This is a genomic window from Pseudomonas sp. 8 R 14 (assembly GCF_900005955.1).
In the GTDB taxonomy this organism is placed as follows: Bacteria; Pseudomonadota; Gammaproteobacteria; order Pseudomonadales; family Pseudomonadaceae; genus Aquipseudomonas; species Aquipseudomonas marginalis.
This window is the reverse complement of sequence record NZ_CVTH01000063.1, coordinates 1-114,330: the sequence shown is the minus strand read 5'-3', so window position 1 is coordinate 114,330 and position 114,330 is coordinate 1. Positions and strand designations below refer to the sequence as shown.

Below are 114,330 nucleotides of genomic sequence, written 5' to 3'. Positions count from 1 at the left end.
AACTCATCAAAATGCTGTTGGCGCCGATTATTTTCGGTACTGTCGTGGTGGGTATCGCCAAGATGGGCAGCATCAAGGAGGTTGGGCGGATCGGCGTGAAGGCGCTGCTCTACTTTGAAATCCTTTCAACCATTGCGCTGGTCATCGGCCTTATTGTGGTCAATGTCGTAAAGCCAGGCGCCGGGATGAATATCAACGCTACCACGCTTGATGCCAGCGCTATCGCCAAGTACAGCCAAGCCGCCAGTGAGCAGGGCGGGACTATCGACTTCTTTCTCAACATCATCCCGAGCACCTTCATTGGCGCATTCTCGAATGGCGTCATGCTTCAGGTCATCTTGATTTCGGTATTGATGGGCATCGCCCTCGTTCAAATGGGTGAAACCAGCAAACCGCTGATCAATACCATCGACTTGTTTCTGCAAGGGCTGTTCAAGATCGTAGCAATGGTTATGCGCCTGGCGCCGATTGGCGCCGGCGCCGGGATGGCGTTCACGATAGGCAAGTACGGAATTGGTACCTTGCTGTCACTCGGCCAGTTGCTGGTCGCGCTCTACATCACCACCTTGATTTTCATCGTGGTCGTACTAGGGACGGTTGCTAGATGGTCAGGCATGCCGCTTATGCAATTTCTGCGTTATTTCAAAGATGAAATTCTCATCACGCTTGGCACCTGCTCAACCGAGGCCGTGCTTCCGCGAATGATGGTGAAACTTGAAAAGCTGGGCTGCAAGAAGTCAGTGGTGGGCATGGTGCTACCCACTGGATATGCCTTCAATGCGGATGGCACCTGCATTTACCTCACCATGGCGGCGATTTTTATCGCACAGGCAACCAATACGCCCCTGACGTTTATGGATCAGATGATTCTGCTGGGTGTCTTCCTGCTGACCTCAAAAGGCTCCGCTGGCGTGGCGGGTGCCGGGTTCATAACCCTTGCGGCAACGCTCACGACCATCCACTCCATTCCGCTGGTAGGCCTTGTCCTGCTGTTGGGCATCGACCGCTTCCTCAACGAAGCGCGTGCCGTGACCAACCTGATCGGCAACGGTATCGGCACCATCGCCATTGCCAAATGGGACAACTCCTTTGACGTCGAAGCCTGCGAGCATGAAATTGCTGCAATGAAACACCAAAAAGCAGTGCGCAAAGCACTGTCGCCGCAAAAGTAATCAGCACAGTTTACCGGTCATTTGCGCATCAACCATGGCCATGACCGGTCGTGATTTCCAGGTCTCGTTCAACGCGGGACGATCCCAACGAAAACCGTGAATGAAGTGGATGGAGCCGAAAAAATGATCGAGCGATCTCATCATGAATTGCGCAAGACGTTTGGTGACTTACTTCACGGAACCGCCTGTAAATTTGCCGCGTCCGTATTCGATCCTATCTCGGTTCGCATGGCATCCGACCTTGGCTTTGAGGTTGCCATCCAAGGTGGTTCCGTCGCCTCGCTTCAAGTGCTCGGGGCACCTGACATTGCTCTGCTCACGCTTGATGAGTACGTCGAACAGGTTTCTAGAGTCGGGCGGGCCAGTCAAATCCCAATCATCGGCGACGCTGATCATGGGTTCGGTAACGCACTTAATGTCATGCGAACAGTGACCGAACTTCAGAAAGCCGGGGTTGCCGCCCTGACGCTGGAAGACACCCACCTACCGGCCAAGTACGACGAGCAGTCGAACGTGCTTATCGAAAGGCAAGAAGCCGCAGCCAAGATCTACGCTGCACGATTTGCCCGTTCGGATGATGCGCTCAGCATCATTGCCAGAACGAATGTGGCCGCTACCACGTTGGAAGACTCCATCGCTCGCACTGCGGCCTATCAGAAGGCCGGAGCAGACGCGATTTGCCTGGTTGGCGTTAAGGATTTCCAGCACCTGGAAGCACTCACGGCACACCTCAGCGTGCCAATCATGCTGATCAACTACGGCAATCCGGCCCTGAGCGATGTCGAGAAACTGAGTGCCGCCAATGTGCGGGTCGTGGTCAATGGGCATGCCCCTTATTTGTCCGCAATCAAAGCGACCTACGAGGCGCTGCGCGAACAAAGCGGCACACACGCAAGCGAGCTTTCCCTTCCTGAGCTGCTTTCAAAATACACGCTCTCGGATAACTATCGTGAGTGGGCCAAGACCTACTTGAAGTCAGGGCACGATTCAAATTGCCCCTGAAACAGGCGGGCGGAGTGACCACCAGGTTGCTGGCAATAGGTCTGCCCTAAAGGCTACACGTTTTTCTTCAGGCTCTCGGGGCTGCCAGCGCACAGACCATCCATCACCAGGTTCATCAATCTGGCGAGACGCGAGCGCCATTCACTCTGGGCATCCATTTGCCATATGCCAGCAATGGCTAGAAAGAAATCGTCGTTGGTAATCCCGCTACGAATAGTTCCGGCCTTTTCATTCGCCCTCAAAAGCAACTCGGCGGCGGCCTGGACTGGAGCGTATCCCGATTTCCCTGGGAACTCGTAAACAGACGCAGCTTGTTGAATCGCTGCAGCGAGTCCTGCCTTTGTCATTGCGTATTCAGCGAGGCTGTCCATCCATTCCCGCAGGGCCTCCTTGGGCGGTTTTGTCGCGAGAAGCTGTTGCGCCAACGATGCCACCTGTTGCATCTCGAATTGATAGACCTCGAATACCAGTTTCTCTCGGGTGGCGAAGTGACGATAGAACGTGCCCTGCCCCACCCCGGCCTTCTTCGCGATCGTGCTCAACGCAACCGCAGGATCGCTGGTCAGCTCGAGCACAGCGACTTCCAGTATCCGTTCGCGGTTTTTCTTGGCGTCAGAACGCATCACCAATTCGTCAGTCATGGACAAAGTTTTCCTTCATTGCATTGCTAATCGGACAATTGTCCGGTAATTTTGATCAAGCGGACACCTGTCCGTTTAAGCGTCGTTTCTGGAGTTTACTATGAACAGCACTGGCAACACGATTCTGGTTACTGGCGGCACCTCAGGCATCGGCCTCGGTCTGGCGCTCAGGCTTCACAAGGCGGGCAACACCGTCATCATTGCAGGACGTCGCAAGGCTCTGCTCGACAAGATCGTGTCGGAGCATCCGGGGATTGAATCCGTCGTGCTGGACGTCTGCGATCCACAATCCATCCAGCGCAGCTGCACAGCGCTTGCGACCAGCCATCCGAATCTGAACGTCCTTATAAACAACGCCGGGATCATGCACTGGGAGGATCTGACTGATCCGCAAAGCCTGAGCACGGCCGAAGATATCGTGACCACGAACTTACTTGGCACGATTCGTATGGTTTACGCGTTCACTCCCCAACTGATCAAGCAGCCCAGTGCAACGATTGTGAATGTCAGTTCGGCCTTGGCATTTGTCCCGCTGCCTGCAACACCTACCTACAGCGCAACCAAAGCTGCAGTTCACTCGTTCACTCAAAGTCTTCGAGTGCAGCTGGAGAGCTCGCCGGTTGAGGTTATAGAGCTTGCACCACCGGGGGTACGTACCACGTTGCTTGGGCAGGAAAACGACGAACACGCCATGCCCCTGGAGGCGTTTTTGGATGAAATCTTCGAACTGCTCGAGATCTCTCCGACCCCACGGGAACTTGTCGTCGAACGCGCCAAGCCCTTACGGTTTGCTGAAGCAAGCGGATCACATGATGATGTGCTGAAAATGCTGGCGGGATACAAACCACCGGCAGAATGATGTCAACCGTGTGAGTAGCCTCTGCTGCCATCGCGGTCACCCGATGGCATCTCGCAGCGCCCAGGATTGATCGGCACGGCTTGATAGCTTGATTATTGTTCGTAGGTGAGGATCCAATTGAAATGAAAATCGGAATTATCGGCGCAGGCAACATTGGCGCAACGCTTGCCCGTAAGCTCGCGGCGTGCGGCCATGAAGTCAAACTGGCAAATTCAAAGAGCCCTCATACCCTTGAGAACCTTGCCAACAAAATCGGTGTACACGCGGTGACCAAAGAAGACGCGGTGTCCGACGTGGACGCCGTAATCCTCTCTATCCCCTTTGCAAAGTACCCGGATCTGCGGCAAACATTGAGCAATCTTCCCGAGAAGGTCGTCATCATCGACACCTCCAATTACTATCCAGGACGAGACGGAGCGATCAAAGAAGTGGACGACGGCAAGCCCGAAAGCGTTTGGGTAAGCGAGCAGATTGGCCGCCCGGTGGTTAAGGCATGGAATGCCGTCCTCGCAGCAACGCTTGCCGACCACGGCCAACCGGTCGGGTCTTCCTCACGCATAGCCTTACCTGTAGCTGGCGGTGACATCAATGCTGAAGCGATCGCGCAAGATCTTGTAGAGGACACCGGCTTCACCGCGCTTGCCGCGGGTAGCCTTGAAGACTCGTGGCGTCAGCAACCCGGTACACCTGCCTATTGCACCGAACTGAAGTTGCCAGCGCTGAAGGCAGCCTTGTGCGCGGCAGATAAGTTGAGGGCGCCTCAAAACCGGGATGCCCTGATGGCCACGTTCATGACGCCCGGTGGCCATTTCACACACGAGGACATTGTTGCCATGAATCGGGAACTGACCGCCTGACTATCGGATTGGAGGGACTCTTGCCTAAGGTCCCGCCTGAGTGATCAATAGGTCGCAAGCCCGTTATGAAATCTGGCGAGAGCGTTGTTCCTCCAGAATCTTTGGCAGATTGCCTTCGATCCAGTCAACCAGGCCTTCGACATGGCGGGCTACTTCAGTTCCCATAGGGGTGAGGCTGTACTCAACGTGAGGCGGCACGACCGGATAGGATTTGCGCAGGACGAAACCATCGAGTTCCAAAAACTGGAGGGTCTGCGCAAGCATCTTTTCGCTGACGCCTCCAATCTTGCGACGCAGATCGCTGAAGCGATGCGTACCCGCGAGCAAGGCCACCAATACTAATACTCCCCAGCGGCTGCTGACGTGCTGGAGCACGACCCTCGAGGGACAATCCGGGTCGAATAATTCACCGCTGCGCAGTCGGTTGGCCACTGTTGCGGGACGGGTTGCTCCAGAGGGCTCGGAATCCGGCATGCTTACTTACCTTTAGGTACGTACTTACGAAAAGTTAGTTAAGGCCCTACTCTGCCTGTTCTATCACTTTTTGTAAAAGGAACCCCTCATGATCGCCGTCACCGGAGCCACCGGCCAACTTGGCCGCCTCGTTGTCCAGCAACTCAAGCAAAAAGTACCCGCGTCCAACCTGGTCGCGCTGGTGCGCAGCCCTGACAAGGCGAGTGATCTAGGCGTGGAGGCACGTGTTGCCGACTATGACAATCCGCAAACCCTGGTCGCGGCGCTCAGCGGAGTCGACACGCTTCTACTCATTTCCTCAAGCGAAATAGGTAAGCGACTCTCACAGCATCGAAATGTCATCAACGCTGCAAGGCAGGCCGGTGTGGGTCGCGTCGTTTATACCAGTGTACTGCACGCAGATACCTCTTCATTGAGCCTCGCCGAGGAGCATCGACAAACGGAAGCCGAGCTCACAGCATCGGGGTTGGCATTCACGATATTGCGTCATGGTTGGTATACCGAGAACTACACCGGCTTTATCGCTGGCGCGTTATCGGCCGGTGAATTTATCGGCAGTGCAGGTGATGGAAAGATTGCCGCGGCGACACGGGAAGATTTTGCCCAGGCCGCTGCCGTCGTGCTGACCCGCGACGATCAAGAGGGGAAGGTCTACGAGTTGGCGGGTGACAGCGCCTGGACGTTATCGGAACTCGCAGCCGAGGTTTCTCGGCAAACGGGTAGGAACATTCCCTACAAGAACTTGCCTGAAACTGACTACGCCTCTGCGTTAATCAATTTCGGCCTCCCGGAGCCACTCGCACAGGCCCTGGCTGGCTACGATGTCAACGCATCCCAAGGCGCACTTTTCGATGATAGCCATCAGCTTTCGACGCTGATCGGCAGGGCCACGACTTCACTTTCAGCAGCAGTGGCAATCGCGCTCAAAGGGCAATGATCGCAGGACACCGTGACGCCGCCGAGCAGCCACGCCAACAAAGAGCGCAAGGGCTGTAAACCCCTGCGCACCGTTGAGCAATGGCGAATTCGGGTCAGTGACGATCGGGTGGCCAGCAAGGCTTAAGCTTATTGCTGGTGCATGATTGCTCCATACCGGCGCCCGTCAAAAATCGACGGTCGCCGATAGTTGCAAGGTACGCGGATACCCCGGGGAAAACGCACCATAAGAGGCCACGCCGGACCAGTACTCACGGTCGAACACGTTCTGTACCGTGGCGCGGAATGTCGTCGGCCGCCCTTCTATCCTGGTGGCGTAACGCGCACCGGCGTCAATGCGGGTCCAGGCGTCGAGTTCCTGGGTGTTGGCCTGGTTGACGTATTGGCTGTCGGTGTAGATCGCACCACCCGTGAGGGTGAAACCTTCCAGCCAGGGGGTGTCGTATTCCGCCCACAGGTTGGCCTGGATATCGGGCACGCCGACCGGCTTGTTGCCCTGGTTAGCGGCAGTCGCCGACTGGGTCAGCTCGCCATCGAGGAAGGTCACGCCCCCCATCAAACGGGTACCGGTGGCCACTTCGCCGAACACGCTGAGTTCCAGGCCACGGTTGCGCTGTTCGGCCTGCACCGAGTACACGCCATTGGCGCCCAGTTCGCCGGCAGGTTTTTCGATCTGGAACAGCGCCAGTGTGGTCATGAAGGTGCCGTGTTCATACTTCACCCCCAGTTCGTGCTGCTTGGACTCATACGGCGCAAAGGTTTCCCCGGCGTTGCTCGCCGTGCCCGGTGCCGCATCGCCTTTGCTCAGCCCTTCGACGTAGTTGTAGTAGAGGGAGACGTCCTCCCAAGGCTTGACCACCACACCCAGCAACGGCGTGGTGGCGTTGGCGCTGTAACGCGAGCTGACGGTGCCGGCGGCATTGTAGTTACGCGACTCGATAAACTGCCGGCGTACGCCCAGGGTCAGTTGGAAACGGTCATCCAGCATCCCCAAGGTGTCGGTCAACGCCACGCCGGACAACTCCGACTCGGAGATTCGCAGCACCTTGGGCGTGTTGATGTATTGCTTGGGCGTGTCCACCGGGTGGTAGATATTGGAGAGGATTGTGGTGCCGTTGTTGATGCCCCGCGACAGCTCATCCTGGTAACGGGTCGCCATCAGCGTGGTGGTATGGGTTACAGGGCCGGTGGCGAAGAGCCCGCGCATCCCCACATCGGCGGTAGAACGGTCGACGTTGAACTTGTAATAGCCCGGGACGTTGCTGGTGTCACCCGCGTCATTGAGGATGCGCGGCACTTGGTCGGACATGCGTTTCACATCCGACTTGCCGCCCCCTGCATGGGCGAACACCGTGAGGTTGTCGCTCAGATCATATTCACCGCCGAGCAATGCGGACTGTTCCTTGGTATCCGACCAACCCCACTTTTGCGGCAGACTGGTGCGGCCATTGGGGGCGGATGGCACGTCAACGCCCGGCGCGATGGTGAACGGGCGTGAGGCACCGTCGAAGCTTTCTTTCTGGCTGATGTAGTCCAGGTTCAGGCGCAGCCGCTCGCCACGATAATCCAGGGCAATCGCACCGATCCCTACGTCGCGATGCTGGTCGTTCACCGCCGTGTCGCCGCCCTGCAGGCTGCCGTTAAAGCGCACGCCGAACTGGTTTTCCTCACCAAAACGCCGACTGATATCCAGGTGCCCGCCCGCCTGGGAATCTGACGCGTAGCTACCGGTGAACCGGGTCAGGTCTTCCTCCAGCGGCCGTTTGGGAACGATGTTGATGACCCCACCCACGCCACTGTTGGGCGAGATGCCATACATCAAGGCACCCGGTCCCTTGAGCACTTCGACACGCTCGGCATACTCGGTAAAGACCCGGTAATTGGGGGCTACGCCATACACACCGTCGTAGGCCAGCTCACCCAGGTTGCCTTCGCCGATGGCGAAACCGCGAATGAAAAACGAATCGACGATACCGCCGGTCTGGCCGGTCGAGCGCACCGAGGGGTCGCGTTCCAGGGCATCGGCAACGGTAACGGTTTGCAGGTCGGCGAGGGTTTTGGCGGTGTAGCTGGTGACGCTGAACGGCGTGTCCATCACGTCTTTGTTGCCCATCATGCCCAGCCGCGCGCCGCGCGCCACCTGTCCACCGGGGAGGACTTCGGGCAACGCCGTCGGGCCGTTGTAGCGGCCGTCGATCGTGGTGGTGTCGAGGGTCAGGCTGGGCGTGCTGTCATCCGTGGCGGCAGGCGTTGGTGTCTCAGCCCAGGCATTGGCGCCCGCTGCGACCATGACGAAATTCAACAGGGCGGTTCGAATAGCGAGGGTTAACGCGCGTTCACCGCAGGGCCGACTGGCAACAGGCATGACGAGAGGATCCTTTCAACGAGAGAAAATGGGAATCACTCCTAATGCCAGTCGACGTGCGAAAAAGTATCACCCACCCACCTGATTTTTTTGCACGGCTCACTCGTACAGGCGATCCAGCGGGATCGCGATGACCGGTAGCGCCGGATCAAACACATGCCGTGTGGTCTTGTACGGAAAGATCTCGCCGCGGGCGATGGTGTTGAAAATCCGCGCGACCTCGAACGCGTGCCCCGTGTGCCAGTGCCGTACGCACACCCGTGGGTCCGCGTAGTCGAGCTGGATGCACGGCACCCGACACAGACCCAACTGCAACGCTGCATTCAGGCGATGGTTACCGTCCATCACGATGCCTTGCGAGCGCTCGACAATGATCGGTTCCAGCCAATGCCCTGCGCGGATAATCGAGTCGCATAGCCACTGCACATTCGCCGGGTCCACCTGTTCCGATTGCAGCACTTCGCACACCGGTCGCAGCGCAATCTGATAGGTCTGCGCAATGGCCCCTTCCTGTCCTGGCAGCATGTTCAGCAAGCTCCGGTCTTGGCGACCGCTGCGTGTCGGCGGGCCATGTCCAACAGGCGTTGCGCCTGTTCGATCAGCGGCAGGTCGACCATTTCGCCGTCAACTTGCACCGCATGGCTGCCCCCGGCCACGGCACTCATCACCCGACCCGCCCAGGCCAATTGCTGCGCATCGGGTAGAAATGCGCGCTGCACCGTCGCCAACTGCGCGGGATGGATGCACAGCTTGGCCCCGAACCCGAGGGAGCGAGCGTAGAGCGAGTCCTGGGCGACCACCGCCAGGTCGTTGATCGCCGGTGTGACTCCGTCGATCGGCGCCGGCAAACCTGCAGTGCGAGAGGCCAGCACGATGCGGTTGCGTGCGTACACAAACGCCTCAGGCACCTGGCCGCAATTGATATCCAGGGAAAAATCCAGCGAGCCAAAGGCCAGGCGTGACAGGCCGGGAACCGCAGCAATCGCCTCCACCTGCTGCAAGCCTCTGGCCGTCTCGATGATCGCGACAATGTGCAATTGGGGTTGCCACGCCAGCAACTGCTCGACCACCCGCGCCAACGCTTGCGGCGCCTCGGCCTTGGGCAGGAATACCCCGGTGCAACGCTCGGGGTAACGCATGTCGCCCAACCACGTCAGGTCCTGGCGGAACAACGCGCTGCCGACGCTGTTGAGCCGGATAAACCGCTGGCACGCCACACTTGGCGCACTCTCCTGCCACGTCCAGATGGCAGCTCGAGCAGCGGCTTTGCTATCGGGATGAACCGCATCCTCAAGGTCCAGGATGATTGCATCCGCTCCGGCCTCAGCCGCTTTGGCAAAGCGCTCCGGACGGTTCCCCGGAACGAACAGGTAGCTGATGGGAAGCAGGGCAGTCGTGATCGGACGATCAGTGTTCATAGCAGTTCTCCTTGGCGTGCATCAGTCGTGGTTTTTGCAAAATTTTCAGGGGCCTCGGGGCGGCTGAATTGCGCCTCTGTCAGCGCCCTCGCCGATCAACGTTTAACCCCTTATTGATCAATGAATTAACAACGCTTTCAAACTTGGTACGAACGCCCGCAAGAGCGTGCAAATACACGTTCGCGCAACGCTGTTCGGCCGGGATCAATTAGAAATATTTGAAAACCTTACTTGATAATCGTTCTCGGTAGCAATATTGTTCACGCCGCCAAGAGAAACTTTTCATGATCCTAGGCAAGTCTTAACGCTCACCGAAAGTATGGCCTCGCGACATCATTTAACCATCACTCAGCGGTGAGTCAGATCAAGAAAAACGGCAGTTAGTGGCCGATAGCTACACCCGTATAAACCTTATGGAATGGGGTTCTTATGCAATTGTTTTATGAATCGGTTATTACCATCAAAGCCACAGTTTCGCCTGCAGGATTCGTGTGGCATCCACCGCCAAACGCATAAGCGTTAAAAACACGACGAACGACAAGACCACATTCATCGATCTCTTCCAGAGATTTAAATATGAATGACGACGCTATAAGCGCCAGGGGATAGTTATGTCTATTGCAATAACGCGCCTCAATGAAGCGCGTACTGAAGTTCATCTTTCGAAAATGCTTAATCCATTATTGGACGCATGTATCGCACAGCTGTTACATAGCCAACCCGACAAACTGCTTGAACTCGTTGCGCAACACGGCTCCCCCCTGAATCTTGTATGGCCACACGCCTTTGCACTGAACACCGGCGCATTGCAATCCGTGCTGGAACAGCATGAAGTCCGACATGCGATCTTCTATGGCGCCAAAGCCAACAAGTCACAATGTTTACTCGGCGCAGCCAAGGTGTCCGGTATCGGCGTCGACGTTTCCAGCATTTACGAGATGCAAGCAGCACTGCGCGCCGGTGTGCCGGCCGCTCAGTTGTGTGCCACCGGCCCGGCGAAAACCGAGGATTTTCATCGGGCGCTGGTCCATGCCGGTGCACTGATCTGCGTGGATTCGCTGGAAGAGTTCGACCATTTGAAAACACTGGTCGAAGCCAGCAGCGAGGCCATAAAGGCCAGGGTTTTACTGCGTTACAGGCCTAAAGCCTGTGGGACCAGCCGCTTCGGAATGGGGGCCGCGGACCTGCTGGTGTGCTTGCACTTACTGACCGGACTCAGGGCATTTTTTGACTTCGAGGGTTTCCATTTCCACCTCGGTGGCTATGGGTTCGAATCTCGAGCACAGGCCTTTCGTGAAGTGACCGATTTCGTCGATGTGGCTCGGACGATGGGGTTGGCTCCGACCATGATCGATATCGGCGGAGGTTTGCCCATCCGCTATGTCGAGCCACACGCCTACGAGCGCTTTCTACAAAACGACAATACGCCCAATCACTATTACAACCAGTCAGTACCCAAGTCTTATTACCCTTACGGCAGCAACTTGACGGCGAGCCAATGGTTAACGTTGTTTCTGGAAAGTGCCTTCTCGCCGCGACAAAACATTGCCCAGTACTTGAAAGCCAACAGCATAACCCTGGCATTGGAGCCGGGCCGAAGTCTGGTGGACCAAGCGGCAATTTCGGTATTTCGCATTACACGCAGCAAAAAACTGGCCAATAACAAAACGGTGTTATTTGTCGAAGGCAGCAGCTTCAGTGCCTGCGAAACATGGTTCGCGTCGGAATATCTGGTCGACCCGATTTTAATCAGCTCAGCGCCAACATCCGCCACACCAATGCAAGCCTATATTGCCGGGCATAGTTGCCTGGATGATGACGTCATCACCCACCGCCTGATCAACTTCACGACTTCCCCCAAGGCCGGCGACTTATTAATTTATGCCAACACCGCCGGCTATCAAATGGACTTACTGGAGAATGAGTTCCATCGTCACCCCCTGCCCCGGCGAATGGTGGCGACCTGTTGCACGTACGGTAACTACGCGTTTTCACCTGACGACTAAAGGAAGTACTTCATATGATACTGACTAAAGTTTCCGAGCTGATCGGCAATACGCCTATGTTGGGTATTTATATTCCGGGCACTGATGCCCGGCTGTTATTAAAGATAGAGAAAAACAATCCCGGCGGCAGTATCAAGGACCGCATGGCGCGCAACATGGTACTCGCCGCGCTCAAGTCCGGACGCTTGAAACCAGGTGGCGTGGTGGTTGAGTCGTCGTCGGGCAATACCGGCATCGGCCTGGCCATGGCCGCCGTCGAATTCGGCCTGCAATTTATCGCCGTGGTCGACCATCACGCGGCGCAGGACAAGATCGCGGTGATGAAGGCACTGGGCGCCGATATTCGGTTTGTCGCGGGAACTTATCGTGAAGATGAAGTCGCGGTGGTAGAGCGCCAGCGCCTGGCGGCCGAACTCGCCGAGCAGATCCCGGGGGCCGTGTTCATGAACCAGTCCGACAACGCGGCCAACGCCGGCGGCTACAGCGACTTTGTGCGGGAAACCATCGTTCAGGCCGAAGGTGTGATCGGCGCGTATGTCGGTTGCGTCGGTACCGGCGGGTCGATGACCGGGATTGCCCGAGGCCTTAAACAGCACAACCCCGACATTGTGACCGTGGCGGTGGAGCCCGCAGGTTCCATCGTTTTCGGGCATCCCGGCTATCCGTACTATCAGTCCGGTACCGGCACGCCTGCCGGGGACACAGTGGGGCTGGTGCTCGATTACAGCTGCATCGACCTGGGCGTGCAGGTCACCGACTCACAAGCCTTCGAGACCTCGCGCTATATCGCCCGCCACCTCGCCCTGCTGGTAGGCGGCTCGACCGGGGGCGCAATTTTCAAGGCCCTGGAGCTGATTCACAAAGGTGTACTGAGCGGCAATGTAGTAGTGCCGATTGCCGATGGCGGCGAAAAATACCTGCACACGGTCTTCGATGATAAGTGGCTGGAGGAACGCGACTTGCTCGACCCCGGCGTCGCGTCGCAGTTGGATGCCTGGCTGGACAAGAACCACTGGCAGGAGTCCAGCTCCGCCCCGCTGCAACTGAGCGTCGCATGACCCTCTTTCGACCAAGGAGCGCCTCTGAATGAAACCGCTGAAAGTCGCCATTTGCGGCGGTGGCCGAACAGGTCATCTCAACGCCATTCTGTTCAAGCAACTGCCTGACGTCCAGGTTTCGCTGCTGACCAGCAACCTGGAAGTCGTCGACCACCACACGCGGCAGGTGCCGCTCCAGGCCCTGCTGCCGGACGGCTCCACATTGAACGCCCGGCTGGATCGGGTGACCGCCGAGGCCAGGCCCGCCGTCGAAGACGCCGACATCGTCATCATCACGGTGCCAGCCCATGCCCGTGCCAAAACCCTGCAGGCCATCGCGCCGCACTTGAGCACGAGCAAACCGGTGTACATCGGTGCGATTCCGGGCTTCTGCGGGTTCGACTGGCTGGCCGAGGCCACACTGGCAAACCACCCGAACCTGGTGATCTGGGGCATGAAGGACGTACCTCATACCGCCTTCGATCTCACCCCCGGTAGGTCGATAAAAATGGGCGGCGGCAAAAGCCAGTTATATGTCGCGACCCATGCCCGCGAATCCCAGGTGTCGCGCCAGCACTTGCACGACATCCTCACACGCCTCTACGGCCCTTGCGTCACGCTGCTCGATCACTACCTGGAGATCACCCTGACGCCCGGTAACCCGATCATGCACAGCTCGGTGATCTACGGGTTGATCGGCCCCTACGGGCAATGGCACCGCAAGATCTTTCCCCAGCGCCTGTGCTGGTGGACGGAGTGCCCCGAACTGGGCGCCTACTTCCTGGAACGCATGGATCAGGAAAGCCAGGAACTGTGCGCGGTCATCAGTGCGCGCATGGGCGTCGACCTGTCGTCCGTCAAATCCTTGAAACAGGAAATCGTCGAGGCGTACGGCGATCAGATTCGCGACCAGAGCAGCATGTTGTCCATTCTGCGCACCAACCAGGCCTACAACGACATCCTCGCGCCCATGGTGCCAGCCGGTGATAACCGCGCCGGGTATGTGATCGAGCGTGAGAGCCGTGCGTTCAACGAAGACGTCGCCTATGGCCTGGTGCTGCTGGTGGAAATGGCCAGGCGTTTTGAACTGAAAGTGCCCTATATCGAAGAAGTCCTGCACTGGAGCGTTGCCTACATGCAAGGCCTGCGCGACTCGGCGCTGGATTACTTCCCGAGCCAATGGCCTCGCACGGCATAACCCTTTTAATGAATGACTCAACAAGCAGAGAGCTGATATGGATGACCTCAACACCTTGATCGCCTACTCCCGCAAGAACGCCCTGCGCCGGCTGATTCGTTGCTTGTTTGCGGAAAATATCCTGGATCGTTCGGCGCTGGCGTTTACCCACGACGGCCAGCAGGCCACCTACCCGCTCAAGCAGAACGGCGCGCAGCTGTTTTTCTCCGAGATTGCGCTGGGCCCGGCCGACACGCTGGTCAATGACGGCGACGTGGTGCTACTGACGGCCGAAGGCGTGCGCCAGGTGATCACCCGCCATCAGGACCTGCTGGATGTACTGCGCGACAGTTTCGACTTCGAGCCCAGCGACGAAGGTGTGGCCGGTCTCAAGTCGGATATGGAAAACAGCCTGCTGAACGACGCCCACGCACGTCAGTTCCGCCAACACTGGAACGCGCGCCTGGCGCAGGCCGCTCAACGCCAGGGCCTCAGCAGCCTCACCGATTACCTGCGTCGGCATGCAAGCACCAAGGACGCCGCGATCTTGCTGGATCAGTGGGGCTCGCTGGAAGGCCACCCCTACTACCCGACCTGGAAAGCCCGCCCCGGGCTGAATGACGCTGAGGTCGAGCAACTGTCTCCGGAGTTCAACGCCCAGGTGCCCCTGCGGATAGCCGCCTTGCGTGCCGACATGGCCAAAAGCGAAAGCATGCCTCACGTGACCAACTACCACGCCTGGTTCGCCAGCAATTTCCCGGCACACTGGGAGCAATGGAAAGCGGCGCTCAACGCCAAAGGCCTGGATGAAACGCAATGGCTGCCCCTGCCGATTCATGCCTGGCACTTGCAGGCCTATGTGCTCAAGACGTTTGCTGCGGAAATCGAAGAAGGCCTGCTGATCACTGAGGGGCCGGATATTCAGACGCTGCCGACCATGTCATACCGCACGATGATGCCGGTCCTGGACCACGCTGCACCGCTGATCAAATTGCCCATCGCGTTGTGGATGACCAGCGAGTTGCGCAGCCTGCAAGCCAAGTCGATCCATATGGGGCCGCGCATCAGCACAGTGATCACGCAAATCCTGGAAGCCGAAAACGGTTTCGACCAGCAACTGGAAATCTTCCCGGAAGAAATCGGCGTGCGCTACCGCCACGCAATCACCCAGGACGACGTACCGGGAAAACACCTGTCCGTGGTGTTTCGTGCCAGCCGGCAAGCGTTCGAACGCAGCGATGAGCGTCTGCCGATCACGGTGGCTTCGTTGTTCACCCGTTTACCGGGCAGCGGTCGGCCGCTGTTTACCGACCTGATCGAACGCGACGGGGTGCGTGCCGACGCCGCCAGCGTAGAACAGTGGTTTCGCCACTATGCCAAGGTCGTCACCCACCCCGTGGTGGCAATCTATCTGCTGTACGGTATCGGGCTCGAAGCGCACCAGCAGAACACCATGGTGCTGTTCTCACCAGATGGCGTGCCGCGCAGCCTGCTGATCCGCGATTTTGGCGATGGCAGAACCTACGCCCCCCTGCTGGAAGAACGCGGTTATACGTTACAGCCGCATGTGCAGCCTGGCATTCTGCCTACGGTATTTAGCGGCGATATCGAGCCGGTGCGCATGTTTGTACTGGACGCCGCGTTCCTCACCCACTTGCATGAAATGGCCCTGTGGCTGACCAAGGAGTACGGCATGGACAACACACGTTTGTGGGCAATATTGCGCGAGGAAACCGAAAACGCCTTTGCCGCCGTGCGCGAGCGGGTCTCGCCGCAGGTGTGGGAGGTCGAGCGCCAGGCCTTTGTCGAGGATCCATGGCCTACCCGTTCGTTACTGCGCATGCATTTGATGCAGTATTCCAACTATCGTTTGCAGCACACCCTGACCAACCCGCTAGCTGCCGTTTAATCACTGAGGCCGTCTCATGTCCCAAGCAGGTGCCATCCAGGGTTCGCGTGTAAGAATCCTCATTTATCTTCTGTTCGCGATCCAGCTGGTCTCCATGGGCGCGATGGAAATGAGCGGGCCGTTCTGGCCCGTGCACCTGCGCGGGCTGGCGTCCTCGGAGTCGGTATTCAGCTTCGCCAGCATCGCCGTGTACGTCGGGCCGATGCTGGGCATCATGCTGACCAGTGCATTCTGGGGCCGTATCGGCGATCGCTACGGCCACAAGCTGATGATGATCCGCGCACTCGCGGGGTTGTCCCTGACCCAGCTCGGGCTGGCCTTTTTCAGTGACATCTGGGTCATCCTGGTCCTGCGTTTTCTGCAGGGCGCCTTTGCCGGCTATATAGCCCCGGCGCAGGCTTACGGGGTCAGTATCGAAGCGCCGTCGCGGCGGGCGCGGTTATTCGCGATCCTGCAGATATCGACCAATGTCGGCTCACTGCTCGGTGCGGTCGTAGGCGGCCTGATCCTCGATTACGCGACGTTTTTCTGGATCAACATCGTCGCCTCGGTGCTCTGTGCACTCTGTACCGTCATCGCCGCCGTGACCTTGCCGGATGTGCCTCCCGTACCAAAAAAGCCGACGGTGGCCACCCGCACGCCGGTCGCAGGCACCGACAGCGTATGGCGCAGCTCTCCGCTGCTGTCGCTGCTGTGCGTCATGGGCATCCTGCTGCTCGCGCGCATGCTGCCGCAGACCTCGTTCTCGCTGTATGTGAGCTCGACGTTCGAGGTCAACAACTCCGTCGTCGGCTTGTGCTACGGGTTGCTGGCGCTGGGCTTCATCCTGTCGGCAACGGCATGGTCGCGCTACTTCGAGCATCGTTCCCAGGCAGAAACCCTGCAACGCATCACATATGTCGTCATGGGCTGCATCGCCCTGACCGCCGTGGCGGGCGTAACGCGCAGCGCCGTGGTATTTATCGTCGCCTACTTCATTTGGGGGGTGCTGCTAGGGGCGACCACCCCCGTGCTGATGGCGTTGGTCTCGAAAACCGCCGACAGCTCGCGACAAGGCTACGTACTGGGTATTGCCCAAAGCACTGCGCAGTTCGCCTCGATTGCCGGCATCTCCATCGGTGGCTTGCTGAGCCAGGTCTACGGCCTGCAATACACCTATCTTTTCGTGTGCCTGGCCTATGCAGTGGCGCTGATTCCCATGGTCGCGCTGCGGTACTGGTCGGTGTCCGCGCCTTCCAATGGCGTTGCAGGCAGCGACTGAACAAGGAGTAAGGGTTTGAACATTGAACAACTGCGTGCCGATACACCGGGTGTCGAGCATCTGATCCATTTCAATAATGCCGGTGCGGCGCTGATGCCTGAGCCGGTGGTCCAGGTCATGACCGGGCACCTGCAACAGGAAGCCCGCCTCGGCGGGTATGAAGCGGCCGCCCGATGCGCGCCTGAACTGGACAATGTCTACACCGCCGTCGGGCGCCTGATCAATGCGCACCCCACTGAAATCGCAGTGGTCGAAAACGCCACCCGAGCCTGGGACATGGCCTTCTATTCACTGGCGCTCAAGCCCGGCGACGCCGTGCTGACCTCCATGACCGAATACGCCGGCAACTACATCCCATACCTGCAATTGAGGCAGCAGCGCGGGATCGAGATCCGGATCATCCCCAACGATGAACACGGCCAGGTGTGCCTCGCAGCCTTGGCGGCCATGCTTGAAGACGAGCGCGTCGCCCTGGTATCGCTGCCGATGATCGCCACCAACGGCGGGCCTGTGCAACCCGTCGAGCAGATCGGTGCCCTCGCCCGGGCGGCGGGTGTGTTGTTCCTGCTGGACGCTTGCCAAGGGGTGGGCCAGGTGCCGATCGATGTGCAAAAGATCGGCTGCCATATGCTCGCCGCCACCAGTCGAAAATACCTGCGCGGGCCGAGGGGCGTGGGGTTCCTGTACGTAGAACAATCCCTGTGCCAACGCCTGGAGCCGGTTTTTCTGGACCTGCATGCGGCGTCCTTGCTCACGGCAGACAGCTTTGAAATTCGTGCGGATGCGCGACGTTTTGAAAATTGGGAATGCAATGTTGCGGCCAAGCTGGGCCTGGGGGCCGCAGCGGAGTATGCGTTGGCGCAGGGTATCGAACCGATATGGCAGCGCATCCAGCACCTGGCGGGTTACTTACGCCATCGACTGACCGACGTGGCGGGTATCACCTCGCAGGACCTGGGCCCTGTAAAGTCCGGCATCGTCACCTTCAGTCATCGCCACCACAGCGCCCCACAGGTGCAGCAGTGGCTCGCAGCGCAACCCAAACGCATCAACGTGAGCACTTCGACAGCAGGCTCGACCCTGCTCGACATGCAGCAGCGGGGCTTGCTTGAGGTCAGCCGTGCATCGGTTCACGCTTACAACACCGAAGCTGAAATCGATTTGCTGATTGACGCCTTGATACGCCTGTCACACGCCTGATCACGGGACACGATGGCGCTTGCGCTCAAGCTGGTTTGTCAACTAGCATTGGGAATACTTCTCAATTACAAAAAAATCTGCCGCCATGAGCGAAATCTCTTCCGCAAATCATCTCAATCACCTGCGCGCCATCGAGGCCCTGTACAGCGGGCATCACGGCTGGCTGTATGCCACGCTGAAGAGAAAACTGGGTAACGCCATGGATGCGGCGGATCTGGCGCAGGACACCTTCACCCGGATCCTCGCCTCACAAGTCACGGTGATTGACCAGCCACGGGCGTACCTGAGCTGCGTGGCCAAGGGCATCCTGGTCAACTGGTACCAGCGCAAGGCACTGGAACGCGCCTACCTGGATGCGCTGGCGAACGTGCCCACCCACGAAGCGCCGTCGCCCGAGGCGCACTTCATGGTGCTGGAAACCCTGCACGAAATCGACGCCATGCTCGATACCCTGGCGCCCCTGGTCAAGCGCGCCTTCCTGCTGTCGCAGATCAACGGCCTCAAGTACGACGACATCGCCGAGCAACTGGGTGTATCGCTGATCACCGTCAAGCGCTACATGAAACAGGCCTTCGTACAGTGCCTGATGCTGGTGGAGTGAATGCTCGGTCTGCGCAAGGAGCCGCCGCTGGACCCGCAGGTACTCGAAGAAGCCGCCGAGTGGCTGATGCGCTTGAGCGAACGCGAACTGAGCGAGCACGAGCGCGCCGAATGGGAGCGCTGGAAGGTCAGCAGCCCGGAGCGGGATCGCGCCTGGTCCCGTGCGCAATTGCTGCAGAGCAAGTTCGGCGGCCTGCCGCCCGCCCTGGCGATGTCGGCGCTGGACCGGCCAGACAGCCCTGAACGTCGTGCAGCACTGGGCAAGCTGGCGATCCTGCTGGCGCTGGCGCCCGCGGGTTGGGGGAGCTGGAAGCTGGCGCAATCGCAGCAATGGTCAGCGGACTATCGCACCGACGTTGGCCAACGCCGCGAACTGACCCTGGCCGATGGCTCACGCATCACCCTGAACACCGCCACCGCCATCGACGTCGTATTCGACGACCGTCAACGGCTTATTCACCTGCGCGAGGGCGAAATCCTGGTGCAGACCGCCGTGGACACCGCCCCCCTGCCCCGGCCGTTCCTGATCAGCACCCGCCAGGGAAGCATTCAGGCGCTGGGCACACGGTTTACCGTGCGTGAAGTCAGCCCCCGCACCCATCTTGCGGTCATCGACGGCGCGGTGCGGGTGATATTGGCCGATAACCGCCAGACCCCGCCGCTGATCGTCAATGCAGGGCAGCGCACCGACTTCTCCTCACAGACCTTTGGTGACCTGGCGCCGACCGATCGCTACATCGGTTCATGGACCCAAGGCATGTTGATGGCCGACAAGATGCGCCTGGCGGATTTCGTCGCGGAACTGACGCGCTACCGCCGAGGTTTCCTGCGCTGTGATCCGGCCATCGCCGACTTGCGCATTTCCGGGGCCTTTCCGATCAGTGATACCGATCGCACCTTGAGCATGCTGGTGCACACTTATCCCGTGCTGGCGAACAGTCATTTGCGCGGTTACTGGGTCACCCTGTCGCCCGCCTGACTCTCACGCAAAAATAAACGGCGGCCGGGGTGATACTTTTTTCGATCTCGACTGGCAAAGACAGGAACAGCCTTTTCCTCTCGTCCATGGGTCATCCTTTCATGCTCGTAGCACGGCCCCTGCGTCCGGCTCGTCCGCTCAAACCGATGGTGCACGGCGTTGTGCTCAGCCTGCTGCTGGCCGGAGCCATGTGCCCGGTGGCGTTGGCGGATGCACCGGCCCAATTGGACTCAGTCGCTGTGCAGGCCTACCACATTGCCCCCGGCCCGCTCGGCGCGACGCTCTCAAGCTTTGCCGTGGACGCCGGTATTGCCCTGTCGTTCCAGCCGTCGATCACGGAGGGCCTGATCAGCCCCGAACTGAACGGCACCTACTCCACGCAGGAAGCCGTCACGCGTTTGCTCGAAGGCAGCGGCCTGGAGATGGTGTTGCGCAGCGATGGCAGCTACACCCTGGTACTGCGCCGGCTGACGCTGTCGGCGACCACGGTGGAGGCGGCGCAAAAACACACCGATAGCCTGCCGCCGGTGTACCCGGGCGGCCAGGTGGCCGAGGGCGGGCGTCTCGGCCTGCTGGGCAATACGGATGTGATGGACGCGCCGTTCAGCATCAGCACCTATACCGCGTCATTGATCAAAGACCAGCAGGCGACCACCGTGGGCGACGTGCTGGAGCGCGACTCTTCGGTCCGCTCCACCGGCCAGACGGGAGGGATCGTCGACTCATTCTTTATCCGCGGCTTTCCGGTGGGCGAAGGCAACCTCGGAGAACTGGCGTTCGACGGTGTGTACGGCGTGGCCTCCAATTACCGGGTCTTCACCGACTACGCCGAACGCATCGAAGTGGTCAAAGGCCCTGGCGCCCTCCTCTACGGCATGTCCCCCAACAGCGCCGTCGGTGGCGTGATCAACGTGGTCCCCAAGCGCGCCCTGGACGAGGACCTGACCCGCGTCACGGCCACCTATGCCCAGGACCGACAACTGGGAACCCATATCGACCTGAGTCGGCGGTTTGGCGAGGACCGGCGATTCGGCATGCGCGTCAACGGCCGCGTGCAGCAGGGTGACACTGTCATCGACAAGCAATCGCGGGATGTCGGGGTCAGTGCCATCGCCCTGGATTACCAGGGCGATCGCCTGCGCACCAGCCTGGACCTGATCAACCAGCAAGAGCAATTCGACGCGGCGTCACGGCCCTTCCTGATCGCGCCCGGCGTGCCGATTCCCCACGCCGCCAACGGGCGTACCAACGTCAGCCAGGCGTGGGGCTGGTCCAAGACTCGCGACGAGTCGGCATTGCTGGGTGGCGAGTATGACGTGAGCGACGCACTGACCCTGTTTGCCCATGCCGGCGGTGGGAAGTCGAACGTGGCACGCCTTTCCGACCAGACCCCGACCATCATCAACACCGTCGGCGACACCTCGTCGATCCCCGGCTATTACAAATTTAAAGTACGGCGCTACACGGTCGACAGCGGTGCCCGACTGCGTTTCGACACCGGGCCGATCAGCCACAGCACCACGCTGCAAGTGACGCGCTATCGCGATGAGTTGTCGCGCGGCATTATTTCCGGCCCGCCGATCCTGTCGAACATTTACCACCCTGTCTCACGACCCGAGGCCGACATTGCTACGCCTGCCACGCCGAAAGTCTCGGCGACCGAATTGTCCGGCGTCGCCGTTGCCGACACCTTGTCGATCCTCGATCAGCGCCTGCAGGTGACGGCCGGCCTGCGCAAACAGACCATCCGCTCCAACAACTACGACGCGGCGGGTACGGTGACCACGGCTTACGACGACGGCAGGACCACGCCGCTGTTCGGCGCAGTTGTCCGGCCCTGGGAGCATGTGTCGTTCTACTACAACTACCTGGAAGGCTTGAGCAAAGGCGATATCGCCCCCGCCACGGCCTCGAACGCGGGCCAGATCTTTGCCCCCTACGTCTCACGCCAGCATGAGGTGGGGGTCAAGCTCGACTACGGCACGGTCATGTCCACACTCGCGCTGTTCCAGATCACCAAACCCAGTGGCGAGCTGTCAGGTACCACCTTTGCGGTACAAGGCGAACAGCGCAACCGCGGCCTGGAGCTGAACGTATCCGGTGAGGCCGGCCAAGGCACACGCCTGCTGGGCGGGGTGACGCTGCTGGATGCGCAACTGACCAAAAGCGCGGTTGCGGCCAACCGGGGCAACACCCCAGTGGGGGTGCCGAAGGTGCAAGCCAACCTCTGGGCCGAGTGGGACGTGCCCTGGGTCGAGGGGCTGACGCTAACCAGCGGGGCGTTGTACACCGGCAGCCAATATGTGAACCAGGCCAACACCCAGCAGTTGGACCCCTGGACCCGCTTCGACATGGGCGTGCGCTACAGCACGCGCATCGCCCAGCGGCCGACGACCTTTCGCGCCACGGTACAGAACGTGTTCGACCGTGAGTATTGGTCGGGGGTCGCTTCCTATGGTGCGTTCTCTCAAGGCTCGCCACGCACCCTTCTACTGTCGACCACGGTCGATTTCTGAAACCTTCGGCCCGGCACGGCAAGCTGCACCGCCACCCGGCCCGACCACTGCAAAGGCTTTAACCATGGTTACCATTGTTCGACGCAGCCACGCCTTCGCCGGGCTGCTGCTTGCGGGTTTGTTGGGATGGGCTCTGCCGTCGACGGCCGCCGAGCCGCAGGCACCACGCAGCACCGTCACCGATTTGCTCGGGCGCCAGGTCAAGGTGCACCTGCCGGTCCGGCGGGTGATTCTCGGGGAAGGCCGTCAGTTGTACCTGGTTGCCGCGCTGGATACGCAAAACCCCATCGAGCGAATCGTCGGCTGGCGCAAGGACCTGATCCAGTCCGACCCGGACACCTATGGCGCTTACCTGCGTAAATTTCCCGCCATCGCCAAAATCCCCACCTTTGGCGGCTTTGAAGACGGCACCTTCGATATCGAGCAGGCCATCTCCCAGCGCCCGGACGTGATCATCCTCAATATCGAGGCCCAGCACGCGACCGAGGACGCCCGCTATATCGAAAAGCTCGATGCCCTGGGGATTCCAGTGGTGTACGTCGACTTTCGCAACCACCCGATGCAGAACACCGAACCGACCATGCGCCTGTTCGGCCAGTTGTTCGGCAAAGAGGCGCGTGCCGAAGCGTTTATCGACTTTCGCAACCAGCAGATCCGCCGCGTCACCGACGTGATCAACGCGCAACACCCTTCGCGCCCCAGCGTGTTCATCGAGCGTATCGGTGGCTACACCGACGATTGCTGCCTGAGTTTCGGCAATGAAAACTTCGGTCTGTTCGTCGATATGGCGGGGGGCAATAACATCGCCAGAGGCGTTATTCCCACCACCTTTGGCCAGCTGAATCCCGAGCAAGTGATCGTCGCCAACCCGGAACAGGTGGTGGTCACCAGTGCCAACTGGGAAGCCTTTGCCCCCGGTGGCCACTGGGTCGGGGTGGGGCCCGGTGCCGACATGGCCCAAGCCCGGCGCAAACTGGCCTGGTATACCCAACGCCCGGCCTATGCCGGGATCAAGGCGCAGGATGACCAGGCGTTCCATGCCATCTGGCACCAGTTCTACAACAGCCCTTATCAGTTCGTGGCCATCCAGCAGTTGGCCAAGTGGTTTCATCCGACATTGTTTACCGACCTGGACCCTGAAGCCTCGTTTCGCGAATTGCACGAGCGATTCCTGCCGGTGCCCTATGAGCCGGGTTACTTCGTGAGCCTCAAGCCATGAGTGCCGTGATCCAACGCGACACCTACCGGGCCCTGGTGCTGCGCAAACGCCTGATCCTCGGTGGCCTGCTCTTGCTGCTGTTGTGCAGTGTGCTGCTTGACCTGGCCCTGGGGCCGGCGCGCTACAGCTTCAATGAAGTACTCGGTGCACTGTTTGCGCCGGACAGTGCGCCGGCACAGGTTCGCGTGGTGATGTGGGACATCCGCCTGCCGATCGCCCTGATGGCCGTTGCCGTGGGTGCGGCGTTGTCACTGGCAGGCGCGCAGATGCAGACCATCCTCAATAACCCGCTGGCCAGCCCCTTCACCTTGGGCATTTCCGCCGCCGCCAGTTTTGGTGCAGCCATGGGGCTGGCGTTTGGTGTGGCGCTGTTTCCGTTGGCGGCGCAGTACATGGTGCCGGTCAACGCGTTCATCATGGCCATGCTGTCGGCGTTGCTGATTCACTTCCTGAGCATGCGTCGCGGGGTCACCGCGGAAACCATCGTGCTATTGGGTATTGCCCTGGTCTTCACGTTTAACGCGTTATTGGCCCTGGTGCAGTTTTTCGCCACCGAGCAAGCCGTGGCGGCCGTGGTGTTCTGGACCATGGGCAGCCTGACCAAAGCCACCTGGCCCAAACTCGGGGTGATCTGCCTGGTGATCGTGATCACCCTGCCGATCTTTGCCAAGCGCGCCTGGGCCCTGACCGCACTGCGACTGGGGGACGACAAGGCCGCCAGCTTCGGGATCAACGTACGCAGCCTGCGCTTTCAGACGCTGATCATGGTCAGCCTGCTCGCCTCGTTCCCCGTGGCCTTTGTGGGCACCATCGGCTTTATCGGGCTGGTCGGCCCGCATATTGCGCGGATGTTGATCGGCGAGGACCAACGCTTCTTCCTTCCGGCCTCGCTGCTGACCGGCGCACTGATTCTGTCCGCCAGTTCAGTGGTGAGCAAAACCCTGATCCCCGGCGCCATCTTCCCGATCGGGGTGGTCACTTCACTGATCGGCGTGCCGTTCTTCATATCACTGATCCTCAGCGGGAAGAAAAACACATGGTGAAGATTCAGCTGCAAGACCTGGGTGCCCGCTATGGCCAGCGCACGATCATCCGTGGCGTTACCACCGCCGCGTTCACCGGCGGCCAGGTGGTCGCGGTGGTGGGGCCCAATGCGGCGGGCAAGTCCACCTTGTTCAAACGCATGGCCGGGCTGATCGACGGGCCTGGACAGGTGATCCTGCAGGACTCGAAAAAGGGCCGGCAGGGCATCTGCTACATGCCCCAGGGCTTGAATGCCAGTGCGCGGTTGACGGTCTACGAATCGGTACTCCTGGCCCGCAAGCAACTGTCGCCGCAATGGACCGTCCACGATGACGAGTTGAACCTGGTCGACGAAATGCTCGAGGCCCTTGGCATCAGCGACTTGTCCTTTCGCAACCTCGGCGAACTCAGCGGCGGCCAGCAGCAACTGGTGTCCATCGCCCAGACCTTGGTGCGCGAACCGGAAGTCCTGCTGATGGACGAACCCACCAGCGCCCTCGACATGCATCGCCAGGTGCAAGTGTTGAACTTCATGGGCGCACTGGCCCGCCAACAGCAGGTCATCGTGTTTATTGCCCTGCATGACCTGAACCAGGCGTTGCGCTTTGCCGACCAGGTATTGGTGATTGCCGACGGCACCGCCCAAGGCAGCGGCGCGAGTCATGAGGTGATCACCGAACGCATGCTGCGCGAGGTGTACCAGGTTGAGGCGCGGATCGAGCAGTGCAGTCGGGGACAACGGCATATTTTGATCGACGGCATAACTTGACCGCGTACCCAGCACGAGCCATAGATTGATGCGAGAACATGCCGATAGCCGAAACCCGCGTCGTCAGCTTGGCTTGTTTCGTCCTCGCAGTGACTCCAGGCTTAACCCTCATTGACCGCGCGTTCGCATTGCACCTTCACAGGTCAGGCAACGACACGCTCTGGAGCGCCGTCAGCCCAAGCAACAGGTACCCTGGCTACTGCCGACGGCGCCAGGTCACTCACGCTATCAAGTCGACCAATTTGCTCCGCAGAGAGCTGCAGTGTCAGCGCTCCAAGGTTATCGGTAAGTTGGCCAAGTGAGCGCGGGCCGATAATGGGAACCGCACCATGCGTGCCTGCCCAAGCAATGGCAACCTGGCCCGGGCTGACGCCGTGTTCACCCGCTATAGCGACTACCGCGTCCAGCGTCTGCGTGCGCTGTGCCGAGTTCTCCGGCTGGAACACACGCCCTGCGAACCCTTCAGCACGCCCCTTTTCCCCTTGCCGGTACTTTCCGGTCAACATACCGCCCCCCAGGGGCGACCACGTCACGATGCCGAGACCGAGCGCATGCGATGCCTTGAACAAATCGGCCTCGGGCTCGCGATGCACCAAGCTATGTTCGAATTGCGCAGCCGCAATCGGAACGGCATGGGACAGTTCGGCCAACGTGACCGCACGGGCGAGGCGCCAGGCGGGGAAGTTCGACAGGCCCGCGTACAGGATCTTGCCGGCACGCGCCAGGTCCTCGAAGCCTCGGACGATTTCCTCAAGGGGCGTGGTGCCATCCGGGTGATGCGCCCAGTAAATATCAATCCGATCGGTTTTGAGCCGTTTCAGGCTTGCCTCCACGGAAGCCACCATGGCCTTACGGCTGTTGCCGGTGACCAGTCGGTTCGCATTCTGCACTGCGCCACTGCTGAACTTGGTGGCGAGCACAAAATCCTCACGCCGCCCTTCCAGCAAGGTACCGAGCAGTTCTTCGGATTGCCCGAATTGGTAGACGTCAGCCGAATCGATGAAGTTGCCGCCAGCTTCGGCATAAGCGTTGAACACAGCTTTGCTGGCGTCGGGATCGGCGCCATAACCCCAGCCTGTGCCGAAGTTGCCCGTGCCGAGCGCCACCTGTGAAACCTGCAAACCGGTCTTTCCAAATGATGTGTACTTCATGCTGTGCTCCGTCAATTGAATCGGCCCTGTTGTCGGGATCGACTGGGCGCATGACCGCCTCGATAGCGTTCCCCTGCGCTTTAGTGACTTTCTTCAAGATCTGTGTAGATAGGCCAGCAGTGAAGCCTATAGCCTTCATTGATGTCAATCGCAATCAAAGATCTTGACGACGAAGATTATGATCGACATCATTGAGGTGCTTGCCTCACAAGGGTGCTGGAAATTTGCGCGCCCATCTGACCGCGCCCACCTGCTTTCGTCGAGGCGGGCTTGGCCTTCGAGTTTGCCGCCATGGTCCAGGAAAACCTCGCTGGGACGCCCAAGGACAAGGGCATCGTCACCTTCAACTACCCTCAGGTGGGTCGCAGGCGAACCCAAGGTTTTCCAGCTGGGTCAACTGATTTAGCACAACGCACGTGGTCACCTGACCAGGAGAAGACGATGACATTCAAGGCACTGCTCGCCAGCAAGACCGGTGACACCCTTTCAACCCGCTTGGTTGACTTTGAGGACGAGGATTTGATGCCGGGCGACGTCACCGTCGCGGTCGAATACTCAACGGTGAACTACAAGGACGCGATGGCGCTCAGTGGCCGGTCACCGATCATCCGCAAGTTTCCGCTGATTCCGGGGATCGACTTTGCCGGGGTCGTAGAGTCGTCGACCTATCCCGGCATTGTGGCCGGCGACCGTGTGCTGGCCAACGGCTGGGGACTCAGCCAGACTCACCACGGCGGCTTCGCCCAAAGGGCACGGGTGAGCGGTGATTGGCTGGTCAAGGTTCCCGCAGCGTTTTCGGCCCGGGATGCCATGGCCATCGGCACAGCGGGGTACACCGCAATGCTGTCCGTGCTGGCACTGGAACATGGCGGTCTGACGCCTGCGCGCGGCGACATCCTGGTGACCGGCGCCAATGGCGGCTCTGGATCGGTGGCGATTGCCCTGCTGTCCAAACTGGGCTATCGCGTGATCGCGTCGACCGGGCGGCTTGAAGAAGCCGATTACCTGCGCGCGCTCGGCGCGAACGAAATCATCGACCGCCACACCCTGTCCGCACCGGGCGCACCGATTTCCGAAGAGCGCTGGGCGGGCGCCATTGACTCGGTCGGCAGCCATACGTTGGCTAACGTGCTGGCGCATACCCGGTATCGTGGCGTGGTCGCGGCCTTCGGACTTGCACAAGGCGCGGATCTGCCCGCCTCTGTGCTCCCCTTCATCCTGCGCAACATCACCCTTGCTGGCATTGATTCGGTCAATGCGCCTCAGCAGATACGGCTGCAGGCTTGGTCGCGCCTTGCCAGTGACTTGGATCTGGACAAGCTTGCCCGAACCTCAAAGGTGGTTGGCCTCGGCGATGTTCCTGACATCGCCAGCCGCGTGCTCGCAGGGAAAATTCAGGGGCGCACCATCGTTGACGTGAACGCGTGACGGGGCGGCGGGGTTTTCCAGTGCCACAACGCGCTGTTGTCCGAGGCGCTGCCTCTGCTGGCGAAAATCGATGATCAACCGAGGATCGACCGCTTGCTCTCTCGCACCCCCATGAAGCGCATCGGCAGGCGCGCTTGAGGTCTCCCGGACTATTGCTCGCTGCCTGGCGATACCGGCAAGGAAGCCGATATCCGGGCGTGGCAAACCTCGAGTATTTCATCGGCGAGCGGCGAATCATCCGGACACGCTCGCGACAACACCATCGCGCCAACGGCATGAGCCAGTACGTCGATCATCTTCGCTCTCGTCTCGCCCGGCGCAGCGTCTTCGACGGTCGGAGACTTTTGCACCAGCGCTTGCAGCATGCGGTCTATGCCTTCGGCGAATGCACGCTTCAGCTCATCCGACTGACGCGCGGCGTCTCCACACAGGGCCGCCATGGTGCAGCCCTCGCCACGCCGGTCACGGTGATCCCTCGACACGTAGATATCGATGAACGTCTGAATATCAAGCGCCTCGGTGCCGGCGAGCGACCGGGAAAGACTGCTGGCTGCAGCCTCGGCCATCAGATCGGCCTTTGAGCCGAAATGTTTGTAGAAACCTCCGTGGGTGAACCCGGCGGCCCCCATGAGATCCACCAAACCTACGCCGTCAAACCCCCGCTCACGAAACAACACGGAGGCCGTCTCGACGATGTGCTCGCGATTTGCCTGCGCCTGCGCTTTGGTCACTTTCACCTGCGATACCTCGAACTTGCACAAAAAACCTACGCCCATAGTACATAGATGTTGATTGCAATCAAAATAATTGACAGCTTTGATTATGATCACCATCATAAAGGAAAACCAAATCCCTCTTCCGCCACAGCCACAGAAGACACCTCACATGACCGATCAAAATCTGTTTACTGCCTATACCCTTGGCTCACTGACCCTCGCCAACCGCATCGTGCTCGCGCCCCTGACGCGCAATCGCGCCGGCACTGGACTGGTGCCCAGCGAGTTCGCCCCCACTTACTACAGCCAGCGCGCTTCGGCCGGACTGCTGATCACCGAGGCCACCCAGATTTCGGCGCAGGCCCAGGGTTACCAAGACACACCCGGTCTTTACACCCAGGCGCAGATCGACGGCTGGCGCCGGGTTACCGAAGCGGTGCATGCCAAGGGCGGCAAGATTTTTGTGCAGCTGTGGCACGTTGGCCGGGTTTCCCATGTGGAGCTGCAACCGGGCGGTGCCGCCCCAGTAGCGCCGTCGGCCATCCGTGCCCAGACCAAGACCTTCGTCAATAACGGCTTTGCCGACGTGTCCGAGCCACGCGCACTCGAACTCGACGAACTGCCAGGCATCGTCAACGATTTCCGCCAAGCGGCAGCAAACGCCATTGCGGCCGGCTTCGACGGCGTGGAACTCCACGGTGCAAACGGCTATTTACTCGATCAATTCATCAAGGACGGCGCCAACCAGCGTACCGATGCCTACGGCGGTTCGATCGAAAATCGTGCGCGCCTGTTGCTGGAAGTGACCGCTGCAGTGGTCGCCGAGATTGGTGCGGACCGCACGGGCATTCGCCTGTCGCCGGTCTCGCCCGCCAATGGTGTGTCGAGCAGTGAGCCGCAGGCTCAGTTCGATTACATCGTCGACCAACTCAATGCGCTCGACATCGTTTACCTGCACGTCGTCGAAGGCGCGACCGGTGGGCCACGCGACGTGGCGCCGTTTGATTTCGACGCGTTGCGCCAGCGCTTCCAGAACACCTACATCGCCAACAATGGCTACGACCAAAACCTGGCCAACTCGCGGCTTGCGCAGGACAAGGCTGACCTGATCGCCTTTGGCCGCCCGTTTATCGGCAACCCGGATCTGGTGGAGCGGCTCAAGGCCGGTGCGCCGCTGTCCGCCTTCGACCCCACCACCCTCTACGGCGGCGGTGCGACGGGCTACATCGACTACCCGACACTGGCCGAATCAAGCGCTGCCACCAACTAGGCGGTGCCTGACCGGGCCAGGTTTTATTTGTGCACCCCTCTCACTGCGTGACCGAAGCTTGTATCCGGGAAGGTCCAGGTAACTCCGTATAAATGGCGCGCTTGGTGTCGTTACCTGTGTTCTGGCACCAAACGAGCCAGCGTCGATTACAGAACGATCACGACTGGGGGCACAAGGGGTAAGGCAGGAGCGCGCAAAAGGCTGGAAAGATGAAGTTGAATAACGATAAGTGCGACATCGATGAGTGCGTTGAATCAACCGCAGCCGCACCACCCGATACAGGACACGCAGGCCCACATCAGGATCAAGCGCCACAACGTGACGAAGCGACACCTGCGCAGTCACCGACCAGCAAAGTACCTGAAGACGCGGCTCAGCCTGTAATCGTCTGGCGTAGCTTGATGTTGCAGCAGTAACACTGCGAAGTCGCATTGCTCCGTCAACACCCGTCGCAGTGCAACCAGACATCGAGCCCGGTGCGGACAACCCGCGCGGGTGCAATCTGTACCCAAACAGCCATGGTTTGCTGCATCAGATGACAACCCCTTGGAGGACTTCAAAATGAGCTATAGCCATCTAACCGCCCCTACCCTGTATATCGACGTCGATGGCGAGACATTTGCCTATCGCCGCTGGGGCAATGACAAGACAGATCAGCCTCCGCTGTTCCTCCTCCAGCATTTCCGTGGCGGCATGGATCATTGGGACCCCATCATGACGGATGGGCTGGCGGCAGGGCGCGAGGTCATCCTCTACAACGGTCGCGGCATTGCCTCTTCTTCCGGAGAGCCGCGTAACCGAATTGAGCTGATGGCCGACGACGCTGCCGCAGTGATCCGCGCACTCGGTCTATCAACAGTCGATGTGCTGGGTTTCTCGCTTGGCGGTTTTATCGCCCAGGACCTGACACGACGCCATCCCGACCTCGTGCGCAAACTGATGCTGCTGGGTACCGGGCCTCGTGGCGGTAATCCGGACTCAGACCCTGGCGTGCTGGAGGCCGCACCACGGCCCATTCCCACAGTGGACGATTTTCTGTTTCTGTTTTTCGGTCGCTCCGAGGCGGCGCGGCAGGCAGGGCTCGCGTTCTGGGAGCGCCGTCATCAGCGTGTCGACCAGGATCCACCCAGCTCTGTGCAGGTGATGCAGGCACAGATCGAAGCCCACATGCACTTTATGCCCAAGCTGGACCCAAATGATCCCTTCAATCATCTGCGCGCTATCAAACAGCCAACGTTCATCCTGAACGGCATGAATGACGTCATGATTCCAACAGTCAACTCCTGGTACATGGCCCAGAACATCCCGAACGCCCAGTTATTCCTGTACCCGGATGCGGGCCACGGCGCCCAATTCCAATGCCCTGAGCGCTTTCTGAAACACGCCATCGCGTTCCTCAGCGAATGACAACTTACGGAGCCAGCACATCATGCTGAAGTTTAAATTTTTGTTGTGGGCGCTGACCAAGCTGTTTCAGCGGGCCATCAAGAAAAACCCCGGCTGCGCAAAATTTGTTAAAGGCAAGTCGTTGGTCTTTCAGATTCGAACAGAGGATGGCGTGGGTCGCTACTTCACCGTTGCGAACGGAAAGATAAAATCCGCCGCAGGTTTAACGCAAAAGCCGGCATTCACGCTGTCGTTTAGAAACACAGAAAGAGGCTTCGCCATTCTGTCGGCTAAAGACAGCAAGGATGAATTCCTGACGGGGTTGCGTACAGGCGATCTGAAAATCAGCGGTGATTTTGTCGAGGTGATGTGGTTCCAGGGATTAACAGAATACTTGCAGCCGGCTAAAGACCCCGCGCAGGTCTTTTCACGACGCCTTGCATCGTGCGGCTGCCGATCATCACGATTCGGGCGCCGGGGTGCAGCCTGGCGTGCAGGGTGTTGACCAAATGGCTCGCCGCCGCCACGTGAACCTGCCACATGGCTTGGCCATCCTGCGGCTGCAACTGCCCCAACGGGGCGGTACGCATGAAACCTGCCGCGTGGACGATGGCATCCACCGTTTCGATGGGCTGCAAGGCTTGATCCAAGGCCTGCAAGTCACTCAGATCGCATTCAGTCCAGTGAAAGCGCGGATGGTCGATACCGGCAGCGCGGCGACTCAGCCCCTGCACACGCCAGCCTTCTGCCAGCAGGCGTTGCGCGCTGGCCATTCCAGGCCCAGTCGCCAGCGAACGTATTCGCCAGCGCCTGGGCAGGCCATCGGTTTACAGCGCCGGGGGTTTAGGGAATACGCCGCGGGCGTGTTCGTAGGCCTGGGCAACGCGCAGTGCGAGGGCGTCCTGGAAGCGCGGAGCAACGATCATCATGGCGACCGGCAAGCCGTCCGCAAGCCCCGCCGGGATCGATGTCGCGGGGTGCCCCGTGAGGTCAAACGGCGCGGTATTGGCAAGCATGTCCAGTGCACTGTGCACGTACTCCTCCACGGGTGCGTCCGCGGCGGTCAACGGCGTGGCTACGAAGGGCATGGTGGGCATCACCAACACGTCAAAATCCTTGAATGCCTCGTCGTACTGGCGCGTCAGCTCCGGTACCAGCATCCGCGCCTTGGCGTAGTAGGCGCCATGCAGGTTTTTCAGGCTGTAGTGACCGGTCAACGCAACCGCTCGCACGCTACTGGACAACGCATCGGCGTGTTCGCGGCGTTTTTCGCCGAAGTAACTCATGATGTCCGGGTCGTAATAACCGTCGACGTTCATGCCGTAACCATTGCCCTGCAACATCTGATACGCCGCGCCGTCAGTGGCAATCACGTTCCACAGATCCAACGCCACGCCCGTGTGCCACGGCGCGCTTGCTTCGCCGACGCTGGCGCCCAGGCCTTCAAGCTGGGCAACCGCCGCCTTGACCAGGGCATCCACCTGCGGCTCGGACATTCCCGGGATCGCAAAACCTTCTCGCAGCAAGCCGATTTTCAAGCCGGCCACGCCCTGCTCCAGCGTCGCGAGGCAGTTGACCGCTGGCGGATTTTTCTGCCGGGAATCAAGCCCATCGGCCCCCGCAATGACATCGAGCATCGCTGCCACATCGCGTACGTTATTGGCCATCGGGCCCACATGGTCGATGGTCCGCTCAATCGGAAAAGCGCCGGTGTAAGGCACCAGGCCGTAAGTCGGCTTGTGCCCGACGATGCCGCTCCAGGCCGACGGCATCCGGATCGAACCGCCCTGATCGCCGCCGATGGCCATGTCGACTTGGCCAAGCGCCACCAGCACCGCACTGCCGCTGGACGAACCGCCTGCGTTGCGCGTCAGGTCCCAGGGGTTTTTAACCGGGCCGCTGGCGGAGGTAAAACTTGCCCCGGAAAAACACAAGTCTTCACACACCGACTTGCCCACCACCGTGGCCCCGGCCGCCAGCAAGCGTTTGACCACAGTGGCGTCTTCGGACGGGATATAACCGTCCAGGCTCACTGAGCCGTTAGCCATGGGCACGCCAGCCACCGACACATTGTCCTTGATGACCACCGTCTTGCCGGCCAACGGGCCTTGCGCCGCGCCGACGATTCGGGTTTTCACGTACCAGGCGCCGTGCAGGTTGTCTGCCTCGGCGGCTTTGTTGTATTCGCGTTCAGGCGGTTGCTGCGCGACGTTGGCAGCGTAGAGCGCATCGATGGCTTCGTAGGAATTCAACGTTTCATCGGCCAGGTTGAGGAAGGCCTCCATCTGGCTATCTGTCAGGTGATAACCGTGGTCTTCGGCGGCAATCAGAAAGTCGGTTTTGCTGGGGCGTTTTACGGACATGGTGTTCTCCAAATGACGTTAAGAACCACCCGATCTCGGGCGATCATTGACGCGCGCCACCCGTGCCCACTGCACAGGTTACGGCTCGCTCCGGAGGACTCCATTGTCCACGCCGGTCGCCACGCGGTGATCCATACCTGCCAAGGGAGGCGTATGGCAAACGTCCACGCAGAAGAGGATCAAGCCCTCACAAGCTTGATGCTCAAAGGCTGTTCAGGAACAGGCTTGTCGGAACAACTCATGGGCCTTGACCAGCGCTTCGGCGATTTTTTCCACCGGTTCGCGTTTGGCCATGGCTTGATCTCGCAAGGCGTTGTAGGCATCGGTCTCCGACATGCCCTTGGTTTCGATAAGGATTATTTTCGCCTGCTGCACGGTGCGCATGACCGCCATGCGCCCTTCCAGGCGCTTGACGTGCCGTTCCCGTTCGCGGGCCTTGCGTGACTGACTCAGGGTGATCGCCAAAGCGGTCAGCAAACCGAACGACTTCACGGGCGAAGGGATGACAGCGCAAGCGTTCAGTTGCACCAATGCCTCGACGATGATCGGGTTCTCATAGGCAATCACCGGAATGATCGGCGGCGTGCTGGCGTGCAGCAGCCATGGCGTGTTGGTCGACAGGCTTTCCGGCGACACCGCCAATACGATCACGTCCGCCTCGGCGCTCAAGCGCTCCGGAATCGGCCATTGCACACGCACCTGACAACCGATGCGCTGCAACTGCTCGATCAGGTTGCGTCCATCCTCGTCATCCGGGTGGATCACCAATACGCTGACATCGCGCAGGTCCTTGATGCCTGTCGCGCTGTCGTTGCGCAGGCGTTTCTTGGCGGCGCGCAAGGTCATGGACGTCTCCCCACCGAGCCGGACCATTCATTGAAATTGGGTGCAATGGCATAAGGGTCAGGCTTGAGTGCACTCTGGCTTTCGTAAAGGATGTCGAATTGGCCCTCGACGTTGGCCCGGCCAATCCGCGAAAACAGGTACGTGTGGTGATTGTTGGCATCGACCCGAATGCGTCCTTGTGGCGCTTCGAATTCCAGCCCGCGCATGGCCTGCAGCACATCCTCCACTTGCGTGCTGCCAGCTCGAATGATCGCCTTGGCCAGCAAGTGCACCTGAAAGTACGCCGCCTCCCAGCAACGGTCAGTGACCTGGTGTTGACCAAACAACTCGCGGTATTGGGCGATGCATTGGCGGTTGGTCGGCGTGTCCACCGACTGAAAATACGTAGCCGCCGAGATATGCCCAGTGCCCAGGTGAACCCCCATTTGCTGGATGTCGGTTTCGCTGGTCGTCAGGCTGGCAATCGGCATCACCGAGGGGTCAAAGCCTGCGTCGGCGTAGGCCTGGTACAAATGCCCCATGGTTTCGCCGACGACCGTCGAGAAAATAAACGAGGGCTTGAGCTCCCTGGCCTTGACCATCAGTTTGGCAAAATCTTCCGGACGTGCATTTTTCAGCGGCAGGTAATACTCGCCCAGCTTGGTACCGCCACGCTCGTACAACAGGTCGCTCATCAAGCGATTGGTTTCGTACGGGTAGACGTACTCGGAACCGATCATCAACACGCGATTGCCGAAGTTGTCGAGCATGTAATTGCCCAGGGGCAAGGCATTGTGATTCGGTGTGGCGCCGGTGTAGATAATGTTGCGCGAATACTCGAAACCTTCGTAATACACCGGGTACAGCAACAGGGCGTCGTAGCGCTCGACAATCGGCAGTGCCGCCTTGCGTGCAGCCGAGGTGTAGCAACCAAAGAAAAACCGCAGGTGTTCTTCGCGGATCAGCGATTCGATATGCATGGCGTACAGCGCAGGCGTTGAATCGGGGTTGCGGGTGATCAACTGCAGCGGGCGACCACCGACCCCGCCTGCCGCATTGATCTGCGCAATTGCAAACTGCGCGCCGCGCATCGTCGAGCCCTCGGCAGCCGCCGTGACACCGGTATCGGAAAACAGACCGCCTATGCGGATCGACTGGTCAACCATGCCTATCAACCTTGTTCAACGTGAGAAAAGACACCCGCTCGTGGATTGGGGGTCTGGAGGCCTGTGCAAATAATGATTGAGCGAGACGCCGTATAACAAAATGGCTGCTCTCAGGCGGGTTGTGCCTGGGGCTGGCGCGACAACACTGTCAGGGCCAGTCATGCGAGGGGCCTTCCACACCTGCCGAGAATGGGCGTGTGACAAGGGACCCTGCGAGGGTGTTGCCTGTCGCTCATGCAGATAGTGGGCCACACGCAATGGGCGAGCTGCACCCGCGGCGCCGGCCGGTTTCAATCCTTGCCGTGGAGCCCATCCATGCCGCCCACACGCTCACGGTATTGGTGCATTCAGGGTGCATTCGCGCCAAAGCAGCGCAGGCCAGTGACACGCGACAATAGATGCAGGCGTCACTCGCACGCCCCTTCGACTGCCCGGAAAACGCCCTGGTCGCAATTGGCACTGCCCTTGCTATAACTCTCCAGAGACATCGCGCCAGCTGTTTGCCCTACGCCCCCTTGGCAAGTAGGGAAGCACCTCGCGTACGACTGGATCGGACACAGCTGTCCCGCCAGATTCGGCACAAGAAGCCTGATTTCCCGACTATTGATTTAGCCGGGATGTCGGGCTTTTTTTATTCCTGGAGAGAAGTGAATGCACAACGACAAACGCCGTTTGATCAAGCATGCCCTGTTGCTGGGCGCCTTCAGCCTGTTGCCGTTTTCCCTGGTCAGCCAGGTGCAGGCAGCCGAGACCGTGAAGGTCGGCATCATCCACTCGCTGACCGGCACCATGGCCATCAGTGAGGCCTCGGTGGTGGACGCGGAAAAACTCGCCATCGACGAAATCAACGCCAGCGGTGGCGTGCTCGGCAAGACCATCGAACCGATCGTCGAGGACGGTGCCAGCGATTGGCCGACCTTCGCCGAGAAGGCGCGCAAGCTGTTGGAAAACGATCACGTTGTCGCTACGTTCGGCGCCTTCACCTCGGCGTCGCGTAAAGCGGTGTTGCCAGTGTTCGAACGCAACAAAGCGTTGCTGTATTACCCGACGTTCTATGAAGGCCTGGAAAAATCCCCGGCCATCATCTACACCGGCGCCGAAGCGTCGCAGCAAACCCTGGCAGCCGTCAGCTGGTTGATGGCCAACAAAGGCAAGACCGTCTACCTCGTGGGCTCGGACTACATCTGGCCGCGCACCACCAACAAGCTGGCACGGGCGTCGGTGACCAAGCAGGGCGGATCCATCGTCGGTGAGGATTACCTGCCCCTGGGCAACATCGAGTTCTCCTCGGTGATCAACAAAATCAAGGCCGCCAAGCCCGACATCGTGCTGTCCACCATCGTCGGTGGCTCAAACGTGGCGTTCTACAAACAGCTCAAGGCCGCCGGCATCGACAGCAGCAACCAGACGCTGATGGCGCTGGCCGTCACCGAAGAAGAAGTCACCGGCATCGGCGCCGAAAACCTCACCGGCTTTCTCACCTGCATGAGCTACTTCCAGAGCCTGAAAAACCCGGTCAACGAGAAATTCGTCGCCGCCTTCAAGGCCCGCTATGGCGACAAACGCGTAGTCGGCGACCCGATGGCGGCCGCGTACACCGCCGTGTACCTGTGGAAGAAAGCCGTGGAAAAAGCCGGCAGTTTCGACGTCCCGGCCGTGATCGCCGCGTCCTCGGAGCTGACCCTCGACGCGCCTGAAGGCGAGGTCAAGGTCCACAAGGACAACCACCACCTGTGGAAGCGTGCGCGCATCGGCACCCTCAACGCCCAGGGCCAGGTTGACGTGATCTACGAGTCCGCGCCCATCGAGCCTAACCCTTTCCCGAAACTGTGATGCAGGGTCGGGCGCGATCTGACTCGCGCCCTCTCCCGCCCACGCGGTCCGCCAACGTGCAGCGACAGGTAGCGACGCAATGACTTTCGATATTTTGGTGATGCAGGTCTTCAGCGGGTTTTCGCTGTTCTCGGTGTTGGTGCTGATGGCCCTGGGGCTGACCATCGTGTTCGGCCTGATGGGCGTAATCAACATGGCCCACGGCGAGTTGATGGCGATGGGGTCGTACATGACCTACGTCACGTCCGTGGTGTTTGCGCGCTACTTTCCCGACTACATGGGCTGGTATTTCGTGATCGGCATCGGCGTGGCCTTCGTCGTGACCTTCGCGTTCGGTTTCCTGCTCGAACGCTGCTTTATTCGCTTCATGTACAACCGCCCGCTCGACACGCTTCTGGCGACCTGGGGCCTGTCGCTGGTGCTGCAGCAGGTGTTCCGCCAGCTCTTCGGGCCCAAGGAAGTCAGCGTGCCCACGGTGCAATGGCTGCAAGGCGCGTGGAAGATCAGCGAAGGCCTGGAACTGCCGCTCAATCGGATTTTCATCATCGGCCTGACACTGGTGATCGCCGGCGCCGTGTTTCTGTTTTTGTACCGCAGCCGCTGGGGGCTGCGCATTCGCGCGGTGACCCAGAACCGCGCCATGGCGGGGGCAGCCGGCATTAACACCGCCCGTGTCGATGCGGTCACGTTTGCCCTGGGCTGCGGGCTGGCAGGGATCGCCGGCAGCTCGTTCACCATGCTGGCCTCGACCGGCCCGGTCAGCGGCCAGCAGTACCTGGTCGACACCTTCATCGTCGTGGTGTTTGGCGGGGTGGAGAGTTTGCTGGGTACCTTCCTGTCGGCCTTCGCCATCGGCCAGACGCAGATTTCGCTGGAATACCTCACCACCGGGTCCATGGCCAAAGCCATCACGCTGCTGGTGGTGATCGTGCTGCTGTTCTTCCGCCCCAACGGCTTGTTCGCCGCGAAAGTGAGACGCTGAGATGAACGATATGACTGAGACGCCCCTCACCCGCCCCAGCACCTCGACGCCGACCACGCGCCGGCTGCGCACCGGGTTGCTGCCGTTGCTCGAGCGCCACAGCCTGGTCTGGCTGTCGCTGCTGTTGCTGGTGATATTGCCCCTGAGCCTGGGCGACTTTCGCCTGGGCCTGGCCGGCAAATACCTGAGCCTGGCGTTCTGCGCCGTGGGCATGGTGATGATCTGGGGCTACGGCGGGATACTCAGCCTGGGCCAGGGCATCTTCTTTGGCCTTGGCAGCTACATGATGGCGATGTACCTGAAACTTGAAGCCACCGCCAACGACGAAGCGGCGAGCGCGCTCGCCGCCTTCTACGGCTCGGCGTTGCCGGACTTCATGATCTGGAACAGCGTCGACGCGCTGCCCTGGTGGTGGAAGCCTTTCGAGTCGGCGACATTCACCTTTGCGGCGATCCTCGTCCTCCCGGCATTGCTCGCGTTTGTGTTCAGCTACGCGTATTTCAAGAAGCGCGTGGGCGGCGTGTACTTCTCGATCATCACCCTGTCGTTGGCGGCGATCATGTCGATCATGATCATCGGCCAGCAAGGCTACACCGGCGGCGTCAACGGCCTGACCGACTTCAAGACCGCCTTTGGCCTGAGCCTGCAAACGCCTCAAACGCCCTGGATTCTGTACCTGATCACCACCCTGTTACTGCTGGGCTGCGTGGCGTTGTGCGGGTTCATCCTGCGCAGCCGGCTGGGCAAAGTGGTGGTGGCGATCCGTGACCGTGAGGACCGCGTACGGTTTTCCGGCTACAACACGGCGCTGTTCAAAGCGTTCATCTTTGCCGTCGCAGCACTGATCTCGGCGCTCGGCGGGGTGATGTTCACCCTGCAGGTCGGCCTCGCGTCGCCGTCGCTGGTGGGCATCATTCCTTCGACCGAAATCGTGATTTACGCAGCCCTTGGCGGGCGTCTGTCGCTGGTCGGTGCGGTGTACGGCACGCTGTTGATCGGCGTGGCCAAAACCTACCTGTCGGAAAACTTCGTCAACTTCTGGCAGTACTTCATCGGTTTCCTGTTCATGGGCGTGGTGCTGTTCTTGCCGACCGGGCTGGCCGGTTTGCTGCAACGCCTTGGCCACAACAAACAGGAGGTGCAGTCATGAGTGGCCTGTTGCTGAGTGTCGAAGACCTCACGGTGTCGTTCGACGGTTTCAAGGCAGTGGACAGCCTTAATTTCTATGTCGAAGAAAACCAGGTGCACGTGGTGATCGGGCCTAACGGCGCGGGCAAGACCACCCTGCTTGACATGATCTGCGGCAAAACCCGCCCGAGTGCCGGCAGCATTCGTTTCAAGGACCTGCAACTGGCCAACATGATCGAATACCAGATCACCCGCGCGGGCGTTGGGCGCAAGTTCCAGAACCCTTCGGTGTATGAAGACCTCACCGTGCGCGAGAACCTCGACATCTCATCGCCCGGCAAACGCGGCATTTTCAACTGCCTGTTCGCCCGCAAGGACCCGGCCCTGCAAGCAGAGATCGAGCAGACCGCCGAGATGATTTTCCTGCAGGACCAGCTGGGGCGCAAAGCCGGGCTGTTGTCCCACGGGCAAAAGCAGTGGCTGGAGATCGGCATGCTGCTGATGCAGCGCCCGGAACTGTTACTGCTGGACGAGCCGGTGGCCGGCATGAGTGCAGGCGAGCGGGAAAAGACCGCAGGCCTGCTCAAGCGCATCGCCAAGGGCCGCGCCATGGTGATCATCGAGCACGACATGGAGTTCGTGAAGTCAGTGGCTGACAAAGTCACCGTCCTGCACCAGGGCAAAACCCTGGCCTACGGCTCGATGGATCAGGTGCAAAACGATCCTCGCGTCATCGACGTCTACCTGGGGCACTGAGCATGCTGACCGTCAATAACCTGAACGTGTATTACGGCGACAGCCATGTGCTGCGCAATCTCGACCTGACCCTCGCACCGGCCGAGTCCCTGGCGATCATGGGTCGCAACGGCATGGGCAAGACCACCCTGCTCAGAAGCCTGGTGGGCATGCTGCCGGCGCGCAGCGGCAGCATCACGCTGGCGGGCCGGGAACTCACCGCCAGCAAGAGCTATGAGCGGGTCGCCGCCGGGGTGGGCTTCGTGCCGCAGGGGCGGATGATTTTTCCGTACCTGACGGTGGAGGAAAATATCCTGACGGGCATGCAGGGCGCCCCTGCCGCACCGATTCCCGACTACATCTACGAGTACTTCCCGGTGCTGTTCGAGATGCGTCGACGCAAGGGCGGCAACCTCTCCGGCGGCCAGCAACAACAGCTGGCGATTGCCCGCGCGCTGGTCTCCAACCCCAAAGTGTTGATCCTGGATGAGCCGACCGAGGGCATTCAGCCGTCGATCATCAAGGACATCGCCCGGGCCCTGAACCTGCTGAAAAAAGAACGGGGATTTTCGCTGATCGTCTCCGAACAGGTGCTGTCGTTTGCGATGGCGGTGGCCGACCGTTACCTGATCATCGAGAAAGGCGAGTTCGTGCACAGCGAGGTCCGCGAAACCGTCGACCGCGAGCGCATCCTGCGCTACCTGACCATCTGAAACCGGACCTGGGAGCACACACCATGTTGATCCTCGACCGCATTCTGGGCCAGGCCAGCGACCCTGCCCTCGCCGACCGTTTGCATGACCTCAGCCACGCAGGCCTGGTCGAAACCCTCAGCCTGTCGGCCAGCGACATTCAGCGCCATCGTCGTGCACATGCAGGACGTGCACTTTCTCGACCTGCAACCGCGGGACGCTGCCGCCGCGCTGGAGCTGGGGTATTTCGCCGGCAACATGCACTGGGCCGTGCGCTTTGCAGGCACTGCGTTACGGATCCCGCTGAATGGCCCGGAGGCCGACTACCTCGAGCGTCTGGCGCCGCTGCTCGCGGACGGCCGGGTGCTGCGCCTATGAACGCCGCACCGGCCGAGTTGCGCAGCAGCCTGTTGGCACTGCAACAGGCCGACAGTTTTTTCCCTGGTGGTGCGGTTGCCTGGTCATGGGGCCTGGAAACGCTGGTGGCCGATGCGCGCCTGGGGCAGAACGCCGCGATGACCGACCCCGTCCCTGTCAGGCGCCGTCAGCGCGGCCTGCAGAATGATCGCAGCGTTCAGGTGCGGGCCTTCGTCGAAGGTCAATTGCGCCATCGCTGGAACAGTTTTGACCGGGTGTTTTTATGCGCCGCCTGGCATGCAGCGGCTGACCTCGCCACCCTGATGGACCTGGACAGTCACATCGAGGCCCTGACCCTGGCCGAGGAACTGCGCCAAGGCTCACGTCGCGTCGGCCAATCGTTGCTGGGCGTGCATGTCGCGCTCGGTACCCCCGGCGCTGCCGCTTACCAGCAACACGTGCTCGCCCGGGCAACGCCGGGGCATTTGCCGGTGTTGCAAGGGCTGCTGTGGCAACAACTCGGCATGCAACTCGAGCACTGCCAACTCGCCGCCGCCCATGGGCTGTGCACCGGATTGGTCAGTGCCGCTGTGCGCCTGGGCGTAATGGGGCATGTGGATGCGCAGCGGGTGCTCACCGACATCCAGCCCTTGCTGCTGCAACTACTGGCTCAGGCGCCGCTCGCCCTCGACGACGCCAGCGGCTTCACACCCATGGCCGAGATCGCCGTGATGCGGCACGAAACCCAGGACCTCCGTCTTTTCGCCAATTGAGGTGGCGGGCACGAAAACGCCTGCTGCCGACACAGGAGCTTGAACATGCTGCTGACGCCCACCGAACTTGAGCGGCTGACGCTATACACCGCCGCCGAACTTGCGCGCAAACGCCGCACCAAAGGGCTGCGCCTGAACTTTCCGGAAGCCTCGGCGCTGATTGCCGATGAAATCCTCGAAGGCGCCCGTGAGGGTCGCAGCGTGGCCGAGCTGATCGGTTTCGGCTCGACACTCCTCAACACTGACGACGTCATGCCCGGCGTGGCCGATCTGCTGCCGGTACTGCAGGTGGAAGGTACGTTCCCCGATGGCACCAAACTGGTCACCGTGCATCAGCCGATTCGACCCGGGCAGTTGCCGTTGGCCGTCATGCCGACGCCTGGGGAAATCATCTCGCCCGAGGGCGATATACAACTCAACAGCGGTCGCCCCACGACCACCGTACGGGCCATCAATACCGGCGACCGGCCGGTGCAAATCGGCAGTCACTACCACTTTTTCGAAGTCAACAAGGCGCTGGATTTCCCGCGCACCGCCGCCTTCGGCATGCACCTGGACATTCCCGCGGGCACCGCCGTACGTTTTGAGCCGGGGGAGCTGCGCGAAGTGCAGCTGGTGCAATTCGGCGGCACGGGGGACATCTACGGTTTCAGCGGTTTGACCAATGGCAACCTGCACGATCCGGCCTGCAAAGCCATCGCGCTTGATCGAGCCCGCGCACAACAGTTCAAGGGGGCGTGACCCATGGCAACAATGACGCGCAAGGAATACGCCGCGATGTACGGCCCCACCACCGGCGACGCGGTGCGCCTGGGGGATACGTCGCTGCTGGCCGAGGTGGAATTCGACTACGCGGTGCCTGGCGATGAATGCCTGCACGGCGGCGGCAAGACCCTGCGCGACGGCATGGGCCTGATGCCGGGGCATGACAGCGCAGACGGCGCGCTGGACATGCTGATCTGCAACGCGCTGATCATCGACCCGGTGATCGGCATCGTCAAAGGCGACATCGGCATCAAGGACGGCAAGATCGTGGCCATCGGCAAGGCCGGCAATCCGCAGGTCATGGACGGTGTCCATCCGCAATTGATCTGCGGCGTCGCAACCACCGTGCGCGACGCAGAAGGCCTGATCGTCACGCCGGGCGGGATCGACGTGCACGTGCATTTCGACTCGGCGCAACTGTGCGATCACGCGCTGGCGGCGGGCCTGACGACGCTGATCGGCGGCTCGCTCGGGCCGATTACCGTGGGGATCGACTGCGGCGGCGAATGGAACGTCGGCAAGATGCTGCAGGCCTCTGAAGCCTGGCCAATCAATTTCGGCTTTCTCGGCAGGGGCAATTCCAGCAAGCCGGAATCGCTGCTCGGCCAACTGCGCGGTGGCTGCCTGGGATTGAAGATCCACGAGGACTGGGGCGCGATGCCCGCCGTGATCGATACCTGCCTCAAGGTGGCCGATGAATACGACTTCCAGGTGCAGTTGCACACCGACACCCTGAATGAATCGGGTTTTCTCGAAGACACCCTGGCCGCCATCGGCGACCGCACAATCCACATGTACCACACCGAAGGCGCAGGCGGCGGCCACGCCCCGGACATCATCAGCGTGGCGGGAAAAGCCAACTGCATCCCCTCCTCGACCAACCCGACCAACCCGTACACCGTCAACACCTTCGACGAGCACCTGGACATGATCATGGTCTGCCATCACCTCAATCCGGACGTGCCGGAAGACGTGGCGTTCGCCGAATCCAGAGTGCGTCCGCAGACCATCGCCGCCGAAGACATCCTGCACGACACCGGGGCGATTTCGATCCTGGGTTCCGACAGCCAGGGCATGGGGCGCATCAACGAGGTGATCTGCCGCACCTGGCAGCTGGCCTCGAAGATGAAAGACCAACGCGGCCGTCTACCGGAAGAAAAAACCGGATTGGGCGACAACGAACGCATCAAGCGTTACATCGCCAAGTATACGATCAACGCTGCGCGGGTGTTCGGCATCGACAGTTACATCGGCTCGCTGGAGCCGGGCAAGCTCGCTGACCTGGTGCTGTGGCGGCCGGCCTTTTTTGGCGTCAAGCCTGAGCTGGTGGTCAAGGGCGGGTTTATCGTGCACGGCGTGATGGGCGACTCGGCAGCCTCGCTGTACACCTGCGAGCCGCTGATCATGCGCCCGCAATGGGGGGCCTTTGGTGAGGCCAAACAGGCACTGTCGGTGAATTTCGTCAATCGCCTTGCGGTGGAGGCCGATACCGCTGAGAAACTGGGCCTGAAAAAAGCCCTGTTGCCGGCCTTCGGCACCCGCACGCTGCGCAAGTCCGACATGTTGCACAACGACGCCTGCCCGGACATTCGCGTCGACCCCCAGACCTTCGATGTGTACGCCGACGGTGAGCGCCTGACCTGCGAGCCGGTCAGCGAAGTGCCCCTGGCCCAGCGCTACATGCTGCGCTGATCACAGCCAATAAAAGGAACCTGCTAATGAGCACTGCATTCAACGCCGCACCGCAGCAGCAACCCCACCCCGGCGCCGCGCGCGTCGGGATCGGCGGCCCGGTCGGCTCGGGCAAGACTCGCCTGCTGGAGCAACTGATTCCGCGCTTCATCGCGCGCGGCACCGAGCTGGCCATCATCACCAACGACCTGGCGACCCGCGAGGACGCCGAACGCGTGCAGCGCAGCGGCCTGATCGACCCACAACGGGTGCTCGCGGTGGAAACCGGCGCCTGCCCGCACACGGCGATCCGCGAAGACCCGACGCTGAACCTGCAAATGGCCGACGAGCTGGAAGCGCGATTCGAGAACCTGGACCTGATCCTGATTGAGTCCGGCGGCGATAACCTGGCCTCGACCTTCTCGTTGGATCTGGTGGATTACTGGATCTTTGTCATTGATGTCGCCGGCGGCGATGACATCCCGCGCAAACGAGGGCCCGGCGTGTTGAGCTGTGATCTGCTGGTGGTCAACAAATATGATCTGGCGCCCTATGTGGGCGTGGACCTGCCACGCATGCGTCGCGAGTCAGCCGAAGCCCGCAACGGCCGGCCCGTGCTGTTCACCAACTGCGCGACGGGTGACGGGGTCGACGCGGTCGTCGACGCCATCAGCCGCGCCGTGTTGTTTGACCGACCATGAACGCGCCGCAGGAACTGTTTCACCCGTTGATTGCACCGCCCAAGGCATCCTCGCAGGTGCAGGCCCGGATTGCCTTCAGCAAAGCGCCGTCCGGCGCCAGTTATATCAGCGAACAGCGCGTGGGCTATCCCTTTCATCTGGGCCGCACCCTGAAGCTGCCCGACGACCCGAAAGGCATGGCCGCCGTGTATGTGCAGTCTTGCTCGGGCGGGATTTTCGCAGGCCAGGATTTGCGGATGCACCTGCATGCCGGGCCGGACACTCAAGTGCATGTCAGCACTGGCGCGGCGACGGTAGCCCACAGTATGCTCGAGCAATCGGCACGGCAGACCGTCAGCCTCACCGCCGAACACGGAGCGCTACTGGAGTACCTGCCTATGGCGACGATCCTGTTTCCCCAGGCAAAACTGCACAGCCAGGTAAGGGTGAATCTGCACCCGGGCGCCAGGGTGATGCTGTGCGACGCGTTTTGCCTGCACACCCCCCAGGACAGTGCCGGCCTCTTCGATGTCTACCGCGCCGACCTGGAAGTGCGCTGCCCGGCAGGCCGCTTGCTGGCCGGCGATCGCCTGGCGCTGAACGGGCAAGACCTGCTGCGGCAATTACCGGGCGTCAGTGGTGCCTTCCAGACCCTGGCGACATTCATGCTCGTGGGTCAGGGCTTGCCTGTCGAAGCGCTGAAAACCGCATTGCGCAATGCCCTGCCCACTCACCCCGACAGCTATCTGGGTGTCAGCGCATTGCCCAACGATTGCGGGGTTTCATTACGCATCATGACCCTTGATGCCGTGTCACTGCGCAACAGCCTTCACATAGCCTGGGCGTGTGTACGTGAGCATCTGACCGGTGTGGCACCGCGTATGCGCCGCAAATGAGGAGTGACGATTGCAATCCACGCCGGCTGACGGCGTTCAGCGATTTTCTGTTCGACCGCTGGCAGGAGGCGCCGTGGGATCAATGACCTCATTCGCCGCAGCCGATGCATCGTAGGCATCTCGAACAGCCGCTAAGTTTCGTAGGAAATTTTGTAGGTCTTGCCTATCCGCTCGACATGTGCAAATCCAAGCTCGCCAAGGTGCATACCCGCGATAAGAATCTTGTCCGAGCTGACGACATCCAACAACTTTGAACGTGTGGCGGCGGAAAGCAGCGGGTCTTGGTCAAATGCAATGGATACGTCGGGACGCGCAATCTGGACTTGAGGGAAATGAACGATATCCCCCCAGATCAACAGACTCCTCTGATCGGATTCGAGGCGATAACCGGAATGCCCCGCCGTATGCCCCAGAAGGGGCGTCGCACTGATGCCAGGGAGGACTTCGTTATCAGTAAATGTGCGCATTTTCTCCCGATACTGATCGAACACCTTCCGAGCAAACAGAAAGTTGCCACGAGCACGCTCACTCGCTCGGCTGAGATTGCCATCGTCCTCCCAGAAAGAAACCTCACGCTGGTGCACGACCAACTCTGCATCGGGAAAGACAGCTGCCCCGGAAGAATCAACCAGCCCCCCAACATGGTCGGGATGTGCGTGAGTCAGGAGAATCGCGTCAATGTCAGAGGGTTGCACGCCAGCCAGTGCGAGATTGGCCTTCAGCTTTCCGCCCCACTGCTTGAAACCACCAGCCCCCGCATCGATGAGAATCGTGCGGCCCCTTCCACGCACCAGGTAACAGTTGATGTGGATCGAGGATGGGTCGCTCACGCCTGCGTCCTGCTGCAACTTGGACGCCTGCGCAGGATCGATATTGGAGAGGAGATCCAGACTTGCGCAAAGGTATCCGTCACTGATGGCCGTAATCGAAAACTCGCCGATCTGCTGGCCCGGAAATTTCATGTCGCTCATTGCAGCACTCCTTGCGCGTCATCAGTTCCGCGCGTAAATGGCAGCAGCTGGATAGCCGATGCAACGGATGCGCGCCGTTAGCCCCGCATGGCGCTCTACGGCCTCATCCAGTCGCGCCATGAAGACATCCATGACCGATGGCGTTCTGAGCGGTTCGAGGCGGTACCTGATTTCCGCGTAAGCAGGATGCCCGCGCCCTTGGCGAACAGAGACATAGATGACATGCACGTTGTCCAACGTAGCCTGGAGGACGTCCGTGCAAAGCCGAGTACATTCTTCAGTGAGTTCCGCCAGATTCGCCTCGGGCGGCATCTTTTCCGCCTGGATGAAGATTGTCAGGTTAGGCATGTCGGTTTTGCCCCGGCGTGTGGGGCACTGCGCCACTGCCACTCGTCAACTGCGCGGTCATCGGAGCATAGAGGTGTACGTGGTTCGGAAGGGTATCCACATCGAGACGGATGGAGCTATCCAGCTTCGCCAGCCATCTGATTTCAGGGCACTTCTCCAATGCGACGGCGCGCATCCGATCAGGCGCCAGCCCCCTCTCGATGAGCGGCTCGGGACCGACTGCGCTTACGATCAGATGCTCGCCTTCACCGACGGCAGGCGCACGTTCAAGGGCGCCATACAGATTGCGGTGCCAATCGGTGATGTGCTGCTGCCAGCGTGCAAAATTGCCGCCGCCCTTCTGGCGATACTCATCGCCTTCAAGCACGGCCAGGCCGTCGATCGAATGCATGGCAAGGTAGACAGGACAACCCGTGCTCAACGCCTTGAAGCGCTGCGAGGTATGGAACCCGCTCACGGAAATAAGCGCGGGTAGTTTTTCCAGGCTATAGAAATCATTCCACTCGGCTTCGCTGGCGGGGTCGGTAAAGCTGCACTCGACGGTATAGATCATGGATAACGTCGCGGCCGAACATCGTGTGTCCGGCCCTCCTTGTTGATGTTCCATCACGGTATGGCCTTGACATCAACGAATAAAGCGATTTTTCGGTATGCTTCAGTGATAAAAGCTCAAGCTTATCTGGATCACCACCCTTAGACCGAGAACGCTTATGCGAAAGAAGATCCCGAGCAGCACGGCATTGACAGCATTCGAGGCGGCCGCTCGTCACGGCAGCTTCGCGCGCGCGGCAGAAGAACTGTCTTTGACTGAAGGCGCCATCAGTCGCCAGATTGGCCGGCTGGAAGCCTTCCTCGGTGTCGCGCTATTCGAACGAGTCGGCAATCGTGTCCGGCTCCTGCCCAACGGGGAACGCTACGCGGCCCAAGTTCGCGAATCGCTGGACCGCCTGGATCGGGACAGTCAGTACTTAATGGGGCAGCCGAACGATGGTGCGAGCCTGGACATCGCCACTATCCCGACGTTCGCGATGCGATGGCTCATTCCTCGCTTGACACGATTCCAGCAAAAGCATCCGAACATCACTGTGCATTTGGCCGAGCGCATGGACCCCTTCGTCCTGGCCGGGAGCGGATTCGATGCTGCCATCCATTTCGAGCACCCAGCGTGGACGGGTATGCGGACTCACCACCTTTTGCATGAAGTGCTGGTTCCTGTTTGTCATCCTGCATTGCTCCAAGAGAGCACAGGAGCAGCAACACTGGACATGCTTCCACGCCTGCACCGACGGCAGAACCCGGATGCCTGGCAGCGCTATTCCCTGGAAACGGGGATCCCACTTACCAATCCAGCGATTGGTGCGCGCTACGATCTTCACGGCATGTTGATCGAGGCGGCATTGGCCGGCCTCGGTGTTGCGCTGGTCCCGCGTCTTTACGTTGAAACTGAACTGGCGTTAGGACGTCTGGTCGCTCCGTGGCCAGAGGGGAAAACCATTTCCAAAACCTTCTGCCTCATCCTCCCCGAGCCCATCGCATTGAGCAGAGAGCCAATACAAGCGTTTGCTCAATGGATGCTGGACGAAGCGAAGAAAACAACGACGGTTGAGTCGTAGGGAACCTCCTTTTGCAGGCCTGCCACCAGGTTGTCCCATACGTTTTTATGTATGCATCGATGCATGCCCCCGGTAATCAGGCAAGGTGCTTGAGCAAATCTAGTTGAGCTAAAATGCCGGAAACACAGACCTCAAGGACGCGCGATGATATTGCAACACAGGCCAGTGAAGGCTGACGACATCAAAACTATCTGTAGCTTTCCCCTGAACGCTCGGGAACTGTTTTATATGTTCCCGAAAGCTCAATACCCTCTGACTGAAGCTCAACTGTCTAACGCTATTACTCAACGATTCGACTCCACGGTTGTCGAGACCCGGAACAGCGTTGTCGGCTTTGCTAACTTCTATCGGGCTGAAACGGGTGGGGTTTGCTGTATCGGCAATGTCATCGTTGCCCAAGAGGCACGAGGTAAAGGTGTGGCGACCTTCATCGTGGAGACGATGACAGCTCAGGCGTTCGACCGCTACGACGCCACAGAGGTGCAGATCTCGTGCTTCAATGAAAATACAGCAGGCTTGCTGCTTTATCCAAAACTAGGCTTCTTGCCCTTTGCTGTCGAAGAGCGAATCTCCCTGGATAGTCGTAGATCAGCACTCATCCATATGACCCGCAGCAGAGCGGCCCGAGCATAATACTCACCTTGAAAGCCCGCTTAATGCAGCTGCTTTCAGGTATTCAGTCAGTTGCTTTGGTTCTGCTGTATCAGTGCTGAATGGGCAGCGCTGTGCAACAAGGATCAAGGGGTAGGTACTGCATTACCTCAGGTGGAAACAAGCGTTACGGGGTTTGATAGGATATTTATTACTTCTTGTCGAAGCATCCTGCTGAGTAGCCCAGCGGTCGCGCATAAACGTCAGTCCGGCTGTGAAAAACTGTCGAATCCACTAAGCCGCAGAGAAGAACGCCACTTTAGCGGTAAGACGATCCGCTAAATCTGATAGCTCGATGCTGGCTGCTGCCACTTGGCGCGCGCCATTGGCCGACTCAACCGTCGAGCCATGAATGCGGTTGATGTTTTCAGCGACCTCATCGGTCACGCTACTCTGCTGCACGGAGGCACTCGCGATCTGGGCGTTCATATGACTGATAGCGGCAACCTGCTCACTGATCCTTGCCAACGCCTCCTGCGCACTGCGTGTTTGTGTGACCGTTTGGCTCGCCAACTCACAACTATCGCGCATGGTTTGAGATGCTGTTTCGGTACCCGATTGCAACGTACTGATCATCTCTCGAATTTCTTCGGTCGACTGCTGTGTCCGGTTGGCCAAAGAACGTACTTCGTCCGCTACCACCGCAAATCCACGCCCGTGCTCGCCAGCTCTAGCAGCCTCGATAGCTGCGTTCAAAGCAAGCAAATTGGTTTGCGAGGCGATGGAGTTGATTACGTCGATCACTGACGCAATATTTTCACTATGTTTGGACACCTGGTTCACGGTAGCAGTCGTTTGCTCGAGGGTTAATGCCAGCTGTTCGATAGCAACCGTGGTGCTTGCAACCAATTTGTTCCCACTTCCCACGTCAGTATCAGCCAACCGGGAGGCATCAGCTGCCTGCGCGGCATACCCGGATACTTCATTAACCGTCGCCGCCATTTGCATGATGGCTGCGGCTACCTGCTCGGCTTCGCGGGTTTGCAAGCTGGTCTGCTCATTATTAGCCGATGATGCGGCAGACAACTGGGTGGCCGAGTAATTGACTTCTTGGGCCGCCTTACGTACTTGACGAATGGTCTCTGCGAGATGGCCCAGCGTGTCTTTCAGGACGCCCATGACACTGCCGGGATACTCTGTGGAAATCGTTTGATTCAGATCACCAGCTGCCAGTCGCTCGATGGCCAATGCAACGTCTGTGGGCTCAGCACCCAGCGTGGATGTAACAAAGCGAATAAGTACAGCCGACAACGTGATGCTCAGCAGCAGGGCAATACCTGTCGCGATAAGCATCAGCGTACTGAACTGGCTGGCGGTTGCCTGCACTGCGCCCAACTTCGCCTTGATTGATGCTTCCTCGTAGTCGATCAATGCATTGACGCGCTTGAGCCACTCACTGTAATCCAAAGACGTTTGACGCATCAGCAGCGCCTGAGCCCCTGGTATGTCACCCGCCTGGCGCAGGGAGATTACCGCTCTGGTGGAGTTAAGGGTTTGTTGTTCGATGTCCTTGATAGCGCTCAGTAATCGAACCTCCTCGCCAGTTACGCTTGCGCCCTTGAACAACTGATCCATTGGAGCTGCCGAGTCAGAGTAGGCCTTTTCCAAGGCTGAGACTTCCGATAAGTGTTTTGCCAAATCCAAATCAGTCGTTACCAGCACGGCATCCCGAATAGCGATGGCACGGTTATGGACACTGCCTCGGAAATTGATTGCGTAGCGCTGCACCTTTGCGGCATTTTCGCTTACGTCGCCCAAGGTGGAGTCAATGAACGCAACGCGGTGAATGCCGATGGTGGTTATCAATATGAGCAGCGCCAGGATGGCCGCGAAACTAAGCCCTATGCGTGTGGCCAACGAAAGCGTTTTCTTCATGGAAATCTCGGAAACATGACCTGTACAGGCCTGTGTTGATTTGGAAGACGCGAACGGTGCTACCAGCCCATCACGCTTAATACCTCCACGATACGTAGACGCAGAATGGTCATCCAGTTAGTAATACGCACGGCCATGATAGCTCATAGCTATCATGGCCGTGCGCATGCTTCACAGTGGGCCTCGCGAGTTAGACAGCAGGTACCAAGGCAGAGAGCGTATGGGTAAACGTCACGCCTGAGGAGCTTCACCGGAACCGTACTTAGCGAGCAATCATCCCGGCAGCTTGTTCGGTTGCTTCAGTCGTGCGAGTTGCGAGCTTGCGAACTTCGTCTGCAACGACCGCAAAGCCACGGCCCGCTTCGCCCGCGCGCGCCGCCTCAATCGCCGCGTTGAGCGCCAAGAGTGTTGGGGATCATCGCCCCATCATGGCACGCTCAGTCAACTCTGGCCGTTGCGCTCAAGCATCACCCACCACCGGGACTTAAAGTCGAAGTGCCAGGGGACATTCCCCCGCTCACAATTCCAAGAATAGAGCCACTTCGATGAGTCTGACTAAATCTTTGCCAGCGTGCCTGGCACTCAGCTTCGCGTCATTTGCCGCCCATGCAGCCGACGGCCCTCCTCCACCGTCCGTAAGCCAACCCAGCGGTATCAACCTGGGCGGCACCAGCTTCTACGACGGGTTTGCGGGGCCACCCGGGCTGACTCACCAGACCTACCTGAAGTTCAGCACCGCCAGTAGCATCAGGACCAACGGCGGCAAGAAAAACGGCGCCTTCGATGACCCGAAGATCAACGTCATCACGATGATCAATCAGCTGAGCTACTACTCACCCGACACCTTCGCGGGAGGGGCACACCTGGGTTGGAGCCTGCTGGTCCCCGTTGTTTCCCTGGACGGCGATTTCGGTGACAACGGTGCCAAGCTCAAGGACAACGCTACCGGCATGGGCGATGTCACGGTCGGGCCACAGGTCCAGTTCGATCCGATCGTCGACGCCAGCGGCCGGCCGGTTTTCGTCCAGCGCATGGCCTTCGACATCATTCTACCAACGGGCAAGTACGACAAAGACAAAGACCTGAACCCAGGCTCCAACCACTTCTCCCTGAACCCCTACTGGGCAGCGACCTGGATGCCGGCACCCCGTTGGGAAGTAAGCTGGAGGCTGAACTATCTGTACAACTTCAAGAACGACGATCCGGCGAGCAGTTCGCAGCAGTTCTTTGAAGGGCAAGCGGTGCGCGACACCCAGTCAGGACAGTCGGCATGGGCCAACTTCACCGCCTCGTACGAAGTGTTCCCGAAGGTCTCGGTCGGCATCAACGGCTACTACTTCCGGCAGATTTCGGATGACAAGGTCAACGGCAGCACCCTAACCGACTCCCGGGAAAAGGTGCTGGGCTTTGGCCCGGGCCTGTTCTGGAAAATCACCGAAGACAAAGCCTTCTGGCTCAACACCTATAAAGAAACCGGCGTCGAGAATCGCTCCCGAGCGGATTACCAGGTGCAGGTTCGCTACGTTCACAAGTTCTGATTGACGTGTAGGCCGGCTCACGCATGAGCGGGCTCTTTACCTGAGGTGATGCTTCATGAACGCACTCGACTCCATCGACAGCAAAAAATCACTGGGCGCCATCTGCCTGATGATGGTCATTTCCCTGGGGACGCTGCAGATCCAGCCGATCCTGGGCGGTGCCTTGATCGACCAGCTCGGCCTGCCGCTCAATGCAATCGGCGCGATCTTCGCTGCGGAACTCATGGCGATGGCCATCGCCTGCGGGGTCTGCGCCCTGTTCATGGCGAGCGTCGACCGGCGCCGCTTCGCCCTGGTGGCCTTGTTGATCCTGGCATTGGGTAACCTGGTCAGCACACAACTGCACAGCCAGGCCGGACTGGTCATTTCCAGGATGATCTGCGGCGCCAGCGGCGGCGCGGTCATGGCGGTGGTCTATGCCACCGCAGCGCTGCGCACGTCCAAGGATGCGACCTTCGCGGTCATCAACATCGGCAACCTGCTGTGGGGCATGCTGCTGGTGACCTCCATGCCGCTGGTCCTTCAAACATTTGGCGTGAATGGGGCGTTTTCCCTGTTGGCGATCACCAGCGTGCTCGCGGCGCTGGGTTGCCGGAGAGTGCCCAAGCGCTACCCGGACGCCCATCGCGCGGCCAATGGCTCGATCCAGCCATTCGGTCTCACCGCCATGCTGTTGATCCTGCTGTTTGCCCTGCTGTTCTTCGGTCACTCGGCCCTGTGGGTGTACCAGGAACGCATCGGCAAGAGCATCGGCCTGGAGCCCCAGCAGATTGGCGGCATCCTCGGCGGCAGCATTCTTGCCGGTGCCCTTGGCGCCGGCCTGGCCGGTCTGATCGGACGGCGCCTGGGCCTGCTGTTTCCGCAACTGTTGAGCTTCGGCACGGCATTGCTGGCGACCTTGATCATGGTCTATGGCACCAGCCCCGTTGCCTTTATCACCACGGCCTGCTTGATCCATATGGTCTGGTTTTTCAGCCTGCCCTACCTGCTTTCCATGGCGGCGGAACTGGACCCTTCCGGTCGATTGGCGGGCCTGGGTAACGCCGCCATTTTCGTCGGCCAGGGGCTGGGGCCATTCGGGGCTGCGCTGGTCGTCGGCGAGGGACACTTCCGGGCGGTGGGGTGGCTGGCCGCTTCCGCCTATTTGCTAGCCTTGATTATCTCGTGCCTGGTCGTTGCCCGCTTTCGGCGCGGCGTAAAACCTTCCGGGCCGGCCATGTCTGCACAATCGGCCTGACGCTGCACCTTGCAAATGAATGAAACCGCACACTGATGAGATTGCCAGATGACCATTCAATACCCCCAGACACCTGAGTTTAGCGGCGCACTCTACACACCCAGCCGGGTGGAAGCCGACGTGTTTGACCTGGAGATCGAAGGCATTCTTCCCGCTTCGATCCACGGGACTTTTTATCAAGTCGCGTCAGACCCGCAGTATCCCCCCATGCTGGGTACCGATATCTTTTTTAACGGTGACGGCATGGTTAGCCGCTTTCATTTTGCCAACGGTAAGGCCTCGCTGCGACGCCGCTACGTGAAAACCGATCGCCTGCTGGCCCAGCGCCGGGAAGGTCGCTCACTCAATGGTGTTTATCGCAACGCTTTCACCAATGACCCCCTCGCGGCGAAAAACAACACCACCGCCAACACCACCGTCATCCCTCACAACGGCGTCCTGTTGGCGCTCAAGGAAGATGCCCTGCCTTGGGCGATGGATCTCGAAACCCTGGAGACCCTCGGCGAATGGACCTTTGATGGGCAGATCAAAGCCGCGACGTTCACCGCCCACCCCAAGCTCGATCCGGTGACAGGCAACCTGCTGGCCTGCAGTTATGAAGCCAAAGGCGACGGCACGCCAGACCTGGCCTACTTCGAACTCTCTCCGGACGGAAAACTGCTGCACGAGATCTGGTTCCAGGCGCCTTATGCGGCGATGGTGCATGATTTCGCGGTGACCGAACGGTACGTGGTGTTCCCGTTGATTCCGTTGACAGTGGACGTCGAGCGCATGAAAAACGGCGGCCCGCATTTCCAGTGGCAACCCGATCTGCCTCAGCTGTTCGCGGTCGTACCGCGTAACGGGTGTGCGCAAGATGTACGTTGGTTCAAGGGGCCCAAGGACGGCTTCCAGGGGCACACACTGAATGCGTTCGATGAGGACGGCAAGGTGTATGTCGACATGCCCGTCACCGGCGGCAACATCTTCTACTTCTTCCCCCAGGCCGACGGCTACGTACCACCGCCTGAAACCCTGGCCGCCAGCCTGATGCGCTGGACCTTCGACCTGAATGGCGCGCAGGAGAACGTTCAACCGCAGCCACTGACGGAATATCCCTGCGAGTTTCCACGGTGTGATGATCGCTACATCGGTCGAAAGTACCAGCATGGTTTTCTGCTCGCCTTTGATCCTGAGCGTCCTTACAACCCGGCGAATGGGCCGATTCCCTTCCAGTTTTTCAACCTGCTGGCGCACCTGGACCTGCAGACAGGTCGCACCGACGCCTGGTTTCCCGGCGACAGCGGATGCTTCCAGGAACCCATCTTCATACCGCGCTCGGCGGATGCAGAGGAAGCCGATGGCTACGTGGTTGCCATGCTCAACCTCATTGCCGAAGGGCGCAGCGAACTGGTCGTGCTGGACACCCGTGACATGGCCAGCGGCCCCATTGCCCGCATCAGGATTCCCTTCCGGATGCGCATGTCGCTGCATGGCTGCTGGGCACCAAGCGATTGATTGGCATCAGGCCCTGATATCCGTCAATTAAGCACAATCCCTGTGGGAGCGAGCTTTCTCGCGATGGCGGCGGTTCAATTACATGAGTATTGAACTGGCTGACCTCATCGCGAGTAAGCTCGCTCCCACAGGTTTAGAGCCTTTTGCGCACCTCTCGCGGCCCCTGCCATCTGCGGTGGCTGCCTGCCTCCCCTCCCTTTGCTCCCCAAGTCCGCCAAAGGGACAGTCGCGCAAAAAAACACATAAATTCCATATTTTAGGATTTTTGTATAAATCCCACTTTACAGGATTTTATAGCAAGATTAGATTAACCCTCATTGCACCCTCCCTCTTCCTAGGAGCCTCCATGAAACTCACAAGCTTTATTGTCCAGGGCCGTAGCAGCTACGGCGTGGTCGAAGGTGATCAAATCATCGACCTGGAATCGCTCAAGCCAACCCTTGGCAGCGATCTAAAACAGGCTATCGGCCAGAACCGTCTGAACGAACTGAGCGCTGCGCGCCTGGCAAGCCTGCCGCGTATCCCCCTTGCTGAAGTGACGTTCCTGCCGGTGATCCCGAACCCGGGCAAAGTGCTGTGCATCGGCATCAACTACGCCACTCACGTGCGCGAAACCGGTCGGGAAATGCCGACCTATCCGATGATCTTTACCCGCTTCGCCGACAGCCAGACTGCCCACCTGCAACCCATCGTTCGCCCGACCGCGTCCCACAAGCTTGATTTCGAGGGCGAGTTGGCGGTGGTGATCGGTAAAGCGGCCCGCCACGTCAAACACGCCGACGCGCTGGACTACGTCGCCGGTTATGCCTGCTACAACGACGGAAGTGTCCGCGACTGGCAGAAGCACACCATTCAGTTCGTCCCCGGCAAGAACTTCCCGAACACCGGCGGTTTCGGCCCCTGGTTGGTGACCGGCGACGAGATCGGCGATCCACAGGACCTGGAATTGACCACCCGCCTCAATGGCCAAGTGATGCAGCACACCCGTACCAGCGACATGATTTTCGATGTGCGCCAGCTGATCGAGTATTGCTCCACCTTCACCGAACTCGCCCCGGGTGACGTAATTGTCACCGGCACCACCGGCGGCGTCGGGGCGTTCCGCGAACCACCGGTGTGGATGAAGCCGGGCGATCAGGTGGAGGTCGAGATCGCTGGCATCGGCACCCTGCGCAACAGCATCGTGGACGAGCAATGAACATGGAAAACCTACACACCCCTGAACACCTGCCCGAGCAGGATGGCGACAGCAAAGGCTCGAGCCTGGAGCGCATGTTGCGGGTACTCGACCTGTTCACCGAACAGAGCCCGATCTGGGCGGTGGACGACATGGGCGGCGCCTTGGGTTTTACCCGTTCGACGATCTACCGCTACGTGCGCGAATTGGCCGAGGCCAATCTATTGTTCCAGGTCGAAGCCGGGCGTTATGCCCTGGGCGCACGGATCATTACCTGGGACCGCCAGTTGCGCCTGAGCGACCCCCTCTTGCGCGCCGCACAAGCGCTTGAGCCCAACTTCCCACAGTGGAGCGAACAACAGGTCTGGCTGATCTGCCGGCTGTTCAAGGACCAGGTCGTGTGCATTCACCAGCACGGGGACTTGTTCAGCGAGGTCAGCTACTCCCGTGGTTCGCCCAGGCCGTTGTTCCTGGGTGCGACGTCCAAGGCGATCCTCGCCAACATGACCTCGCGTCAACACAGCCAGCTGTTTCTCGACCACCCCGAAGAGGCGCGCGCCAGTCAACTGGGCCAGACCTGGGAACAGTTCCGTCGTTCGTTGCAGCAACTGCGTCGCCAAGGCTATGTGGCCAGCGCAGGTGAAGTCGACGCGGGCGTCTATGGCCTGGCCGCGCCGATCTTCGATGGCGATGGCAAGGTCGTTGGCAGCATCAGTTGCGTGCGCCCGGTGCGAGAACGCGACAGTGCCCAGGAGGAGACACAAGGACAGCAGATCCTTGCCCTGGCCCAGGATCTGTCGCAACGCATGGCTGCGCTCGCCAACCGCGCCAAGCCATTGGGCTGAGCCATCCGGAAGGGAATAACAATGACAACCCTCAAACGCATCAACACCCAGGTACTGATCATCGGCGCCGGTCCTACCGGGCTGACCCTGGCCAACCTGCTCGGCCAAGCCGATGTGGACACCCTGATCATCGACCGCAAGCCGGGCACGGTTACCGAGCCACGGGCGGTTTCAATCGATGATGAGTCCTTGCGCACCATGCAGGCCATCGGGCTGGATGCTGCCGTGCTGCGTGATGTCGTGCCCGGCTACGGCGTGCATTACTTCACCCGGCCCGGCGGTCGCTGCTTCGGCAAGGTCGAGCCGACCGGCAAGCTGTATGGCTTCCCCAAGCGCAACGCGTTTCGCCAACCACTTTTTGAAAACACCCTCAGGCTAGGCCTTGAACGTTTTGCCAGCCTGACGGCTCGGTTCAGCCACGAGCTGGTGGAATTCACCCAGGACCCACACAGCGTGTGCGCGCTGGTGCGTGACGCCGAAGGGCAACTGATGGAAGTCCACGCGGCTTACCTGGTGGCATGCGACGGCGGGCGTAGTCCGGTGCGCAAGCAACTCGGGATCGAGATGGTCGGTTCGAGCTTCTCCTCACGCTGGCTGGTGGTCGATACCGACCAGGACGACGACCCCTTCTGGCAAACCCGAGTGTATTGCGACGCCAGGCGTCCGGTGGTGGAGGTGCCCGGCCCTCACCGTACGCGCCGATTCGAGTTCCTGCTCAAGCCCGATGAAACGGACGAACAGGTGCTCGACGAAACCTGCCTGCAAGCATTGCTGCGCCCGTTCAAGGGAGACACGCCGGTTTCCATCGTGCGCAAGACGGTCTACACCTTCCATGCCCGGGTCGCCGAGCAGTGGCAGGTGCAACGGGTATTTCTCGCCGGCGACGCTGCGCACCTGACCCCGCCCTATGCCGGGCAAGGCATGAACAGCGGCGTTCGCGATGCCCACAACCTGGGCTGGAAGCTGGTCGGCGTGCTGAAGGGAAAAATGGCGGAAAGCGCACTGCTGTCATACGAAAGCGAGCGTCGTGATCATGCGTGGGCATTGATCAAGTTGGCCTTGAACCTCGGCGTGGTCATGGCTCCGGCCACCGTCCTGCGCGCTCGCTTGATCAGTGGCGCATTCGCCTTGATCGGCCTGTTGCCGCCGTTGCGCGATTATTTCCTGCAAATGCGCTTCAAGCCCAAACCCCGCTTCACCCGGGGCCTGGTGCTGACCGAGGGGCAAGCAGGCACCTTGTCCTGCGGACAGATGTTCCCCCAACCGAAGCTCACCGATGCCCACGGCCAGGAACGCCTGCTCGATGACACCATCGGCGCCGGCTTCGCCTTGATTCAATACGGCGACCCGACCCGCCAGCGTATCGATGAACTCAAGCATGATCTCTGGAGCCACCTTGAAGCCAGACGCATCCTGATCCTGCCCGCGTCCGTCCATGCCATACCGTCGATCCCGGGCTGCACGGTGCTTCAAGACCGTGAAGGCCAGCTCAAAACCCTGCTGGGCGATTCCCACCCGTTTCTGCTGCTGCGCCCGGATCGCTACATCGCGGCGATTTTCGACAAGGCGACCGAGACCCAGGCCGCAGAATCGCTGCAGTCACTGTTCGGCATCGCCATGCCCCACAACAGCGAAATCGAACCGAGCAGCGCGCCCGTCTTTCACTAAAACCTTCAAGCACAGAGGTGGTTATGCAAACACTCCAGACTTCCACACCTGCACGCCTGTGCTACCTGCACCTGGCGAGCAAGGACGCGCAACGGCAAATCGATTTCTATCGGCGGATGCTGGACATGGGCAGCCAGGCGCAAGCCGATGGCAGCTGGATGCTCAGCGGCCCGCAACGCGCCATGCTCGTTTCCCCCGCCGACCACAGCGGCCTGCTCGCGGCAGCGTTCGACTTGGGAAGCCAACCTCGACTGCAAGAACTGCGGGTTCGCCTGCTCGGCAATGGCTGCGTGATCGAAGAGACCAACTCGCCGCTGCTTGAGCCGGGGGCGTTCCTGATCCGCGACCCCCAGGGCCGGCAAACGATATTTGGCGTCGCTCCCCCTGCCCTCCACGCCCCTCACCCAGGCATGCCGGGTCGCTTGCAGCACGTGGTGTTCCAGACCACGGAGCTGGAAGCCATGATTGATTTCTACGTCAACACGGTGGGCTTTACCGTTTCGGACAATGTCGTGGACGAGCAGACCGGCCAACTCACGACGTGCTTCCTGCGCTCGGACGACGAACACCACACCTTGGCGTTTTTCCGCGGCTCGAAAAACGAGTGGGACCACCACTGTTACGAAACCAACGAGTGGAATGACATCCGTGACTGGGGGGATCGTTTCGCCAAGGAGCGCATCACCATTTTCTTCGGCCCTGGCCGACATGGGCCTGGCAACAACCTGTTCTTCATGGTGGTCGATGCCGATCGCAACCGCCTGGAGTTCTCGGCGGAGCTCGAAGTCACCGATGCCAGCCGCCAGCCCGGTGTCTGGGCACAGGAGGAATACACCCTCAATTCCTGGGGCCGCGCCTGGATCAGGAGCTGAGCAGTTTCCCCCATCGGCGTTTGCCCCCTTAATTTCTAAACGAGGCGACCACCTGCCTCCAAAGGTAAAAGACCATGACGACTCAACCGCTCGGGCCCTACGCCATCAACGGCAACCAATACATCAACGGTACCTGGCGTGCAGGGCGCTCCGCACGCCGCCTGGACGACCGCAATCCCTTCAATGGCGAACAATTGCTGGAGATGCCCCTGGCCTCGATTGCCGATCTCGACGACGCCTATCAGGCGGCGCAGCAGGCGCAGGCCGCGTGGGCACAACTGCACCCCACCCTGCGCAGCGCTCAACTTGAAAAGCTCGCCCAAGTCATCCAGAACCGCCGTGAAGAGATCATCGACTGGCTGATCGACGAGTCCGGCAGCACCCGGATCAAGGCGAGCATGGAATGGCAATTCACGCTGAACCTGGTGCGTGAATGCACGACGATGCCGATGCAGGTTGAAGGTCGAATCCTGACCAGCTACAAGCCCGGCGAACAGAGTTTTGTCTTCCGTGAGCCCTTGGGTGTGGTGGGCGTGATCAGCCCATGGAATTTCCCGCTGTACCTGAGCATGCGCTCGGTGGTGCCGGCACTCGCCCTGGGCAACACGATCGTGCTCAAGCCCGCCAGCGACACAGCGGTGACCGGCGGCCTGCTGATTGCCCACCTGTTCGAAGAAGCCGGCTTCCCCGAGGGCTCGCTCAACGTCGTGGTCGGCGCCGGCTCGGAAATCGGCGATGCCTTTGTCGAGCACCCGGTGCCGAGCCTGATTTCCTTCACCGGTTCGACGGATGTGGGACGCAATGTCGGTCGTATTGCCACCGGTGGCAAACACATCAAGCGCGTGGCCCTGGAACTGGGCGGCAACGCGCCGCTGGTGGTGCTGGATGACGCCGACATTGAAGGTGCGGCGCACGCTGCGGTGGTCGGGCGTTTCCTGCACCAGGGCCAGATCTGCATGAGCGTCAACCGGGTGATCGTCGACCGCTCGCTGTATGCCGATTTCGCAGCGCTGGTGGTGGAGCGCGTGCGCAACCTCAAGACGGGCGATCCGACCAAGGCCGACACGGTGATCGGGCCAGTGGTCAATCAGAGCCAGCTCGATGGCCTGCTGCGTAAGCTCGACGGTGCCCGGAGTGCTGGCCTCAAGCAGCTTTGCGGCGGCCCGGCATCCGGGCTGGTGCTGCCCGCCCATGTGTTCGGTGAAGTGGGAGTCGATCAGGAACTGGCCCGCGATGAAACGTTCGGCCCCCTGCTGCCGCTGCTGGTCGCAGAAAACGAAACCCATGCATTGGCGTTAGCGAACGCCAGCGAGTATGGCCTCTCCAGCGCCGTGTTCACCCGGGACATGGCCCGCGGCTTGAATTTCGCCCGGAGCATTGTGGCGGGCATGACCCATATCAACGACATCACCGTCGATGACCAACCCAATGCCCCGTTCGGTGGTGAAAAGAATTCCGGCCTCGGTCGCTTCAACGGTCACTATGCCCTGGATGAGTTTACCCGTGCCCATTGGGTGACCTGGCAGCCCGGAGGCCATCACTACCCGTTCTGAGTCTTTGGCACCCTTGATCACACCCGGATCGGGCAAATCGACCCCTTTGCCCGATCCGTCAGAAAAACAATAATAAATAGAGGCGAAAAATGAACCATTTAGCCTGCGTGTCCACCGATCAGGTTGTTCGCTCCGACCGCTTGATGAAATGGAAAGAGTTCATGAGCGATCACCTGGGGCGTACGCCGGACTATATAAAACGGCTGGAATCGACGTTCATCGACCCGTTGCATGACAGCAACTTCCAGGGTCGGCTGGAGTACGGGGACCTGGGCCAGTTGCGTTTCTGTCGAATGACCGCCAGCGCCCATCGATATTCGCGCCACCTGAGCAAAGCGATTGATGCCCTCGATACGCCGCGTATGTTGATCATGCAGGTGGCTGGTGTCAGTCACTTCGAGCAGGGCCAGCAAAGTAGCGTGCTGGCCCCTGACGAAATGCTCTTGGTCGACTGCGGCAAACCTTTCAACGTGACCAGCATGCAAGGTTGCGAACACTTCATCCTGCTGTTCCAGGGGGCATCCGGGCAGCTCGCGCAAACCGCCGACATGCATCTTAACGGTCGCAATGGACTGGGGCGGATGCTCATGCACCTGATCAGCGATGCCTACAACCAATACCCCTTGCTGAACAACCATTCGGCCGGGCTGATCGGCGACAGCATCACCGGGCTACTGGATAACGCGCTGAAGAACAAGCAGGAAGAAAAGCAACTCGAACACGACTTCCGCTTCTTCAAGCAGAACCGCCTCAAAGCGTACATCGAGCGCCACCTGGCCGACCGCGACCTGACCATCGAACGCATCGCCAACGCCGAACAGTGCTCGGTACGCAGCCTGCACCGCGCCTTCCAGGATGAGCTGGGGTGCAGTGTCAGCGAGTACATCTGGCAGCGGCGCCTGTCACGTTGCGCCGAAGACCTGCGCAATCGGGAACATGCTCATCGCTCGCTCACCGAGATCGCCTACGCTTGGGGCTATGGCAGCAGCTCCCACTTCAGCCGGCATTTCAAATCGACGTTCGGCATGTCGCCCAGACTGTTCCGCGACACTGCGAGCGGCAGTCGGGAGAAATCAACAGCGGCTTGAGCCAGTTTCCAATTCATCTGGGTTCACGATATCCCCTGTGGGGGCTGAGCTTGCTCGCGGTTAATTTTCTTTGCCATAGATTCACCGCCAAATCGGCTCATACAAAACGCTCAAAATCCAAAGCTGACTCAAGGCTGGTCAAGCATGTTATTGCGCGATACCTACCAGCACGAATACCGATTGGTTTGCGGGTTAAACCTGGCCTTATATTTTGGTGTTGAAAAACAATCAGATGAATTACAACAGCATGAAGTGCATTTAAGGTTCAGGCGCCCTTCACCCTGCCAATAGCGAGAACGCCTCATGATCAAAATCCTAGCCGCTGTACGCAGAAAACCCGGAATGACGCATGCCGAGTTTATAAACTATGTAGAGCACACCCACGGAGAAATCGCTAAAGCCAAACCGTTAGGCGTCAAACGGTACGTGCAGAACCATGTCATCGACGCGGCTTTCGGGGTTGACGCCGACAGTGCCTACGCACAGTCCTTCCACAAAGACTCCATTACGGAGCTGTTTTTTGAAGACGTGCCAGGTTTGATTCGCACCTTCAGCGATCCCTATACCCAGCAAACCGTGGGCCCTGATGCAAAGAACTTCGCTGACCTTTCCGAGCAGCTCGCTCAATTGATGGATGAAGCGGAGACGGCTAGCACCGCTACAGCGCCTCTCCCATGGAAAGTGATGATCCTGCTGAAGAAAAATCCATCCATGGCGCTCGATCGTTTTTTCGACGTTTGGGACGCAGCTCACGAGAGCATTACCCGCGAACAGCCCGACTTCCAGAACGCCCTACGCCGGTATGTTCGCTCCCGGTATCTGCCCGAGGGTGACAAGGTGACGGCCTATTTCGGGCCAAACATCGCCGTATACGAAGGCGCCTCTAGCCTGTGGTTTGAAAATGAAGCGGATTTTTCGACCTTTCGGCAGTATCAGCGAGCGCTGTTTCAAAAACTTGCCGAGGACGGCGTGGCGCTGACGTCGGCGTCTTTTTTCGCTTACGTCAAAGAGGTCGTTATTTTCGATCACTGCTCCTAACGACCAGAAGCGCGACCCTTCTCATCCAGCAGGGTCGCAATCAATCAGATAGGCTCAGCCAGCGTCGCAGTGGACTCACGCATGATCTGCGCATGCTCTTCCTTGTCCCCGCCACTTTTCTCTATCTCGCACAGACGCGCGGAGTTCTCGACCACGAGTTGGCAACGCTCCCAGCGCCGCGTTTCGAACCGGCTCAGGGCCGTCTGTAGATTGCTATTGCCGAGCAACTCTTCGGCAAGCACGATGGCGCTCTCAATACCGATTCCAGCCCCGGAAGCCAGGTGCGGTGTGGTGGCATGCACCGTGTCTCCGATCAGCACGATTCGGCCCTTGTGCCAGGGCAACGGCACCAACAGATTGGACAGCGGACGATAGTCGATATTGGCGTCCGCCTCGTACAGTTGCGGCACCAGCGTTTGCAGGATCGGAGCTGGGAACTCACTCAACAGGCGCGCCATTTCACCCGGCCAACTGGCCGGGTCGATCCACTCGGAAAACTCGCGGCTTTCCATGAGGAACATGTACATGTGCGTTTCGGAGATTGGATTGACGCCAACCTTGGTGCTACCCAGCCAATGAGTGGGGCGCACGATTTCCGGCGGACGCTTCAGCACCGCGCGCCAGACGCTCTGATGAATGGGTTTTGGCGAGGGTGCTTCCGGGAAAAACTCCTTTCGCGTGCGCGAATGCACGCCGTCAGCGGCGACGACCAGGTCATAGCGTTCAGTGGTCCCGTCGGTGAAAGACACATCAATGCCATCATCATGCTCGATGACGCTGTCGTAGGTGATGCCCAGGCGCACACGGGTCCCCACTTCCCGCGTCCTGTCGGCAAATATTCGAGCCAGTACCGGGCGCAGGATGCCGCCACCACAGGGAATCGGCTTATCGCTGACCGGCGGTCGAAGCGCCAATTGCACGATCAGGTCGCCCACCGGTGAAAACACATCGAAATTGGTCGACAGGTACCCTTCCCCGGCGACCCTTTCCAAAATCCCAACCGTATCAAGCGCTCGCAGCGTGGGCCCACTGAGCGTAATCCCCGCTCCCAAAGGACACCACAATGGATCGATTTCGACGAGGTCCACTTCGACGCCCTGGCGGGCGAGCTGGATAGCCGCGGTCATACCGGAGAACCCTCCCCCGATCACCAGGACCTTGTTGACTGCTGCAATCATCACGCTCTCCTAATTATTCTTATTCACTCGGGCAGACATTGCATGGCGCACCAACGAGCGCTGCGGCGTCATTGCGTCAATGCCGCAGCAACATGGAATGCCGACGAAAAATGCCGGATCAGCCACGAGACTATCGAATCGGCTATCAGGGCTGAAATCGCTTTGCACAATCCGAGGTATCGCTGGCGGCGATGGGTCTCGCAGGTAAGCCGGGGGCATTGCTCGGAGTGCCTGCCTTTGCGGCAGAACAAATACAAAAGCCGATGAACGACGGCTCACACGAACCGCCGTCCACCGGCCTTTAACGACGGTTGTTTACACGCTTTCCAAGCCATCCCAGCAGAGGTATTTAACCTCTAGGAACTCGTCTATTCCCAGGTGAGATCCCTCTCGCCCAAGACCGCTCTGCTTCACGCCACCGAAAGGTGCGACCTCATTTGAAATCAAGCCACAGTTGATGCCCACCATGCCCGACTCGATGCGCGCGGCGTTGCGCCAGATACGCGCCGCGTCACGGCTGAACAGATACGCGGCCAGGCCAAACTCGCTGTCGTTGGCCATGGCAATGGCTTGGTCATCGGTGTCGAAACGCACCAGCGGCATGACCGGGCCGAAGATCTCCTCACGAGCAACCCGCATCCCATGGGTCACATCAGCCAACAAGGTGGGCTCGAAAAAACACCCGCCCAGCGCATGGGGCTTGCCGCCAGACAGCAGTCGAGCGCCTTGGGCCAGCGCATCATCAACCAGCGCCTGGGATTTTCGTACCGCCGCGTCATCGATCAACGGCCCGACTTGTACACCCGGCTCCAGGCCATTGCCCAGCTTCAGGCGTGCCATGCGCTCGACGATGCGTTCGGCCAGTGCGTCATAAACCGCGGACTGCACCAGCACCCGATTCGCGCCGATACAGGACTGTCCACCATTGCGAAACTTGGCCAACATCACCCCGTCAGCCGCAGCATCCAGATCAGCATCATCGAAGACAATGAACGGGGCGTTGCCGCCCAACTCCATGGAGCATTTCTTGACCGTCTGCGCCGCTTGCGCCAGCAGCAGCCGGCCCACTTCCGTGGACCCCGTGAAGGTGAGCTTGCGCACCAGCGGGTTGGCCGTAAGCTCACCGGCAATGTCGCGGGTGTCGTTGCCAGTGATCACACTGAAAACGCCGGCGGGCACGCCAGCGCGCTGCGCCAGTTCGGCGAGTGCCAGCGCGGTCAGCGGTGTCTGGCTGGCCGGTTTCACCACCATCGTGCAACCGGCCGCGAGGGCCGGAGCGGCCTTGCGTGTAATCATCGCAGCGGGGAAATTCCAGGGCGTGATCGCCGCGCAGACGCCGATGGGTTCGCGCAGGACCACGATGCGCTGAGTGTCCTTTACGCCCGGAATCAGATCACCGCGCACCCGTGTGGCTTCCTCGCCAAACCAGCGCACAAAAGACGCCGCGTAATCGACTTCCCCCCGTGCCTCCTCCAGAGGCTTGCCCTCCTCCAGGGTAATCAGCGTGGCAAGGTCCTCCCGATGTTCAACCATCAACTCATACCAGCGGCGCAATACCTCGCCACGGCGTTTGGCCGTCAGGCGACGCCATGGGCCAAAGGCCTCATTCGCCGCGTCGATGGCGTGCCGAACTTCAGTTTCACGACAACGCGGCAACTCGGCCAGCACCGTTTGGTCCACCGGATTACGCAGCGTGTAGTGACCGTGCGGCGTCTCGGTCAGCCACTCACCGGCGATATAGGCACCGTCACGCCACAGTGTGGGATCTTTAAGTAAATGCTTCACTGTGCAACCCTCCTGATCAGCACGGATGACGCCCGATCATGAAGGCGCTGTCAGGATCCGAAGTCACCGGCAACCCCGACGCAACCAACCCTTGACGCAGCGACTTCATGAAGCGATCCGGCACGCGCATCGCCGGGGCACGCAGTGGGCCGCCGTTGAAGCCGGCGAGCCAGTCCTGGTATTTCCACATCGTGCGATTGAGCACACCAGTGCCGCCGGCATAGCTTTGCGCGGCGGCGCCGTTGGCGCTGCGTGCCGGATTGACCTTCCAGTACAGTTCCATCGCCTCTTCAAAGCGGCCCGTGCGTGCCAGTTCGAAAGCTTTCGGGTAGTAGTCGCTCATCCAGGCGGTGTTGCTGGTGCCGGAAAACTGCAACTTCATCAGGCTCATCAAGGGGATTGCGTCGCCTTCGATCGGGCAACTGATCACCACCTGATCACGGAAGTGGTAATACATCTCGCAAATGCCCGCCGGCAGCGGGAACCCTTGCTCGGACTTGATGGCCGCGATATTCGGGCAATCGGCCAACAGCCGACTGACCAACTCCAAGGACATCCCTGCCGGATGCACGCGCTCAAAGCCCCAGAGCGGAATCGGGAAGAGCATGACGGCGAGGTCCGTCGCGTCACAGAACGACTTGGTGTAGTCGTAGATTTCCTGCTCGCTGGTCGGCCAGAACTGTGGTGGATAGGAGAGTAGGACGATGTCCGCACCGGCATTCTCGGCGAGCTTCACCGCCTCGATATTCTCGGCAAGCGTGCCAAAGGCCGCATGGAAAAACAGGATCAGGTCTTTCCCTGACTCACGGGCCCAGGCAGTGAACTGGGCATTCTCCTGGATAGAAATCGCCAGCTCGCTGCACAGCAACGTAGCACTGTAGCCCAGGCCAACCGTATGTTCGATGTCGTGGCGTATGCCACGCTCATTGAGACGCTTCAAATCAGCACTGAAACTTGGAATGGTGACAGCCGAGCAGCCCACCAGGTTTTCCCGCGCCCAGGCACGGGCATCCGCTTTCTTGTATGTGGCCATGATGATGTTCCTTTGCACAGTGAAGGGAGTTATTTCGAGACAGGGACAATGCTGGCGGGCAACTCGATGCCGAGGCCTTGTTGCCGGGCGCGCTCGTACAGCGCTTGGGCGATGACGACGTCCTGCAGCGCCGAGCCAACAGACTTGTAGAGAACGATGTCGCTTGCGTGCTGGCGCGGTATGACACGGCCCGCGACGAGGTCCGACAGCGCGACCAATTTGTCGGCGACATAAACGCCGGCACTGATCGCCGCAATGGCGTCACCGGTATCGTGAAGCACCTCTTGCGGCATATCGGCGACGATGCAGACGGCTCGCTCCATCGTGACCGGGTCAACTTCCCTTTGCTCAGGCAAGGTGGATCCCAATGACACGACCGTGACACCTGCAGGGAGCCATGCTCCTTGCAGAACGGGAGACTCGTCACGACTGCGGGCGGCGCAAATCACCACGTCACAGTCCCGCACGGCCTCTTGCGCGCTGGTCACCGCTTGGATATCCAGCCCAGGTCTGAAGCTTTCGGCAAAACGCTCTCGGCTCGCGGGCGTTGGGCTGAACACCCGGACTTGAGTCACATCGCGCACGGACTTTAGGCAGTCCAACGCGCCACGGGCCTCGAATCCCGAGCCAATCACACCCACCCGCAGCCCGCGCTTGGGCGCCAGTAAATCGACTGCCAGCGCAGCGGTTGCCGCGGTGCGCAAACCCGTCACCCGGTTACCGTCGATCAGGGCACTGAGCGCCATGGTTTTCTGATCGAACAACGCAATCAGGTAGCTGGCGCAGCGCGCCCGCATGGAGGCTGCGATCAACTTGCAGCCCATATGGCCGCCAGCCGGAGGTACGGCAGTCAAACTGCGCAGCCAGATGCCATCGCCCCGGGCCATGGAGCGAGGCGGCACCATGGCATCCGATGCAGGGTGCGCGTACGCCTCGGCGAGCGCGGCAACGGCGGTGCTCCAGTCGGCGAGCGAGGCCACATCGGCATCGCTGAGAAAAAGCGTCGGGGCAATGACTTGGAGTTCTTGGGCGTGATGCATGGCGCAAACCTCGCAATCGGGGATCAGTCGTTGGTTGACTGACACCCTACGAGGCGCGCCCCCCACCGAATACTGCTGGGGATGCAAAGCAGCTATCGCTTAAATCGATGGCATGGACAGATTGCAAATCAGCCGGCGCACTTCACGGGAAGCACGGGTCAAGGGGCGCCGGGGCGATTCGACCAGCACGACAAAGCGCTCCAACACGGGCTCTATAATGCGCGATGAAATAAGTCGTTGATCCAGTGAGCCCGGCAACACCGAGGCAATCGCATAGCCTCCGCCTGCCGCGACGACTTCGTACTGGAGCTGGACCGAGTCGGCTTCCACGGCCACGCACAGTTCCACGCCTTGCTCCGCAGCCAAATGATCGAGCCTGGCCCTCAGCAGATGCGGCCGCCCAGGCACGACCAATGGCAACCCAGATAGATTTTCCAGCGCAATATCTCGATTTCCGAGCAGAGGATCGGAGGCGGGTCCGACCAGGTGCAGCGGTAGCCTGACCAACAGATGGGCTTGCCCGATGCTCGCCTCGCTCTCGCGCAGCACCAGCGCCATATCCAGACGACCATCGTGCAACTGCTCTTCGAGTTGAGCACTGGCGCCCTCGATCAGGTGCAATCTCACCCCGGGCATCTGCGCGCGCACCGCAGAAAAGAGCGTCCCCGCAAACCGGCGCACCGCGGAAGGCAACATGCCCACAACTACCTCCCCCACCGGCTTTCCACGCAGGTTGCGAATGTCATCGACAAGGCTTTCAGCGTTCGCCAGAAGATCCGATATACAGGGCAGCAACTGCTCGCCAAATTCGGTCAGAACCACCCCACGTCCGTTGCGATGGAACAGGCGTTCGCCACATTGCGATTCGAGCAGGGCAATATTGCGACTCACCATGGACTGCGGCATGTCCAGCAGTACGGCCGCTTTGCTGAGACTGCCAGCCGCCACGACCCGGACGAACAAAGTCCAGCGGGGATCGATGATGGTGAGCGCCGTGGCAGTAGGCTGCGTGGCCATGTCCGGCACCGGGTAGCTCTGGTTCTGCGTCATGTCATCAACTCTTGGCGGGCCTGGTGCAAGTATTCGCGACTGTCCTGGAGATGCAGGCGCATCGCGGCACGCGCACACTCAGTGTCCTGATGGAAGATCGCCTGGTAAATCTGCTCGTGCTCGCTTTGCATGCGCTGTTCGTAATGCAAAGGCTCATCGTGAAACAGACGCGCAGAATCCAGTCGGCTGCGGGGGATGATGACCTCGCCCAGGTTGAGCAGTGTGCTGGCGATGTAGGGGTTGCCGGTCGCCTGGGCAATGCCCAAATGGAATTGAAAATCCAACGCCGCCCGATCATTGACGCTGACATCCGGCTGCCCGAGCTGATCGAGAAGTGCCCGCAACCCCGTCAACTGATCCGTGTTGCGTCGCTGGGCCGCGAGCCCGGCGGCTTCGACCTCAAGACCGATCCGAAACTCCATGATCGCCAGCGAATCGGTGATGAGACCGATCGTCTCCGGGTCGATGAAGGCCCCCAACGACAGGGCGCTACCGCATACAAAGGTCCCTATGCCGTGGCGTGTCTCGACCATTCCCCCGGCCTGTAGACGCGACATGGCCTCGCGCACCACGGTCCTGCTGACGCCATGCTCCAGCATCAGGGCCGACTCGGTGGGCAACTGTTCACCGCCACGCAGCCGTCCCTCGATAATGTGCTCCGACAGCAGCGCCTCGAGCCCCTGGGACAGGCTAGCGCGCTTTTTCCCACCGGCAGCCGGCACGCTCATTCCTCGAAAATCGCTACGGCGCGGACGAAACCGGCCGAAGCGTGCCTGATCTTGTAGGGGAAGCAGGACACCTGGAAACCATGGGCCGGCAGGCATTCCAGGTTGGCCAGCTTCTCCATCTGGCCGTAACCGATGTCGCGTCCGGCCTTGTGCCCTTCCCAGATGATCGAGGCGTCGCCTGTGGCGGCGAAGCGTTCGCGTGTGTACTTGAACGGCGCGTCCCAGCTCCAGGCATCGGTGCCCACCACGCGCACGCCGCGTTCCAACAAGTACAACGTGGCCTCACGGCCGATGCCAACCCCGGCGTCCAGGTACCCAGGCTGGCCAAACAGCGCGCCGGCACGGGTATTGACCAGGACAATGTCCAGCGGCCGTAGAACATGGCCAATACGCTCCAGCTCTGCTTGCACTTGGGCAGCGCTGACCACATGGCCATCCGGCAAATGACGAAAGTCCAGTTTGACGCCGGGTTGCAGGCACCAGTCCAGCGGCAACTCGTCGATGCCAAACGCCGGCTTGCCACCGTCCGTGGTCGAGGCGTAGTGCCAAGGGGCGTCCATGTGCGTACCGCTGTGCGTGGTGATCTGCAGGCGCTCGGCCGCCCAGGATTCGTCGCCAGGCAGTTGCGCCTTGGACAGGCCGGGAAACATCGCGGCCATCTCCGGCCAGCCTTGCTGATGGTCCATGTAGTCGATTTTCGGCAGCAATGGCGGCGGATCGGTGTAGGGGTTGTTGTCCAGGGTGACGGACAGGTCCACCAGGCGACGTTTAGCTGTTTGCATGATCAGTCACTCCAAGCGCCACCCGTCCACGCATACGACGCGCCGGGGCAGCAGCGTTCAAACTGTTTCGTATCAAGGCGCCGGCAGAGCCGTCATGGCGAAAGCCAAGGGCGCGGGCCAGAGGGGTTTTCATTGCAGGGAAGTTGCCGAACAACGCTTGCAGCCCGGCATCCGGCGCGAAGCTGATCAGCGCGCGGCGTTCCTGGCCGTAGGCAGCGGCCAGGGCATCCATGACCTGGGCAATGGACAGGTGCAACAGCGGCAATTGCCAGACACGTGACTCACCAAGCTCAACGGCGGGCAGTTCGGCGGCCCGCAGCAGGTTATCCACGCAACACCGCACGGACATCCACCATGCCTGTGCCTGCGGCGACACCGGGCAGCAATACGGTTCACCTTGAGCGAAGGCGTAAAGTAGATCGCTCATGAACGCCGAGCGCAGCCCATTGGGTTCACGTGGACGGGCGACGATGCCGGGCAGGCGCACGGCACGACCGTCCACCTCGCCCCGTCGGGCAAGGTCATTGATCGCCATTTCCACCATCGCCTTGTGCGCACCGTAACTCAACTGCGGGTGCGGCACGGCACGCTCATCCATGCGAGCCGGCAGGTCGCCGCCGTACACCGCCACGCTGCTGGCATACACCAGCACCGGCGTACCAGGCTGCTCGCGCAACTGGTCAAGCAACTCCAGGCTTGCCAGCAGGTTGACCTGATAGCCCAGTGAATAGTGCTGCTCGGCCGCGCCACCCGGGATGCTGACCAAGTGAAAGACCACATCGATGCCATCGGCCAAGGCCCGGCGCAATAACGCGGCGTCGGTGACACTGCCGCAATGCCGGCGCAGGCGCTTATCCTCAGCAAACCCCACCAATTCCTTATCCAACAATATCAACGCGCTGATCGACCGGCCTCGCAACTCATTGGTTTGGAGCAATCGTGTCACCAACGCCCGGCCGACAAAACCATTGGCCCCGGTAATCATTACGCGCATGGGAGGCCTCCGCGCACGATGCACTGGTCTATCGCCCCGAACACCGACTGCCCTTGCAGATCGAAGACCTCCATGCGCACGCGGTCGCCAAAGCGCATGAAGGACGTCCGTAGCGCGCCGTGCTCAATCATCTCAACGGCACGACGTTCGGCGATGCACGCAGCGCCCACCGTGGGATCGGCATTGGAAACGGTGCCGGAACCGATCACGCAGCCGGCCCTGAGTCGCCGGGTCAGCGCCGCATGGGCGATCAATTGATGAAAGCCGAAATGCATGGCGCCACCGTGGGCATGACCGAACCACTGGCCATTCCATTCGACCCTCAGCGGCAAGTGCACACGCCCGTCGCGCCAGGCCTCGCCCAACTCGTCGGGGGTGATCGCCACCGGGGCAAAACTTGACGAGGATTTGGCCTGGATAAAACCGAAGCCGGTCTTCATTTCCCGAGGGGCGAGCGCACGCAAGCTGACATCGTTGACTTGCACGATGAGCCGGATATGGTCGGCGGCCTCTTGCGCCGAGCAGCCCATGGGGACCTCATCGACCAATACCGCGAACTCACCTTCGAAATCGATACCATGGGTTTCACTAGGCAGCACAATGTCATCGCGAGCGCCGAGAAAATCATCGCCAGAGCCCTGGTACATCAGCGGCGTGTGTTCAACACCTTCGATCGGATCCAGCGCGAACGCCTTCTGCATGCGCTCGCCATGACTGAGGAAAGACGAGGCGTCCAGCCACTGCCAGGCACGTGGCAAGGGCGCGGCGGCTTGCCCCGGATCAAAGGCGAAGGCACCGGCCAGCGTGCCTTCGTTCAAGGCGTCATACCGCAAGCGCAAGGCCGTTTCGACGTTCGACCAATGCTCGAGGGCGGCCTGCAGCGTCGCGGCGATATCGCTGGCCTCCACCGCCCAGGCCAGGTCGCGCGACACGACCAAGAGGCGACCGTCGCGGCTGTGATCTTTCAGGGTGCTGAGCTTCATGCCAGTTCTCCTTGCAGCTCGGGGGCGAAGCGGCCATCGAGCAGCACGAACAACATGCGCGCCATCTGCTCGGTGCGATTGCTCCAAGCGTGGTTGGTGCCGCGCTGCACGACGATGTCACCGCGCTTGAGATGCACTTCCTCGCCATCGAGCACCAGCCACACCTCGCCCTCCGTGACAACGCCGTAATCGAGCGTTTCGGTGCGGTGCATCAGCTTGTGTTTGGAATCTGCCTGTCCCGTACCGGCATGGGCCTGGCCAATTTCGACAAAGGCCGCCGCGGCATCCTCGGCGCTGATTTGGTTCTGCATGCTGTCGGGCGGGATATCCACCACGCGAATGACGCTGCCCAGGGGTGCCGGACTCAATTGAAGCGGCTTGCGGGTGGGGTCGTCGCCGTTATCCAGCACGGCCGGGCTGGCGCCACTGCTCCAGATCTCATGGAAGACCGTGCCAGGCACGGCCTTGAGCGGGAAGCTATTGGGCGTCGGTCCGCTGAGCGCGACCACCGCCTGGCCCTGGGCATCGTGCCCGGTGACCACGCGTTTGAAACCAGGAAGTTGTTGCATGTCCGACTCCTCAATCAGTTGGCGAAACACCGCAGCGGGTAAAGATGGATGCATGGAAAAACCTTAAAGATCGAGTACCAGCCGCGCGCTCCTGGCGCGCGAGCAACACGGCGTGAACTGGTCGTTGCGGGCTCGCTCGACATCGGTCAAGAACATGTCACGATGCTCTGGCTCGCCTTCCAGCACGCGCGTGATGCAGGTGCCACAGATGCCCTGCTCGCAAGACAACGGGATCTCGATGCCGGCCTCCGACAGCACCTGGGCAACGCTGAGCGCGGCCGGCACTTGGAAACACTGTCCGGTGCTCGCCAGTTGCACTTCGAACCCGCCCGCCTCACCCGCCGGGGCAGCGGCGGCGGTAAAGTACTCACGGTGCAGTCGCGCCTCGGCCCAGCCCTGCTCGCGAGCCGTGCCAAGCACGTGTTCCATGAAACCGTTGGGGCCACAGACGTACAGGTGACGGTCGGCGGCTGGCCCGGATAAAACCCGAGCGGCGTCGAGACGCTGGGCATCCTCGCCATCGTCCACATGAACCTGCACACACTTGGCAAACGTCGAATGGCGCAGGTACTCGATAAAGGCCATGCGCCCGACCGAGCGACCGCAATAGTGCAGCTCGAAAGGCGCGCCGATCCGCGCCAGGCGCTCGGCCATGCAGAGAATCGGCGTGATGCCGATACCGCCGGCGAACAGCACGCTGTGCCCAGCCCCATGCTCAAGCGGGAACAGATTGCGTGGCTTGCTGATGCGCAGCCGGCTGCCTTCGTGCACTTGCTGGTGCATGGCCTGCGAACCGCCGCGAGACGCTGGGTCGAGCAACACTCCCAGCAGGTAGCGGTGGCGTTCTTCCGGGTGATTGCACAGCGAGTACTGGCGCACCAGGCCATTGGGCAGGTGCACGTCGATATGCGAGCCAGCGATGAAGGCAGGCAGCATGGAATTTTCGACCGGGGCCAGTTCGAAGCTGTAGATGCCCTCGGCTTCGAGGCGCTTGCGAGTGACGATGACTTCAATCATCACTGGGCACCCGCAGGCTGTTCGGCAGCAATCATGCGGTCGAGGACACGCCGCGCCCGGACCGCTCCTGCATCACCAATCAGCAGGACCGGCTTCAAGTCCCAGAACGATGCAGCGCCCATCATGCGCTGCTGCGCCTCGAGCATTGGCAAGTCTTCATCGGCAAAGGGCCGGCTGATCGCGGCCGCCTGCTCATCAGCGAATCTCTCGGCAAATTCGCCCATTGCCTTGGGGAAACAGACTGAGAACCAGTAGTGAGTCGTGGTCTCGGTCTCTGGAGTGAACAGATGCGGAATCGGTGTGGAAACGCCCTTATCCCTGGGGAGCCCGGTCGCCACGGCGCCGGAAAACAGCAACATGTTCGCCGGAGCATCCCAACGCACATCGATCCAACGGTCCACCGGTGTGCCCTGAGGAATGTTCCAGGCGGTGTAGAGAAACTCCGGCATGATTTCCGCAACCGTCTGGCGGTTGGACCAAACGGTGTTGCCCTCCTCTTGCACGCTGGTCAACGCGCTCTTGACGCCATCGCCACCCAGCGTAGACGGGTGCAAGAATTCGATATGACTCAGGTCCATGATGTTGTCGGTTTCCAGCACGTAGTTGGCTCTGGCGTGCAGGTAGCGTTTGCCGACATACCAACGGTCTTCATCCATGCAACTGAAATCCGGAATCAGCGTCGCATCGGCCAGTTGTGCATCGCCCATCCAGATCCACAGCAGGCTGTAGCGTTCAACCAGCGGGTAGGCCTTGACCTTTGCCGCCTTGGGAATTGCACCATCACCATGAGGGTTATGCACACAGGTGCCGCTGCCATCGAATTCCAGGCCGTGGTACGGACAACGCACCGCATCGCCTTTGAGGATGCCCATGCCCAGGGGCGCGAAACGGTGGGGACAGCGATCGGCAATGGCTTGGGCATTACCTTGGGTGTCGCGAAAAAACACCACGGGTTCATTGAGCAAGGTTCGTTGGAACAACTCGCCAGCCTTGATCTCGTTTCCCCAGGCGGCCGCGTACCAGACGTTGCGTAGAAAGCTCATCGCAGTTCCTCTTTTTCATAGTTTGATGACCGACTGGCTTGCGTCTCCGCTCGCTCGGCTTCCATCAATCGACGCAGAACACGTCGACAGCGCACGGCCCCTGCATCGACTGGCAGCAACACAGGGTTGAGGCCAAGCAGTTCAACCTCACCAATCTGGCGCTGTTGAGCCTCGACCATGGGTTTGTCTTCACCGGCGAAAATACCGATCAACATCTCCTGGACGAAGGCATTCAACTGCGCATTGTCCTGCTCGAAACTGCGCGTGTTGGCAAAGAAATAATGGGTGTTGGCCGCGTCCTGCGGCGTCATCAGATGCAGGTTCCATGTCACTGGTCCCTCGGCCCTGGGCCGCCCGGGAGGCGTGGCGCCGCTGCCCAGCAACATCAGGCCGGGCGCGTGCCAGATCACTTCAGCCCAGACGTCCGCCCGGGTCGGGTCTTCAAGGTGAGCGCCGAAAGCCGGAGGAGGCACATCATCCGGTGCCCACCAACTGATGCGCACACGGTCGTTGGGCAGCTCCTCGATGGTGGCGCGGGTGCGTGACAGCGCCCCGCCACCGAGCGTATCGGGGTGGAGGAAATCAACGTGGCTCAAATCCATGATGTTGTCGGACAGCAACTCGTAGTGCGCGCGGGTTGGCAAATACCCGTGCCCCTTGGCATGGGTGGGCGCCTGTTCGAAGAAGGAAAAATCCGCGATCAGCGCATCGTTGGCCAGGCTCGCATCGCCAGGCCAGACCCAGATCGCGCCATGGCGCTCAACGACTGCGAACGCGCGAACACAGGCGGCTTTGGGGATATTCCCATCGCCGTGGGGGTTTTGCGTGCATTGGCCACTGCCATCGAAACGCAGGCCGTGGTACGGGCACTGGACGCTGTCGCCGACAACCTTGCCCATGTGCAGCGGGGCAAAACGGTGCGGGCAACGATCGGCGAGCGCCTGGATCACACCGTGGCTATCGCGAAAGAACACGATGGGTTGCTCGACGATGGTTCTGCCCAGCATGCCACCTTGCGCCAGCTCGTCTGCCCATCCAGCGATGTACCAGGTGTTGAGCAAATAACTCATGATGTTCTCCTCGTTGTTCTTATTTTTATGAAACGTCGAATGGGCAGGTCAGTGCTCAGGGTCTGCGACAACCGCAGTAGTAAAAGCAGCCCCGCTGCCTCGCAACCGAAGACAGGCCAGGGCTACCACCAGCTGAACGCCCGCGACGATGCCCAGTGCGGCTGGCAAGGCGCCGATTACCCCGCCGGTGATCGCCAGCACCACCAGCGGGCTGGCGAACTCACCGGCGAAGAACATCGCCGTGAAGCCGCCGGCCGCGCGGCCGCGCTGCTGGAAGTCGACCTGGCTCATGATCCAGGTGAGCAGGGTCGGCATCATCAGGCCGATGCCCAGACCGTTGATCAGGACGGCGATCACCACCAGCCCGTGACTGTCGGCTACCGCCAGCAGCCCGCCACCGATCCCGGCCGCGACGAAGGCCAGGAGCATCTGCCGCTGCGCCGGCACACCGCTCAACAGACGAAAACTCAGGGCGCCGACCAATACGCCGAACTGACTGGCGCCCATGGTCAGGCCGATCTGCTGCGAACCTTCGACATGCAGCAGGTTAAGCAGGTAACCGACTTGTACCGGCACGATGAACAGGCTCAGGCCCGCCAGGAATGCCAGGGCATACAACGGTGCCAGCGGGCGCCAGGGTAATGCCCTGCCCGCCGTTGTGAGGGTGGCCGCCTGCGCACGCGGCTCCCATAGCAACCAGGCCATCAGCGGCAGGAACACCAGCCCCAACCCATACAGGGCAAACGGGGTACGCCAGCCGTGCTCGCCGAGCACTCCACCGATGGCAATGAAGATCGCCGCCGACAATGAGGTCGCGACCATTTGCAGGGCGAACATGCGTTCACGTCGCGCGCCGCTGTAGTAGTCGCCCATCATCGTGGTGCAGCAGGTCATGATCGCCGCTTCGGCCACACCGATGCCGGCGCGGCTGATCACGATGACCTGCAGCGACTCCAGCCATAGCGGCAGCACGCCGCAGACGGTGTAGAGCACCATCGCACCGATCAACAACGGTTTGCGCCCCAGCCGGTCAGCGATGATTCCGGCCACGGGAGCCAACAACGCAATCATCAACGCCGGCAGCGTCAGGGCGATGGGCACCAGCACGGCCACACCCGGTGTGTCGGCGAAGTGTTCCTGCATACGCGTCAGGACGGGGGCCAGCAGCACCGCACCGAGCACTGGCAGGCAACTGCCGAGCAACAGCAACAAGGATTGCGGTAGCCGCGCCTGGCGTTCAACGTTCATCGCACACCTCCGCAGGTTGCGCCGCGCAAAATGCCATACCAAAGGCGCTCAGGCCGGCGATGAGGTCGAACCATAGAGACTGCTGGAACAAATGCACACGAGGCATGGGAACGTCCTTTTTTGTTGTTATGACGCGACGGGATTGGCGTCTTTTATCGTTTGATCGTGCTCTGAAGTCAGGCGTAGCGAGTGCTTCACGCAAGCCCCCTCCTCGGCTACGGCAGGCATCATCGGCAAGCTCGTCGAATGGCTGGGTCTGGCTTCGGCCTGCCCCGCGCTCACCCGCTTGCTCGGCAACAGGAAGTGAGCCAGGGCTGGCAATAGAACCAGCGCACCGACCATGTTCCAGACGAACATGAAGGCCAGCAGCACGCCCATATCAGCCTGGAACTTGATTGGCGAAAACATCCAGGTGGCCACGCCGATCGCCAAGGTCACGCCAGTCAGCATCACCACCTTGCCGGTGGACAGCAGTGCCCGGTAATACGACTCAGACAAGCTTGTGCCCTGGCGCATATGACCGAGCAGGATGCTCATCACGTACAGCGCGTAGTCGACGCCGATGCCCACGCCGAGGGCAATCACCGGCAGGGTCGCGACCTTGACGCCGATGTTCAGCCAGACCATCAGCGCCTCACAGAGGATCGATGTGAGCATCAGCGGAATCACCGCGCAAATCGTGGCGCGCCAGGAACGGAAGGTGATCAGGCACAGCAGGATCACCGCGCCGTAGACCCAGAACAGCATTTCGCGGTTGGCCTGCCTGACGACGATGTTGGTCGCGGCCTCGATCCCGGCATTGCCAGCGGCCAGGAGGAACTGGACGTCATCGGTATTGTTCGCCGCGGCGAATTGCTCGACGTGATCCACCAGGCGGCTCAAGGTTTGCGCCTTGTGGTCGGAGAGGTAGACGTACAGTGTCAGCAGGCTGCAGTCTTCGTTGTACAAACCGCGCGGTGCCCCGGCGGTGACCATGTTGAGCATCGCCTGGTTGTTCTGCAGCTCATACCATTTCGGGCTGCCTTCGCTCAGGCCCACCAGCATGCGGCGGTTGAGCAACGCCAGGGAATTGGTCGAATCGACACCCGGCAAGGTGCGCAACTGCCAGTCGAGGGCATCGACCTTGTTCAGGATGTCATAGCGCGAACAGGCGCTGGCGGGTGTCTTGATCATGACCGCGAACAGATCGCTGCTGGCGCCGTAATGCCGGGTCAGGAATGCATCATCCTGGTTGTAGCGCGAGTCGGCCCGCAGCTCAGGCGCGCCCGCATCCAGGTCACCGACTTTCAATTGCAGGCTGACGATGAAGCCGAGCGTCGCCAGCGCCAGGCTCAGGGCGATGCACAGCGCCGCCCACCGGCGCTGGGTGAACAGGTCGAGGAAGCGCCAGAATCCGTGGCGATTGTGGCCGGCCAGTTCGGCGTGTTCGCTTTTCAGGCTCAGTTGCGCCGCACGGCGGCTGACCCCCACATAAGAAAGCAATATCGGCAGCAGGATCAAATTGGTGAAAATCAGCACCGCCACGCCGATACTGGCAATCATCGCCAGGTCCTGGATCACCTGGATCTTGATGATCATCAGCACCGCGAAACCGACCGCATCACACAGCAGCGCGGTGAGGCCGGCGAGAAACAGGCGGCGGAAGGTGAAGCGTGCGGCGACCACCCGGTGCATGCCGCGCCCGATATCCTGCATGATGCCGTTCATCTTCTGTGCGCCGTGGCTCATGCCAATGGCAAACACCAGGAACGGCACCAGCACCGAATAGGGGTCCAGTTGATAATTGAGCAGCGGCAGCAAGCCGAGCTGCCAAACCACCGCCACCAATGAGCAGAACACCACCAACAGAGTGCTGCGAATGCAGCGGGTGTACCAATAAAGCACCACCGTGGTGATCAGGATCGCCACGGCGAAGAACATCAGGATTTGCCGTAGGCCGGCAATCAGGTCACCGACTTTCTTGGCGAAACCGGTGATGCGGATGTCGATGCTGTCGCTCTGGTATTGGCTGCGCAATGATTCCAACTGTTGCGACAGTTGGCTGTAGTCCAAGGGTTTGCCGTCCGGGGTGCGCTGCAGCAGCGGTACCTGGATGATGCTCGAAGCCTGGTCGAACGCCACCAACTGGCCGATTTCGTTGGACAGCTGCACGTTGCGCCGCAATGCCGCAAGGCTCGCTGCGCCGCCATCGTAGTTATCCGGAATGACCGGCCCACCCTCCAGGCCCGCCTCGGTCACCGCCACCCAGCGCGTGGCCGGCGTCCAGAGCGATTTCATGTACGCACGGTCGACACCGGGCAGCAGGTAGATCTTGTCGCTCAACGCCTGCAGGGTCTTGAGGTAGGCGCTGTCATAGATGTCGCCCCGCTTGTTGACCACTGCAATGCGCACCGCATTCCCCAGCCCGCTCAACTCCTGCTGGTGCTCAAGGTAGTTGGCGATATAGGGCTGATGGGTGGGAATCATTTTTTCGAAGCTGGCATTGAGCTCGACACGAATGGACTGCCACCCCAGCACCAGCGTGGTCGCCAGGCACAGCAGCAACACCCACAGACGATGGTTGAACAATGCTCGTTCGAGCAGCGAGCCGGAGCGTGGATCAAAGTCATCGAACGTACTTGCACGAGACGGGGAAAATTTATCAGGGGACGTCATAACCTCACTCCGGAGCGGCAGTGGCTGGCTGCGCAAGACGCTGCAGCCCGGTGAAACCGGCAACGATCAAGCTGCCATCGGCGGCCTCGATCACACTTGAAACAGGTTTGCCCAAGGGCGTTCCCAACGGCAGCAGCGCCGCCCCGGTCTGCTCGCTGTTGCGAAACAGCATGCCGCCCTGGTTGACCAGCAGTAGTTGGCCGTCGGCCAGGCGTGTGGCGTCGTTGAAGGAGATCGGTACGGGCACCGAAAGACGCTGGAAACTTGCGCCGGCGTCGTGGGAGACAAAGGCATTGCCCTTCAGACCGGCGACCATCAGCGCGCCATCCGCGCGGTTCTGCAGGGTGAAGAAACTACCTTCGTAGGGGCTGTCCAGTTGACTGAACGACAGCGCATCGTCGTCCGAGCGTGCCAGGTAGCCCTGCTCGCCAGCCAGGAACCAACGTGTGCCGTGGCGACTGATGGCGTACAGGTGCAAGCCGTTGGGGTTGGCAATTTGCCCCATCAGCGATTGCCAGGTGGCGCCACCATCGGTGGTCAGCAGCGCCAAACCGTAGGCACCGACGATCAGCCCGCGATGTGCGTCGACGAACTCCAGTGCCAGAAAGGGTTTGTCTGGACCATCGGCGACAAGACGCTCGGCATTTTGTACCCGTATCAGGGCGGCATCCGGGTCGACAGCGGTGGCTTGTTCCGCCTTGGCGGCGTCCAGTTCCAGCTGTGCCACGCGTACGCCGTCGAGCTGCAGCGTCCAGTGCTCGCCGCCGTCCAGCGTCGCCAGCACCACGCCCGCATGACCGACTGCCCAGCCCTTTTGCGCATCCACGAACCGCACCGCCGTCAGGCTGACCGAAACCGGTACCGAAGCCTGGTGCCAGCTTTGCCCATTGTCGTCGGAGAACAGCACCAGGCCGCGCTCACCCACGGCCACCAGGCGTGTGCCGGCACGCGCCAGGTCGATCAATACGCCGTTCTGCGCAGCCGGTACCCGCATGGCCGGGGTATTGAGCGGCACGCCCACCGCTGCCGACCCGGCCAGACACTCGCTCGTGGCGAGGGGCAAATACAAGGCCAACAGCAACGCGCTCGCCTGACTGATTCTGTTCATAACCTACCTCGGACAAACACTCGTATCCCAAGGGCAGACCGGCAGGCCTGCCCTTCACTCTCGGCTCAGGTCTAACGCACGCCACGCCCCGCCATCGCCGCGGGCGAGAACTCCGAGGACTTGTAGCGATCGACCGCGCGATACTGATCCGGCAACCCGGCATAGAGATTCTGGATAAACCACGCACCGGAGGTCAGGTCATAAAAACCTGAAGAGAGTTGCACCAGCCCAGGCAGGTCGGGCAATACGGAAGGCAGCGACCAGAGGGTCTTGGCCAGTTGGCCGCTGGCATCCCAACGGTCGCCGAGCAGGGCTTGCCAAGTGTCTTCATCGAGGTAGTAACGCCCCTTGGGCAACTGGTGGCGCTTGCCGGCGGCCACCGTCGATTCGAGCACCCAGACGCGGTGCAATTCCCAGCGCACGTAGTCCGGGTTCAGATGGTGCTTGCCCAGCAGGTCCTGCGGCTGGGCAGCGTTTTGCACCTTGTTGGTGTTGTAGGGGACATACATCTCCTGCTTGCCCACCAGTTTCCAGTCGAACCGGTCCGTGCGACCACCCCACACACTCAACTCATCGAAGGACATGACCCCGGCAGTGGACGGCGTCGGCGTATCGCAGCAAGCATTGGGCAGCGTGCGTACCCGGCGTTGACCGCTCAGGTAGACATGGGCCTGGGATTTGTCACCGTTGATGTTTTCACGCCCCAGGATCTGCTCACCGGCACGAATCGCCGGGCCGAGATTGACAAAGTGCACCTGCCAGTAGTCGCCCGAATAGTTCTCAGGGCCGCCCTCCTGAAAGTAGTAGGGCATTTCCTGGGTCAACAGGCCGTCGCTGGTCATCACCTGGTTGCCGTCAGCGGTCATCAGATAGTGGCGAAAGTGCCCCGCCACCGAAGTGCCGCGCCAGTTCAGCACATGGTTCCAGATGGCTTCGGTACCATTCTGTGGAATCGGGAACGGGATCCCGCCATAGGCACCGTCGGGGATCAGTCCGGCGCTGCTGTCGACCAGTTTGGCGCGGGTCGCATTCTTGAACGTGTTGTCATAGACCCACTGCGGCGCGGCCGCCGTGCGCCGGGTCGGATAGACATCGATGCGATAGGTGTCCGGGAAACGCTTGAACAGCTCCTTGGTGCCGTCGCTGAGTTTGTCGGCGTACTTGGCCAGGTTCTGGGCGGTGATGCTGTACAAGGGTTTGTCCGCAGCAAATGGATCGCTGCGTTTGCCGCCCGAGACGTAGCCTGGATCAACCTTGGTGTAGCCACCGTCCCAGGCCGGAATACTGCCGTCGGCATTGCCGGCTTTCTCGGCACCGAAGGGCGTCAGGGTCTTGCCCAGCGCGGCCGCTTGTTCGGCGCTGGCGGCCAAGGCCATCGGCGCGGCAGCGGCCAGCAGGGTTAAGCACAAGGCCTTTAGAGTGAACTGAATGGTCATGCGCAAATCCTCTTAGAACGTGGTCTTGACGGAGAAAGCCAGGTAATCCCGATCCTTCAGCGACTGCTTGTAATTGAACTGGTTGGCGGCGTTGAGGCTGGTGTCCTCGGGACCGTAAAAGTGGGTGTAGGTCAGCCCCACCGTCACTTGGTCCAAATAGGTGGCGGAGACGCCGATGTTCATGTCCCCGCCTCTGTCGGGGCCGAACCCGCTGATCACAGCCGACTTGCCCATGGGGAAATAGCTGATGCCCAGCGGCACGCTGATATCCACGCCCGGAAAGAACTGGCGATAGGTGGGCGTGTAAACCAACTTCAAGCCCAGGCCATCATCAGTGGCGTTAGGGTCTAGGGCGGCGCGGTTCCTGGTTACGGCGAGCAGGCGGTTCCAGGCGATTTCCCCTACCAGGCTGGCTTCATTGGCGACGAAGGAAGGGCCCAGCGATGCCAGGACGTTGAGGTTGACGTGGGCCGTACGGCCGACGGCATAGAGGGCGTCGTCGTTGTTGTCCGCCTCGGCGCCCGGCAGGACGGTCTGGGCGTTGGACACCAGCGGCATGTTCCAGCGCATCGATGCCTCGCCGGCAAAGCTGTACTCGTTCACGGAGGTCGCGAAACTGGCGCCCAGGACCCGGATATCTTCCGGGTAGACCCAGGAATATTCGCCGACTTGCCCGGTACTGAAGTTCGGCCCGGTGGCATTCGGCTTCAAGTACAGCGTTGGGGTTTTCTCGTGATATTGGAGTGCGTACAGGCCGTAATCCGTCGTCCCGGTGTTGTACTTGAGCTGCAGGCCGCCCTGGCCGGAACTCCTGGCTTTCTTGTCCTTGCCATGGAAAAACGCAGCCGGGCTGTTGGCATTACCGCCGAGGAAATCCGGGAACGGCCCGCCGGTGATCAGCCGTTCATTGCCGTCGCCGATGGTATCGCTGGTGGAGAAATAGCTACCGGCGCCCGGCAAGCGGGTGGCTTCCCACTCCAACTGGTAGAAGGCGCCCAATGACACATCGTCGGTTAGTTGGTAGGCGGTCGAGAGCTGGTTGACCGGTCGGGTGATTTCCTTGAATTGGGTGTTGGGCACCGATTGCGCCTTGACCACGTCCACCGGCGCCATGGCTCCGGCAATGCCGTTGCCGCCGAAGAACAGGCTCTCGCCCCAGATCAGCCCGTGGCGCCCGGCGCGAACCGACAAGGTACGGTCGGCCAGCTCACCGTTCCAGTAGACGAACGCATCCAACAGTTCACCGTCACCGCCGTGCAGTTGACGGGTATCACTGGTGAACTCGTTGAAACCCACCGAACGCTGGTTGGCACTGGCCGCGTCGTTGTTGTCGTTGCGGTCCTGGTAGACAGTGTCGTACCAGGCCGCACCGCTCAGACGGGCACCAAAGTTGTGAAAACCGATGTCCAGTTCGGAAAGAATATCCAGGCGATTGGAGATCAGGCCCTTGCCGAAGTTGTGATCACCGTCATTCTGGTTCAGCGCCGTCTGCCCCTCGCTAAGCTTGCTGCTGGGCTCCTTCAGGCGCCAGGCCGCGCTGTACTTCAGCGTATTGTCCCAGCGCAAGCTGAGATCGGGACTACCGGTGTCGATCTGAAAGGCCTGGGCAGCCGAAGCGCCAAGCCCCAGGCTGGCCGCAAGGGTCAGGGTGAAGGGGACGCGCCGCGACGCAGCGAACTTGCGAGTAGCCATCGAAGTAACCCTCTTTATTGTTGTTGTATGTCAGCTCTTCTGGTGGAACGGCGCCCGCAGTCGAACCGGGCCAAGCCTGCACAGGCATGAAGCATCCATGGGAGAGCAAATTCAGTTTTGCCGGCGCCTCAGATAGGCGCTGCCGTGACGTCGAGCATCCGCCTGACCAGGCCGATCCGGTCGAAGCTGCTGTCGTGGGCCATTTCCTTGTCACCGGCCAGCACCGAGCTGTCGCTGATGAATTTGCAGCGCTCATAACGGCGCGCCATAAAGCGTTCGAGCTGCTGTTCGACGTTGCCGCCGGCGACCAACTCTTCGCCAAGCACCACGGCATCCTCGATGGCCATGCCGGCACCCTGGCCCAGGTGCGGCGTCGTGGCGTGCACCGCATCGCCAATCAGCACGACACGGCCGCGGTACCAGGGCTCGCTGACGAACAGCACCTCCAGCGGCTTGTAGACCACCTGGTCGCTGTCGGTTATTTGCTCGCGCAGTTCGCCGATCAGCCCGGTGAAACCACTCAGGCGCTGGCGCATCTGGGTCGCCAGCGTGGCAGCCTCCATCCTGGGGTTAGCGGGCTCATGGGAAGTCACGAACAGGTACATCTGGTCGCGGCCCAGCGGCACCAGCCCGGCGTTACCGGCAGGTCCCTGGAAGGTGGCCAGATGATCAATTCCAGCGGCACGAGGAAAGTTGTAGCGCCACACCGATTGACCGGTGAAGCGCGGCAGGTACTGCTCGCCAAACAGCAGACCGCGCAGGTGGGAGTACAGGCCATCGGCGCCGACGACCAGGTCGTAGCGACCGCGACTGGCATCGGTGAACAGCACATCGACGCCCTCGCCCATCTGCTCCAGCGACTCGACACTCAGGCCCAGACGAACCGAGACGCCAAGGGCAGCAACGGTTTCGCTGAGGACTTGATGCAGGGCCAGGCGCGAGATGCCGACGTTGGCTGGATACTCGGGCCCCGCCAGGCGCTTGCCGGGAATTCGCGCCAGTTGTTCACCGGCGGTGGTGTTGATGGTCACATCCTCGAACGCGTAGGCGGCATCCAAGTAGCCGTCCAACACACCCAGCTTGGCCATCTCACGGACGACGTTACTCTGCTGGATGATGCCAACGCCATAGACTGTCCACTGCGTCTTGAGCTCGACAAGATCGACGTCGATGTCCTGGCGACGCAAAGCGATTGCCGCACATAGACCACCGATACCACCACCGACGATAAGCACCTTTTTCACTGCGTTCATGCTCGTCTCACTCTTATTCTTGTTATTCACGCTAGCGTTCTGCCGGAGCGATCCCAGGCTTGACCACCGGCTGTGTTTGCACGCATTCGCTACCGCGTTGTGTTCACTTTCTCGGCAAAGCAGGCGTTTGACTAATCGCATGTAGGGATACGATGTATCAGCTACCGCGATACGTTAATCAGGATGCATACGCCTCCAACTGATCCGCTTCGAGCACCAGCCAATCGGCCTCTGCATGCCATTGCAGTGCGCTCAGGCTGTCCCCCAGGCACGGCCCGTAGACGCACAGACCACTGTCCGGAAGGAACCGGGCACCATGGGCGTAACAGACGATCTGGCGGCCATCGACGCTGAGAAAACGATCCTTGCGGTACTCCAGGCGCACCTCCAGGTGCGGACAGCTGTTGCGATAGACCCGCACTTCGCCGTCATGGCGCAGGGCGAACACACTGTCCTTCCCCGTGCCCAGGGGATCGAACCCGCGGGCCTGCCCTTCCACCAGTTCATCCAGGCAACAGAGCACCAGGGCCTCGTGACTCATGGACAACCTCCACACTCAGGCCTGCTTGGGCGGAGGGCCGCTCGGGAACCATTTTTCCCGGGAGGTGAACAGGAACAATTGCGAATTATCCGCCGACAGTGGCGCCTGGCGCGCTTGCCAGGCGTCATCGTGCTTGTCCATATCGGCGTCGTATTCGATGTGACAGCCCAACGGACTGTTGAAGTACCAGAACCAGTTGGAACCGAAGAGATGGCGGCCCGGCCCCCAGAAGCTGGTCCAGCCTTGCTGCTCGAAGCGACGTCCGGCCAGCAGGACTTCCGTGCCGCTGCCCATGTGAAAGGTGAAATGCTCGCAACCCTTCATGTGTGGCGGTGTCTGGATCATGAACAGGCAGTGATGGTCATCGGAACCGGCCGGCCGCATGAACGGACCCGCGCCGACAAAGGTGTCGGTGGTCACGAAGCCCAGGCGCTGGTAAAAAACCTCGGCCTTGGCTGCATCCGGCACGAAATACACCACGTGGGACAGGGTACGCGGCAAAGCCTGCATATCGGGGCTGATGCCCGGCTGGTTGACCGGCCGCTGGGGGACATGGCCCGGTGCGTTAGTCAGGTCGGCGGGCGCGCTGTACGCACGCCGCACGCTGATCTGGAAACCAATGGCAAAGCCCATATCGTCCACGCTGTGCACGGAGCCATCGGCACCGCGGGTCACCGGGCGGTCGCGCCCCAACTCATCGGCGATGGCCTCGAGGTCAGCCACGCCGGCCACGCCATAAACGGTTTCCCGAATCGAGGGAGCAGGCCCGATGGCCACCGGCAAACGAGCATCGTCTGCATGACGGATAATCACCGCCGTGCCGTCGAGGGCTTCAAAACGACCGCCCTCGCTGTCGACATCGACAGGGCGCAGGCCGTAGTCACGCAGGCAATGGGTACAGGCTTGAATATCGTCGACGCCAAAAATCAAGGCATCAAGGCCAATGATGTTCATTGAGTTACCACTCCATTGTAATTATTCAGCGCAGGCCAGCACCCCGCTTACGGGAACCGTGCCAGGCGGAGCGCTGCCGAGGCGGGTCTTGAAGTCGATGAAGCGTCACGCCAACCGACTGTGGGCCGATACTGAAGGGGCAAAAACCCACTGACTAATCGCTTGTCGGGATGCGACCTATCGGCAAATGCGATACCTGGCTGCGCGGCGCAAGTGACATGGAAAATCGAACCAGGCGTCGTTCGATTCATCCATTCACGGGACTTGACGCCGCGATAGGAAGGCCGGAAGGTATTTACAAAATAAATACAAGAATCGAGACCGCCATGCGCTTCAACCACCTGGATCTCAATCTCCTGGTGGCGCTGGATGTGTTACTGGAAGAGCAGAACATCACCCGCGCTGCCGAACGCCTGCACATGACTCAATCCGCCACCAGCGGCGTACTGGGCAGGCTGCGCCTCTACTTCGAAGATGAACTGCTGGCGCAGGTCGGGCGCAAGATGCAGCCCACGCCCTATGCCCGCGAGCTGGCGGCGCCCGTACGCCAGGTGCTGCTGACGATCCAGTCCTCGATCACCGCCAAACCGGTGTTCGATCCCGCCACCAGCAAGCGCCATTTTCGCCTGATCACTTCCGACTATCTGATCAGCGTCCTGTTTGCCCGGGTGATCCAGAAGATCTCCCTGGAAGCCCCGCACATCACCTTCGAATTGCTGGGTCCCGGTGACACGTCCACTGAGATGCTGATGCGCGGCGAGGCCGATATGATGATCGTGCCTGAGCGCTACCTCATCGAAGGCCACCCCTCGCAGCTGCTGTTCGAAGAAGAGCACGTTTGCGTGGTGTGGGACGGCAACACCCAGGTGGGCGACAGCATCACCCTCGATCAGTACATCGAGATGGGCCATGTCTCGGTGATTTTTGGCCGCAACCGGCAATTGAGCGTCGAAGAGTGGTTGATGAGCCAGTATGGATTCACCCGTCGCATGGAAGTGGTGACCCATGACTTCAACACCCTGCCGCAGTTGATTGTCGGCACCCAACGTGTCGCCACCATGCTCCAGCGCATGGCCAGGCTCTACGCCAACTACCTGCCGCTGCGCATCTTGCAGCCTCCGGTGAAAATCCCGGTGATGCGTGAGTTCATGCTCTGGCACCGAACCATGGAAGGAGATCCGATGCACCGTTGGTTGCGGGCGAAAATCAGTCAGATCATCAACAAGCTGGAGCAGTAGTCGCTCCCGCTGCTCGGCGGCGGGCCAGGATTCATGCGCGCGCCGAGACTCAAGCCAATGGCGCATATGCGCCCTATCGCCGTTCGCAATACCTCCCATCCTGACTCGCGATTGGCCAAACAATGGGCCTCCCCTTAGCCTGCTTCGAACCGTCAGGTCTGGCGTACCCCGCTCCGGATTTGGCCGCCTGCCTTTGCTTGCACAAGGACAATAACAATCATGTTTCGCTACTTCCCGACCAACTACGTGTGGAATCTTTCCGTCGACCTGGCCATTGAAATGGGCGCCCGCATCGGCGAAATCGAGGAAATGTGCGCGCCGCTGCAAGAAGCCGCCAAACAGCCGGATGCCGCCGGCAGCAAAGCCTTCCGTGAAACCTGGGCGAACATGGCCGACAAGCTGTGCGGCCTGGCGGAAGAAGACGAAGGCAAGGGTCGACTGTTGTCTGCCGGTGAAAAATACAACCGCGCCGCGACCTATTACCTGAGCTGCGAACGCCTGCAGGCCCACGGTGCACCGGGCCGCACGGAGCTGTACCAGCGCTTTCTGCACACCTTCCAACGGAGTATCGAACTGGCACGGGAAAATTGCGAGCGCGTTGAAATCCCTTACGAAGGCAAACACCTTTCCGGTCTGCTGGTCCGTGCCGAAGGCGTCAGCGGCCCAGCGCCGATCCTGGTGCAGGTCAATGGACTGGATTCCACCAAAGAAATGAAATACCGCGTCGGCCTGCCCGCCTGGCTGGCCAAACGTGGCGTGTCATCGTTGATCATCGACCAACCCGGGACGGGCGAAGCGCTCCGGCTACATAATCTGACTGCGCGTTTCGACAGTGAGCATTGGGCCAGCCGCGTGGTGGATTGGCTGGAAACCCGCGACGATGTCGACGCCAAACGCATCGGCCTGGAAGGTGTGTCGCTTGGAGGCTACTACTGCCCGCGCGCGGTAGCCTTCGAGCCGCGCTTCGCGTGCGGCGTCGTATGGGGGGCCAACCATGATTGGCGTGATGTGCAGAAACGTCGAATGGAAAAGGAAGGCAGCTTCCCGGTGCCGCATTATTGGTCGCATGTGTCTTGGGTCTGGGGTGCCAAGGACACGGACGAGTTCATGACCATCGCCGAGAACGTTCATCTGGACGGCATCCTGGACCGCATCAAGGTGCCCTTCCTGGTCACCCACGGAGAAAAGGATTCGCAGATTCCATTGAAGTGGGCCCACCGCACTTACGAACAGTTGGTCAACAGCCCCAAACGCGAACTGAAAATCTTCACCGAACGTGAGGGCGGCGTGCAGCATTCGAGCTTCGACAACAGTATCAATGCCGGCCAGTACATCGCCGACTGGGTGGCTGAGGTACTCGGCGGTCGTACTGCATGACTATTCGTTTCAAACTTGAGCCAACGCTCGTTGCGGAAATGCTTCTGTGCCGGGCAGCGCCTATCGCTCTGGAATCGATGACCCGCCACTACCGTTAAAAAAGCTTCCCCGTCTGGCCTGCCGCAAAATCTTCGCAACGGCCAGATGGGGAAGCACACAGCATGATGGGACAGCTATCGAGTGGATAGGTGTCCGCTTCGGTGTAGTCGATCAGGTGTTGAGCGATGCCGAAACCTGCACTGCAATCAAGGAAGCTGAAGCCCGGGGTAAAGCCCACACTTCTGGAGGTTGGTCTGGGTACTGTCGAACAGAAACAAGCCGATTGCTACGATGGCAATAACGGCAATACTCTGGAATAGCCATGCACGCACTTTTGGGATCAGTCCAGACTGATCCACATGGGCGCGAGCCATCTGCAGGAGTTTGCATAGGACCCTCTCCATCAGCACGCTGGCAGAATACGATGGAGCAGGGTAAAGAAAAAATGGTGCTGGATCGGTTAGGTACTGCACCTGGTCTCGACCGACTCAAACCAGAAACTGTTCAACTAACCGAACCCAGTAACTAGCCCCAGTCCCCAGGCAGTCATCGTTGAAGTCGTAGCCTGCGTTATGCACCATGCACCCCCCCTCCCCATCACCATTACCGATAAAGAGATAGCTGCCAGGACAATGCTCAAGCATCACTGCAAAATCTTCACTGGCAGCGATGGGTGCCATGTCTTGAATCACCCCTTCTTCTCCCAACCAATCTACAGCGACCTGACGGGCAAACGCAGTAAGCTGAGGATCATTTATCAGGGGCGGCAATGATTCTCCCCTATCAACCTCCACACTGACACTGGCGCCGAAGCTAAGCGCCTGAGCTTGGGCAACCTGAACAATCCGCTTGAGAAGGTCAGCTCGAACGTTAGGCTTCAAAGCGCGAACGCATAGTTGGAGTACCGCATGCCCCGGAATAACGTTGGGCGCCTCACCAGAATGAAAGGAACCCACAGTGATAACCGCCATCTCCAGAGGATCCGTATTGCGCGACACAATACTTTGCAGCGCCATGACAATTGCCCCTCCAGTAAGTATGGGGTCAATGGCTTTATGTGGCATTCCTCCATGCCCACCCATACCATCAATTCGAATTTCAACAGTATCAGTAGAGGCCATGAACGGCCCGGCCCGAAAACCCAACTTCCCTACTGGCAACCCAGGCATGTTGTGCATGCCGAACAACGCATTACAGGGAAATCGCTCCAGGAGACCATCATCCAGCATTTTCTGCGCGCCCCCATCGCTTTCTTCGGCAGGCTGAAAGATGACCACCAGCGTACCGTCGAACTGCCGGCTGTTGGCTAGGTGCTTCGCGGCAGCCAGCAGCATTGCAGTATGGCCGTCATGACCACAGGCATGCATGGCACCTGGATGCTGGCTCGCATACGGCAATCCAGTCTGCTCCAGAATCGGCAACGCATCCATATCTGCCCGAATACCAATGATCTTACGTCCACAACCATGCTGCAAACGCCCTACGACACCGGTCCCCCCAAAACCACGATGCACCTCAAATCCCCACGACTGGAGCTTGGCAGCAACCAGATCTGAGGTTTTGAACTCCTTAAGGCTGAGCTCCGGATAAGCATGAAGATGGCGGCGCAACTCAATCATTTCAGCTTCAATGGCACGGATACCAGGCAGCATGGGTCGAACGATCATGGACTTCACCCGTTTCAGAGAAGGGAGGCTCGCCTGCAAAGTGCGAGAATATAAAATTTCTTCAACGTTAAGTGCTGCGAGCTCTGCCCAATCATAGGGAGGCAGAAAGCAGTACTTTATGACTGAACTTCTGATTGGCAATCATCATGGTTTATCCATAGGCTTGGAGTGTTGTAATTGTTATTCGATACCAAGGTGCGTCGATGAAGGCTTGATGACGGCCAACTCTGGATAGGCCGCCAGTTTCTCGATATACAGCTCAGCACTTTCCAACCAACGTTCAGTGAGCGAGCGGAAATGCCCCATATCCCGGCAACGCATGCGTAGACAGTAATCAAGCGCACCACTGATGAGCTGGCACTCAATGACTTGCGGGCAAGCAACGGCTACGGCTTCAAACGCCTTTTGCCCGCAGAGCCCCTTGCCATCAGCCAATCCAACCAGCACCAGCAGAGATAAACCAGGTGAGAGCTTGTGCTCGTCGATGAAGGCCCCATAGCCACGGATGACCCCTAGCCTTTCCAGCTTACGTACACGTTGCTGGCAAGGGCTCTCACTCAGGTTCACCAATGAGGCGAGTTTTTTATAAGTGATACGCCCGTTATGGCGCAGCACATCAACGATCGCCTCGTCGATACGCCCCAACGTTGCAACAGCCATCTGGGTTTCACTTGCAGTTTTCATACAGAAGGTTTTTCACTTCAGCCCATTAGACAAAAATTGTTGCAGACGCTCACTGCGCGGGTTATCCAGGATCTCCGGCCCGCCTTGCTCTTCGACAAGCCCCTGATGAAGAAACAGCAGTTGGTTCGAAACCTTGCGGGCAAACCCCATTTCATGGGTCACCATGATCATGGTCCGCCCTTCTTCTGCGAGCCCTTGGATGACTTTCAACACTTCGCCCACCACTTCAGGGTCCAGCGCAGACGTAGGCTCGTCGAACAGCATGACTTCAGGCTCCATCGCAAGTGCGCGAGCAATGGCCACCCGTTGCTGTTGCCCCCCGGACAGAAACGCTGGGAATTGATCGGCAACACGGGCAGGCAGTCCCACCTTTTCCAAGTATCGCCGGGCACGATCTTCCGCATCTTTTTTGCTCACACCCAGCACCCGCCGAGGAGCAATGGTGATGTTGTCCAACACGGTCAGGTGGCCCCACAGGTTGAAGTGCTGGAACACCATGGCCAGGCGGGTGCGCAATCGTTGCAATTCACGGTCATCCGCCACGCGCAGCCCCAAATGGTTTTTGACCATGCAGATCGGTTTGCCATCCAGACTCATGGCACCGTCGTTGGGTGTTTCGAGAAAATTAATGCAGCGCAGGAACGTACTCTTTCCAGAGCCACTGGCGCCGATCAGGCTGATCACGTCGCCTGTTTTGGCATGCAGGGATACGCCCTTGAGCACTTCATGGCTACCGTAACTTTTGTGTAGCCCTTCAACAGTCAATTTGTACATGTTTGCAGTCATCCTCTAACGCGGATTGGAGCAGCAGTGTCAGCTACTGGGCTCAGTGAGTCGGACCAAGAAAAGCCAACCAGTGACGCTCGGCGATTCGAAACAGGCCGACCAGGGCAAAGGTCACCGCCAGGTAAATCAATGCCGCAATCCCAAACGATTGAAAGGTCAAGAAGGTCGCGGAGTTCGCGTCGCGGGCGACTTTAAGAATGTCCGGCACCGTTGCGGTGAATGCCACCGTGGTCGAGTGCAGCATCAGGATGACTTCGTTGCTGTAATACGGCAGCGAGCGACGCAAGGCTGATGGCATGATCACAAACGCATAGAGCTTCCAACCTGAGAGGCCATAAGCTTTCGCAGCCTCAACCTCGCCATGGGCAATGTTGCGAATTGCCCCTGCAAATATCTCCGTGGTGTAGGCGCAAGTATTCAGGGCAAAAGCAAGAATGGTGCAATTCATCGCATCGCGAAAAAACGCATCAAGCACAGGTTGTGTTCGTATGGCAGCCAGGCTGTAGATCCCCGTGTAGCAGATCAACAACTGAATGTAGAGCGGCGTCCCCCGGAACAGATAGGTGTAGAACTGCACCGGCCAGCGCACATAAAACCTGGGCGACACTCGAGCGATGGACAGCGGAATCGACACAATAAAGCCGATGAACAGTGAGGCACTGAGCAGCCACAAGGTCATGGCCAGCCCGGTTATTTGCTGACCATCGCTGTAGAAGAAAGGCCTCCAGTACTCCTGTAGAAGTTCAATCATCGCACCGCCTCCCTTGAACCTGCTGCGTAGTGCCTTTCCAGGTAGCGCAGTACAACATTGGAGAGGCTGGTGATGACCAGGTACGTCAAGGCAGCGAGCACCAGGAAAAAGAACAACTGGTAGGTGCTTTTCCCCGCATCCTGGGCGGCTTTTACCAGGTCAGCCAAGCCAATGATCGAGACCAGTGCAGTGGCCTTGAGAATGACCATCCAGTTGTTGCCAAGCCCAGGCAAAGCGAACCGCATCATTTGCGGGAACATCACGAAGCGAAAACGCTGAGTACGGCTTAACCCATAAGCCGTGGCCGCTTCGACCTGGCCGCGAGGGACTGCCAGCATCGCGCCGCGGAAGGTCTCGGTGAAATAAGCACCGTAGATGAAGCCAAGGGTGATAACCCCCGCGACAAAGGGGTTGATCTCTATGTATTCCCACCCCAGAGCCACTGTAATCAGGGTCAGCCAGGTTTGCAGGCTGTAGAAAATCAATAACATCAGTACCAGATCCGGCACCCCCCGGATCAGTGTGGTGTAGAGCTGCGCTGGCAGACGTAGTAGCTTGAGGCTGGACAGTTTGGCGCTGGCCCCGATCAGCCCCAGCAGCACACTCAGCGCCAGGGAAGAAAGGGACAGCTTGACGGTCATCCAGGCGCCTTCGAGCAGTAAAGGGCCAAACCCCTTCAGGCTGAATGCAGAGAGCCCCAGCACGCCTAATAGTGTGTCGAACATGATCAGCAACCTATAGCGAAAAGCGCCCATCCAGGGGGTGAGCGCCGGGTGGTTATTTGCCGCTGTAAAGATTCAGATCGCCGAAGTGCTGCTTCTGGATCGAATCGTAGGTGCCATCTTCGTGCAGGGCCTGGATCGCTTTATCGAGCAATGCCTTGAGTTCCACGTTGCCCTTGGCAACGCCGATGGCGGTTTTGGAGGGAAGATAAGGGCTCTCGACGGACGGGCTGATTTCGTAATCGGCACCCTGCGGCGAGTTGAGAAAACCTAACTGGGCCTGTAATGCGTCCTGCAGGGATGCATCCAGCCGCCCCGCTACGAGGTCGTAATACACTTGGTCCTGGTTCTGATAGGACTGAATTTTAACGCCTGCTTTATCCAGAACAGCTTTTGCATAGGCTTCCTGGATGCTGCCCTGGAAGTAGCCGACCGTTTTACCCTTGAATGACGCTACGTCTGCGTTGAGGCCCGAACCTTTTTTGAACACGTAGGCCGTGAACCCAGAAAACAATTCATTTGAAAAGTCGATGGCTTTTGCGCGCGTTGGCGTCACTGTCATGGATGAGAGAATACCATCGAACTTACCGGCTCTGAGGCCTGGGATCAGACCGTCAAAATCGCTCTCGACCCAGATGCATTTAACTTGAAGTTTGGCGCAAATCGAATTACCCAAATCAATGTCAAAGCCCTTGAGGCTGCCATCAGCCGCTTTCGACTCGAAGGGCGCGTAGTTAGCATCCACGCCAAAGCGCAGGATTGTGTAATCTTTGGCCCACGCCACATTCAAACACAGTGGAAAGAGCGCGATAAAACACATTTTTCTTAGCGAGTTCATATGTACATCCCTAGGTATTGTAATTGGATTCAAGGGCAGTAAAAATTCTATAGCTGAACACATAGCTCCGTAAGTTATTATTATGAGGCGATCGCCTTATTACCAACACTACATTGGCAATGCCACTTCAGAGAATATGGCAAACTGATCAATTTCATGAGCAAAATGCTCGAAAATTTATGTCGAAGCCACTTTCATCATCACCAAACCGGAAACAATTAAAATCGCGGCAGCCACTCGCAGAATACTGGCTGGCTCTCCGAGAAAAGCAATGCCAACTAAAAAAGCGCCAACCGCCCCGATACCCGTCCAGATCGTATAAGCGGTGCCTAGCGGAAGACTTTTCATCGAGAAGGAGAGCAGCGCAAAGCTGGCTACCACCATAACCAAAGTCACAATGGTGGGTACTACGCGTGTAAAGCCCTCAGATTGTTTCATTGAAAACGCCCAAACCACTTCGAGCAGCCCAGCAACAATCAAGCTTATCCAAGCCACAATTAATCCCCCTAAGCCCCGTTAACTAAAAATCACCTTTCTCGTTTCAGGCAAGATTCGGCAACACATGCGAAAACTTATCTAAAATTAAAAAGACCCCCGCATGTACGGGGGTAAAGACGGGTTGACCAAACCCTGTGCGTGATACTGTAAGACAAAAACCAATAATCAAATTTGCCAGGTCATTTGAACGTTTCATCCAAGGCAAGGCAAATATCTTTAATCAGATCATCTGCGTCCTCAAGCCCCACCGATAAACGCAAGTGGCCGTACTCCTGAAATTCCTTGGGATACTTGTCAAAGCCGCCACGGCCCTCAGCGCCTACATGAACAATGAGCGTCTCATCATGGCCCAGTGAAACGGCAGACGTAATAATGCGCAAGTTAGAAACAAAGCGATTTTGGGTGTCTGGATCACCTTTCACTGCGAAGGCCATCATTGCCCCAAAACCACGACCGGCAAATTGCCGCTGAGCTAATTCATGCTGCGGATGAGAGGCAAGCCCGGGGTAATAAACATAGGCAATACGGTCATCTGACTCGAGATACACAGCCAGTTTTTCCGCATTGCTCAGGTGCTGCTTCAAACGCAAAGGCAGGGTGACTGAGCCCCGCATGATTAACCAGGCATTGAACGGCGAGATGGTTGCCCCAAGGTCAACCAGTGCATCGTGCTTGATGTGATTCATCATCTTGGTAGAACCCAAGACCACACCGCCCATCGAGTCACCATGACCGTTAATGTATTTGGTCAACGAATGAACAACCAGGTCTACACCATGCTCACTGGCACGGAAAAAAGGTGGCGGTGTAAACGTCGCATCTACAGAGATCAACGCGCCCTGAGCGTGCGCAATCTCGGCCAAGGCAGCAATGTCCGCGACCTTGGTCGTAGGATTCGCGATCGTTTCAGTGTGAAGCAGCTTTGTATTGGGCCTGAATGCCTGCCGGACAGCGTCCAGATCGCCCATATCTACAAACGTTGCTTCAATACCATAGCGCTCAGGCAGAAGCTCGGCGAACAACCGCCATACGGCTTCATAGGTGACATCACTCACAAGGACATGGTCACCACTTTTCAAAAATGTAAAAAACACTGCATGCAACGCAGCTACGCCGGTTGCAAACACAACACTAGACTCAGTCCCCTCAAGTGCTACGAGCTTTTTCTCCAGGCACACTTGGTTGTGCCCTTGGTTACGGGTATACACAAGGCCATCTGGGCTGGACCAATCCATTGTCGAAGGATCCTCCGGCAGTAGATAGGAGTTGGCCATGACTAATGGCGTACGCACCGCGCCGGTCGTCGCGTCGATTACGTTACCCCCATGAACAGCCAGTGTGGCTGCAGATAGCGTGGTCAGATTTTTCTTGTCAGGACGCATGGGTCTATTCCTCCAAAGGGCATTGTCGTTGTGCTTGTTCAATTTTGAAGTGGAGTACCTGAGTGGCGGAGAGCCTGATCAACAGGGACCAAATCCTGGTTCTCATCGAATACCAGTGCCCCTGATTCAATCCCACGCACACGGCCACGTACCATGTACCAACCGACTACAAGCACTGCGGCGTAGATGGGCAGCGAAGCAATTGAATACGTCCCTACGGGATAATCCATCGCAATCAGTACCAGCACCAAACCAAAGAAAATAAGCGTGGCGTAACCACTGTACGGAGCGAAAGGCATACGAAACTGCGGTCGTTCCAACTCCCCAAGCTGGGCATACTTGAAAAGCTTGATTTGGCACAAAATGATCGTTGACCATGAACCAATCAGCATCACAGCGGTGAGGGTCAATGCAATTTCGAATGCTTCCCCGGGAACAATTGCATTGAGAAAGACCCCGATCAGGGATGCGACGGTTGTCAGCATGATGCCGGCGAATGGAACCCCCTGACGATTCATCTTCGCCAGAAAACCAGGCGCTGAACCACTGATGGCGAGGGACCTTAGTACTCGACCGGTTGAATAGATGCCCGCATTCAAAGATGAAACAGCCGCCGTGATGAGGACCATATTCATAATGGCGTCCGCGCCCTTGATTCCCAGTGAGCCAAAAAAGGTTACAAATGGACTGACACCTGCTGAATAGGCTGTGTGGGGGAGTAGCATTGCCAACAGCAGTATGGAGCCTACATAGAAAACAATGATGCGGAACACCACTGCACGAATGGCCTTCGGCATGACTTTAGCAACATCCTGGGCTTCACCCGCGGCAGTACCGACTAACTCCACACTTCCGTAGGCGAATATCACCCCTTGGATCATGATGACTGCGGGCAAAAGCCCTGCTGGAAACCATCCGCCATTGTCGGCGATGAGTTGGAATCCAACTTCATGTCCCGGAAGTGGCGTGCCAAACAGGACCATATACACGCCTATACCTAGAAAGGTAGTCAAGGCAGCCACTTTGATCAGGGCAAACCAGAACTCGAGTTCCCCGAAAATCTTTACCGACACCAAATTAATTGCGGTGACGAGGGCTAACGCGGCAAGTGCAAGCAACCACTGCGGAATATCGCCCATAACGGGTAGATAGGCCTTGAAGAAGTTCAGATAGAGCGCGATGGCAGTAAGGTCAGCAATCGCTACCATCACCCAATCGGTCCAGTACATCCAACCCACTGTAAACGCCCATTTCTCCCCATAAAATTCTCGAGCGTAAGAAACGAAAGAACCGGATGAAGGCCTGTACATCACAAGCTCGCCCATAGCTCGAATGATGAACCAGGCAAAGAAACCACATAGTGCAAAGACAAATACTAGAGAAGGCCCCGCCTCTGCGAGACGCGCTCCGGCGCCCATAAAAAGCCCGCTGCCAATCGCACCACCAATGGCTATCATCTGGACCTGGCGCGGCTTGAGCACTTGTTGGTAACCCGATTCCTCAGCGCTGAAGTCTGTTCTTCGAGCGACACGGGATGCCTGCTCGGGCGCAGGATTAAAATCGCTGATACTCATCTCTGTTACCTTTTTATTTTTATTCTGAACGCGACTCTTCAAGGCAGAAGAGTCTCGCCAAGGATCGCACTGAAGCGTCAAGTCCTGCAGGAGCGACTTGTTTAGTTCTCACTCACGCCGTTAATGCACACCACTTTGGGTTGCGTCATATCTTCATAGGCGAAACGCACACCTTCGCGGCCCATGCTCCCGTACTTGAAACCACCGAAAGGCATTGCGTCGAATCGATAGTCCGAGGAGTCGTTGATCATGACGCCGCCCGCTTCAAGTCGCTTGGCTGCCTTCATCGCAACATTCAAATTACTGGTGAAGATCCCCGCGTGCAGGCTGTATTCAGGTTCGTTGGCAAGCGTCAGGGCCTCGTCCAGGGAACCAATGCTCTGAAGTATCACGACAGGACTGAACACTTCCTCGCACCACAGTTTGCAGTGGCGGTCGACGCTTTCCAGAACAGTGGGCGAATAAAGCGAACCGTTACGTACATTGCCGAACAGCAGCGCCGCGCCTCTGGCAATCGCGTCATTCACTACTTCTTCAGCATGCTTGGCTGACGCCTCAGTAATCATAGGACCGACATCCGTCTGATCATCTGCAGGATTACCCACGATCAACTGACTGGTTTTCTCAACGAAGCGCGCCTTGAACGCTTCGTAGAGTGGCGCCTCGATTAAAATCCGCTGAGTACCAATGCAATTCTGCCCGGCCGCCCAAAAAGCCCCCGACACACAAGCGTCGACTGTTTCATTCAGATCGCAATCAGCCATCACGATAACCGGGGCATTTCCCCCAAGGTCCATCGCCAGCTTTTTAAGCCCAGCCGTGCGCGCGATTTGCTCCCCGGTAACGAAACCACCTGTGAAAGACACCATACGCACCGCACGGTGTGCGACCAGGGCCTTGCCCAATGCAGCCCCTCCTGTGGCGACTGTTACAACAACAGGCGGCAGGCCAGCCTCGATCAGGCAATCCACCAGCTTGATCGCCGAGAGTGGTGTGAGCTCGGACGGCTTGAGAACAACCGCGTTCCCGCCCGCAATGGCAGGGCCCAACTTATGGGCGACCAGATTGAGGGGATCGTTGTAAGGAGTAATCGCGACGATTACACCCAGGGGCTCGCGAGTGAACCATCCCTGGCGAGATTCGGATCCCACATAAGCATCGAAAGGGATCACTTCGCCCGCATTGCGCTTGGCTTCTTCCGCCGACAACTTCAACGTATTGACGCAGCGCAATACCTCTTTCTTTGCCTGCTTCAGTGTTTTGCCCGACTCCGCCACAATCAGTCGGGCAAAGGCGTCCTTATCACGCTCAACCGAGAACGCCGCCTGTTCCAATATACGTGCACGTTCGTGTCGTGGCAGGTCCTTGGCAATCAACGCACCCAAAATAGCGGTGTCGACTATTGTGGTGGCGGATGAAGCAGGCATGTCGACCACCTCACCCACTTTGCTACCGTCAAACGGGCTATGTACAGTGATCGCTTTATAATCAGCAGCCAGTGAAATACTCAAGCTATTCATGATTACTTACCTGACTGGGTTTTGTGCTTGTGAATGCTCACAATATCGGCGAGTAGAGCGAAAGCCGTTTCAAAACGACCCGCACCCGCGCCCACCACAGTGACAGGGCCAAGAATGGCGGTATTGAAAGTGATGGCGTTGGTAGCCCCGCTCACACCGGCAAGTGCGTCAGTGGCGGGCAATAACTGCGGGCTCACGGAGGCATAAATGGAGCCATCACTCAGCTTTTCTGCGCTGCCGATAAGCTTCCATCGAGCATTGGCTTTTGTCGCTTCGGTAATGTCCTGGGCGGTAATCTCGGAAATACCCTTGCACAGGACATCGCTAGGCTTGAGCTTTGCGCCGAGTAACTCATTCGCCAAAATGACGACCTTTAGACGAACATCATGCCCTTCCACATCGGCTGTTGGATCTGCTTCGGCATAACCTAGCGCCTGGGCCTTCGCAACAGCACTGGAGAAGTCCAGCCCCGTCTCCATACTGGAGAGGACAAAGTTCGACGTGCCGTTGAGAATTCCTTTGAAACCGCTGATTTCCGAGCCTGCGAGAGATTCCTTAGCCAACCGGATAACTGGCGTTCCGCTCATGACAGAACCTTCGAACTCAAACTGAGCACCGGTGCTTTGGGCAAGCGCCTTCAAACTTTGCGCATGCAGCGCCACTGGACCTTTGTTGGTAGTCACGACGCTGATGCCCTTCTCCAGGGCCCAACGGCAGAATGTAGTGGCTGGCTCGCCGTCCACGGGATTGGTAAATGTAGCTTCAGCAACGATATCGGCACCCGCAAACCGAATGACGGACTCATTGGCAGGTTCATCACTGCCGCCTCGCAGGGCTTTGAGACTGCCTTTGGCTGCAGGCACCGCGGCCAGCTCATGAGCATCCAGACCGTCTTTGTTGATAACCGAGCCAAGAAAGAGATCACTGACGCCTATAATCTTCAGAGTAAACCCCAGCTCATCTGCCCAGCGCGAATTCTTATCAGCGATAAGCTGAGTCAGCGCGCGGTTGACGCCACCGAAGCCAAGCAAAGCAATTTTATATTCAGTCACGACAAAGATCTCATTGTTATGTTTGGGTGCTGAAATAGTAAGTCGCCAACGCATTTTCACGAATATGGCAAACAGAACGTAATTGCGAGCAAAATGCTCGTTCGGCAGCGCACTTTGCTTTATCCATACTACTTGGTGCAGGATAAAACGAAGGACGTCACAGTATTTAGGACGCCTGGCAGCGCTGAGATTTCACTCCAAACTCTATGGATACGGTCTGAACTCATCGCCTCGACCGTCAATACAATATCAAGGTCGCCGCTCATCACATTGCATGAAATAACCTCAGGCATCGCTATGACAGAACGAACAACGTCAGCATCACGCATTCTATCTTTACGATAAACGAAGATTAAAGCGTTGATCGGCCCAGCATCCGCCGAGGGCATTCCTTTAATAATCGTATACCCTCTGACGTACCCATCACGCTCCAATCTTTCGATTCGCAGCCTGACCGCATTCCTCGACAAGTTAACTTTCATCGCAATATCATTGTGAGCAAGCCGCGCGTTACGCGTCAGCTCTTCCAATATTTTCTCGTCAACCTTATCTAACACACGTTTCATCTCTAACTCCAAACTTATAACGAGCGAGACTCCGTGTCTGTGGACAACGTCCCGATGAGCTGCTTAAGAGCGCCAACATCGTTAGGGATTGAAACACATCGATAATCAGGCCCAGGAAGAGCGCCGATCCCTTTGATGACCCCCAGCGCATCTGTTTCATCAGCCGCTGCGGCACTCTTGGAGGGATGTGTCGTCGCCAGACAGATCATCGGGATAAGCAAGCTACGCCTACTGGCACGCGCCGCTCGCAAACCAATTGCAGTATTGGGGCTGATCAGATAACCACTTTGCGCAAACACCTCATGAATGGTCCGGAAAGCATCTGCGTCCTCCACGGCCAGCGAGTCGAAAAGCTTACGTGCCTCCAACCATTCATCTTGCTCTAACTGAATCGAACCCTCCCCCTCTAACAACTCCATATTCCTGGCTACTTTTTCTCCGCGGCGGTTAAGAATACTCCACTGCATGCGTTCAAAATTCGAGGCCAATGAGACGTTCATACTAGGCGTATTAGTAATACGAATCTCACTTCGGCTATAGAGATTAGTTTGCAGAAAATTATGCAATCCCGCATTGACATTGGTGGCAACGATCAATTGCCGAATCGGCAATCCCATTTCCCTGGCAATATAACCCGCGTATAACGCTCCGAAATTGCCGGTGGGCACACTGAAGGCTACTGCCCTGTCAGGCGCGCCTAATTGAAGTGCTGAGTAAAAATAGAAGGGAAGATGTGCAAGCACTCGCACCCAATTCACGGAATTGAAGGATATCAGTTGCTGCGTTTCGGTATTGTGTTTGAAGAACTGTTCGCAGAGGCGATGACAATCGGAATAATCCCCTTCGACAGCAACATTAACTATGTTTTCTTCACCCGCGCTCAATAAGCGGCGTCTATGCTCTTCCGTTATTCCTCTCGAGGGATGCAGCACAATAACGGTCACACCTTGCATACCGGAGAAGGCTTTTATAGCCGCAGCGCCTGTGTCTCCACCGGTGCAACCTACAACAAGCGCTTTCTTGCCAGATCTCAACAAGTCGTGCCCAACCAGGCGAGCCATCAATTGGAGACCAAAGTCCTGATAGACGCCAGCTGGCCCATGAAACAATTCCAATATCCACTCGTTGCTCGCCGTTTGGTAAAGCGGTGCAACCGCTCTGCTTTTGAAGCAGTCGAACGTTTCCTCGAGAATCTGAGGCAGCTGATCTTGAGGTATCCAACGGCCTACAAACGGCTCAATCACGTGACGTGCCAGTTCATGGAAAGGCAGCCATTCCAGCTTGGAGAGATCTTCCCTTTTGAAGTGAGGAACCTTGAGAGGAACGAATAACCCTCCATCCGGGGCATACGCCCCCATGAGCACATCACCAAAGTCGAATGTTTTGCCGGGTGTCCGCGTACTGACGTATTTCATAACTTGAGACACCCTCTCGCAATCTCTGAGCTAGCCGCCTCTCTGGCGGTGCCCTGCTGAAATCCAACACCACGATTTAAATCGCTTGTCATCCAGCTTCCATCTATTGACTATAAAAGTCAATATAGTGACCATTGCATTTATCCACCAGCTTTTTTCAGCCAACCGCAACGAAGTCTCTGGCGCTACCTCGCCAGGTAGCGCGGGACACCTGTCAGCTAGAAATCAGGGAGAACACCATGAGCGCCAAAAACCTTCTGCATTCGCTTTACCAGTACAAGGCATGGTCTGAGGAGGAACTATTCAAATACTTGAAAGCCTCAGCGGCAAAATCCTATCCAGACGAAATGGCGAAAGCGATGTATTGGCTCAACCACATCAACATTGTTGATCAGTTGTTCATCGCCAGACTGAAAGGAAAGCCGGACGAATTTGACTCCGTCGTGACCGACCAACCGCAGGACTTGAGTCAGCTTGAAGAGCAATTCTCCAAGGCGAATCAATGGTTTGTCGAATACACCAAAGCCGTCACGCCAGCGGAACTGGCTGATCACGTGACGTTTACTTTCAAGGACGGAAAGCCTGGCAACATGACTAAGGAGCAAATACTGGCGCATGTGCTATCCCATGGCCTGCAACATCGGGGGAGTGTCGCAACGATCTTGCCAGGCGAGATCCTGCAGGATCACAAGGACCACTTCACAACGTTTTTGAAACGCTAGAAACCTGCGCGCTTGCCTCATGGAGCATGATTGGCAAGCGCCCTCTTTCTAAGTAAGAAGCCAGGTTCAGCTCAGCTCCAGCTCGTCGATCACAGCGGCAATTTGCTTACGCCCTTCTCATCCACGCCCTGTTCATTCATAGGCGTCAAGGGAAATGCGCTAAGGCCGGTAAATATCATTCATGACTCCAGGGTTTCGTCTTTTGACTAATTAGATCCAGGACCAATCAGTGAGCTTTCAATTTGAACGCCTGGCATCATCAGTTGCAGGCCTTCGATAAGCTTGTCGCCTGCCTCTGTCAGCGCTTCAAGAGGCATCGCCGGCAAACTTTCCAGAATGAACCACATCTGTTTTGCACCAGAACCCAGGCGTGTTCTGACACCTTGCCGCCAATTCCAACGACGGCATGTCACGCCTTTATCATCCCGCCATACCACTTCGCCGGCGTCTGGATACTCGTGAGCGGGAGCGCCTTCTTTCACGGTGTCAAAAGGCTCGGTACCGTCTGCGACGACGAGCCGCGGAGTGCCCACATAGGCGTCTATATTTTCCCCGCCTACAGGGATCGCGTACTCGATACTGATGGCATTGTAGAGGTCAACGATGGGGTCCAGGCTCGGTAAGCTGCCGTCTCGTAGAACACGCTTGCGCAATGCTTCAGCCGAGCAAGGCGTGCGTTGTGGCTTGGCCCCAAACTTTCGGAAGGTCTCAGCCCAGGCTGCCAGATGCGCCTCTCCCCAAGCGGGCCCGCTTGCCAACACTGCCTGGCAAGCGCGGTCCAAGGCCTCTTGAGCGACACCAGGGTTGGTCAGGGGCGCAGCCTTCACAACGATACTCAGCGCCCGGAAGCCCGGTGCCAAATCTGCAACAGATTGGTCAATTAACGGCAGTACGGACAGCATCAAAAACCTCCAATGATCTACATGTGGTTTCATGCTATCCATTAGCGACCAAATAAGTCAATATATCGACTATACCAATAAGATCCCGCCACTGAGCAGATTGACGACACCAGCAGCAAGCGTCGAGAATCCCTCCAACTCTCTCTCATGACCCTGAACAATGACCCTAAACAACGTTATATCGACCACGCCCGGCGCCGATGCTCAGACTGTGGGCCTGGCAGTTGCGCGCACGCTCAAACAGGCACGAAAGAATCAGAAAATCACCTTGGATGAGCTATCTCGCCGCTCAGGCGTAAGTAAAGGAATGGTCGTCGAAATTGAGAAATGCACGGCTAACCCGAGCATAGGCATCCTGTGCAAAATCGCCGCCGCGTTGGGGCTTTCTGTTGCAGACATCGTCAATGTGACAGACGCCCCTGCTGCCCATATGATCGACAGCCAGGAGATCCCCACTCTCTGGACTGGTGATCTGGGCGGGACAGCCCGTCTTCTTGCAGGGACCACAGGGCCTAACATGATTGAGCTGTGGCGCTGGGAAATGTTTCCAGGGGAGTCCTTTTCGTCACAAGGGCATCCTCAGGGCACAATTGAATTATTTCATGTCGAGAAAGGGACGCTTAAATGTGTTGTCGGGGACACTGAATTAGTCATCCACGCAGGTTGCTCAGCGGTCGCAAAAACAGATGTTCCACACTCCTACGCCAATGCGGGTAGATCCAAGCTGGTTTTCACCATGTCAGTTACAGAAATTCACCAGTGAGCAAACCTCCAGCTTATGAGAGCTGGCAATCCCGATCGGACAGCGCTAATTGTCACCCTACCGAATCGCTTCAATGTTTCCCAAGACTCATTCAGATCATTGGCTCAGCATTGCTCTTGGCCAATAGTGCCTGGAGCAACACATCTGCGCCCGCCGTCGACCACTCCGGCGAAATCTCCTCTGCCTCGTTGTGGCTCAGCCCGTCCACGCACGGCACGAAAATCATCGCCGTCGGCGCCACCTGGTTCAGGTAGCAGGCGTCATGCCCGGCACCGGAAATCATCGGGCGATGGCTGTATCCCAGTGCCTCCGCAGACGCCTGCACCACGGCCACGCAATCACTGTCGAAGGCAATCGGCGCGTACAGGAAGATCTGCTTCACGTTGTGCTGCAAACCGATGCCCGCAGCAATACGCGCCACAGCGTCGCGCAATTGCTGGTCTTGACGCGCCAGCACTGCTTCGTCCGGGTGACGGAATTCCACGCTGAAAAACACCCGCCCCGGCACCACGTTGCGCGAGTTGGGAAAGATATTCGTCATACCCACCGTGGCCCGCCCTTCGGCGCCCTGCTCCAGACCCAAGCCATTCACCGCCTCGGCCACGCGGGCAAAACCGAGCAACGCATCCAGGCGGTGGTCCATCGGTGTGGTACCGGCGTGGGCGCTGCGCCCGCTCAACTCCACCTCATACCAGCGCTGGCCCTGGGCGCCGGTGACCACGCCGATGGTAATGCCCTGCGCTTCGAGGATCGGGCCCTGCTCGATATGCAGCTCAAACGCGGCATGCACGGCCTGGCCGCCCACCGCATGCGGGCCGGCATAGCCAATGTGCTGCAACGCCTGGCCGATGCTGCCCCCGGCCTTGTCCTTGCGGGACAGCCCATATTCCAGGTCAAACACCCCGGCATACACGCCCGACGAAATCATCGCCGGGGCAAAGCGCGAGCCCTCTTCGTTGGGAAGCAATCGTACAGATCGAAGAAGGCATCAACGAACGCAACACGCCCCGCCATATGCTCGGCCGCGACCGTCGGGTGGTGGTAATCGAGCAATACCTAAGCCTGGTACCGCTGTTTGATCCAGTACTCGAAGGCCTGCGTAGTGCCGTGCGTTACGAGCGCACGTTCTTCGATAAGATCGTCGCCTCCCTGCTGCCGCTGTTGGAAAAATTGACCAGCGGCAGCATTGCCCAATTACTGGCCCCTGACTACACCGACCTCAACGACGCACGGCCAGTCTTCGATTGGATGCAGGTGGTACGCCAACGAGCAGTGGTCTACGTCGGCCTGGACGCGTTGTCGGATGCGGAGGTTGCTGCTGCCGTGGGCAACTCGATGTTTGCCGACCTGGTCTCGGTCGCCGGCCACCTTTATAAATTCGGCCTGGATGATGGCCTGCCTGGCGCGACAACCAACGCCACGGCCGCAATCAATGTCCATGCTGACGAATTCAGCGAACTGATGGGCGACGAGTTCATTCCCATGGTCAACAAGGGAGGCGGCGCCGGTATGCAGGTCACCGCCTACACCCAGACCCTCAGCGATATCGAAGCACGTCTCGGCAACCGCGCCAAGGCAGGCCAAGTGGTGGGCAACTTCAACAACCTGATCATGTTGCGCGTACGTGAAACGGCCACCGCAGAGCTGCTGACCAAACAACTGCCAAAGGTCGAAATCGCCGGCATCTCCCCCATGAGCAGCGCCACTGACAGCTCCGATCCACACGGACGAACAGCATTTACCTCCAGCAGCATGGATCGCATCACCACCAGCGTACCGCTGCTGGAACCCGCGCATATCGTCGCATTGCCCAAAGGCCAGGCCTTTGCCCTGCTCGAAGGCGGCATCCTGTGGAAACTGCGGATGCCGTTGCCTGTACATGAGCCAGATGCCGATATGCCCAACAATCTGCTCGACCTGGCTGAACACATGCGCCGCCAATATGGTGAGAATCAAACAATCTGGCACAACGAAAGCCGCCGTCATGCGTGATCCGGCCAGCGTTGCCCAGCAACAGCAGGCTCGGCAGCAAGGATTGCTGCTCTCCCTGGTCTCCCTACCATTGCGGTTTATTGGAGTGTTGTTGGGGTCTCTGCTGCTGTGTCTGGCGATCGAACTGATCGGAATGCATCTGTTCTGGACGGAGCAAGGCTGGCGGCATGCACAAGGGATGATGAATTTCGAACTGCAACAGCTTTCATCCTACTTCACCCGTAGCGTGGTGGTGCAGGAGCCGGGGCGCAGCGCGTACAGGATGGTGGACTTGCTACACCAGAACCTGTTGCTGGAAAGTGGGCTGCCTGACTGGTTGAAGCAGGTGAACGATCAGGCCAAAGAGGCCAACACAGCAACGGGGTTCAATGCCACTTTGGCTCAAGCCGTGGTGTACATGGAGGGGTATGTGCTGGCGACGTTCTACACCTTAGCGACGTTTCTATTGCGATTGCTGGTGTTGATATTGACCTTGCCGTTGTTCGTACTGGCGGCGTTAAGCGGACTGGTGGATGGGCTGGTGCGGCGGGATTTGCGCCGCTTCACTGCGGCGCGGGAGTCGGGGTTTCTGTACCACCGGGCACGGGCGATGATTCTGCCGTTGGCAGTGTTGCCGTGGGTGGTGTATTTGTCGCTGCCCATCAGTGTCAATCCGATATTGATGGTAATACCAGCGGCGACAATTCTTGGAGCTACCATCAGCGTAACCGCGAGTAGCTTCAAAAAATATCTGTAAAGGTCTATCAAAGACACTCAAGTTGAATCGCGCCTGTTTTTATTACCCAATCATTGCCAAGCTTTACTGGCTTGAATCGAGGGACACCAGGCATGTCTTGGTGCGGCAGCAAAAAGTAGCCAGATCCATCGGCCATTGGCTCAATGTGAACGATATACCTTCCAACATCCTCTGCGGTCCAACCAATATCCGCAGCGATTATCGCGTGATTCGAAGCGTTACGAATGACCATCACGACATCCTTGACTCGTGAGATTGAGTTCAAAGCATAGCTCAAGCCCGCCTGTGCTCAATGCCCAGTCAGTAAGAACGCTATTCGATGCTGATTTTCACATCTGGCTCTGATTTCAGAGTTGGGCGACGTAGTTCAGGATCGCCTGCATCAAGACAACGAAATTGCAGCTCCGCATTAGCATTTAGGCACTCTGCCACAGCAATGTACTTTGCAGCCATAGAACACTTCGGTACACCGATAAGGGACAGACGCCATTTCCCATTCAAAGGAACATCGCGCCCAGCCAAAGGTAACCGTCCGAGCAACACATCTTCCTGATGCCATCGGTTAAGGCGATGGTGTCCACCTAAATTTAAGTGGACACCATTTTTAGCCTTTTTAAGCGGACGCCCATGCCACAAGAACGCCGTTCCTATTCCAAGTCCTTCAAGGCCCAGGTCATTACTGAGTGCGCCCATCCTGACACTTCAATTGCCAATGTCGCCTTGACCCACAACCTCAATGCAAACCTCGTCCATAAATGGATTCGGGTGCATGCGCAGAAAAACCTGGCACTGCAAACTGCCTTCATCCCGGTCAAGACTTCGCCGCCGGTGCCGATGCATCAGGCCCTTCCTGCCACGATCCGAATCGAAGTGCCGCATCCAAAAGGTGTAGTCGTGGTGAGTTGGCCAGCAGAAAATGCAGCGGCGTGTTCTGCTTTCCTACGAGACCTGCTGCGATGATCCGCGTCGATTCCATCTGGCTCGCCACCGAGCCCATGGACATGCGCGCCGGCACTGAAACCGCGCTCGCACGAGTCGTGGCGGTGTTCGGTGCGGCGAAGCCGCACTGTGCCTATCTGTTCGCCAACCGCCGCGCCAATCGAATGAAAGTGCTGGTGCATGACGGCGTGGGGATTTGGCTTGCCGCCCGGCGTTTGAATCAAGGACGCTTCTTCTGGCCGGGTGTGCGACACGGCTCCGAAGTTGAGTTGGATGCCGAGCAACTTCAGGCCCTGGTGCTCGGTTTACCTTGGCAGCGCGTCGGTGCAGGCGGAATCATCTCGATGCTTTAACATCTGCCATGGCGTGCTTGCCAGCGCAATTGGCCCATCAGTCTATCGTCGCCATCAGCCCTCTCTGGCAAAATCGGCGGCATGACTTTGCATCCAAATCTCGATCAATTAAACCCTGAACAACTGCGTGCCCTGGCGGCGCAGTTGATCCAGCGCGTCGAGACAATGGACAAGCAAATCACTCATCACAAGTCGGTCAACGAGAAACTGGCCCACGAGATCGCGCTGCTCAAACGCTTCAAGTTTGCCAAGCGCAGCGAGCAGTTGAGCCCGGATCAAGCCAGCCTGCTCGACGACTTGATCGATACGGATATCGCCGCTATCGAAGCCGAACTTGAGGCGCTGCAACCGGCACCTGTCGAAGCCAAAGTGCGCCAGCAACCCAAGCGCGCACCGCTGCCACCGCAGTTTCCTCGCACACTGATCCATCACGAACCGGACAACAGCCACTGCCAGTGCGGCTGCGCCCTCAAGCGCATCGGCGAAGACGCCAGCGAAAAGCTCGACTACACGCCCGGCGTATTCACCGTCGAGCGTCACATCCGTGGAAAGTGGGCCTGCGAGCAGTGTGAAACGCTAATCCAGGCGCCGGTACCGGCGCACGTCATCGACAAAGGCGTCCCGACCGCAGGCCTGCTGGCCCACATCATGGTGGCCAAGTTCGCCGACCATCTGCCGCTGTATCGCCAAGAGAAAATCTTCGGCCGCGCCGGGCTGCCCATCGCCCGTTCGACACTGGCGCAGTGGGTGGGTCAAACCGGCGTACAACTGCAACCGCTCGTGGAAGCACTGCGCGAGGCAGTGCTGGCCCAGCGAGTCGTCCATGCCGATGAAACACCCGTGCAGATGCTGGCACCGGGTGAAAAGAAAACGCACCGAGCGTATGTCTGGGCCTACTGCACGACACCATTCTCGGCACTGAAGGCGGTAGTCTACGACTTCAGCCCGAGCCGTGCTGGCGAACATGCGCGCAACTTCCTGGGCACTTGGAACGGCAAGCTGGTCTGCGATGGCTTCGCAGGCTACAAGGCCGGCTTCGAAGGGGGCATCACCGAAATCGGCTGCATGGCCCATGCTCGCCGCAAGTTCTTCGACCTGCATGTGGCGAACAAAAGCCAACTGGCCGAACAGGCGCTGCACTCAATCGGCGGCCTATACGAGGTTGAACGAAAGGCCAAAGAGATGAGCGATGAAGATCGCTGGCGATTACGTCAAGAAATGGCGATTCCTATCGCGGAGAAGTTGCATGAGTGGATGCTGGCTCAGCGCGAACTTGTGCCCGAGGGCTCGGCCACAGCCAAGGCTCTGGATTACAGCCTGAAACGCTGGGTAGCGCTGACGCGCTACCTCAATGATGGTGCTGTGCCCATCGACAACAATCGGGTCGAAAATACGATCCGGCCTTGGGCCCTTGGCCGTTCGAATTGGCTCTTCGCCGGATCACTGCGCAGCGGTAAACGAGCGGCGGCAATTATGAGCTTGATTCAATCGGCACGCATGAATGGGCATGATCCGTTCGCGTATCTCAAGGATGTACTGACGCGGTTGCCGACACAGAGGGCCAGTGCAATTGACCAATTACTACCGCATCAATGGGCACAGGGCTCCTAACACGCTATGAGCTACATTCAGTCCGACGCGTCTGAATCTAATGGTGTCGATGGAGGTATTTGCCATGCGGGTTTTTTGTCATCCTGACTGTCGAAAATACGCCGCGCCTTGCGGAAATCCTCAACGTTCTCGACAACCCAAGTCCAGATAGGTGACATGCGGATCAACAGTCCCATACCCAGCGGCGTCAGCTCATACTCGACACGTGGCGGAATCTCACCGAACTCCCGCCGAACCACTAGCCCATCCCGCTCCATGGAGCGTAGCGTCTTGGTTAACATCCGCTGAGTCACCCCAGTCATCTGCCTTTTTATTTCGGCATGGCGCATCGTGCCGTAAACCCCCAGGGCATGCAGAATACCTAACGACCAGCGGCTACCTGCGTGAGCAAGCACTTCTCGTCTGACGCCATCATCGTCTTCTCTAAGCGTTCGGCAAATTGTTTCTGCCTGGCTGAGAGCCTCCTGATCGGTCATTTCATTCTCTGGTATCACAGGTGTGCCTTCTTACGAACGTTGCCTAATCGTGCAAGCATTTGTTCATCTTACAGGCAACAGGTCTCAGGAGAAATCATGACCGAAGTGACCCAGCTTTCCCCCCAATCCATTCTCGTTCTAGGCGCCGGTGAGCTTGGGCTGCCGGTTCTGCGCAATCTTGCGCGAGTAGCAAAGCGCGCGCCCGGCTCCACAATCAGCGTCCTGCTCAGGGATTCGACCATCAACACTCAGGTGCCCGAGAAAAAGGTCGAAATCGATGAGCTTCGAGATCTTGGCATCCAGATGGTGGCCGCAGATCTCGTGAATAATTCAATCGATCAGTTGGCTGAAGTGTTCGCACGGTTCGATACCGTAATAGGCTGCGCAGGCATGGTTGCAGGCCGGGAAACCCCGATGAAGCTGGCTACAGCAGCTCTCAAGTCCGGTGTGAAGCGCTACTTTCCTTGGCAGTTTGGTGTCGACTTCGAGGTAATCGGTCGGGGCAGTCCTCAAGATCTGTTCGATGCTCAGCTTGATGTACGCGAATTGCTTCGCGCCCAGGATAAAACTGAATGGGTAATCATCTCGACGGGTATGTTCACCAGCTTTCTATTCGAGCCAGTATTCGAGGTGGTTGACTTCGAAAACGATACCGTGAACGCGCTAGGCAGTCTTGAGACCAGCGTGACGCTCACGACTCCAGAAGACATTGGTGCGTTGACAGCGGAAATTGTTTTCTTCGAACCTCGCTTCCGCGATCAGATTGTGTACCTCTCGGGAGATACAGTGACGTACGGAGAGGTTGCGAGCCTCCTCGAACGTGTACTGGGTCGCCCGTTCAAACGTAACGTGTGGACTGTTCCGTACTTGCTCCAAGAATTGGAGAGAGACCCAACGCATCACATCAAGAAGTACCGCGCTGTGTTCGCCCAGGGCAGAGGCGTGGCCTGGCCTAAAGCAGGCACTTTCAACGCGCAGCAGTCGACTCAAGTCACGACCGCTGAGGAGTGGGCCCGTGCAAATCTGGCAACCTCATCAGCATAAGGGCAGTAGCTGAACGAACGTTCTCGCGCTCGGAGTTGACCTGCTAAAAAGCTCCTCAGTCTGATAATGGGCGCTGATAACCGAAGCTAAGGCGCGGAGAATGGGTCTGGTAATCCAAGACGACCGAATCTTTATCTTATCCGCACCATCTGCCGAGGTCTGAGGCGTCCCACTTCACTATCTATTGAGTTTTCTAAGCGCGAATTCCGAACCACGGTGACTTAACCAAGCGCTTACTAAAGCCTTGCAAATGAGCGTGGTTTTGAGGAGCACGGGGGAGAATGGTGTGGTCAAGGTGTGTCTGCCGGACGCTTAC

The 114,330-nt window shown here is 59.1% G+C and carries 103 protein-coding genes and 6 pseudogenes (1 of these 109 only partly in view); 54 read left to right on the top strand and 55 right to left on the bottom strand.

Features of this window, described 5'->3' with window-relative positions; translation table 11 throughout:
* Together dctA and BFQ01_RS16615 are read left to right on the top strand one after the other, a co-directional pair.
* Positions 1 to 1,172: the 3' portion of a C4-dicarboxylate transporter DctA gene (gene dctA / locus BFQ01_RS16620; protein WP_065926112.1), read on the top strand. Its footprint begins 136 nt before the window's first position; the window shows 1,172 of its 1,308 coding nt (coding positions 137–1,308); the start codon falls outside the window, past its left edge; it ends in the stop codon at positions 1,170 to 1,172.
* Positions 1,173 to 1,295: 123 nt separating this feature from the next.
* Positions 1,296 to 2,174: an isocitrate lyase/PEP mutase family protein gene (locus BFQ01_RS16615; RefSeq protein ID WP_065926111.1), complete on the top strand. Its 879-nt coding sequence runs from the start codon at positions 1,296 to 1,298 to the stop codon at positions 2,172 to 2,174.
* A gap of 53 nt (positions 2,175 to 2,227) precedes the next feature.
* Here BFQ01_RS16615 and BFQ01_RS16610 read toward each other — a convergent pair whose 3' ends face one another.
* Positions 2,228 to 2,815, bottom strand: a complete 588-nt coding sequence (locus BFQ01_RS16610) for a TetR/AcrR family transcriptional regulator (protein ID WP_065926110.1) — start codon at positions 2,813 to 2,815, stop codon at positions 2,228 to 2,230.
* 100 nt (positions 2,816 to 2,915) lie between these two features.
* Between BFQ01_RS16610 and BFQ01_RS16605 the strand changes: the two genes are divergently transcribed.
* Together BFQ01_RS16605 and BFQ01_RS16600 are read left to right on the top strand one after the other, a co-directional pair.
* Entirely contained in the window at positions 2,916 to 3,674 is a 759-nt protein-coding gene (locus BFQ01_RS16605) for an SDR family oxidoreductase (RefSeq protein WP_065926109.1), read from the top strand.
* A 122-nt stretch (positions 3,675 to 3,796) separates the two neighbouring features.
* On the top strand, positions 3,797 to 4,531 hold the full coding sequence (locus BFQ01_RS16600; RefSeq protein WP_065926108.1) for an NADPH-dependent F420 reductase: 735 nt from the start codon (positions 3,797 to 3,799) through the stop codon (positions 4,529 to 4,531).
* Between the two features lie 63 nt (positions 4,532 to 4,594).
* Here BFQ01_RS16600 and BFQ01_RS31580 read toward each other — a convergent pair whose 3' ends face one another.
* Complete coding sequence (locus tag BFQ01_RS31580; RefSeq protein ID WP_074845758.1) at positions 4,595 to 5,005, bottom strand: winged helix-turn-helix transcriptional regulator; 411 nt, start codon at positions 5,003 to 5,005, stop codon at positions 4,595 to 4,597.
* Positions 5,006 to 5,093: 88 nt separating this feature from the next.
* Here BFQ01_RS31580 and BFQ01_RS16590 point away from each other — a divergent pair, with 88 nt between their 5' ends.
* Positions 5,094 to 5,942, top strand: a complete 849-nt coding sequence (locus BFQ01_RS16590) for an SDR family oxidoreductase (protein WP_065926106.1) — start codon at positions 5,094 to 5,096, stop codon at positions 5,940 to 5,942.
* A gap of 165 nt (positions 5,943 to 6,107) precedes the next feature.
* On the opposite strand, the gene BFQ01_RS16585 is transcribed toward BFQ01_RS16590, so the two are convergent.
* From BFQ01_RS16585 to BFQ01_RS16575, 3 genes are all read right to left on the bottom strand, one after another.
* Positions 6,108 to 8,306 carry a TonB-dependent receptor gene (locus tag BFQ01_RS16585; protein ID WP_065926105.1) on the bottom strand — a complete coding sequence of 733 codons (2,199 nt, stop codon included), beginning with the start codon at positions 8,304 to 8,306 and terminating at the stop codon, positions 6,108 to 6,110.
* Between the two features lie 99 nt (positions 8,307 to 8,405).
* A complete protein-coding gene (locus BFQ01_RS16580; RefSeq protein WP_065926104.1) occupies positions 8,406 to 8,831 on the bottom strand; it encodes a ParB N-terminal domain-containing protein in 426 nt (141 codons plus the stop codon).
* 2 nt (positions 8,832 to 8,833) lie between these two features.
* Positions 8,834 to 9,724 (bottom strand): HpcH/HpaI aldolase/citrate lyase family protein, encoded by an 891-nt coding sequence (locus BFQ01_RS16575; protein ID WP_065926103.1) that lies wholly within the window; start codon positions 9,722 to 9,724, stop codon positions 8,834 to 8,836.
* A gap of 611 nt (positions 9,725 to 10,335) precedes the next feature.
* Between BFQ01_RS16575 and BFQ01_RS16570 the strand changes: the two genes are divergently transcribed.
* From BFQ01_RS16570 to BFQ01_RS16515, 12 genes are all read left to right on the top strand, one after another.
* Positions 10,336 to 11,730 carry a Y4yA family PLP-dependent enzyme gene (locus tag BFQ01_RS16570; protein WP_065926102.1) on the top strand — a complete coding sequence of 465 codons (1,395 nt, stop codon included), beginning with the start codon at positions 10,336 to 10,338 and terminating at the stop codon, positions 11,728 to 11,730.
* A gap of 14 nt (positions 11,731 to 11,744) precedes the next feature.
* Entirely contained in the window at positions 11,745 to 12,788 is a 1,044-nt protein-coding gene (locus BFQ01_RS16565; protein WP_065926101.1) for a PLP-dependent cysteine synthase family protein, read from the top strand.
* 28 nt (positions 12,789 to 12,816) lie between these two features.
* Positions 12,817 to 13,965 carry an NAD/NADP-dependent octopine/nopaline dehydrogenase family protein gene (locus BFQ01_RS16560; protein ID WP_065926100.1) on the top strand — a complete coding sequence of 383 codons (1,149 nt, stop codon included), beginning with the start codon at positions 12,817 to 12,819 and terminating at the stop codon, positions 13,963 to 13,965.
* 37 nt (positions 13,966 to 14,002) lie between these two features.
* Positions 14,003 to 15,853 carry an IucA/IucC family protein gene (locus BFQ01_RS16555; protein WP_065926099.1) on the top strand — a complete coding sequence of 617 codons (1,851 nt, stop codon included), beginning with the start codon at positions 14,003 to 14,005 and terminating at the stop codon, positions 15,851 to 15,853.
* 16 nt (positions 15,854 to 15,869) lie between these two features.
* A complete protein-coding gene (locus tag BFQ01_RS16550) occupies positions 15,870 to 17,114 on the top strand; it encodes an MFS transporter (RefSeq protein WP_065926098.1) in 1,245 nt (414 codons plus the stop codon).
* 15 nt (positions 17,115 to 17,129) lie between these two features.
* On the top strand, positions 17,130 to 18,314 hold the full coding sequence (locus tag BFQ01_RS16545) for an aminotransferase class V-fold PLP-dependent enzyme (protein WP_065926097.1): 1,185 nt from the start codon (positions 17,130 to 17,132) through the stop codon (positions 18,312 to 18,314).
* Positions 18,315 to 18,399: 85 nt separating this feature from the next.
* Positions 18,400 to 18,915, top strand: a complete 516-nt coding sequence (locus BFQ01_RS16540; protein ID WP_065926096.1) for a sigma-70 family RNA polymerase sigma factor — start codon at positions 18,400 to 18,402, stop codon at positions 18,913 to 18,915.
* Positions 18,916 to 19,893, top strand: a complete 978-nt coding sequence (locus BFQ01_RS16535; RefSeq protein ID WP_065926095.1) for a FecR domain-containing protein — start codon at positions 18,916 to 18,918, stop codon at positions 19,891 to 19,893.
* 101 nt (positions 19,894 to 19,994) lie between these two features.
* On the top strand, positions 19,995 to 22,409 hold the full coding sequence (locus BFQ01_RS16530) for a TonB-dependent receptor (RefSeq protein ID WP_065926094.1): 2,415 nt from the start codon (positions 19,995 to 19,997) through the stop codon (positions 22,407 to 22,409).
* A gap of 64 nt (positions 22,410 to 22,473) precedes the next feature.
* Positions 22,474 to 23,628, top strand: a complete 1,155-nt coding sequence (locus BFQ01_RS16525; RefSeq protein ID WP_065926093.1) for an ABC transporter substrate-binding protein — start codon at positions 22,474 to 22,476, stop codon at positions 23,626 to 23,628.
* The gene (locus BFQ01_RS16520; RefSeq protein ID WP_065926092.1) at positions 23,625 to 24,671 is read left to right on the top strand and encodes a FecCD family ABC transporter permease; all 1,047 of its coding nucleotides are present in this window, start codon (positions 23,625 to 23,627) and stop codon (positions 24,669 to 24,671) included. The genes BFQ01_RS16525 and BFQ01_RS16520 overlap by 4 nt, the downstream gene beginning before the upstream one ends.
* Entirely contained in the window at positions 24,665 to 25,420 is a 756-nt protein-coding gene (locus BFQ01_RS16515) for an ABC transporter ATP-binding protein (protein WP_065926091.1), read from the top strand. Before BFQ01_RS16520 ends, BFQ01_RS16515 begins: the two co-directional genes overlap by 7 nt.
* Before the next feature lie 143 nt (positions 25,421 to 25,563).
* Here BFQ01_RS16515 and BFQ01_RS16510 read toward each other — a convergent pair whose 3' ends face one another.
* Positions 25,564 to 26,571 carry an aldo/keto reductase gene (locus BFQ01_RS16510; RefSeq protein WP_065926090.1) on the bottom strand — a complete coding sequence of 336 codons (1,008 nt, stop codon included), beginning with the start codon at positions 26,569 to 26,571 and terminating at the stop codon, positions 25,564 to 25,566.
* A gap of 441 nt (positions 26,572 to 27,012) precedes the next feature.
* Here BFQ01_RS16510 and BFQ01_RS16500 point away from each other — a divergent pair, with 441 nt between their 5' ends.
* Positions 27,013 to 27,999, top strand: coding sequence for an acrylyl-CoA reductase (NADPH) (locus tag BFQ01_RS16500; RefSeq protein ID WP_065926088.1), 987 nt, complete (start codon positions 27,013 to 27,015; stop codon positions 27,997 to 27,999).
* A 149-nt stretch (positions 28,000 to 28,148) separates the two neighbouring features.
* On the opposite strand, the gene BFQ01_RS16495 is transcribed toward BFQ01_RS16500, so the two are convergent.
* Positions 28,149 to 28,736, bottom strand: a complete 588-nt coding sequence (locus tag BFQ01_RS16495; protein ID WP_065926140.1) for a TetR/AcrR family transcriptional regulator — start codon at positions 28,734 to 28,736, stop codon at positions 28,149 to 28,151.
* A gap of 148 nt (positions 28,737 to 28,884) precedes the next feature.
* On the opposite strand from BFQ01_RS16495, the gene BFQ01_RS16490 reads away from it, so the two are divergent.
* The 3 genes from BFQ01_RS16490 to BFQ01_RS31575 all read left to right on the top strand — a co-directional run bounded on the left by BFQ01_RS16490 (position 28,885) and on the right by BFQ01_RS31575 (position 31,876).
* The gene (locus tag BFQ01_RS16490; protein ID WP_065926087.1) at positions 28,885 to 29,985 is read left to right on the top strand and encodes an alkene reductase; all 1,101 of its coding nucleotides are present in this window, start codon (positions 28,885 to 28,887) and stop codon (positions 29,983 to 29,985) included.
* Positions 29,986 to 30,546: 561 nt separating this feature from the next.
* A complete protein-coding gene (locus BFQ01_RS16485) occupies positions 30,547 to 31,392 on the top strand; it encodes an alpha/beta fold hydrolase (protein ID WP_065926086.1) in 846 nt (281 codons plus the stop codon).
* A 22-nt stretch (positions 31,393 to 31,414) separates the two neighbouring features.
* Entirely contained in the window at positions 31,415 to 31,876 is a 462-nt protein-coding gene (locus tag BFQ01_RS31575) for an SCP2 sterol-binding domain-containing protein (protein WP_242001099.1), read from the top strand.
* Here the strand turns inward: BFQ01_RS31575 and BFQ01_RS16480 are convergent.
* The 4 genes from BFQ01_RS16480 to BFQ01_RS16465 form a co-directional block, all read right to left on the bottom strand.
* On the bottom strand, positions 31,776 to 32,144 hold the full coding sequence (locus BFQ01_RS16480; protein WP_065926085.1) for an NAD-dependent epimerase/dehydratase family protein: 369 nt from the start codon (positions 32,142 to 32,144) through the stop codon (positions 31,776 to 31,778). The genes BFQ01_RS31575 and BFQ01_RS16480 overlap by 101 nt on opposite strands.
* Before the next feature lie 54 nt (positions 32,145 to 32,198).
* Complete coding sequence (locus tag BFQ01_RS16475; RefSeq protein WP_065926084.1) at positions 32,199 to 33,734, bottom strand: amidase; 1,536 nt, start codon at positions 33,732 to 33,734, stop codon at positions 32,199 to 32,201.
* Between the two features lie 213 nt (positions 33,735 to 33,947).
* The gene (locus BFQ01_RS16470) at positions 33,948 to 34,580 is read right to left on the bottom strand and encodes an ANTAR domain-containing response regulator (protein WP_065926083.1); all 633 of its coding nucleotides are present in this window, start codon (positions 34,578 to 34,580) and stop codon (positions 33,948 to 33,950) included.
* Positions 34,577 to 35,725 (bottom strand): transporter substrate-binding domain-containing protein, encoded by a 1,149-nt coding sequence (locus BFQ01_RS16465; protein ID WP_065926082.1) that lies wholly within the window; start codon positions 35,723 to 35,725, stop codon positions 34,577 to 34,579. The genes BFQ01_RS16470 and BFQ01_RS16465 overlap by 4 nt, the downstream gene beginning before the upstream one ends.
* Before the next feature lie 651 nt (positions 35,726 to 36,376).
* Between BFQ01_RS16465 and urtA the strand changes: the two genes are divergently transcribed.
* From urtA to BFQ01_RS16410, 11 genes and pseudogenes are all read left to right on the top strand, one after another.
* Positions 36,377 to 37,558, top strand: a complete 1,182-nt coding sequence (gene urtA, locus BFQ01_RS16460) for an urea ABC transporter substrate-binding protein (RefSeq protein ID WP_065926081.1) — start codon at positions 36,377 to 36,379, stop codon at positions 37,556 to 37,558.
* 79 nt (positions 37,559 to 37,637) lie between these two features.
* Entirely contained in the window at positions 37,638 to 38,540 is a 903-nt protein-coding gene (gene urtB / locus BFQ01_RS16455) for an urea ABC transporter permease subunit UrtB (protein ID WP_065926080.1), read from the top strand.
* A gap of 1 nt (position 38,541) precedes the next feature.
* Positions 38,542 to 39,690, top strand: a complete 1,149-nt coding sequence (urtC, locus tag BFQ01_RS16450) for an urea ABC transporter permease subunit UrtC (protein WP_027603388.1) — start codon at positions 38,542 to 38,544, stop codon at positions 39,688 to 39,690.
* Positions 39,687 to 40,424, top strand: coding sequence for an urea ABC transporter ATP-binding protein UrtD (gene urtD / locus BFQ01_RS16445; protein WP_027603387.1), 738 nt, complete (start codon positions 39,687 to 39,689; stop codon positions 40,422 to 40,424). The genes urtC and urtD overlap by 4 nt, the downstream gene beginning before the upstream one ends.
* Positions 40,425 to 40,426: 2 nt before the next feature.
* Positions 40,427 to 41,116, top strand: coding sequence for an urea ABC transporter ATP-binding subunit UrtE (urtE, locus tag BFQ01_RS16440; RefSeq protein ID WP_027603386.1), 690 nt, complete (start codon positions 40,427 to 40,429; stop codon positions 41,114 to 41,116).
* A gap of 23 nt (positions 41,117 to 41,139) precedes the next feature.
* Positions 41,140 to 41,473: pseudogene (locus tag BFQ01_RS16435) on the top strand (urease accessory protein UreE).
* Complete coding sequence (locus BFQ01_RS16430; protein WP_065926079.1) at positions 41,470 to 42,225, top strand: urease accessory protein UreF; 756 nt, start codon at positions 41,470 to 41,472, stop codon at positions 42,223 to 42,225. The pseudogene BFQ01_RS16435 and the gene BFQ01_RS16430 overlap by 4 nt, the downstream one beginning before the upstream one ends.
* A 45-nt stretch (positions 42,226 to 42,270) precedes the next feature.
* Positions 42,271 to 42,966 (top strand): urease subunit beta, encoded by a 696-nt coding sequence (locus BFQ01_RS16425; RefSeq protein ID WP_065926078.1) that lies wholly within the window; start codon positions 42,271 to 42,273, stop codon positions 42,964 to 42,966.
* Between the two features lie 3 nt (positions 42,967 to 42,969).
* Positions 42,970 to 44,682 (top strand): urease subunit alpha, encoded by a 1,713-nt coding sequence (ureC, locus tag BFQ01_RS16420; RefSeq protein WP_065926077.1) that lies wholly within the window; start codon positions 42,970 to 42,972, stop codon positions 44,680 to 44,682.
* A gap of 26 nt (positions 44,683 to 44,708) precedes the next feature.
* Positions 44,709 to 45,362, top strand: coding sequence for an urease accessory protein UreG (gene ureG, locus BFQ01_RS16415; RefSeq protein WP_065926076.1), 654 nt, complete (start codon positions 44,709 to 44,711; stop codon positions 45,360 to 45,362).
* Entirely contained in the window at positions 45,359 to 46,237 is an 879-nt protein-coding gene (locus BFQ01_RS16410; protein WP_083221215.1) for an urease accessory protein UreD, read from the top strand. The genes ureG and BFQ01_RS16410 overlap by 4 nt, the downstream gene beginning before the upstream one ends.
* Before the next feature lie 131 nt (positions 46,238 to 46,368).
* On the opposite strand, the gene BFQ01_RS16405 is transcribed toward BFQ01_RS16410, so the two are convergent.
* The 3 genes from BFQ01_RS16405 to BFQ01_RS16395 are packed head-to-tail and all read right to left on the bottom strand — an operon-like array spanning position 46,369 to position 48,109.
* Positions 46,369 to 47,208, bottom strand: coding sequence for an MBL fold metallo-hydrolase (locus BFQ01_RS16405; RefSeq protein ID WP_065926075.1), 840 nt, complete (start codon positions 47,206 to 47,208; stop codon positions 46,369 to 46,371).
* Positions 47,209 to 47,229: 21 nt separating this feature from the next.
* A complete protein-coding gene (locus tag BFQ01_RS16400) occupies positions 47,230 to 47,556 on the bottom strand; it encodes a hypothetical protein (protein WP_065926074.1) in 327 nt (108 codons plus the stop codon).
* Positions 47,549 to 48,109 (bottom strand): sugar ABC transporter, encoded by a 561-nt coding sequence (locus BFQ01_RS16395; RefSeq protein WP_065926073.1) that lies wholly within the window; start codon positions 48,107 to 48,109, stop codon positions 47,549 to 47,551. Before BFQ01_RS16395 ends, BFQ01_RS16400 begins: the two co-directional genes overlap by 8 nt.
* 157 nt (positions 48,110 to 48,266) lie before the next feature.
* Between BFQ01_RS16395 and BFQ01_RS16390 the strand changes: the two genes are divergently transcribed.
* Positions 48,267 to 49,169: a LysR substrate-binding domain-containing protein gene (locus tag BFQ01_RS16390; protein WP_065926072.1), complete on the top strand. Its 903-nt coding sequence runs from the start codon at positions 48,267 to 48,269 to the stop codon at positions 49,167 to 49,169.
* Positions 49,170 to 49,313: 144 nt separating this feature from the next.
* Positions 49,314 to 49,802, top strand: coding sequence for a GNAT family N-acetyltransferase (locus BFQ01_RS16385; RefSeq protein ID WP_065926071.1), 489 nt, complete (start codon positions 49,314 to 49,316; stop codon positions 49,800 to 49,802).
* Between the two features lie 252 nt (positions 49,803 to 50,054).
* Here BFQ01_RS16385 and BFQ01_RS33375 read toward each other — a convergent pair.
* Together BFQ01_RS33375 and BFQ01_RS31570 are read right to left on the bottom strand one after the other, a co-directional pair.
* A pseudogene (locus BFQ01_RS33375) lies at positions 50,055 to 50,576 on the bottom strand (methyl-accepting chemotaxis protein); the annotation flags it as partial.
* A 1,390-nt stretch (positions 50,577 to 51,966) separates the two neighbouring features.
* Positions 51,967 to 52,101: pseudogene (locus tag BFQ01_RS31570) on the bottom strand (methyl-accepting chemotaxis protein); the annotation flags it as partial.
* A 139-nt stretch (positions 52,102 to 52,240) separates the two neighbouring features.
* Between BFQ01_RS31570 and BFQ01_RS16375 the strand changes: the two are divergent.
* The 10 genes from BFQ01_RS16375 to BFQ01_RS16330 all read left to right on the top strand — a co-directional run bounded on the left by BFQ01_RS16375 (position 52,241) and on the right by BFQ01_RS16330 (position 64,208).
* Entirely contained in the window at positions 52,241 to 53,233 is a 993-nt protein-coding gene (locus BFQ01_RS16375) for a SphA family protein (RefSeq protein ID WP_065926069.1), read from the top strand.
* 55 nt (positions 53,234 to 53,288) lie between these two features.
* On the top strand, positions 53,289 to 54,470 hold the full coding sequence (locus BFQ01_RS16370) for an MFS transporter (protein ID WP_065926068.1): 1,182 nt from the start codon (positions 53,289 to 53,291) through the stop codon (positions 54,468 to 54,470).
* A gap of 48 nt (positions 54,471 to 54,518) precedes the next feature.
* Complete coding sequence (locus BFQ01_RS16365; RefSeq protein WP_065926067.1) at positions 54,519 to 55,967, top strand: carotenoid oxygenase family protein; 1,449 nt, start codon at positions 54,519 to 54,521, stop codon at positions 55,965 to 55,967.
* Positions 55,968 to 56,313: 346 nt separating this feature from the next.
* Entirely contained in the window at positions 56,314 to 57,165 is an 852-nt protein-coding gene (locus BFQ01_RS16360; protein ID WP_065926066.1) for a fumarylacetoacetate hydrolase family protein, read from the top strand.
* Between the two features lie 2 nt (positions 57,166 to 57,167).
* Positions 57,168 to 57,989: an IclR family transcriptional regulator gene (locus BFQ01_RS16355; protein ID WP_065926065.1), complete on the top strand. Its 822-nt coding sequence runs from the start codon at positions 57,168 to 57,170 to the stop codon at positions 57,987 to 57,989.
* 21 nt (positions 57,990 to 58,010) lie between these two features.
* Positions 58,011 to 59,657: a bifunctional 3-(3-hydroxy-phenyl)propionate/3-hydroxycinnamic acid hydroxylase gene (locus BFQ01_RS16350; RefSeq protein ID WP_065926064.1), complete on the top strand. Its 1,647-nt coding sequence runs from the start codon at positions 58,011 to 58,013 to the stop codon at positions 59,655 to 59,657.
* Between the two features lie 23 nt (positions 59,658 to 59,680).
* On the top strand, positions 59,681 to 60,529 hold the full coding sequence (locus tag BFQ01_RS16345) for a VOC family protein (protein WP_065926063.1): 849 nt from the start codon (positions 59,681 to 59,683) through the stop codon (positions 60,527 to 60,529).
* Positions 60,530 to 60,603: 74 nt separating this feature from the next.
* Entirely contained in the window at positions 60,604 to 62,082 is a 1,479-nt protein-coding gene (locus BFQ01_RS16340; RefSeq protein ID WP_065926062.1) for an aldehyde dehydrogenase family protein, read from the top strand.
* Positions 62,083 to 62,171: 89 nt separating this feature from the next.
* Positions 62,172 to 63,170: a helix-turn-helix domain-containing protein gene (locus BFQ01_RS16335; protein WP_065926061.1), complete on the top strand. Its 999-nt coding sequence runs from the start codon at positions 62,172 to 62,174 to the stop codon at positions 63,168 to 63,170.
* 303 nt (positions 63,171 to 63,473) lie between these two features.
* On the top strand, positions 63,474 to 64,208 hold the full coding sequence (locus tag BFQ01_RS16330; RefSeq protein WP_065926060.1) for an EthD domain-containing protein: 735 nt from the start codon (positions 63,474 to 63,476) through the stop codon (positions 64,206 to 64,208).
* A 44-nt stretch (positions 64,209 to 64,252) separates the two neighbouring features.
* On the opposite strand, the gene BFQ01_RS16325 is transcribed toward BFQ01_RS16330, so the two are convergent.
* The 21 genes from BFQ01_RS16325 to BFQ01_RS16225 form a co-directional block, all read right to left on the bottom strand.
* Positions 64,253 to 65,386, bottom strand: coding sequence for an FAD-dependent oxidoreductase (locus tag BFQ01_RS16325; RefSeq protein ID WP_083221216.1), 1,134 nt, complete (start codon positions 65,384 to 65,386; stop codon positions 64,253 to 64,255).
* A 315-nt stretch (positions 65,387 to 65,701) separates the two neighbouring features.
* The gene (locus tag BFQ01_RS16320) at positions 65,702 to 67,171 is read right to left on the bottom strand and encodes an NAD-dependent succinate-semialdehyde dehydrogenase (RefSeq protein WP_065926059.1); all 1,470 of its coding nucleotides are present in this window, start codon (positions 67,169 to 67,171) and stop codon (positions 65,702 to 65,704) included.
* Between the two features lie 16 nt (positions 67,172 to 67,187).
* Positions 67,188 to 68,204, bottom strand: coding sequence for a dihydrodipicolinate synthase family protein (locus BFQ01_RS16315; RefSeq protein ID WP_027603332.1), 1,017 nt, complete (start codon positions 68,202 to 68,204; stop codon positions 67,188 to 67,190).
* 29 nt (positions 68,205 to 68,233) lie between these two features.
* Complete coding sequence (locus tag BFQ01_RS16310; protein ID WP_065926058.1) at positions 68,234 to 69,244, bottom strand: ornithine cyclodeaminase family protein; 1,011 nt, start codon at positions 69,242 to 69,244, stop codon at positions 68,234 to 68,236.
* A 99-nt stretch (positions 69,245 to 69,343) separates the two neighbouring features.
* Positions 69,344 to 70,294: a LysR family transcriptional regulator gene (locus tag BFQ01_RS16305; protein ID WP_256097743.1), complete on the bottom strand. Its 951-nt coding sequence runs from the start codon at positions 70,292 to 70,294 to the stop codon at positions 69,344 to 69,346.
* A complete protein-coding gene (locus BFQ01_RS16300) occupies positions 70,291 to 71,022 on the bottom strand; it encodes a FadR/GntR family transcriptional regulator (RefSeq protein WP_027603329.1) in 732 nt (243 codons plus the stop codon). Before BFQ01_RS16300 ends, BFQ01_RS16305 begins: the two co-directional genes overlap by 4 nt.
* Positions 71,019 to 71,804, bottom strand: a complete 786-nt coding sequence (locus tag BFQ01_RS16295; RefSeq protein WP_027603328.1) for a cyclase family protein — start codon at positions 71,802 to 71,804, stop codon at positions 71,019 to 71,021. Before BFQ01_RS16295 ends, BFQ01_RS16300 begins: the two co-directional genes overlap by 4 nt.
* A complete protein-coding gene (locus tag BFQ01_RS16290) occupies positions 71,791 to 72,798 on the bottom strand; it encodes an NAD-dependent epimerase/dehydratase family protein (protein WP_065926057.1) in 1,008 nt (335 codons plus the stop codon). The genes BFQ01_RS16295 and BFQ01_RS16290 overlap by 14 nt, the downstream gene beginning before the upstream one ends.
* On the bottom strand, positions 72,789 to 73,781 hold the full coding sequence (locus tag BFQ01_RS16285; protein ID WP_065926056.1) for a fumarylacetoacetate hydrolase family protein: 993 nt from the start codon (positions 73,779 to 73,781) through the stop codon (positions 72,789 to 72,791). The genes BFQ01_RS16290 and BFQ01_RS16285 overlap by 10 nt, the downstream gene beginning before the upstream one ends.
* Positions 73,778 to 74,350, bottom strand: coding sequence for a cupin domain-containing protein (locus BFQ01_RS16280; RefSeq protein ID WP_065926055.1), 573 nt, complete (start codon positions 74,348 to 74,350; stop codon positions 73,778 to 73,780). Before BFQ01_RS16280 ends, BFQ01_RS16285 begins: the two co-directional genes overlap by 4 nt.
* 63 nt (positions 74,351 to 74,413) lie before the next feature.
* Positions 74,414 to 75,367 (bottom strand): PDR/VanB family oxidoreductase, encoded by a 954-nt coding sequence (locus BFQ01_RS16275; protein WP_065926054.1) that lies wholly within the window; start codon positions 75,365 to 75,367, stop codon positions 74,414 to 74,416.
* Entirely contained in the window at positions 75,367 to 76,410 is a 1,044-nt protein-coding gene (locus BFQ01_RS16270; protein ID WP_065926053.1) for an aromatic ring-hydroxylating dioxygenase subunit alpha, read from the bottom strand. The genes BFQ01_RS16275 and BFQ01_RS16270 overlap by 1 nt, the downstream gene beginning before the upstream one ends.
* Positions 76,407 to 77,480 carry an aromatic ring-hydroxylating dioxygenase subunit alpha gene (locus tag BFQ01_RS16265; RefSeq protein ID WP_065926052.1) on the bottom strand — a complete coding sequence of 358 codons (1,074 nt, stop codon included), beginning with the start codon at positions 77,478 to 77,480 and terminating at the stop codon, positions 76,407 to 76,409. Before BFQ01_RS16265 ends, BFQ01_RS16270 begins: the two co-directional genes overlap by 4 nt.
* A 48-nt stretch (positions 77,481 to 77,528) precedes the next feature.
* Positions 77,529 to 78,728 carry an MFS transporter gene (locus tag BFQ01_RS16260; RefSeq protein WP_065926051.1) on the bottom strand — a complete coding sequence of 400 codons (1,200 nt, stop codon included), beginning with the start codon at positions 78,726 to 78,728 and terminating at the stop codon, positions 77,529 to 77,531.
* Between the two features lie 126 nt (positions 78,729 to 78,854).
* Positions 78,855 to 81,383 (bottom strand): efflux RND transporter permease subunit, encoded by a 2,529-nt coding sequence (locus BFQ01_RS16255; RefSeq protein WP_065926050.1) that lies wholly within the window; start codon positions 81,381 to 81,383, stop codon positions 78,855 to 78,857.
* A gap of 4 nt (positions 81,384 to 81,387) precedes the next feature.
* A complete protein-coding gene (locus BFQ01_RS16250; RefSeq protein WP_065926049.1) occupies positions 81,388 to 82,491 on the bottom strand; it encodes a YCF48-related protein in 1,104 nt (367 codons plus the stop codon).
* A 71-nt stretch (positions 82,492 to 82,562) separates the two neighbouring features.
* A complete protein-coding gene (locus BFQ01_RS16245) occupies positions 82,563 to 83,927 on the bottom strand; it encodes a DUF1329 domain-containing protein (protein WP_065926048.1) in 1,365 nt (454 codons plus the stop codon).
* 12 nt (positions 83,928 to 83,939) lie between these two features.
* On the bottom strand, positions 83,940 to 85,619 hold the full coding sequence (locus BFQ01_RS16240; protein ID WP_065926047.1) for a DUF1302 domain-containing protein: 1,680 nt from the start codon (positions 85,617 to 85,619) through the stop codon (positions 83,940 to 83,942).
* A 128-nt stretch (positions 85,620 to 85,747) separates the two neighbouring features.
* Entirely contained in the window at positions 85,748 to 86,872 is a 1,125-nt protein-coding gene (locus BFQ01_RS16235; RefSeq protein ID WP_065926046.1) for an FAD-dependent oxidoreductase, read from the bottom strand.
* A 178-nt stretch (positions 86,873 to 87,050) separates the two neighbouring features.
* Positions 87,051 to 87,413 (bottom strand): Rieske (2Fe-2S) protein, encoded by a 363-nt coding sequence (locus tag BFQ01_RS16230; RefSeq protein ID WP_065926045.1) that lies wholly within the window; start codon positions 87,411 to 87,413, stop codon positions 87,051 to 87,053.
* Positions 87,414 to 87,428: 15 nt separating this feature from the next.
* On the bottom strand, positions 87,429 to 88,367 hold the full coding sequence (locus BFQ01_RS16225) for a VOC family protein (RefSeq protein ID WP_053121646.1): 939 nt from the start codon (positions 88,365 to 88,367) through the stop codon (positions 87,429 to 87,431).
* Between the two features lie 326 nt (positions 88,368 to 88,693).
* Here BFQ01_RS16225 and BFQ01_RS16220 point away from each other — a divergent pair, with 326 nt between their 5' ends.
* Together BFQ01_RS16220 and BFQ01_RS16215 are read left to right on the top strand one after the other, a co-directional pair.
* Positions 88,694 to 89,605, top strand: a complete 912-nt coding sequence (locus BFQ01_RS16220) for a LysR family transcriptional regulator (protein WP_065926044.1) — start codon at positions 88,694 to 88,696, stop codon at positions 89,603 to 89,605.
* Between the two features lie 219 nt (positions 89,606 to 89,824).
* Positions 89,825 to 90,982, top strand: a complete 1,158-nt coding sequence (locus tag BFQ01_RS16215; protein ID WP_065926043.1) for an alpha/beta hydrolase family protein — start codon at positions 89,825 to 89,827, stop codon at positions 90,980 to 90,982.
* A 184-nt stretch (positions 90,983 to 91,166) separates the two neighbouring features.
* Here BFQ01_RS16215 and BFQ01_RS31565 read toward each other — a convergent pair.
* From BFQ01_RS31565 to thrC, 14 genes and pseudogenes are all read right to left on the bottom strand, one after another.
* Positions 91,167 to 91,411 (bottom strand): annotated as a pseudogene (locus BFQ01_RS31565) (amino acid ABC transporter permease); the annotation flags it as partial.
* Between the two features lie 98 nt (positions 91,412 to 91,509).
* On the bottom strand, positions 91,510 to 92,688 hold the full coding sequence (locus BFQ01_RS16210; protein WP_065926042.1) for a M20 aminoacylase family protein: 1,179 nt from the start codon (positions 92,686 to 92,688) through the stop codon (positions 91,510 to 91,512).
* A 180-nt stretch (positions 92,689 to 92,868) separates the two neighbouring features.
* Positions 92,869 to 93,372, bottom strand: coding sequence for an Lrp/AsnC family transcriptional regulator (locus BFQ01_RS16205; protein ID WP_065926041.1), 504 nt, complete (start codon positions 93,370 to 93,372; stop codon positions 92,869 to 92,871).
* Between the two features lie 12 nt (positions 93,373 to 93,384).
* Positions 93,385 to 94,146: an ABC transporter ATP-binding protein gene (locus BFQ01_RS16200; RefSeq protein ID WP_065926040.1), complete on the bottom strand. Its 762-nt coding sequence runs from the start codon at positions 94,144 to 94,146 to the stop codon at positions 93,385 to 93,387.
* Between the two features lie 52 nt (positions 94,147 to 94,198).
* On the bottom strand, positions 94,199 to 94,909 hold the full coding sequence (locus tag BFQ01_RS16195; RefSeq protein ID WP_065926039.1) for an ABC transporter permease: 711 nt from the start codon (positions 94,907 to 94,909) through the stop codon (positions 94,199 to 94,201).
* Positions 94,906 to 95,634 (bottom strand): ABC transporter permease, encoded by a 729-nt coding sequence (locus tag BFQ01_RS16190; RefSeq protein ID WP_065926136.1) that lies wholly within the window; start codon positions 95,632 to 95,634, stop codon positions 94,906 to 94,908. The genes BFQ01_RS16195 and BFQ01_RS16190 overlap by 4 nt, the downstream gene beginning before the upstream one ends.
* Positions 95,635 to 95,686: 52 nt before the next feature.
* A complete protein-coding gene (locus tag BFQ01_RS16185) occupies positions 95,687 to 96,451 on the bottom strand; it encodes a transporter substrate-binding domain-containing protein (RefSeq protein ID WP_256097744.1) in 765 nt (254 codons plus the stop codon).
* Positions 96,452 to 96,646: 195 nt separating this feature from the next.
* Positions 96,647 to 96,964, bottom strand: a complete 318-nt coding sequence (locus BFQ01_RS16180; protein ID WP_065926037.1) for a DMT family transporter — start codon at positions 96,962 to 96,964, stop codon at positions 96,647 to 96,649.
* Between the two features lie 182 nt (positions 96,965 to 97,146).
* Complete coding sequence (locus tag BFQ01_RS16175; RefSeq protein ID WP_065926036.1) at positions 97,147 to 98,349, bottom strand: trans-sulfuration enzyme family protein; 1,203 nt, start codon at positions 98,347 to 98,349, stop codon at positions 97,147 to 97,149.
* Between the two features lie 38 nt (positions 98,350 to 98,387).
* Positions 98,388 to 99,923, bottom strand: coding sequence for an amino acid permease (locus BFQ01_RS16170; protein ID WP_065926035.1), 1,536 nt, complete (start codon positions 99,921 to 99,923; stop codon positions 98,388 to 98,390).
* Between the two features lie 101 nt (positions 99,924 to 100,024).
* Entirely contained in the window at positions 100,025 to 101,443 is a 1,419-nt protein-coding gene (locus BFQ01_RS16165) for an aldehyde dehydrogenase family protein (protein ID WP_065926034.1), read from the bottom strand.
* 2 nt (positions 101,444 to 101,445) lie between these two features.
* On the bottom strand, positions 101,446 to 102,495 hold the full coding sequence (locus tag BFQ01_RS16160; protein ID WP_065926033.1) for a homoserine dehydrogenase: 1,050 nt from the start codon (positions 102,493 to 102,495) through the stop codon (positions 101,446 to 101,448).
* Positions 102,496 to 102,623: 128 nt separating this feature from the next.
* Positions 102,624 to 103,061, bottom strand: coding sequence for an Lrp/AsnC family transcriptional regulator (locus BFQ01_RS16155; RefSeq protein ID WP_065926032.1), 438 nt, complete (start codon positions 103,059 to 103,061; stop codon positions 102,624 to 102,626).
* A gap of 14 nt (positions 103,062 to 103,075) precedes the next feature.
* Positions 103,076 to 104,476 carry a threonine synthase gene (gene thrC, locus BFQ01_RS16150; RefSeq protein WP_065926031.1) on the bottom strand — a complete coding sequence of 467 codons (1,401 nt, stop codon included), beginning with the start codon at positions 104,474 to 104,476 and terminating at the stop codon, positions 103,076 to 103,078.
* A 239-nt stretch (positions 104,477 to 104,715) separates the two neighbouring features.
* Here thrC and BFQ01_RS16145 point away from each other — a divergent pair, with 239 nt between their 5' ends.
* Positions 104,716 to 105,198 (top strand): DinB family protein, encoded by a 483-nt coding sequence (locus BFQ01_RS16145; RefSeq protein ID WP_065926030.1) that lies wholly within the window; start codon positions 104,716 to 104,718, stop codon positions 105,196 to 105,198.
* Between the two features lie 206 nt (positions 105,199 to 105,404).
* Here the strand turns inward: BFQ01_RS16145 and BFQ01_RS16140 are convergent, their stop codons facing one another.
* Positions 105,405 to 106,100, bottom strand: coding sequence for a B3/B4 domain-containing protein (locus tag BFQ01_RS16140; RefSeq protein WP_065926029.1), 696 nt, complete (start codon positions 106,098 to 106,100; stop codon positions 105,405 to 105,407).
* Between the two features lie 160 nt (positions 106,101 to 106,260).
* Between BFQ01_RS16140 and BFQ01_RS16135 the strand changes: the two genes are divergently transcribed.
* Positions 106,261 to 106,863, top strand: coding sequence for a helix-turn-helix domain-containing protein (locus BFQ01_RS16135; protein ID WP_065926028.1), 603 nt, complete (start codon positions 106,261 to 106,263; stop codon positions 106,861 to 106,863).
* 91 nt (positions 106,864 to 106,954) lie between these two features.
* Here BFQ01_RS16135 and BFQ01_RS16130 read toward each other — a convergent pair.
* Positions 106,955 to 107,821: pseudogene (locus BFQ01_RS16130) on the bottom strand (M20 family metallo-hydrolase); the annotation flags it as partial.
* Between BFQ01_RS16130 and traD the strand changes: the two are divergent.
* Positions 107,812 to 108,837, top strand: a pseudogene (gene traD, locus BFQ01_RS16125) (conjugative transfer system coupling protein TraD); the annotation flags it as partial. The pseudogenes BFQ01_RS16130 and traD sit on opposite strands and share 10 nt — an antisense overlap.
* Before the next feature lie 10 nt (positions 108,838 to 108,847).
* A complete protein-coding gene (locus BFQ01_RS16120; protein ID WP_065926027.1) occupies positions 108,848 to 109,591 on the top strand; it encodes a TIGR03747 family integrating conjugative element membrane protein in 744 nt (247 codons plus the stop codon).
* Positions 109,592 to 109,598: 7 nt separating this feature from the next.
* Here the strand turns inward: BFQ01_RS16120 and BFQ01_RS16115 are convergent, their stop codons facing one another.
* Positions 109,599 to 109,823 carry a hypothetical protein gene (locus BFQ01_RS16115; RefSeq protein WP_065926026.1) on the bottom strand — a complete coding sequence of 75 codons (225 nt, stop codon included), beginning with the start codon at positions 109,821 to 109,823 and terminating at the stop codon, positions 109,599 to 109,601.
* A gap of 395 nt (positions 109,824 to 110,218) precedes the next feature.
* On the opposite strand from BFQ01_RS16115, the gene BFQ01_RS16110 reads away from it, so the two are divergent.
* From BFQ01_RS16110 to BFQ01_RS16100, 3 genes are all read left to right on the top strand, one after another.
* Positions 110,219 to 110,551: an IS66-like element accessory protein TnpA gene (locus BFQ01_RS16110; RefSeq protein WP_003173944.1), complete on the top strand. Its 333-nt coding sequence runs from the start codon at positions 110,219 to 110,221 to the stop codon at positions 110,549 to 110,551.
* Positions 110,548 to 110,883 carry an IS66 family insertion sequence element accessory protein TnpB gene (tnpB, locus tag BFQ01_RS32920; RefSeq protein ID WP_003177794.1) on the top strand — a complete coding sequence of 112 codons (336 nt, stop codon included), beginning with the start codon at positions 110,548 to 110,550 and terminating at the stop codon, positions 110,881 to 110,883. The genes BFQ01_RS16110 and tnpB overlap by 4 nt, the downstream gene beginning before the upstream one ends.
* Positions 110,884 to 110,964: 81 nt before the next feature.
* A complete protein-coding gene (locus tag BFQ01_RS16100; RefSeq protein ID WP_042944682.1) occupies positions 110,965 to 112,494 on the top strand; it encodes an IS66 family transposase in 1,530 nt (509 codons plus the stop codon).
* A 17-nt stretch (positions 112,495 to 112,511) separates the two neighbouring features.
* Here BFQ01_RS16100 and BFQ01_RS16095 read toward each other — a convergent pair whose 3' ends face one another.
* Entirely contained in the window at positions 112,512 to 112,970 is a 459-nt protein-coding gene (locus BFQ01_RS16095; RefSeq protein ID WP_003429427.1) for a winged helix-turn-helix transcriptional regulator, read from the bottom strand.
* A 96-nt stretch (positions 112,971 to 113,066) separates the two neighbouring features.
* On the opposite strand from BFQ01_RS16095, the gene BFQ01_RS16090 reads away from it, so the two are divergent.
* Positions 113,067 to 114,014 carry an aromatic alcohol reductase gene (locus BFQ01_RS16090; RefSeq protein WP_003173940.1) on the top strand — a complete coding sequence of 316 codons (948 nt, stop codon included), beginning with the start codon at positions 113,067 to 113,069 and terminating at the stop codon, positions 114,012 to 114,014.
* Positions 114,015 to 114,330: the final 316 nt, after the last annotated feature.

What these genes read in the sequence shown, in the direction of transcription:
- BFQ01_RS16095 (WP_003429427.1), bottom strand. Translation starts at nt 112,970, where the DNA reads ATGACCGATCAGGAGGCTCTCAGCCAGGCAGAAACAATTTGCCGAACG.
- BFQ01_RS31580 (WP_074845758.1), bottom strand. Translation starts at nt 5,005, where the DNA reads ATGCCGGATTCCGAGCCCTCTGGAGCAACCCGTCCCGCAACAGTGGCC.
- urtC (WP_027603388.1), top strand. Translation starts at nt 38,542, where the DNA reads ATGAACGATATGACTGAGACGCCCCTCACCCGCCCCAGCACCTCGACG.
- BFQ01_RS16265 (WP_065926052.1), bottom strand. Translation starts at nt 77,480, where the DNA reads ATGAGTTATTTGCTCAACACCTGGTACATCGCTGGATGGGCAGACGAG.
- BFQ01_RS16300 (WP_027603329.1), bottom strand. Translation starts at nt 71,022, where the DNA reads ATGAGCGTGCCGGCTGCCGGTGGGAAAAAGCGCGCTAGCCTGTCCCAG.
- BFQ01_RS16120 (WP_065926027.1), top strand. Translation starts at nt 108,848, where the DNA reads ATGCGTGATCCGGCCAGCGTTGCCCAGCAACAGCAGGCTCGGCAGCAA.
- BFQ01_RS16330 (WP_065926060.1), top strand. Translation starts at nt 63,474, where the DNA reads ATGATCAAAATCCTAGCCGCTGTACGCAGAAAACCCGGAATGACGCAT.
- urtE (WP_027603386.1), top strand. Translation starts at nt 40,427, where the DNA reads ATGCTGACCGTCAATAACCTGAACGTGTATTACGGCGACAGCCATGTG.
- BFQ01_RS16375 (WP_065926069.1), top strand. Translation starts at nt 52,241, where the DNA reads ATGAGTCTGACTAAATCTTTGCCAGCGTGCCTGGCACTCAGCTTCGCG.
- urtD (WP_027603387.1), top strand. Translation starts at nt 39,687, where the DNA reads ATGAGTGGCCTGTTGCTGAGTGTCGAAGACCTCACGGTGTCGTTCGAC.
- BFQ01_RS16165 (WP_065926034.1), bottom strand. Translation starts at nt 101,443, where the DNA reads ATGAATAGCTTGAGTATTTCACTGGCTGCTGATTATAAAGCGATCACT.
- BFQ01_RS16465 (WP_065926082.1), bottom strand. Translation starts at nt 35,725, where the DNA reads ATGGTTGACCAGTCGATCCGCATAGGCGGTCTGTTTTCCGATACCGGT.
- BFQ01_RS16535 (WP_065926095.1), top strand. Translation starts at nt 18,916, where the DNA reads ATGCTCGGTCTGCGCAAGGAGCCGCCGCTGGACCCGCAGGTACTCGAA.
- BFQ01_RS16590 (WP_065926106.1), top strand. Translation starts at nt 5,094, where the DNA reads ATGATCGCCGTCACCGGAGCCACCGGCCAACTTGGCCGCCTCGTTGTC.
- BFQ01_RS16100 (WP_042944682.1), top strand. Translation starts at nt 110,965, where the DNA reads ATGACTTTGCATCCAAATCTCGATCAATTAAACCCTGAACAACTGCGT.
- BFQ01_RS16385 (WP_065926071.1), top strand. Translation starts at nt 49,314, where the DNA reads ATGATATTGCAACACAGGCCAGTGAAGGCTGACGACATCAAAACTATC.
- BFQ01_RS16250 (WP_065926049.1), bottom strand. Translation starts at nt 82,491, where the DNA reads ATGAACAGAATCAGTCAGGCGAGCGCGTTGCTGTTGGCCTTGTATTTG.
- BFQ01_RS16615 (WP_065926111.1), top strand. Translation starts at nt 1,296, where the DNA reads ATGATCGAGCGATCTCATCATGAATTGCGCAAGACGTTTGGTGACTTA.
- BFQ01_RS16410 (WP_083221215.1), top strand. Translation starts at nt 45,359, where the DNA reads ATGAACGCGCCGCAGGAACTGTTTCACCCGTTGATTGCACCGCCCAAG.
- BFQ01_RS16570 (WP_065926102.1), top strand. Translation starts at nt 10,336, where the DNA reads ATGTCTATTGCAATAACGCGCCTCAATGAAGCGCGTACTGAAGTTCAT.
- BFQ01_RS16550 (WP_065926098.1), top strand. Translation starts at nt 15,870, where the DNA reads ATGTCCCAAGCAGGTGCCATCCAGGGTTCGCGTGTAAGAATCCTCATT.
- tnpB (WP_003177794.1), top strand. Translation starts at nt 110,548, where the DNA reads ATGATCCGCGTCGATTCCATCTGGCTCGCCACCGAGCCCATGGACATG.
- BFQ01_RS16520 (WP_065926092.1), top strand. Translation starts at nt 23,625, where the DNA reads ATGAGTGCCGTGATCCAACGCGACACCTACCGGGCCCTGGTGCTGCGC.
- ureG (WP_065926076.1), top strand. Translation starts at nt 44,709, where the DNA reads ATGAGCACTGCATTCAACGCCGCACCGCAGCAGCAACCCCACCCCGGC.
- BFQ01_RS16305 (WP_256097743.1), bottom strand. Translation starts at nt 70,294, where the DNA reads ATGACGCAGAACCAGAGCTACCCGGTGCCGGACATGGCCACGCAGCCT.
- BFQ01_RS16240 (WP_065926047.1), bottom strand. Translation starts at nt 85,619, where the DNA reads ATGGCTACTCGCAAGTTCGCTGCGTCGCGGCGCGTCCCCTTCACCCTG.
- thrC (WP_065926031.1), bottom strand. Translation starts at nt 104,476, where the DNA reads ATGAAATACGTCAGTACGCGGACACCCGGCAAAACATTCGACTTTGGT.
- BFQ01_RS16345 (WP_065926063.1), top strand. Translation starts at nt 59,681, where the DNA reads ATGCAAACACTCCAGACTTCCACACCTGCACGCCTGTGCTACCTGCAC.
- BFQ01_RS16490 (WP_065926087.1), top strand. Translation starts at nt 28,885, where the DNA reads ATGACCGATCAAAATCTGTTTACTGCCTATACCCTTGGCTCACTGACC.
- BFQ01_RS16155 (WP_065926032.1), bottom strand. Translation starts at nt 103,061, where the DNA reads ATGAAACGTGTGTTAGATAAGGTTGACGAGAAAATATTGGAAGAGCTG.
- BFQ01_RS16565 (WP_065926101.1), top strand. Translation starts at nt 11,745, where the DNA reads ATGATACTGACTAAAGTTTCCGAGCTGATCGGCAATACGCCTATGTTG.
- BFQ01_RS16110 (WP_003173944.1), top strand. Translation starts at nt 110,219, where the DNA reads ATGCCACAAGAACGCCGTTCCTATTCCAAGTCCTTCAAGGCCCAGGTC.
- BFQ01_RS16390 (WP_065926072.1), top strand. Translation starts at nt 48,267, where the DNA reads ATGCGAAAGAAGATCCCGAGCAGCACGGCATTGACAGCATTCGAGGCG.
- BFQ01_RS16580 (WP_065926104.1), bottom strand. Translation starts at nt 8,831, where the DNA reads ATGCTGCCAGGACAGGAAGGGGCCATTGCGCAGACCTATCAGATTGCG.
- BFQ01_RS16340 (WP_065926062.1), top strand. Translation starts at nt 60,604, where the DNA reads ATGACGACTCAACCGCTCGGGCCCTACGCCATCAACGGCAACCAATAC.
- BFQ01_RS16235 (WP_065926046.1), bottom strand. Translation starts at nt 86,872, where the DNA reads ATGAACGCAGTGAAAAAGGTGCTTATCGTCGGTGGTGGTATCGGTGGT.
- BFQ01_RS16370 (WP_065926068.1), top strand. Translation starts at nt 53,289, where the DNA reads ATGAACGCACTCGACTCCATCGACAGCAAAAAATCACTGGGCGCCATC.
- BFQ01_RS16365 (WP_065926067.1), top strand. Translation starts at nt 54,519, where the DNA reads ATGACCATTCAATACCCCCAGACACCTGAGTTTAGCGGCGCACTCTAC.
- BFQ01_RS16475 (WP_065926084.1), bottom strand. Translation starts at nt 33,734, where the DNA reads ATGTCCGTAAAACGCCCCAGCAAAACCGACTTTCTGATTGCCGCCGAA.
- BFQ01_RS16515 (WP_065926091.1), top strand. Translation starts at nt 24,665, where the DNA reads ATGGTGAAGATTCAGCTGCAAGACCTGGGTGCCCGCTATGGCCAGCGC.
- BFQ01_RS16525 (WP_065926093.1), top strand. Translation starts at nt 22,474, where the DNA reads ATGGTTACCATTGTTCGACGCAGCCACGCCTTCGCCGGGCTGCTGCTT.
- BFQ01_RS16355 (WP_065926065.1), top strand. Translation starts at nt 57,168, where the DNA reads ATGGAAAACCTACACACCCCTGAACACCTGCCCGAGCAGGATGGCGAC.
- BFQ01_RS16480 (WP_065926085.1), bottom strand. Translation starts at nt 32,144, where the DNA reads ATGGCCAGCGCGCAACGCCTGCTGGCAGAAGGCTGGCGTGTGCAGGGG.
- BFQ01_RS16290 (WP_065926057.1), bottom strand. Translation starts at nt 72,798, where the DNA reads ATGCGCGTAATGATTACCGGGGCCAATGGTTTTGTCGGCCGGGCGTTG.
- BFQ01_RS16215 (WP_065926043.1), top strand. Translation starts at nt 89,825, where the DNA reads ATGTTTCGCTACTTCCCGACCAACTACGTGTGGAATCTTTCCGTCGAC.
- BFQ01_RS16540 (WP_065926096.1), top strand. Translation starts at nt 18,400, where the DNA reads ATGAGCGAAATCTCTTCCGCAAATCATCTCAATCACCTGCGCGCCATC.
- BFQ01_RS16270 (WP_065926053.1), bottom strand. Translation starts at nt 76,410, where the DNA reads ATGAGCTTTCTACGCAACGTCTGGTACGCGGCCGCCTGGGGAAACGAG.
- BFQ01_RS16530 (WP_065926094.1), top strand. Translation starts at nt 19,995, where the DNA reads ATGCTCGTAGCACGGCCCCTGCGTCCGGCTCGTCCGCTCAAACCGATG.
- BFQ01_RS16335 (WP_065926061.1), top strand. Translation starts at nt 62,172, where the DNA reads ATGAACCATTTAGCCTGCGTGTCCACCGATCAGGTTGTTCGCTCCGAC.
- BFQ01_RS16500 (WP_065926088.1), top strand. Translation starts at nt 27,013, where the DNA reads ATGACATTCAAGGCACTGCTCGCCAGCAAGACCGGTGACACCCTTTCA.
- urtB (WP_065926080.1), top strand. Translation starts at nt 37,638, where the DNA reads ATGACTTTCGATATTTTGGTGATGCAGGTCTTCAGCGGGTTTTCGCTG.
- BFQ01_RS16200 (WP_065926040.1), bottom strand. Translation starts at nt 94,146, where the DNA reads ATGTACAAATTGACTGTTGAAGGGCTACACAAAAGTTACGGTAGCCAT.
- BFQ01_RS16140 (WP_065926029.1), bottom strand. Translation starts at nt 106,100, where the DNA reads ATGCTGTCCGTACTGCCGTTAATTGACCAATCTGTTGCAGATTTGGCA.
- BFQ01_RS16195 (WP_065926039.1), bottom strand. Translation starts at nt 94,909, where the DNA reads ATGATTGAACTTCTACAGGAGTACTGGAGGCCTTTCTTCTACAGCGAT.
- BFQ01_RS16145 (WP_065926030.1), top strand. Translation starts at nt 104,716, where the DNA reads ATGAGCGCCAAAAACCTTCTGCATTCGCTTTACCAGTACAAGGCATGG.
- BFQ01_RS16605 (WP_065926109.1), top strand. Translation starts at nt 2,916, where the DNA reads ATGAACAGCACTGGCAACACGATTCTGGTTACTGGCGGCACCTCAGGC.
- BFQ01_RS16220 (WP_065926044.1), top strand. Translation starts at nt 88,694, where the DNA reads ATGCGCTTCAACCACCTGGATCTCAATCTCCTGGTGGCGCTGGATGTG.
- BFQ01_RS16285 (WP_065926056.1), bottom strand. Translation starts at nt 73,781, where the DNA reads ATGAAGCTCAGCACCCTGAAAGATCACAGCCGCGACGGTCGCCTCTTG.
- BFQ01_RS16115 (WP_065926026.1), bottom strand. Translation starts at nt 109,823, where the DNA reads ATGGTCATTCGTAACGCTTCGAATCACGCGATAATCGCTGCGGATATT.
- BFQ01_RS16205 (WP_065926041.1), bottom strand. Translation starts at nt 93,372, where the DNA reads ATGAAAACTGCAAGTGAAACCCAGATGGCTGTTGCAACGTTGGGGCGT.
- BFQ01_RS16310 (WP_065926058.1), bottom strand. Translation starts at nt 69,244, where the DNA reads ATGCATCACGCCCAAGAACTCCAAGTCATTGCCCCGACGCTTTTTCTC.
- BFQ01_RS16280 (WP_065926055.1), bottom strand. Translation starts at nt 74,350, where the DNA reads ATGCAACAACTTCCTGGTTTCAAACGCGTGGTCACCGGGCACGATGCC.
- BFQ01_RS16245 (WP_065926048.1), bottom strand. Translation starts at nt 83,927, where the DNA reads ATGACCATTCAGTTCACTCTAAAGGCCTTGTGCTTAACCCTGCTGGCC.
- BFQ01_RS16225 (WP_053121646.1), bottom strand. Translation starts at nt 88,367, where the DNA reads ATGAACATCATTGGCCTTGATGCCTTGATTTTTGGCGTCGACGATATT.
- BFQ01_RS31575 (WP_242001099.1), top strand. Translation starts at nt 31,415, where the DNA reads ATGCTGAAGTTTAAATTTTTGTTGTGGGCGCTGACCAAGCTGTTTCAG.
- BFQ01_RS16175 (WP_065926036.1), bottom strand. Translation starts at nt 98,349, where the DNA reads ATGCGTCCTGACAAGAAAAATCTGACCACGCTATCTGCAGCCACACTG.
- BFQ01_RS16185 (WP_256097744.1), bottom strand. Translation starts at nt 96,451, where the DNA reads ATGTGTTTTATCGCGCTCTTTCCACTGTGTTTGAATGTGGCGTGGGCC.
- BFQ01_RS16230 (WP_065926045.1), bottom strand. Translation starts at nt 87,413, where the DNA reads ATGAGTCACGAGGCCCTGGTGCTCTGTTGCCTGGATGAACTGGTGGAA.
- BFQ01_RS16360 (WP_065926066.1), top strand. Translation starts at nt 56,314, where the DNA reads ATGAAACTCACAAGCTTTATTGTCCAGGGCCGTAGCAGCTACGGCGTG.
- BFQ01_RS16425 (WP_065926078.1), top strand. Translation starts at nt 42,271, where the DNA reads ATGCTGCTGACGCCCACCGAACTTGAGCGGCTGACGCTATACACCGCC.
- BFQ01_RS16325 (WP_083221216.1), bottom strand. Translation starts at nt 65,386, where the DNA reads ATGATTGCAGCAGTCAACAAGGTCCTGGTGATCGGGGGAGGGTTCTCC.
- BFQ01_RS16275 (WP_065926054.1), bottom strand. Translation starts at nt 75,367, where the DNA reads ATGATTGAAGTCATCGTCACTCGCAAGCGCCTCGAAGCCGAGGGCATC.
- BFQ01_RS16405 (WP_065926075.1), bottom strand. Translation starts at nt 47,208, where the DNA reads ATGAGCGACATGAAATTTCCGGGCCAGCAGATCGGCGAGTTTTCGATT.
- BFQ01_RS16260 (WP_065926051.1), bottom strand. Translation starts at nt 78,728, where the DNA reads ATGAACGTTGAACGCCAGGCGCGGCTACCGCAATCCTTGTTGCTGTTG.
- BFQ01_RS16470 (WP_065926083.1), bottom strand. Translation starts at nt 34,580, where the DNA reads ATGACCTTGCGCGCCGCCAAGAAACGCCTGCGCAACGACAGCGCGACA.
- BFQ01_RS16485 (WP_065926086.1), top strand. Translation starts at nt 30,547, where the DNA reads ATGAGCTATAGCCATCTAACCGCCCCTACCCTGTATATCGACGTCGAT.
- BFQ01_RS16510 (WP_065926090.1), bottom strand. Translation starts at nt 26,571, where the DNA reads ATGAAGTACACATCATTTGGAAAGACCGGTTTGCAGGTTTCACAGGTG.
- BFQ01_RS16210 (WP_065926042.1), bottom strand. Translation starts at nt 92,688, where the DNA reads ATGATCGTTCGACCCATGCTGCCTGGTATCCGTGCCATTGAAGCTGAA.
- BFQ01_RS16350 (WP_065926064.1), top strand. Translation starts at nt 58,011, where the DNA reads ATGACAACCCTCAAACGCATCAACACCCAGGTACTGATCATCGGCGCC.
- BFQ01_RS16610 (WP_065926110.1), bottom strand. Translation starts at nt 2,815, where the DNA reads ATGACTGACGAATTGGTGATGCGTTCTGACGCCAAGAAAAACCGCGAA.
- BFQ01_RS16585 (WP_065926105.1), bottom strand. Translation starts at nt 8,306, where the DNA reads ATGCCTGTTGCCAGTCGGCCCTGCGGTGAACGCGCGTTAACCCTCGCT.
- BFQ01_RS16395 (WP_065926073.1), bottom strand. Translation starts at nt 48,109, where the DNA reads ATGATCTATACCGTCGAGTGCAGCTTTACCGACCCCGCCAGCGAAGCC.
- BFQ01_RS16555 (WP_065926099.1), top strand. Translation starts at nt 14,003, where the DNA reads ATGGATGACCTCAACACCTTGATCGCCTACTCCCGCAAGAACGCCCTG.
- BFQ01_RS16315 (WP_027603332.1), bottom strand. Translation starts at nt 68,204, where the DNA reads ATGGCCACATACAAGAAAGCGGATGCCCGTGCCTGGGCGCGGGAAAAC.
- BFQ01_RS16430 (WP_065926079.1), top strand. Translation starts at nt 41,470, where the DNA reads ATGAACGCCGCACCGGCCGAGTTGCGCAGCAGCCTGTTGGCACTGCAA.
- BFQ01_RS16090 (WP_003173940.1), top strand. Translation starts at nt 113,067, where the DNA reads ATGACCGAAGTGACCCAGCTTTCCCCCCAATCCATTCTCGTTCTAGGC.
- BFQ01_RS16255 (WP_065926050.1), bottom strand. Translation starts at nt 81,383, where the DNA reads ATGACGTCCCCTGATAAATTTTCCCCGTCTCGTGCAAGTACGTTCGAT.
- urtA (WP_065926081.1), top strand. Translation starts at nt 36,377, where the DNA reads ATGCACAACGACAAACGCCGTTTGATCAAGCATGCCCTGTTGCTGGGC.
- BFQ01_RS16400 (WP_065926074.1), bottom strand. Translation starts at nt 47,556, where the DNA reads ATGCCTAACCTGACAATCTTCATCCAGGCGGAAAAGATGCCGCCCGAG.
- BFQ01_RS16190 (WP_065926136.1), bottom strand. Translation starts at nt 95,634, where the DNA reads ATGTTCGACACACTATTAGGCGTGCTGGGGCTCTCTGCATTCAGCCTG.
- BFQ01_RS16295 (WP_027603328.1), bottom strand. Translation starts at nt 71,804, where the DNA reads ATGCAAACAGCTAAACGTCGCCTGGTGGACCTGTCCGTCACCCTGGAC.
- ureC (WP_065926077.1), top strand. Translation starts at nt 42,970, where the DNA reads ATGGCAACAATGACGCGCAAGGAATACGCCGCGATGTACGGCCCCACC.
- BFQ01_RS16560 (WP_065926100.1), top strand. Translation starts at nt 12,817, where the DNA reads ATGAAACCGCTGAAAGTCGCCATTTGCGGCGGTGGCCGAACAGGTCAT.
- BFQ01_RS16135 (WP_065926028.1), top strand. Translation starts at nt 106,261, where the DNA reads ATGACCCTAAACAACGTTATATCGACCACGCCCGGCGCCGATGCTCAG.
- BFQ01_RS16575 (WP_065926103.1), bottom strand. Translation starts at nt 9,724, where the DNA reads ATGAACACTGATCGTCCGATCACGACTGCCCTGCTTCCCATCAGCTAC.
- BFQ01_RS16170 (WP_065926035.1), bottom strand. Translation starts at nt 99,923, where the DNA reads ATGAGTATCAGCGATTTTAATCCTGCGCCCGAGCAGGCATCCCGTGTC.
- BFQ01_RS16600 (WP_065926108.1), top strand. Translation starts at nt 3,797, where the DNA reads ATGAAAATCGGAATTATCGGCGCAGGCAACATTGGCGCAACGCTTGCC.